We start from the raw sequence: 115343 nt of genomic DNA, 5'->3' as shown, positions 1-115343 counted from the left end.
CACAGGGGATCTCCATGATGTCGATGTTTCATACCGGACAAATAACAAGGGGGCGAATTTTCATCCGCCCCCTCGCTTGTCCGCTTATTCCTGCGGCTCTTCGTCAGCTGCGGCATCGAGTTGCTGGTCCTCGGCAACGTCGTCGATCACGACATCCCCCTCGAACACGGCACCCTCTTCACCTTCCAGCTCTTCGCCTTCGACTTCCGATGGCTCCTGAACCCGCTCCAGACCGACCAGGGTTTCATCCTTGGCCAGTTTGATCAGGGTCACGCCCTGGGTGTTACGACCCAGGCTCGACACTTCGTCGACACGGGTACGCACCAGAGTGCCCTGATCGGAGATCAGCATGATTTCTTCGCCATCGAGCACCTGCACCGCACCGACCAGACGGCCGTTACGCTCGTTGCTGACCATGGCGATCACGCCCTGGCCGCCACGCTTGTACTCAGGGAACTCGGTGATCGCGGTGCGCTTGCCATAACCACGCTCGGAAGCGGTGAGGATCTGGCTGCCTTCTTCCGGGATCAGCATCGAAATCAGCTTCTGCCCTTCCGGCAGACGCATGCCGCGCACACCGCGGGCGGTTCGGCCCATGGCACGTACATCGGACTCTTTGAAGCGCGTCACTTTGCCGCCGTCGGAGAACAGCATCACTTCGCGCTCGCCATCGGTGATGGCCGCGGAGATCAGCACGTCGCCTTCGTCCAGCTCCAGCGCGATCAGACCGACGCTGCGCTGACGGCTGAAGGATTCCAGCGGGGTCTTCTTGACGGTGCCGTTGGCGGTCGCCATGAAGATGAAGTGACCTTCGGTGTATTCCTCGACCGGCAGCATGGTGGTGATGTATTCACCGTCATCCAGCGGCAGCAGGTTGACCAGCGGACGACCACGGGCGGCGCGGGACGCTTCCGGAATTTCGTAAGTCTTCAGCCAGTACACCTTGCCCTTGCTGGAGAACAGCAGCAGCGTGGTGTGGCTGTTGGCGACCAGCAGGTGAGCGATGTAGTCCTCATCCTTGACGCCGGTCGCCGATTTGCCTTTACCGCCACGACGCTGAGCCTGGTACGCAGCCAGCGGCTGGGTCTTGGCGTAGCCACCGTGGGAGATGGTCACGACGCGCTCTTCTTCCGGAATCATGTCACCCAGGGTCAGATCGAGGCGCGCATCGAGAATCTCGGTGCGACGCACGTCGCCGTATTCGGCACGGATCACTTCCAGCTCTTCGCGGATCACTTCCATCAGGCGCACGGCGCTGTTGAGGATGCGGATCAGCTCGCCGATCTGGTTAAGGATCTCTTGATACTCGGCCAGCAGCTTCTCGTGCTCCAGACCGGTCAGGCGGTGCAGACGCAGTTCCAGAATGGCTTGCGCCTGTTCTGGCGACAGGAAGTACTTGCCTTCGCGCAGACCGTATTGCGGGTCGAGGTTTTCCGGACGGCACGAATCGGCACCGGCACGCTCCACCATCGCCACCACCGCCGAGGACTCCCAAGGCGTGCTGACCAGCGCTTCCTTGGCTTCCGACGGGGTCGGCGACGCCTTGATCAGGGCGATCACCGGGTCGATGTTCGACAGGGCAACGGCCTGACCTTCGAGGATGTGACCACGCTCGCGGGCCTTGCGCAGCTCGAACACGGTACGACGGGTGACGACTTCGCGACGGTGACGGACGAAGGCTTCCAGCAGATCCTTGAGGTTCAGGATACGTGGACGACCGTCGATCAGCGCGACGATGTTGATGCCGAATACCGATTGCAGCTGGGTCTGGGCGTAAAGGTTGTTGAGGATCACCTCAGGCACTTCGCCGCGACGCAGTTCGATCACGACGCGCATACCGTCCTTGTCGGACTCGTCGCGCAGCTCGGTGATGCCTTCGAGTTTCTTCTCTTTTACCAGTTCGGCGATCTTCTCGATCAGACGCGCCTTGTTCAGCTGGTAAGGGAGTTCGGTAATGACGATCTGCTGACGGCCACCGACCTTGTCGATGTCTTCGATGATCGAGCGGGCACGCATGTAAATGCGGCCGCGACCGGTGCGATAGGCTTCGATGATGCCGGCGCGACCGTTGATGATCGCGGCAGTCGGGAAGTCCGGACCGGGGATGTACTGCATCAGCTCATCGACGGTCAGCTCAGGGTTGTCGATAAGGGCCAGGCAACCGTCGATGACTTCACCGAGGTTGTGCGGCGGAATGTTGGTCGCCATGCCCACGGCGATACCGCTGGAGCCGTTGACCAGCAAGTTGGGGATGCGCGTCGGCATCACCGCCGGGATCATTTCGGTGCCGTCGTAGTTCGGCACCCAGTCCACGGTTTCCTTGTGCAGGTCGGCCAGCAGCTCGTGCGCCAGCTTGGTCATGCGCACTTCGGTGTATCGCATGGCCGCGGCGTTGTCGCCGTCGACCGAACCGAAGTTGCCCTGACCGTCAACCAGCAGGTAGCGCAGGGAGAAAGGCTGAGCCATGCGGACGATGGTGTCGTACACCGCGGTATCACCGTGCGGGTGATACTTACCGATTACGTCACCGACAACACGGGCAGATTTCTTGTACGGCTTGTTGAAGTCGTTGCCCAGCTCGCTCATCGCGAACAGTACGCGACGGTGCACGGGCTTGAGGCCATCGCGCGCATCCGGCAGTGCACGGCCGACGATTACGCTCATCGCGTAGTCGAGATAGGACTGTTTCAGCTCGTCTTCGATATTGACCGGGAGGATTTCTTTGGCCAGTTCGCCCATGAGAAGCCTGATTCCTTTTTCTGGTGAAACTTCGTCATATCCATATGGGATGTACGAAGCTCGTCGGGGCAGGCTGAGTGCCATGCGCCGACTTACGACAAATCAACAATTCGGACCGTGGATTTGCGCAGTAAAGACAGCTCCGTGAAGCTGCCTCGGAAAACGCCGGATGTTATCACAAGAGCCGCCACGCACCTATCCCCCAGATGCGCATGGATCATAGTTAGTTGACCGATGACAGGCGTAAAGGGGACGAGAGAGGCTCAGAGCTTCTTTGAATGCAGATTTGGGGCTTGATTTGGAGATGTTTATTGACTTTGATGGCCCCATCGCGAGCAGGCTCACTCCTACAGGGTTTGCGTTCGACACCAATCAATGTAGGAGCCAGCCTGCTGGCGATGGCGTCCTTTCAGACGCCACAGGCCATCAATGCAGGCGCTTGCGGCACATCAACTGAGCCATCTTCGCCGTATCCGGTCGCTCGACGATGCCCTTCTCGGTAACGATCGCATCGATCAGATCCGCCGGCGTCACGTCGAACACCGGGTTGAACGCCTCGACGTCCGCTCCCACGCGCTTGCCACCGACTTCCAGCAGCTCGGCGCCGTCACGCTCCTCGATCGGGATGTCGTCGCCACTGGCCAGATGCATGTCGATGGTCGAACTCGGCGCCACCACCATGAAACGCACGCCGTGGTGCATGGCGTTGACCGCCAGTTGATAGGTGCCGATCTTGTTCGCCACGTCGCCATTGGCGGTGATGCGGTCAGCGCCGACGATCACCCAGGTCACGCCCTTGGTTTTCATGATGTGCGCAGCAGCCGAATCGGCATTGAGCGTTACCGGGATGCCTTCGTTCGCCAACTCCCACGCGGTCAGGCGCGAGCCCTGCAGCCATGGCCGGGTTTCATCGGCATAAACCCGCTCGACCATGCCTTCCAGGTACGCCGCACGAATCACTCCCAGCGCGGTACCGAAACCGCCAGTGGCCAGGGCGCCGGTATTGCAGTGGGTGAGAATCGCCTGGGCATTGCCCTGATGTTTGCGGATCAGGTCGACGCCGAGCTGAGCCATGGTCAGGTTGGCTTCGCGATCACTTTCATGAATGGCGATGGCCTCGGCTTCCAGCGCCGCCAGCGGATCGGCATTGTCCTTCAGGCGATCCAGTCGATCGTGCATGCGATTGAGCGCCCAGAACAGATTGACCGCCGTCGGGCGGGAATCGGCCAGCAGCGCGAAATCCTCCTCCAGCGCCGCGTACCAGTCACCGCCCTCGGCCACCCGGGCACGGGCCGCCAGCACAATGCCATAAGCCGCACTGATGCCGATGGCCGGCGCGCCACGCACCACCATCGAGCGAATGGCCTCAGCCACGCCGGCGGCGCTGGTGTAGGCAATCCAGGTTTCCTCGAACGGCAAAATACGCTGATCCAGCAGGTAAAGCGCGCCGTCACGCCAATCGATGGCCTTTACTTTCTCCGCAGCCAACAGTCGATCGCGCATCCCTCACCCCGCACTCATGAACAAAAGCCGCCGATTATAGCGATCCCCCCGCGAAGACGCTCGGGTATACTTCGCCATCCTTTACAAAAGCACTGGAACCGACCCTCGATGCCGAAACCTGCCATTGCGCTCGACTTATTATTGCTGCCGACCTGGCTGGTACCCGTCGAACCCGCAGGCGTTGTGCTCAAGGAGCATGGCCTGGGCATTCGCGACGGTCGCATCGTGTTTATCGGCCCGCGCGCCGAAGCATTGAAGTGTAACGCCACGGAAATCCGCGAGTTGCCGGACGTGCTGCTCAGCCCGGGCCTGATCAACGCTCACGGCCATGCGGCGATGACCCTGTTCCGTGGCCTGGCCGACGATCTGCCGCTGATGACCTGGCTGGAAAATCATATCTGGCCAGCCGAAGCCAAATGGGTCGATGAAGAGTTCGTCCGTGATGGCACCGATCTGGCGATTGCCGAGCAGATCAAGGGTGGCATCACCTGCTTTTCCGACATGTATTTCTTCCCCAAAGTCGCCAGCGAGCGCGTGCACAACAGCGGCATTCGCGCGCAGATCGCGATTCCGATCCTCGATTTCCCGATCCCCGGCGCCGCCAGTGCCGACGAGGCCATTCGTCAGGGCGTCGAGCTGTTCGGCGATCTGAAGCATCACGAACGGATCAAGATCACCTTCGGCCCACATGCACCCTACACCGTGGGCGACGAGAACCTGGAAAAAATCCGTGTGATCGCCGAAGAGCTGGACGCGTCGATCCACATGCACGTCCACGAAACCGCCTTCGAAGTCCAGCAATCGCTGGAACATCGCGGCGAGCGCCCCTTGGCCCGTCTCGGTCGTCTCGGCCTGCTCGGCCCGCGCTTCCAGGCCGTGCACATGACTCAGATCAGCGATGACGATCTGGCATTGCTGGTAGAAAGCAACACCAGCGTGATCCACTGCCCGGAATCGAACCTGAAGCTGGCCAGCGGTTTCTGCCCGGTCGAGCGTCTGTGGCAGGCTGGCGTGAACGTCGCCGTCGGCACCGATGGCGCCGCCAGTAACAACGACCTCGACCTGCTCGGCGAAACCCGCACCGCCGCGCTGCTGGCCAAAGCCGTCGCTGGCTCGGCCACCGCGCTGGACGCCCATCGCGCGCTGCGCATGGCCACGCTCAACGGCGCCCGTGCCTTGGGCATCGAGGCGCAGGTCGGCTCGCTGGAGATCGGCAAGGCTGCGGACATCGTCGCGTTCGACCTGTCCGGCCTGGCCCAGCAACCGGTCTACGACCCGGTGTCGCAGCTTATCTATGCCACCGGCCGCGACTGCGTGAAACACCTGTGGGTCGCCGGCAAACAGTTACTCGACGACCGGCGCCTGACCCGCCTGGACGAACAACAGCTGGGCGTCACTGCCCGGGCCTGGGGCCAGCGCATCAGCGGCCACACCGAATCGTAAACACCGCGGAGCGGACTCTGCGGCTACAGCCCTTTTCAAGTTTTTCGAGGAATAGATCATGAGCAACGTCGACCACGCCGAAATCGCCAAATTCGAAGCCCTGGCCCATCGCTGGTGGGACCGTGAAAGCGAATTCAAACCGCTGCACGACATCAACCCGTTGCGGGTCAACTGGATTGACGAGCGGGTCAACCTGGCCGGCAAGAAAGTCCTCGACGTCGGTTGCGGCGGCGGCATTCTCAGCGAAGCCATGGCCCAACGCGGCGCCACGGTCATGGGCATCGACATGGGCGAAGCGCCACTGGCGGTCGCGCAACTGCATCAGCTGGAATCCGGCGTCAGCGTCGAATACCGGCAGATCACCGCCGAAGCCCTGGCCGAAGAAATGCCTGAGCAGTTCGACGTGGTCACTTGCCTGGAAATGCTCGAGCACGTACCGGATCCGTCGTCGGTGATCCGCGCCTGCTACCGCATGGTCAAGCCGGGCGGCCAGGTGTTCTTCTCGACCATCAACCGCAACCCGAAGGCGTACCTGTTCGCCATCATCGGCGCCGAATACATCATGAAGCTGCTGCCCCGCGGCACCCACGACTTCAAGAAATTCATTCGTCCGTCCGAGCTGGGCGCCTGGAGCCGCGTTGCCGGCCTGACCGTCAAAGACATCATCGGCCTGACCTACAACCCGCTGACCAAACACTACAAGCTGGCCAGCGACGTTGACGTCAACTACATGATCCAGACCCTGCGCGAGGAGTAAGCCGATGGCCATCAGAGCAGTCCTTTTCGACATGGACGGCACCCTGCTCGACACCGCGCCGGACTTCATCGCCATCTGTCAGGCGATGCGCGCGGATCGCGGTTTGCCGCCGATGAACGACAAGCACATCCGCGACGAGATCTCCGGCGGCGCCAAAGCCATGGTCGCGGTGACGTTCTCGATGGACCCGGAATCGCCGGGCTTCGAAGAACTGCGCCAGGAATTCCTCGAACGCTACCTGGCCGGTTGCGCCGTACACAGCAAGCTGTTCGACGGCATGGGCGAACTGCTGGCCGACATTGAGCGGGCCAACCTGATCTGGGGCGTGGTCACCAACAAACCGGTACGGTTTGCCGAGCCGATCATGCAGCAATTGGGGCTGGCCGAGCGCTCGGCGCTGCTGATCTGCCCGGATCACGTGAAGAACAGCAAGCCGGATCCGGAGCCGCTGATCCTCGCGTGCAAGATGCTTGATCTGGATCCGTCGACGGTTTTGTTTGTCGGCGATGATCTGCGCGATATCGAATCGGGCCGCGATGCCGGCACCAAGACCTGCGCCGTGACCTACGGCTATATCCACCCGGACGACAACCCGCGGCACTGGGGCGCGGACGTGGTGGTGGATCACCCGCTGGAATTGCGCAAGGTACTCGACAGCGCGCTGTGCAGCTGCTGAAAACGGCCCCTGTGGCGAGGGAGCTTGCTCCCGCTGGGCCGCGTAGCGGCCCCTTTTCTACCTGAGTCCGCATTTTCTCAGGCACACCGTACTGGCTGGCGCTACGACTGCTTCGCAGCCGAGCGGGAGCAAGCTCCCTCGCCACAGAGTTCAGCATTCGCCTTATGGAGAGGTTTTTATGTTTGATTACACCGCCCGTCCCGAATTGCTCAAGGATCGGGTCATTCTGGTCACCGGTGCCGGTCGTGGCATCGGTGCGGCTGCCGCCAAAACCTACGCCGCCCATGGCGCCACCGTGCTGCTGCTGGGCAAGACCGAGGCCAATCTGACTCAGGTCTACGACGAGATCGAAGCAGCGGGCCATCCGCAGCCAGCAGTGATCCCGTTCAACCTCGAGACCGCCCAGCCCCATCAGTACGATGAACTGGCGGCGATGATCGAAACCGAGTTCGGCCACCTCGACGGCCTGCTGCACAATGCCTCGATCATTGGTCCACGCACGCCGATCGAACAGCTGTCAGGCGAAAACTTCATGCGCGTCATGCAGGTCAACGTCAACGCCATGTTCATGCTGACCAGCACTCTGCTGCCGCTGCTCAAGCTGTCGCAGGATGCCTCGGTGGTGTTCACTTCCAGCAGCGTCGGGCGCAAGGGTCGCGCTTACTGGGGCGCCTACGGGGTGTCGAAGTTCGCCACCGAAGGCCTGATGCAAACCCTGGCCGACGAGGTCGACGGCGTGGCACCGGTACGTTCCAACAGCATCAACCCGGGCGGCACTCGTACGAGCATGCGCGCTCAAGCCTACCCAGGGGAAAATCCGCTGAACAATCCGACTCCGGAAGAGATCATGCCGGTGTATCTGTACCTGATGGGCCCGGACAGCACGGGCATCAACGGCCAGGCGTTCAACGCGCAATAACTGCCATACGTCGCTTTTGTTGCCGTGGCGGATTCCCGTCGCGGCATACATTTGCCGCCTGCCAGCGTCACATCCCAGTCAAATATCCGCCACCCAACCCCAAAGAAAAACGCCATCCTGTTGATTCATAACGGTTTTAATTTAGATGAACCGAATGGCACGACTTTCGCTCTAATTTCCTCAAAGCATGCCGTGTGAAGGCACTGGGGCAAGGCCGATTTCGATAGCTGACTAATCGTCATCAGGCAGACTAAACTTACGCCAAATGTCCTACGGGACTGATGGATCAGTATGACGCGCAGCCCATAGCCGCTCTCACCCAGCCTGTAAGACAGACTTACTGCTTAGGGGCTCACGCCATATGAAATCACCTTCCCAGACCAATGCAATTGACTTTGACAGTGCCAAATTGCAACGCCTGGGCTTTGGTCAGCTGCCTCCGCTTCTGGAACGCCCGGCCAGTCTGGCGCAATTGCGTCAGCAAATGAGCCTGCAACTGCAAACCAGTCTTGAGCCGCAACGAATCCTTGGTCTGTTTTTTCGCGAAGTTCAGCGCCTGGTGCCGCTGGATGCCTTGATGTATGTGCATTCGGCCAGCGATCTGCGCCTGGAATTCGGTGCGCGCGGTCACCATTCGGTCAGCTACAGCCTCAGCCACGAAGGCGAGCACTTGGGCGAACTGGTGTTCCGCCGCAACCAGCGTTTCAGCGAGCAGGACCAGGGCAACCTCGAGTCCCTGCTGTCGTCGCTGTTGTTCCCGATGCGCAACGCCCTGCTCTATCGCGCCGCGACGCAAAGTGCGCTGCGCGACCCGTTGACCGGAACCGGCAACCGCATCGCCATGGAGCAGACCCTGCAACGCGAGATCGACATGTCACGTCGACACCTGCAACCGTTGTCGGTGCTGATGCTCGACATCGATCACTTCAAACGGGTCAACGACAGCCACGGGCACAGCGCCGGGGATGACGTGCTCAAAGCGGTGGCGGCGTCGATCAAGGGTCAGTTGCGTAACGTCGACATGGTGTTTCGCTATGGCGGGGAAGAGTTCGTGATCCTGCTATCCAACACCGGGCGGGACGCGGCGGCCATGGTGGGCGAACGTCTGCGCCATGCCGCACAGACTGCGGAATATTTCGCGGACGGCCAGTTGATCGACCTGACCGTGAGCCTTGGCTGCTCGACGCTGCTGCCCGGGGAATCGGCCGACAGCCTGCTGCGCCGGGCCGACAGTGCGCTGTATGTGGCCAAGCGCGAGGGGCGTAACCGCCTGGCGATGGCTGGCTGAGTTCTTCCAGACACCAAAAACCACTGTGGGAGCGGGCTTGCTCGCGAAAGCGCTGTGTCAGTCAAATAATTGCTGACTGACACAGCGCTTTCGCGAGCAAGCCCGCTCCCACATTTTTGCTTTGGGTAAGACCTTGGATCAGCTCTCTACGAGCGCCCGACGCTCACGTCCATGCAACGCCCGCTCGGCGGTTTCCAGTTGCATGCAGCGCTCCAGGAACAGGTACATGTAGTCGTAGCTCTTGCACACCGCCTGACGCAGTTCGGTCTGCAGCGCCTTGCTCGGGTTCATGCCTGCCAGCGTGCAGATGATTTCCAGCGCTTCCCATGGGTGGGCGTCGTCGTACTGGGCATGCATCTTCAGCCACTTCATCGCACGCTTGCGGTCTTCTTCCGGGAACGCCGCGGCGTACACCCCGGTAGAGCAGACCAGCGCCGACCACTCCCCGGTCGCACCCTCGATGGCGTAGTTGGTGGCGGCGATGGCGACGATCAGCGAATCGGCCGAGCTCGTATGCCAGCACCAGTGACTCAGGGCATGCAGTTCCGGCGGGACTTGCTGGGCCTGCAGATCCTCCAGGCTGACGCCATGCGCGCGACTCCAGTTCAGCCAGTAGTCGGCATGATTGAGTTCGACGCGGATGTTGCGCATCAGCCAGCGGCGCGCCATATCCTCCCCAGGATGACGGGCAAACTTGGTCTTGGTCAGGTTCTGTGCCATATACAACGCAAACTGTTCAACGACTGGCCAGCCCCCGATCAGGTACTGGCGCATGGTTTTCGCGCTGAGCTTGTTATCGCGCATGCGCATGTACAGTTCATGTTCGACAACCCGGCGCTTGCTCTCGCTGCAATCCGTAATGAGCTGTTGTGCCCAGGCAGGATAACTTGCAGCTTCCATGAGTGGTCCGGTTCGGTTGAATGTGTCGATCACTGTTCGGCTCCTTTTGATTTGTGATTGTAAGGATCGGCAAGAGATTTCAACGGAACGTGCCAGGCGCCTTGAACAACAACGGCTGCGGTCTGGCGGGCCGACTTTGCAAACTGTCGCAGGTAAACAACTGCGGGCGTTCGATGACATAACCCTGAGCGTAATCCACCCCGATTTCAAGCAATGCCTGCTCGATCTGGGTTGTCTCGACAAACTCGGCAATTGTCTGCTTACCCATGACATGCCCGATGTGATTGATCACTTCGACCATAGCGCGGTTAATCGGGTCGTCCAGCATATCCTTTACGAAACTCCCGTCGATCTTCAGGAAGTCTACAGGCAAATGTTTCAAATAAGCGAATGAAGACATTCCGGCACAAAAGTCATCAAGGGAGAAGTAACAACCTAAGCCTTTGAGTTCATTAATAAATCGAATTGCACTCCCGAGATTTGCAATTGCACTGGTTTCAGTAATTTCAAAACAAATCATTTCAGGTGGTATGGCGTAAACAACAAACTGTTCACGCAGGAAGTGCAAGAACGCGTCATCTCCGATAGTAATGCCTGAAAGATTAATCGCACACATTGCCAACGGACCTTCATGTTGTTCGGCAATACATTGGGCAATGACTTTAAAAACATTCTCGACGACCCAACGGTCCAGTTGACTCATCAGGCCATATCGTTCGGCCGCCGGGATGAAACTGTCCGGCAGGATCATCCGCCCGGCCTCGTCATGCAGACGCAAGAGGATTTCGATGTGCCCGCCGCCCTCCGCCGTGGAACCCAGCGGAGCGATTTCCTGGGCATAAAGGCAGAAGCGGTTTTCTTCCAGTGCCATGTGCAGGCGCTGCACCCAGGCCATTTCGCCGAAACGCAGGGACAGTTCGGAATCATCGGCGTGATAGACCTGCACCCGGTTGCGGCCCTTTTCCTTGGCCATGTAGCAAGCCATGTCGGCCGCGCGCAATGACGCTTCGAGGGTGGTCGGGGTCTGGGCGATGTGCACCAAGCCGAGACTCACGGTGGTGAGGAACGGCCGCCCCTTCCATACGAAGTGCAGGTTCTGCACGGTCTGGCGCAGGCTCTCGGCAATTTTCTCGGCGGCTTCCGGGGCGCAGTTCTCCAGCAGAATACCGAACTCGTCACCGCCGAGCCGCGCGAGGGTGTCGCTCTCGCGCAAGCCCGATTGCAACAGCGTGCAGATGTGCCGCAGCAACTCATCGCCGGCGGCGTGACCACAGGTGTCGTTGACCAGTTTGAACTGGTCCAGATCAAGGAACATCAGCGCGTGCCGACCGGGCTGGCGCGTCAGGTTGTGCAAAGCCTGCTCCAGGCGATATTCGAATTCGCGGCGGTTGGCCAGACCGGTCAGGGCATCGTGGGTCGCCTGCCATGACAGGTTGGCGATGTACTGCCGTTCCTGAGTCATGTCATGCAGCACCAGCACCGTGCCACTGACTTTCTCGGCATTGCGGATCGGCGCGCCCACCAGTGTCACAGAAACCGTACTGCCGTCCAGGCGCTGGATCAGCTTGGAGTGCTCGCTGCCGCCGACCAGTTGGCCGCTGAGAATATGTTCGATCAGCGTCAGCCCTTCGGCCTGCGCGTTGTCGTCCAGGAGATTGAACAACGCGGCCAGAGGCAGCCCCGCTGCGTGCTCGGACTTCCAGTGCGTCATGGCTTCGGCCGCAGGGTTCATGTAATCGATCGCGCCGTTGACATCGGTGGTGATCACCCCGTCGCCAATCGATTGCAGAGTGATGTGCGCCCGATCCTTCTCCAGCTGCAGCGCCTGGGCAAAGGCATGGCGCTGCTTGAGCAGTTTGTGGGTGCGCAACAATGCCAGCACGATCAACCCCAGCGCTGTGGCCAGGTTGGTGAACAACAGCAGGCGCAGGATCATCCGCGAGCCTTCGCCCAAGGCATCGCTGAACGCTCTGGCCGCCGGTGTCACACCGTCATTGATGGCGAAAATCCGCGCCTTCCAGCGCTGAATGTCAGCCGGCGTCGCAGCGTTGTCACTGATGCGCTGATGCATCTCGCGAGCGACATTGTCCAGCTCGACCAGATAGGCATCGCCAATCGTCCAACGGTCGATCGCGGTTTCCAGATAACTGAAATGGCGGAAATTGAGGTACAGCCAGATCAGGCTCGAGACGTCGTCGGGATGGTTGCCGCCCTTGAGAATCCCCTCCCGTGCCGCCTGCAGATCCGGCGGTTGACGATCGAGCGCCAGGCGCAACTGGTGACCACCCTGCGGCACGGCAATCGCTTCCTTGTACTTGAGGAAGATCGCCTCGTCACGGCTGTCGGCGTAGAGGTTCAGATAATAGATGGCGTCCTTCTGGCCCTTGGACCAAAGACTTTCACCGGCGACATAGCCGCGAACGGCCGACAGGACGTAAAGACTCACGCCCCCCAATAAAGCCTGAAATAACACGACGGCAATAAATGGCCAGACGATGCCCAACAACCGTGGCGTTCCGAGAGTCCTTTTTTGCTTCATGAGGTCCTTTGCACATGCACTGCCATCATCAAGAGGAGACCGCTAGAGCCAGACTAGGGGGCGATCCCCCTTCCGGCAAGCCGGAACACTTTCAAGCGACGATACATATGTACCGCACCCCGGGTCAGCGATACTTCGACACTGACGGCTTTCAATCATTCAAGAGCCGTTTCCCATGCCGTCACCTGCTTCCGCGCTGCAACGCCATACTGCCCAACAGAGCGAATACCGCGCAATGACCAGCGCCCTGCGCGCCGTGCTCAGCGCTTCGAGTTCACTGGAGACCTATTACCTCGCGCCCCAGACCCACTCACGCCTGGGTGCAGCCCATGACCAGGCGCAAAACCTGCTGCAAGCACTGTTCGCAGACAGCGGCGCACCCGCCTTGACCGCGCATCTGCAAGCGTCCAAAGGCTCACTGCTGCAAGTCAGCGCCGTGGCCGATCAATGCAGCTTTACCTTCACCCGTCGCGATCAAAGCATTGCCAGCCACACCCTCAAGGACATGGCCAAGGCATCGGCGGCGATTCGCCGCTTCCACCAAGCGTTGCTGAGTATAGGCGCACACCTGCGTTCCGACAGGCTGCTGCCGCTGTCGCAGCTGTTGCGCGAGTCCGGGTTCACCTTGCCGGGCACCGTGGATGCCCTGGCGCTGACCAGCCTGATCGACGCCGTCGAAGAACAGCGCGCCAGCCACCGCCTGAATCTGCGCCAGGCCCCTGCGCTCGCAATATTGATGAGTGCGGACGATAAAGCGGCGATCCACGATGTAATCGGCGACTGGCTCAGCGGTAAAACCCTGTCGGCCCTCGATTGCCTGGCCGATGCGACAACCCCCTCGCTGACGCGCATGCAGATTGCCAGGCATCCCGCCACTTGCCTGGAACGCCTGCTCGACAGCGCCCAGGCCCGGGATCTGGGCCAGCGCCTGCTGCAAAAACTGCAGTGGTACGGCGCCCGAGCCGATGAACAGACCGTCCCGGACATCGGCGCGCGCCTGCTGCTCGAAGCGCTGTGCCTGTGGTACGAGGTGCCCGAAGAGCGCGGCTCGCCCCAAGTCGCCGGTTTCGCCCCGCAATCTCGCGCGCAATACGGGAAAAGCTACGCAGCCATCCGCCGGGATTTTTTGTTCCATCTCGATACCTCAAAGCGGACTTCGACAGAAACCGAGCAACACCTGTTGGGATGGCTTTGCCTGACGCGGTTTCCGCTGGAGTTTCAGGTGCGCGACATTCCGGACGACTTGCCCTACGCCAGCTCGGCGGTCTGGGTCAATTTCGTGCATGGCGTCCACCTCGCCCATGCCCTTGATCCAGAGCTGCTGCACTTTCTGAACTTTGAACAACTGGTCGGCCTGCCGCTGAAGAAAAGCGAAAACGCCAGCAATGACCTGCAAGCCCTGATCGCCGTTTCACGCGTGGCGGCTGCGCAGACCTGGGCCCTGGCGACCGGCGCACTGGCACCTTCAGAGCAAGCAACCACCGCGACCCTCGCCCTGCAAGCGCTGGAGGATCACCGCAAGCAGATGAACACGGCGATCCTGCAACTGGATGTCGAACCACCGCAACGCCTGCCCCTGGCGAAACAAATGCTGGAACGCGCGCTGGCCAACGACCTGTACGAACACAGCACCATTCAGCTCAAGCGTCACCCTCATCAAGACACCAGGCGCGTGCGCCGCAGCATTATCGACACCCCGGACGTGAAGCAGCCCGCCTGGCCGCTGCTGGAGGTCTATGCCAGCGGCGGGCTCGAACCCGACATGAAGTGGTATGTCAGCGACGACGGCAAGACCGCCCAGGAATGGATCAGCCTGAGCGCCGAACGCACACTCGACAGCGGTTTCGTCGCCAGCAAAGGCCCGGGGCGGCCGCTGTCGCGATTTCCACGCAAGCGCAAATTGCCCGATGTCAAAAAAGCATTCGACGCGCAGTTCGACAAGTACCTGAGCGATACCCGAGCCGCTTATGAATACCTGATCAAAAGCCTGCTGGTCACCCTGCCCTCGGCCGACCGACGCGCCCTGGAGCACGGCGAAGTACGGATTCTCAGCCTCAGGAACGAGACCCGGCACCTGCATGCCGACCTCGAAACCGCCGAGATTCACCTGCCGCTGCGCATGCGCATGGGCTTCGTGCTGCAGGCGACTTATCAGACAGTCTCACATTTCTACGAATGCCTGCCTCGCGCCGGCATCATCCGCAAGCGCGGGGACGTGACGACGTGGCATATCGGTGGTCAACGCATACCGCCCCTGCCGCCAAAACGCGGCAGAACCAAAGGCCAGAGCATCACCCGCATCGTCGCACGCACGCTGCCGTTCGATCGCAATGCGCACAAGGACGGCGCGCCCCCCAAAACCGGCGCCAAATGCACGGCGATTCTTGAGCCGCTGGGCGACGCCCTCAAAGCGTCAGCGCTGCCTCCCGTCCATCACGAAAGCCTGCCGAGTCTGACCTTCACCTCGGCCCGGACCGCACAGATCAGCCGTTTCATCGCCACCCGGTTGCTCTACATCGACGAGCAGGCATTGCGCCGAGAAGCATGGGGAGAAACCCGCTTCGAGCGAGAGGACAAAAAGCAACACTGGATCCACGTACTCAAAGCCTTCATTCCGTTCTGGGGCAGCCTCGACGATCTGCAATCGGACAAGCCCGGCACACGCCTGCTGGGGGCCATCGGCTTGCTGCTCGACATCGTTTCGTTCGCGATTCCCCTGGGCAAATTCGTCGCCGGAAGTATTCGCCTGGCGGTCTCGGCCGGCAAACTGGCGATTCGCGCGGCGCTGCCGAGCATGGCGCAACTGAGCAAAACCCTGCTGGTTTCCAGCCTGCGCAACCTCAATCCACTGGACGCCGCCCCCGCCCTGCTCAAGCTCGCGTTGCGCGGCACCCACGGTGCGGTGCGGGCCGTGGCGCATGCCGAACGCCTCGCCGTGTCGCGCCTGAAAAGACTCGCCGGCAGGAGCGGCAGCTATGATCTTTTGCAGGGGTTGCCGCAGACGCTTGAGGCGGGACACTGGAAACCGCTGAGTCAGGCCGACCAACTCGCGGTGGTCAAGGGCATTGATGACGTACCCGTGCGCAATGTGGCGGTGGACGGCACGCGCCATCACGTACTGGATCCGTTCTCTGGCCAGCCCTACGGCCCCCGGCTGACCGTGCAGGACCACGACCTGTCGCTGGGTCGCTCGCACTACAGTGGCACCCGCAAAGGCGATGAGCAGATCGTCATCGAACTGCCGCAAAACAGCCGAATAGAGCACCTGCCTGAAGTCGACGGGCGTACCACGTTGCTGATCGACGACGTGCCCTACCGACTCGACGGCGATGAACTGCGCCGGGTCGATCTGCTCGACGAAAGTGCGCACTGGACCGCGCTGCCCTGCCGGATCCGCCGTGCGCCGGGTAGCGGGTGGGATTGCCGCGTCAGTTACATCACCGGTGAGCCGGCACCTGTGCCACCGCTTGGTACCCTCGACAAGGAAAAAGGCTACGCACCATGGTTCGGCGAGCGGATCTCGGAGCCTGGCAACTTGCCCGGACAACGAGGCACGTTCCTGGCGGTCGATGCCAAGCTTTACCAGATCATCGACAACAGACCGAAACTGCTCACTGGCGACCTCAAGCACCTTGGGTTCGGTAGTAGCAGTCTGGTACCGAGGCAGCAGATTCAAGCGACGCAGCAGTTTCGCAAAGGGATTTTTGCCCGGATCAAGACCGGCGGCACGTATGAGGGGATCGATGATTCGCATCAGGTCGGCGCAATAGTGGTGCCGGCCATCGACGACTCGGCCGACTACGTATTCTTCCGGGTCAATCGCATGGAGAACTACCAGGCCACCATCGCCAAAGGCGAAGTACCGCCCAATCGATTGACCTTTAATCGTCTCTCTGAGCAAGAGCTGGCCGAGGGCACATGCGGCTCGGAACTGGTGAGGGCCTACTCCGGCTCGCTGCATGCCAACACCATGGTGCGCCTGCACGGTCTGGAAAAAGTGCAGCGTGCGGTGCGCACCATGGAAGAGATCGCGATTCCCATCGGCAGCACCGCCAATCCTCCCGCCAACATGAAATGGATAAAGCTCGACACCAGCCCGGGTGAGGCACTGATGTACGATCATTCAACCCGGATGATCGTCACCCGCCTGCCCGAGGGGGCCGCGACCTGGGCACGCAGCAAAGAGGCGCCGGAAGCCTTTCGGCAGAAGACCGCAGAGATTTTCGACACTCTCTTCCTGTCACCGACGATCAACCCGGCCAGCAACAATGCCGCGCTGCGCATCAACGGCGCCATGCAGAAACTGCAGAACCTGCTGCCGGTGCGCGAACGCCCGTCCAACGCACGCAACATTGCCTATGCCGAAGTCGTCACCACCAGCGGCCAGCGGGAAATCTACATCAGCGTTTCCGGGGCTCAGGGCAGCACCCAGCGCCTGCCATTGTTTCGACACATGGGGGCCGATCACGTGCGTATCGGCCAGACCACCTACATCAACATCGACTACAACCCGGCCTTCCCGCGCACCTCGCTCGAGGTGACTGAACAAGGGCAACTGCTGGCTGTGCCGCTGACCATCAAGGATCTGAAAACTTACCAGCCGACGCAGACCAGCCGCCCGACTTCGCTGGACAGCGAAAGCAAATTGATCAGCGTATTGCGCGATAAGTATCCCGACCGGAAAGAAATCCGCTCGGTGGACATCGCAACGACCATGCCCCCGTGCGAATCCTGTTCGGTCGTTATGAAACAGTTCGCCCATGACGGCGGGGATGCCGCATTGCAAGTGCTCTGGGCCTGATTACAGGCGCTGCAAGTGGCCGTAAAGCTTGGCGTAGAGACCGCCATCGGCGATCAGCTGCTGGTGGTCGCCATCCTCGGCCACCTGGCCGCCGTCGAACACCAGCACGCGGTCTGCCTGCTTCACCGCTGACAGGCGATGGGCAATGATCAGCGTGGTGCGGCCGCTGAGGAAGCGCGCCATGGCCTGATGCAGGTTGTATTCGGTGGCGGCGTCGAGGGCCGAAGTAGCCTCGTCGAGAATCACCACTTTCGGTTCGGCGAGGATCATCCGCGCAATCGCCAGACGCTGGCGCTGACCACCGGAGAGGCGTACGCCGGAACGTCCGACGATGCTGTCCAGACCGTCGGGCAAGGCGCGGATCGTCGCTTCCAGTTGGGCGATTTCCAGCGCCTGCCAGCAGGCTTCGTCGCTGCGATCACGGCCCATGGTCAGGTTGGCGCGCACGCTGTCGTTGAACAGCGCCGGGTGTTGCAGCACCACCGCGACGTTCTCACGAATCAGCTCCAGGCCGATTTCCTGTTGGGTCGAACCGCCGAAACGGATGGTCCCGGACAACGGCGTGTACAACCCGAGCAGCAACTGCACCAAAGTGCTTTTGCCGCCGCCGCTGGCGCCGACAATCGCGACTTTCTCACCGGGGGCGATGGACAGGTTCATCTGATCCACCACCAACTCATCGCCGTAACCGAAGCTCAGCCCCTGCACCTCGATACCCACGGTTTCCCGACCCTTGAACGGATCGACGCCACCGGGGTACTGCGGCTCGTCGGCCCGCGCCAGCAATTCGTTGATCCGCGCCAGCGCACCGCCCGCCGCGTAGTAGGCGTATTGCAGATTTAGCAGTTGTTCGACCGGTCCGATCATGAACCACAGGTAGCTGAACACCGCGAGCATCTGGCCGATCGACAGGTCGGAGAACAGCACGGTGAGCATCGCCGCTGCGCGGAAGATGTCGATACCGAACTGGAACAGCAGACCGCTGGCACGGTTCGAAGCGTCGGTTTTCCACTGCGAGTTGACCGCGTAGTTGCGCACTTCCTGCGCGCGCAATCCGAGCCGCCCGAGGAAGAAACCCTGACGGTTGCCGGCGCGCACTTCCTGGATGGCATCGAGGGTTTCGCTCAGGGCCTGAGTGAAACGCGAGGTGCTGTCGTTCTCGAGTTTCTTCAGGTGCTTGACCCGTTTGCCCAGTTGCACCGTTGCGTAGATCACCAACGGGTTGAACAGCAGGATCAGCAGCGCCAGTTTCCAATGCATCCACATCAGGATGCTCGCGGTGCCGACCAGGGTCAGCATCGCCACCAGAAAACGGCTGAGGGTTTCGCCGACAAATTTGTCGAGGGTGTCGAGGTCAGTGACCAGATGCGTGGTCACGGTGCCGCTGCCGAGGCTTTCGTATTCGCCGAGGGAAATCCTTTTCAGGCGCTCGATCAGCCGCACACGAATGCGGTAGACGATGTCCTTGGCCAGCCGCGCAAACAGCCGCGCCTGCAACACGCCAAAGCACAGGGCACTGCAACGCAGGGTCAGAGTGACCACCAGCATCAGGCCGATGTAGCCCGCCGCCTGTTGCCACATCGACGGCAACACATGGTTCATGACTTTCAACGCAGCGTCGCCATGGCCAAGCAGGACTTCGTCCACCAGCAATGGCAGCAGCAACGGAATCGGCACGCTGCACAGCGTCGCCAGCACGGCCACGCCGTTGGCGATCCACAGGGATTTCTTGTGATGCAGTGCCAGACGCCGGACTTCTGCCCAGCTCAGCCGGTCGACACGCTTTACGGCTGGCGTGTCATCGGCCAGGTCAGGCACAGGCGGCGCGCTCCAGCCAGCGACCAAGCAGCGGCGAGAGTTCGCTGAGCGGTTGATAGCCGTTGGTCAGCAGCGCCAGTTGGCCATTGCGCTCGGCGAGCAGGGTCGGGAACCCGGCGATGCCCAGATCCTGCACCCAGCTGAAATCAGCCTGAGTCGCTTTGTGCTGATCGGCATGATCGAACAGCGCGGCAAACTCGATACGCGGCACGCCGGCCTGCTCCGCCAGCTCGACCAACACGCTGGCCTGGGTGACATCGCGGCCTTCAGCGTAAAACGCCTGCTGGATCAGGCCGACCAGTGTCCACGCACAATCCGGCGCCAGACTGCGCGCGGTGACGATCGCCCGGCAGGCTGGCTCGGTGTCGTAGACGAAACCGTCGGGCAACGCGCCGTCGAATTTGAACGGCTGGCCGGTGGCCTCGGTGACCGCTTGCCAGTGCTCGAGGATGTAGCGCCGCGTGGTCGGTTCCAGCGCCGCACCGCTGCCGGTGCGCAGCCCGCCAACCACCAGATGCAACTCCACCCCGGCTGCCTGCGCCTGCTCGACCAATGCCTTGGCGACCGGGGCGAACCCCCAGCACCAGGAACACATCGGGTCCATCACATAGAGCAGGCGCGCAGACATGATTAAGCCTCGGTGGATGCTTGTTTATAGTTGTAGCCGATCGGGTGCGGCATGTTGCGCGCCTTGGCCAGTTCGATCTGCTTCTGCCGATCGATGGCGCTGCGGCGGGTTTTCTCGCTCAGCTTGTCCCAGCAATGCGGGCAGCTGATGCCGGCCACGTAATGTTCGGAAGCACGATCTTCAACACTGACCGGTGTGCGGCAGGCATGACATTGATCGTAGTCGCCTTCGCTGAGGTCGTGACGCACGGTCACCCGGTTGTCGAACACGAAGCAGTCGCCCTGCCACTTGGTTTCTTCCTGCGGCACTTCTTCGAGGTACTTCAGGATGCCGCCCTTGAGGTGGTAAACCTCTTCGAAACCCTCGCCCAGCATGTAGCTGGAGGCTTTCTCGCAGCGAATGCCGCCGGTGCAGAACATCGCGACCTTCTTGTGCACGGCCGGGTCGAAGTGTTCTTTGATGTAATCAGGGAATTCGCGAAAACTGGTGGTTTTCGGATCGATGGCGCCTTCGAAGGTGCCGATCGACACTTCGTAGTCGTTGCGGGTGTCGATCAGCAGCACTTCCGGGTCGCTGATCAGCGCGTTCCAGTCCCGCGGCTCGACGTAGGTGCCGACCTTTTTGTTCGGGTCCACGCCTTCGACGCCGAGGGTGACGATCTCTTTCTTCAGCTTGACCTTGGTGCGGTAGAACGGCTGCTCGTCGCAATACGACTCTTTGTGATCGATGTCGATCATGCGCGGGTCGTTCTTCAGCCAGGCGAGCAGGCCATCGATGCCTTCGCGGCTGCCGGACACCGTGCCGTTGATGCCTTCTTCGGCGATCAGCAGGGTGCCTTTGATACCGTTGTCGACCATCGCTTGCAGCAGTGGCTCGCGCAGGTTGACGTAATCTTCGAGGGTGACGAACTTATACAGTGCCGCCACGACAATCGGTTGTGTCATGGGTATTTCTCCAGGTGGCTACCCTCGCAAAGGGTGAACCGGATTCAAAAAAAACGCGCCGGCTGAGCGGCGCGTTGCGGATTCTAGCAAAAACACGGTGGATTTTGGATTTACCGAGTTTCTGTGACAACACAAAACCTGTGGTGAGGGGATTTATCCCCGATGGGCTGCGAAGCGGCCCCAAACCCTTAGAATGCGTTTTTCCAGGTATATCGAGTTCTGTGGTTTTAGGGCTGCTTCGCAGCCCATCGGGGATAAATCCCCTCGCCACAAAATCCCGCCTCATCCAGGATCAGTGTTTGCTACCGCCGGCACAGGTCGGCGACGCCGGGGCGGCGCCGACTTCTGCCCATTCCTGCGGGGTGTAGGTGTGCAGCGCCAACGCATGGAACTCGCCCATCAGCTCGCCGAGCGTGCCGTAGACTTTCTGGTGGCGCTTGACCCGGTTCAGGCCCTCGAACTGCGCGCTGACCACCACTGCCTTGAAGTGCGTCTGTAACCCGCGACTGTGCATGTGGCTTTCGTCCAGCACTTGCAGATGCTCAGGCTGCAGCAGGCCCAGCGTCGATTCGATGCGTTGTTGCATGGTCATCACGAACTCCGCTTACTTCTTCTTGGCCGGGGCTGCGCCTTTCGGTGCCAGCTCGTTGGTCATGTCGTCGAGCAGCTTGTTGACCACCGGCACGGCGCTTTCCAGCTTGGCCTGGGTCATCTGGGCCGATTGCTGGGTCAGCTGCGGCATTTTTTCCAGGACTTTCTTGCCCAGTGGCGACTGGTAGAACGCGACCAGATCTTTCAGCTCGGATTCGCTGAAGTTGCTGGTGTAGAGCTTGACCATGTCAGGCTTGAGCTTGTTCCAGCCGATGGCCTGGTCCAGAGCGGCATTGGCCTTGGCCTGGTAGGTTTCCAGTACGGCTTTCTTGGATTCCGGGGCTTTGGTCTGTTCAAAGCGCTGGGCGAACATTTGCTGCACTTGCATGTAAACCGGCGTACCCAGTTTGTCCGCGTGCGCCAGGGTCAGGAAAGCTTCGGCACTGGCGTTGTGGCTGGCGGTATCGGCAAGCACCTGGCCGCTGGCGCAAACCAGTGCAACCGCGGTACAGATGGCACGAAGACGAGTCATCGAGTTTCCTTTTCTAGCAGGCGAGGTAAAACCCCAAGGGCGCCCATTCTGCGCCTGAATAACGCCACGGCTCAACCCCCGAGCCTTGCCGCGCTTGATTGGCCATGCCGCAGCGGTCAACAATCGGCTCGATGGAACCACCTGGCCCCGACCGGGCCTAAACTGCGCAAACAGACCAACAGGAGTGTGCACGATGAGCCGTATCGAAACCGACAGCCTGGGCCAGATCGAAGTCCCGGACGACGCCTACTGGGGTGCTCAGACGCAACGCTCGCTGATCAACTTCGCCATCGGTCAGGAACGCATGCCGCTGCCGGTCCTGCACGCCCTGGCCCTGATCAAGAAAGCCGCCGCCCGGGTCAACGACCGCAACGGCGACCTGCCTGCCGACATTGCCCGCCTGATCGAACAAGCCGCCGACGAAGTGCTCGACGGTCAGCATGACGACCAGTTTCCGCTGGTGGTCTGGCAGACCGGCAGCGGCACCCAGAGCAACATGAACGTCAACGAAGTGATCGCCGGCCGTGCCAACGAGCTGGCCGGCAACCCGCGCGGCGGCAAGTCGCCGGTGCACCCGAACGATCACGTCAACCGCTCGCAAAGCTCCAACGACTGCTTCCCCACCGCCATGAGCATCGCCACCGCCAAAGCCGTGCAGGAGCAATTGCTGCCGGCGATCGCCGAGCTGTCCGGCGGCCTGGCCGAACTGGCCGCACGTCATATGAAACTGGTGAAAACCGGCCGCACGCACATGATGGATGCGACGCCGATCACCTTCGGTCAGGAGCTGTCAGGGTTCATCGCGCAGCTGGATTACGCCGAACGGGCGATTCGCGCCGCACTGCCGGCGGTGTGTGAACTGGCGCAGGGCGGCACTGCCGTCGGCACCGGTCTGAATTCGCCGCACGGCTTTGGCGAAGCGATTGCCGCGGAACTCGCCGCGCTGTCCGGTCTGCCGTTCGTCACCGCGCCGAACAAGTTTGCCGCGCTGGCCGGGCATGAGCCGCTGACCAGCCTGTCCGGCGCCCTGAAGACCCTCGCCGTGGCGCTGATGAAAATCGCCAACGACCTGCGTCTGCTCGGCTCCGGCCCTCGCGCAGGTTTGGCCGAAGTGAGGCTGCCGGCCAACGAGCCGGGCAGTTCGATCATGCCCGGCAAGGTCAACCCGACCCAGTGCGAAGCGCTGTCGATGCTGGCCTGTCAGGTGTTGGGCAACGATGTCACCATCGGCATCGCGGCGAGTCAGGGTCATCTGCAACTGAACGTCTACAAACCGGTGATCATCCACAATGTGCTGCAATCGATCCGCCTGCTCGCCGACGGCTGCAGCAACTTCCAGCAGCACTGCATCGCCGGTCTTGAACCGGATGCGCAGGTCATGGCCCAGCACCTGGAACGCGGTCTGATGCTGGTGACCGCGCTGAATCCGCACATCGGTTACGACAAGTCGGCGGAAATCGCCAAGAAGGCTTACGGTGAAGGCCTGACCTTGCGCGAGGCGGCGCTGCAGCTGGGGTATCTGACCAGTGAAGAGTTCGATGCCTGGGTGCGGCCGGAGAACATGATCGAGGCTGGCGCCAAGGGCTGAGTCCTGTAGCGCCTGACAGGCCGCCTTCGCGAGCAAGCTCGCTCCCACATTTTGATCGGTGTACGCCGTACCAATGTGGGAGCGGGCTTGCTCGCGAAGAACGATAACGCGGTCTAATTGGCTGCAATCCGCATCCGCCGCGCCTTCAACCCGGCAATCAACGACGGCCCCAACGCCACCAGCGCCGACCCCAGCACCACCAGCACCGCCCCGCCATAACCCAGTCCATTGATCTGCTCGGCATGCACATATTCCGGCCACACCCCGGCGGCAATCGCTACCGCGCCAAAGGTCACCAGCGGCGTGATCGCCAGCGTCGCACTGACCCGTGAAGCCTCCCAGTGCGCCAGCGCCTCGGCAAATGCGCCATAGGCAATCAGGGTATTCATGCAGCACGCCAGCAGCAGCCAGCCCTGCACCGGGCTCAGTTCCAGTGCTTCGAGCGGATGCACCCACGGTGTCAGCAACAGCGCGCAGAACAGGTAGATCACCATCATCACCTGCAACGAATTCCACACCGTGAGCAATTGCTTCTGGCCCAGCGCATAGAAGGTCCACACCGTCGAGGCCAACAGCACCAGCAATACGCCGGCGGTATAGTCCGACAACGAGGTGAGCAATTCGGCCAGCCGTTGGTTGAAGAACAGCACGAAGCCGATCAGCAACACCGCCAGCCCGATGCCCTGACCGATGCTGAAGCGCTCCTTGAATACGAACAGACTGGCAATCAGCAACATGATCGGTCCCATCTGCACCACCAGTTGCGCGGTGCCGGGGCTGAGCAGATTGAGGCCCATCAGGTACAGCACGTAGTTGCCTACCAGCCCGAGCACCGCCATCAACACCAGCCAGCCGCCGCGGGGACCGAGCACTTTGCGGCTCGGCAGGCGGCGCGTAGCCGCCAGGTAGATGAACAGGCAGCCGCCCGACACCAACAGGCGAAACCAGGTTACCGTGATCGGGTCCATCACCAGCAGCACCTGCTTGAGCTTGATCGGCAGAATGCCCCACAAAACCGCCGTCAGCAGTGCCAGGAACAGACCGTAGACCCAGCGACCGGATGAAATGTGCATGCGAACCCCAATGCCTGCTGACGAGAGCGATCATTCTAGGCCCGGCGCCAGATGCAACACAGGGACAGTTCGGGCCAGGCCGCTAATGAAACTGTGCAGGTCGCAGCATTAAATTGACGCATTGCCGTTGATCGGCTGGTGAGGCGCGCCAAGTGCTTCAGGCATAAGCTGATTGGATCCCTGCAACGGATCACTCAAGGAGCCGGATCATGTACGGAATGCGCGCCCAGGACAGCGCCCCCGCCACCCACTTTCGCAGCGAGCGGATGTGTCGGGTCAATGGAGAGCTGTTTTTCTGCACGCGGGAGAACACCCTTGAGGGGCCGTTCGACAGCGCCGAGAAGGCTGAGCAGGAAATTCAGGCGTATATCGCGCGGATGCAGGGTGTGGACTCCAACCGATGAACCGAGTTGAAGCCTCCGCGAGCAAGCCCGCTCCCACATTTTGATCGGTGTACACCGTACCAATGTGGGAGCGGGCTTGCTCGCGAAGGCATCCTGACAGGCAATACAAATCTGCAGGGTCAGCGCACCGCCTCAAACAACCCCGTCGCCCCCATCCCGCCCCCCACGCACATGGTCACAATGCCGTAACGCAAATCACGCCGCTGCAACTCGCGCACCAGATGCCCGACCTGCCGCGACCCGGTCATGCCGAACGGGTGGCCGATGGAAATCGAGCCGCCATTGACGTTGTACTTGCCGTTATCGATCTCCAAACGATCGCGGGCATACAGGCATTGCGAAGCAAACGCCTCGTTCAGCTCCCACAGATCAATATCCGCCACTTGCAAGCCCTTGGCCTTGAGCAGTTTCGGCACCGAGAACACCGGGCCGATGCCCATTTCGTCCGGCTCGCAACCGGCCACGGTGAAGCCACGGAAAAACGCCTTCGGTTTGAGTCCCAGTTGCAGGGCTTTTTCCAGGCTCATCACCAGGGTCATCGACGCGCCGTCCGACAGTTGCGACGAGTTGCCGGCCGTCACCGAGCCGTCCTCGGCAAACACCGGTTTCAGCCCGGCGAGGCTTTCATAAGTGGTATCCGGGCGGTTGCAGTCGTCGCGATCGACAATGCCGTCGAGGATCTGTACATCGCCACTGTTCTTGTCCTCGACCCGATACTTGACCGCCATCGGCACGATTTCATCATCGAACAGCCCGGCCGCCTGCGCCTGGGCGGTGCGCAACTGACTTTGCAGTGCGTAGCGATCCTGTGCCTCGCGGCTGACGCCATAACGGCGCGCCACCACTTCGGCGGTCTGGCCCATCGTGTAGTAAATCCCCGGCACCTGCTGCTTGAGCAGCGGGTTGATCAGGTGATCGGTGTTGACGCTCTTGAGAGTCAGGCTGATCGACTCGACGCCACCGGCAACAATGATGTCGCTGCAACCGGAAGCGATCTGGTTGGCGGCAATCGCGATCGCCTGCAACCCCGAGGAGCAAAAGCGATTAAGGGTCATGCCGGCAACACCAGTGCCCAGACGCGACAACACCGCGACGTTGCGCCCGATGTTATAGCCCTGCGCACCCTCGTTGGAGCCGGCACCGACGATGCAATCCTCGACGCTGGCCGGATCGACGTCATTGCGCGACAGCAGCGCGTTGACGCAATGGGCCGCCATGTCGTCGGGACGGGTCTGGTTGAACTTGCCGCGAAAGGACTTGGCCAGGCCGGTCCGCACGCTGTCGACGATCACCACTTCACGCATGGCATACCTCAATTGTTGTTGTCGCAGGAGAGTGAACCGAGCATAAGTCCACCCTGCCGCCGACCGCGACAATCATTCACCCCGCGTATGCGTGTCCATCGCTTCAGTCCTTGTGTTTTTTCGCGTGCTTGTCGGACTTCGCGAACGCCTCTTCGAGCGCCCGGTTGATCGTACGCAGCACCTTTACCCGGGCCCAGCGCTTGTCATTGGCCTCGACCAGCGTCCACGGCGAGATCTCGGTGCTGGTGCGGTCGACCATGTCGCCCACGGCGGCGCGGTAGGCATCCCACTTTTCGCGATTGCGCCAGTCGTCCTCGGTAATCTTGAAGCGCTTGAACGGGATCTCTTCGCGGGCCTGGAAACGCTCCATCTGCGTGTCCTTGTCGATGGCCAGCCAGAACTTGACCACGATCACCCCGGCGTCGGCGATCTGCTCTTCGAAGTCGTTGATCTCGCTGTAGGCCCGCAGCCAGTCGGCCTGACTGCAAAAGCCCTCGATCCGCTCGACCAGCACCCGGCCATACCAGGAACGGTCGAACACGGTGAATTTGCCCCGTGCCGGCAGGTGTCGCCAGAAGCGCCACAGATACGGCTGCGCGCGCTCCTCTTCGGTCGGCGCAGCAATCGGCACGATGTTGTACTGACGCGGATCGAGCGCCGCCGCCACCCGTCGGATCGCCCCGCCCTTGCCTGCCGCGTCGTTACCTTCGAACACCGCCACCAAAGCGTGCCGGCGCATGCGTTTGTCGCGCATCAGCCCCGACAGCCGCGCCTGCTCGGTGATCAATTGTTCTTCATAGTCTTTCTTTTCCAGACGCTGGGTCAGGTCAAGACTGTCGAGCAGGTTCAACTGATCGACAGCCGTGCTCAGCGGCGCGGCATTGACCTCATCGGCCTCTACTTGCGGACGCTTGAGGGCGTTCTGCAGACCTTCGAGCAGAATCTTGCCGACCGCGAGGCTGCGGTAATTGGCGTCCATCCCTTCGATGATGTGCCACGGTGCATAGTCGCGACTGGTACGGCGCAACACGCGCTCGCCGTATTTGACGACCTTGTCGTAAGTCTGCGATTGCTGCCAGTCCAGCGGGCTGATGCGCCAACTGTGCAGTGGATCATCGGCCAGCGCCTTGAGCCGCGCCTTCATCTGTTTCTTCGACAGGTGGAACCAGAACTTGAAGATCAGCGCGCCTTCATCGCAGAGCATTTTTTCCAGACGCTCGGCGGCGTTGATTGCCTGATCCAGACGTGGGTCCTTGAACAACCCATGCACACGGCCCTGGAGCATCTGGCTGTACCAGTTGCCGAAGAAAATCCCCATCCGGCCCTTGGCCGGCAGCATCCGCCAGTAACGCCACGCGGGTGGCCGCGCCAGTTCTTCATCGGTCTGCTGATCGAAGGTGCGCACCTCGATCAGGCGCGGGTCCATCCACTCGTTGAGCAACTTGACGGTCTCGCCCTTGCCGGCGCCCTCGATGCCGTTGATCAACACGATCACCGGAAAACGTTTCTGCTGCTGCAACTCGAACTGCGCTTCCAGCAGTGCTTCACGCAGCGCAGGCACCGCCGCGTCGTAAGTCTCTTTGTCGATGGCATGGCCGATTTCGGCGGATTCAAACATGGGGACGGCTCCTTCCAGGATTCAGCAAGACTAGCGGATTGGGCATGGGCGCGGCAGAGAAATTCCGCTCACCATGGCAAGTGGGATGAATGAACAAACTGTGGCGAGGGAGCTTGCTCCCGCTCGGCTGCGCAGCAGTCGCAAGACCTGCAACCACGGTCCTCCAGACAAATTGCGGTCGCAGGTTTCGGGGCTGCTTCGCAACCCAGCGGGAGCAAGCTCCCTCGCCACAAAGAAACCCGCCTTTCGTCTCAAATCGTCGATTGTCTTCGAGGCTGCACAGCCAGGCATTGCCATGGATCAAGCACCCGCCGCCCGATCAGCTAGAATGGCCGCCTTGTCGTTGCCGAGCCTGCCATGAAACCTGTATTGCCCCACGCCCAACTCGACTGGGATGACCACGGACGTCCGCGCTCGCGGGTGTTCGATGATGTGTATTTTTCCGACCAGTCGGGGCTGGATGAAACCCGTTACGTGTTCCTCGAACAGAACCGTCTGGCCGAGCGTTTTGCCGCGCTGCCGGCCGATGGGCGACTGGTGATCGGCGAAACCGGCTTCGGCACCGGGCTGAATTTTCTCTGCGCCTGGCAGTTGTTCGAGCAGCATGCGGTGGCCGGTGCGCGGCTGCATTTTGTCAGCGTCGAAAAGTACCCGCTGAGTCCGGCCGACCTGCAACGGGCACTGGCCTTGTGGCCGGATCTCAAGCCGCTGGCCAATCAGTTGCTGGCGCATTACGTGGCGATCCATCAGGGCTTTCAGCGGATCATTCTCGGCAATGGCCGGGTGACCCTGACGCTGCTGATCGGCGATGCGCTGGAGCAACTGCCGCAACTCGATGCGCAGATTGACGCGTGGTTTCTCGACGGTTTCGCCCCGGCGAAAAACCCCGACATGTGGACCGCCGAACTGTTCGCCGAACTGGCGCGACTGGCTGCGCCCGGCTCGACCATCAGCACCTTCACCAGCACCGGTTGGGTGCGACGCTTGCTCAACGCCGCCGGGTTCAAGATGAAACGCACCCCGGGCATCGGCCACAAGTGGGAGATCCTGCGCGGCGAGTTTCTTGGCTGGCCACAGGACGTCGCGCCACCGCTGCCGGACAAGCCGTGGTTCGCCCCCCCCGCTCCGTTGAAGGGCGAGCGTCGGGCGCTGGTGATCGGCGCCGGGCTGGCTGGTTGTGCGAGCGCTGCCAGCCTCGCCGCACGCGGCTGGCAAGTCAGTCTGCTGGAGCGTCACGAGGCGGTGGCACAGGAGGCGTCGGGCAATCCGCAGGGCGTGCTCTATCTGAAATTGTCGGCCCACGGCACCGCGTTGTCGCAACTGATCGTCAGCGGCTTCGGCTACACCCGCCGCCTGCTGGAAACCCTGCAACGCGGCACGGACTGGGACGATTGCGGTGTGCTGCAACTGGCCTTCAATGCCAAGGAAGCCGAGCGTCAGGCGCAACTGGCCGCGGCGTTCCCGGAAGATCTGGTGCACTGGCTCGATCAGCCCCAGGCTGAAACTCAGGCTGGTATCGCCGTGGCCCATGGCGGGCTGTTCTACCCCGAAGGCGGCTGGGTGCATCCGCCGGCGCTGTGCCAGGCACAAGCCGCGCTAGCGAACATCGAACTGCTCAAGCATCACGACGTGCTGGAACTGCGCAAGGTCGATGATCAATGGCAAGCCTTCGACGGCGACCGCCTGCTCGCCAGCGCCCCGGTCGTGGTATTGGCCGGTGCTGCGGAAATAAAACGCTTTGCGCAAAGTGCCGAGCTGCCGCTCAAACGCATCCGCGGGCAGATCACGCGCCTGCCGCAAACTGCCGAGAGTCAGGCGCTGCGCACCGTGGTCTGCGCCGAAGGTTATGTCGCGCCGGCTCGCTTGGGCGAACACACACTCGGCGCGAGTTTCGACTTCAACAGTGACGACTTGACCCCGACCACCGCCGAACACCTCGGCAATCTGGCGATGCTCGAAGAGATTTCCAGCGATCTGGTGGCGCGCCTGCACATCGATGAACTGCCCCCGGAAACACTGGAGGGACGCGCCGCGTTCCGCTGCACCAGCCCCGACTACCTGCCGATCGTCGGTCCGTTAGCCGACCGCGCAGCTTTCGCTCAGGCCTATGCCGCGTTGAGCAAGGATGCACGACAAGTGCCGGACATTGCCTGCCCGTGGCTCGATGGCCTGTACGTCAACAGCGGCCACGGTTCACGCGGGCTGATCACCGCGCCGCTGTCTGGCGAACTGCTCGCGGCGTGGCTGGACAACGAGCCGCTGCCACTGCCCAGAAGCGTCGCCGAAGCCTGCCACCCCAACCGTTTCGCCTTGCGCACGTTGATTCGCGGCAAATGAAAAATCGCGACTGGCCGCTGGTCAGTCGCCCCCTCTTATAACTCATCGTTCTAAAACTCCCACATCTGCAGCGGGTCAGTTTCTGAGTAGCGGCCATTTTGGCCAGACTTGAATCACCCCTCCCCAACGGAAAAACCGGTAAGGACTTTATGTGCGGACTAGCTGGCGAGTTACGTTTTGATCATCAACCTGCAGACCTTGCAGCGGTTGAGCGAATCACCCATCACCTGGCCCCTCGCGGCCCCGACGCGTGGGGCTTCCATGCCCAAGGGCCGATTGCCCTGGGCCATCGTCGCCTGAAAATCATGGACCTGTCGGACGGCTCGGCGCAGCCGATGATCGACAGCCAACTGGGCTTGTCCCTGGCCTTCAACGGCGCGATCTACAACTTCCCGGAACTGCGCGCCGAACTCGAAGCGCTCGGCTATGCGTTCTATTCCGGCGGTGACACCGAAGTGCTGCTCAAGGGCTACCACGCCTGGGGCGAAGCGCTGCTGCCGAAACTCAACGGCATGTTCGCGTTCGCCATCTGGGAGCGCGACGCCCAGCGCCTGTTCATCGCCCGTGACCGTCTCGGCGTGAAACCTTTGTACCTGTCGCGCACCGGCCAGCGTTTGCGCTTTGCCTCGGCCCTGCCGGCGCTGCTCAAGGGCGGCGACATCAACCCGATCCTCGATCCGGTGGCGCTCAATCACTACCTGAATTTCCATGCGGTAGTGCCGGCTCCACGCACCTTGCTTGCAGGCATCGAAAAGCTGCCGCCAGCGACCTGGATGCGCGTCGAAGCCGATGGCCGTACCGAGCAGAAAACCTGGTGGACCCTGCCCTACGGCCCACACGACGACGAGAAAAACCTGACGCTCGAAGACTGGCGCGACCGTGTGCTCGACAGCACCCGTGAAGCGGTAGCGATTCGGCAACGGGCGGCGGTGGATGTCGGTGTGCTGCTCTCCGGCGGTGTCGATTCGAGCATGCTCGTTGGCCTGCTGCGCGAAGTCGGCGTGGAGAACCTGTCGACCTTTTCCATCGGTTTCCAGGATGCCGGCGGCGAGCGTGGTGATGAATTCCAGTATTCCGATCTGATCGCCAAACACTACGGCACGCAGCACCATCAATTGCGCATCGACGAAAAAGAGATCATCGAGCAATTGCCCGCCGCGTTCCGCGCGATGAGCGAGCCGATGGTCAGCCACGACTGCATCGCCTTCTACCTGTTGTCCCGCGAAGTGGCCAAGCACTGCAAAGTGGTGCAGAGCGGCCAGGGCGCGGATGAGCTGTTCGCCGGTTATCACTGGTATCCGCAAGTCGACGGCGCAGCGGATCCGTATGCAGCCTATCGCGCGGCGTTTTTCGACCGCAGCTACGACGACTACGCGGCCACCGTACAGCCGAAATGGCTGACAGCGAATGACGCGGCCGGCGACTTCGTGAAGGAGCATTTCGCTCAACCCGGAGCTGATGCGGCAGTGGATAAAGCGCTGCGTCTGGACAGCACGGTGATGCTGGTGGATGACCCGGTCAAACGCGTCGACAACATGACCATGGCCTGGGGCCTGGAAGCGCGCACGCCGTTTCTCGACTATCGACTGGTTGAACTGTCAGCGCGGATTCCCGGCCAGTTCAAGCTGCCCGATGGCGGCAAACAGGTGCTCAAAGAAGCCGCGCGCCTGGTGATCCCGAGTGAAGTGATCGACCGCAAGAAAGGCTACTTCCCGGTGCCGGGCCTCAAGCACTTGCAAGGCGACACGCTGAACTGGGTGCGCGAACTGCTGCTGGATCCGAGCCAGGATCGCGGCCTGTTCAACCCGGCCATGCTCGACAAACTGCTGACTGATCCGCAAGGCCAACTGACGCCGTTGCGCGGCTCGAAACTGTGGCAACTGGCGGCCCTGAACCTGTGGCTCAGTGAACAAGGAATCTGATTGATGAAACCTCACGCCACAGCGATCAATCAGCGCCTGTTACGCGGTCAGACACCGTCGTATGAACGCTTGCAGGCGCGTCTGGCCGAGGACGGCAGCGAACTCGGCGCCGACCCCATTGCAGTGCATTGCGGCTGGGGCCGGCTGCTGATCGGCCACACTTTCCCTGACCCGGCGACGCTGGCGCAGGAACTACTCAACGAGCAGCCCGGCGAACGCGATATCGCCCTTTATGTCGCCGCACCGCAGCAGATTCTCGGTCTGGAACCGACGCAACTGTTTCTCGACCCGTCCGACACTCTGCGCCTGTGGTTCAGCGATTACCGCCAGGCCACCCGCGTGTTTCGCGGCTTCCGCATTCGCCGGGCACAGAGCGAAGCCGACTGGCAGGCGATCAATCTGCTGTATCAGGCACGCGGCATGCTGCCGATCGATGCCACGCGGCTGACTCCGCATCATCAGGGCGGCCCGGTGTACTGGCTCGCCGAAGACGAAGACAGCGGCGCGGTGATCGGCAGCGTCATGGGCCTCAATCACCAGAAAGCCTTCAACGATCCGGAACATGGCAGCAGCCTGTGGTGCCTGGCGGTGGATCCGCAGTGCTCGCGGCCCGGTGTCGGTGAAGTGCTGGTGCGGCATTTGATCGAGCACTTCATGAGTCGCGGCCTGAGTTATCTGGATCTGTCGGTGCTGCATGACAACCGTCAGGCGAAGAACCTCTACGCCAAACTCGGTTTTCGCAACCTCTCGACCTTCGCCATCAAACGCAAGAACGGCATCAACCAGACGCTGTTCCTCGGGCCCGGGCCGGAAGCCAACTTCAACCCTTATGCGCGGATCATCGTCGAAGAAGCGCATCGGCGCGGCATCGACGTGCAGGTGGATGATGCCGAAGCCGGGCTGTTCACCCTCAGCCACGGTGGGCGCCGGGTGCGTTGCCGCGAATCGCTGAGCGACCTGACCAGCGCAATCAGCATGAGCCTGTGCCAGGACAAGAGCCTGACCCACAAGGTGTTGAAGGCCGCCGGGCTGAAGCTGCCTTCTCAGCAACTGGCGGGCAACGCCGACGACAACCTGGCGTTTCTCGATGAACATCAGCGCGTCGTGGTCAAGCCGCTCGACGGCGAACAGGGCCAGGGTGTGGCGGTCGATCTGCAGAGCATCGAAGAGGTGCAGCAGGCCATCGAAGCCGCTAAACATTTTGACAGCCGTGTGCTGCTCGAAAGCTTCCACGAAGGTCTCGACCTGCGGATTCTGGTGATCGGTTTTGAAGTGGTGGCCGCAGCGATTCGCCGTCCCGCGGAAGTGGTCGGTGACGGCCATCATTCGATCGGTGCGTTGATCGAGGCCCAGAGCCGCCGTCGGCAAGCCGCCACCAGTGGCGAGAGCAAGATTCCGCTGGATCATGAAACCCAGCGCACCCTGCACGCGGCCGGTTATGACTACAGCAGCATCCTGCCGGCGGGCGAACATCTGTTCGTGCGCCGCACCGCCAATCTGCACACCGGTGGCACGCTGGAAGACGTTACGGCGATTCTGCATCCGACCCTGGTCGATGCCGCCGTCCGTGCGGCGCGGGCGCTGGACATTCCGATGGTCGGCCTCGACCTGATGGTGCCGGCGGCGGACCAACCGGAGTACGTGTTTATCGAAGCCAACGAACGCGCGGGGCTGGCCAATCATGAGCCGCAGCCGACGGCGGAGCGCTTTGTCGATTTGTTGTTTCCGCACAGTCAGCCGGCTGTTTCTTGATTCCGAGGCGTCTGGACTGACGCCTTCGCGAGCAAGCCCGCTCCCACAGGTTGAACGCATTCCAAATGTGGGAGCGGGCTTGCTCGCGAAGGGGCCGCAACAGACACCCTAAATCACCCCTCATCGAAACCATCGATGCGCCTACTCATCAGGAGTTTCCATGACCACTCAAATCCCTGAACCGGATCTCAACTACCTGCAAAAAGTCCTGCTGGAAATGCTCGCCATTCCCAGCCCCACCGGGTTCACCGACACCATCGTGCGCTACGTCGCCGAGCGTCTGGAAGAACTCGGCATCCCTTTCGAGATGACCCGTCGCGGCACGATCCGCGCCACGCTCAAGGGCAAGAAAAACAGCCCCGACCGCGCTGTCTCCGCGCACCTCGATACCATCGGCGCCGCCGTGCGTGCGGTGAAAGACAACGGGCGGCTGACCCTGGCCCCGGTCGGTTGCTGGTCGAGCCGGTTTGCCGAGGGCAGCCGGGTCAGCCTGTTCACCGACAACGGCGTGATTCGTGGCAGCGTGCTGCCGCTGATGGCGTCCGGGCACGCGTTCAACACCGCGGTGGACGAGATGCCGATCAGTTGGGATCACGTCGAACTGCGTCTGGATGCCTACTGCGCGACCAAGGCCGATTGCGAATCGCTGGGCATCAGCGTCGGCGACGTGGTGGCGTTCGACCCGCTGCCGGAGTTCACCGAGAGCGGCCACATCAGCGCCCGCCACCTCGATGACAAGGCTGGCGTTGCCGCGTTGCTGGCCTCGCTCAAGGCCATCGTCGACAGCGGCCAGGAGTTGATGATCGACTGTCACCCGCTGTTCACCATCACCGAGGAAACCGGAAGCGGCGCGGCGGCGGCCTTGCCGTGGGATGTCAGCGAATTCGTCGGCATCGATATTGCCCCGGTTGCGCCGGGCCAGCATTCCAGCGAACACGCGGTGAGCGTGGCGATGCAGGATTCCGGTGGCCCTTATGACTATCACCTGTCGCGGCATTTGCTGCGTCTGGCCAGCGAAAACGAACTGCCGGTAAGGCGCGACCTGTTCCGCTATTACTTCAGCGATGCGCATTCGGCGGTGACTGCCGGGCACGATATCCGCACCGCCCTGCTCGCCTTTGGCTGCGACGCGACCCATGGTTACGAGCGTACGCACATCGACAGTCTGGCGGCGCTCAGTCGTTTGCTTGGGGCGTACATTCTGAGTCCGCCGGTATTCGCCAGCGATGCGGCGCCGGCCAATGCTTCGCTGGATCGCTTCAGTCATCAGATCGAGCATGAGACGCAGATGGAGAGCGATACGCGGGTGCCGTCGGTGGACAGTCTGGTGGGGCAGCGCTCGGACAGCTGAATCCTTGTTGGCAGACCAAGCACCTTCGCGAGCAGGCTCGCTCCCACAGAGGGCACGCATTCCAAATGTGGGAGCGAGCCTGCTCGCGAATTGGCACGCCACGAAAACTGGCGGGGATAACGTAATCGCCGTAGCATCCCGCCATTGATTTAGCCGAGGTGCCCATGCTGATTCCCTACGACGCTCTTGAAGTCGACACCCTCACCCGCCTGATCGAGGATTTCGTCACTCGCGACGGTACCGACAACGGTGATGACACGCCATTGGAAACCCGTGTACTGCGCGTCCGCCAGGCACTGACCAAAGGCCAGGCGCTGATTGTTTTCGACCCGGAAAGCGAGCAATGCCAGTTGATGCTCAAGCACGATGTGCCCAAGCATCTGTTCGACTGAAAACCTCAGCGAGCCTTTTCGCTGATCTGTTTGCGCTGAATCCGCTCGTAAACTTCAGAGCGGTGCACATTGACCTTCTGCGGCGCCTCGACGCCGAAGCGCACGCTGGAACCGTTGACTGACAATACGCGCACGGAAATGTCGTCACCGATGGAAATCAACTCGCCCACAACACGGCTGAGTACAAGCATGGAGTTCGTCCTTCAGGGTTAGCCAGCCCTGAAGATGCGCGGCGGACGGGCACTCTACAATGGGTCGCGAGCAATTCAGTCTTGCCCTACACCTTGAGTCGCTGCGCCCTTCAGACGTTTCCTGCAAATGGCTAAACAGTCTCGCCTCAAGCGGCGGAAAATCGCGGCCCGAACAGAATCACACTGGCACCGATCACGCATAACGCCACGCCGATCCAGTCCGAACCCAGCGGGCGCACGCGCTCGACCACCGCCAGCCAGCCGATCGACGCGACGATGTAGATTCCGCCATACGCGGCATAGGCGCGCCCGGCGTAAGCCGCTTCGACTCGGGTCAACAACAGCGCGAACAGGGTCAGGCTGAGCAGTGCCGGGATCACCCACAAGGCACTTTTGCCCTGACGCAGCCACATGAAAAAGGCGAAACAACCGGCGATTTCAAACAGCGCCGCGAGGAAGAACCACAGGTAATTGAGCATTGATGCGTCTCGACAGGGTGACCAATGCGGCCACCCTAACGACGCGATACCCGCCGGGCAAGTTCAACCGTTGGTTTGTTTGGCCTTGGCGCGCATTTTATCGGCCATGGTGGTCATTTCGTTGTAGATCAGTTGCGGGTTCTTCTGCTTGATCGCCCAGGCCATGCGCCCTTGCTCGTGCGGCAGAATCATGAACTCGCCCGCGGATACTTGCTGATAGATATAGTCAGCGATGTCAGCAGCAGTGATCGGCGAACTTTCCAGCAACTTGCCGACCTGGGCTTTCATCGCCGGCGTCGGGCCACGGAACGAATCGAGCAAGTTGGTCTGAAAGAACGACGGGCAAACCACATGCACGCTGACTTCCTGCTGCGCCAGTTCGATCAGCAAACTTTCCGACAACGCCACCACACCGGCCTTGGCCACGTTGTAGTTGCTCATCGCCGGGCCTTGCATCAAGGCCGCCATCGAGGCGATGTTGATGATCTTGCCTTTGCTCTGTTCCAGCAGCGGCAGGAACGCCTTGCAGCCCTTGACCACGCCCATCAGGTTGATCGCGATCTGCCAGTCCCAATCCTCCAGCGACAGCTCGCTGAAAAATCCGCCTGACGCCACACCAGCATTGTTGACGATGACATCGATGCCTCCCAGCTTCACTTCACAGGCTTGGGCAAACGCGGTGAGCTGGCTGTAATCACGCACATCGCAACGCTGGGTGAAACCGTCGCCACCAGCTTCACGCACCCGTTTCAGGGTTTCCAGCAGGCCGGGCTCGCTGACATCCGACAAAGCCAACTGCCAGCCTTCACGCGCCCAGCGCAGCGCGATTTCGCGACCCAAACCTGAACCCGCGCCAGTGATCATCATGCGATTTTGCATAGCCGACAGCCTTGTTGTTTCGTAGGAGATACCCGAGTGTAGCGAAGGAACCTGGGTATCCCACGCTCCATCAGAATGCTGAATACAGGATCAAAAGATCTTGCGCTTAAAGGAAATAAGTCTGCGGCCCAAATACATTAAAAAAACATTGAATTTTCTTTCATTCGCACCGGTCGGAATTTGTAAGCCGTCTGGAATTAGTTAGCCTCCAGTCGCCCTTGAACACCCAGTTTTCTCGAACACTTTTAACAAGGAAAATCGACATGGGCACAATTCTTATCATTATCCTGATCCTGTTGCTGATCGGTGGTCTGCCGGTCTTCCCGCACTCCAGAAGTTGGGGTTATGGTCCTTCGGGCATTATCGGCGTGGTGCTGGTGGTGCTGCTGGTCTTGCTGTTACTTGGCAGGATATAAAACCCCAAGACAAAAAAAGAGGCCCTCAGGGGCCTCTTTTTCATGCAGCGGTTTTATCAGTCAGGCTTGCCGTTGACGACACCGGCAGTGTTGTCCATCAGGCTCTTGGTCGCTGTTTGCAGGAACGCTTCAAGCTTGAGCTTCAGTTCGGCGGTACGCGGTGCGTCCGGAATGATCTCGGCAGAAGGGTTCGCGCCCAGTTGGTACTGGTAGATCTTCGGCGCCATTTCCTTCTCTTTCGGCAGCACCAGGATCTGGTCGGCGGTGACGATGGCCGTGGTCTGCTCGCTGCCCGACGGTTTGATCACACCGAAACCGGTGTCGCCGGCCGGCAGGTTCAGCAGGTCACGGCCCCAGCACTGATGACGCACTTCGCCACCCAGACGGCCCATGATGGTCGGCACGATGTCGATCTGGGTGCCCACGGTGTGGTCGCGGGTGCCGAACTTCTCCTGGATGCCCGGTGCAATCATCAGCATCGGCACGTTGAAGCGGCCCAGGTCCATTTCGGTGATCTGGCGCTCGTTGCCGAAACCGTGGTCGCCGACGATCACGAACAGGGTTTCCTTGAAGTACGGCTCTTTACGCGCCTTCTCGAAGAACTGACCCAGTGCCCAGTCGGCGTAACGCATGGCGGTCAGGTGTTCGTTGAGGCTGCCACGATCGGTCACGCGCTCCACCGGCAATGGCGTCGGCAAGGCGTACGGCGTGTGGTTGGACAGGGTTTGCAGCAGCGCATAGAACGGCTTGCCGTTTTCCCGTGCCTTCAGCTCCACCAGACCACGGTCGAACATGTCCTGGTCGGACACGCCCCAGGTCGGATCGGAGAACACCGGATTGACGAAGTCGTTACGGCCAACGAAGTTGGTCATGCCTTGGTTGCTGAAGAAGCCCGACTGGTTGTCCCAGGCGAAGTCGCCGTTATAGACATACACGTCGTCATACTTGCGCGCGCTGAGCAACTGCGGCAGGCCGGACAGCTTGTGGCTGCCTTCCGGGGTCTGCATCAGGTATTCGAAGCCCGGCAGGTTCGGGAAGCACGCCATCGTGGCGAACATGCCCTGGTGGGTGTGGGTGCCGTTGGAGAAGAAACGGTCAAACAGCAGGCCTTCCTTCGACAGTTTGTCGAGGTACGGCGTGATGTTGCCCGGTGCGCCCAGGGCGCCGACCGAGTGACCGGCCATGCTTTCCATCAGGATCACGACCACGTTCTTGATCGGCAGGGTCTTGTCGGCCGGTGGCGTGTAGTCACGACGCACGGCAGCGATGTCGGCATCGACCAGTTTGTCGTCCGGCATCACCAGCATCTCGCGCACCACTTTCTGCGCCTGTTCCTGCGGCAGTGTGGCTTTCCAGATGTTGTCGCGATCCTCGCCCATACGGTCCTTGGCAGCGGCGATCAGCGACAGCGTGCCGTTGAGACCCAACTGGTTGGCGAAGTTCGATTCGGTGGTGTAGACGTCACCCCAGCGCAGCGGCGGGCCCTGACGCAGGGTGCCACGGGCAGCGACGACGCAGATCAGCAGGCAGACCACGAATACCGCGAGACGCGTGTACCACGGCGCCACCTGACGGGTGCCGACGTTGCCGCCGCTGAACGGGCCACGTGGACGGGTCGCACGGTCGGCGCCCTTGAAGGCCAGGGTCAGGATCACGGTGCCGACGACCCACGCCAGCAGGTAGCGCACCACCGGGAAACCGTACCAGAGCATGCTCATCACGGTTTTCGGGTCTTCTTTCACGTACTGGAACACCAGGCCGTTGAGGCGCTGGTGGAACTCCCGGTAGAAGTCCATCTCCATCAGGCCGAGGAACAGCGCGATGCTCGAGGCGACGGTCAGCCACAGACGGAAAAAGCCGCGCGCGGCCATCGCCCGGGCACTGAACAGTGCCAGCACCAGCGGAACGCAGACATAGACCACCAGGCGCAGGTCGAAACGCAGGCCGTTGGCGAAAGCTTCGAGGAAGGTCGAAGCCGGGGTATCGAGGATCATCTCGCGGTTGTAGACCAGCAGCGCGAGGCGCAGCACGGAAAACATCACCATCATGACCAGGGCACACAGCAGTGTGTAGGCCAGATGCGATTTGACGGTCGGTTGCAGCAGGCGAGTGGAAGATCGCTGCTGATTCAGGGCGTCCGGGTTTGCCATGTCGTTTTAGGACCCATTGGAAGTTGAAGTTGCAAAATACGGCGGCGCCATGCCCTCTATTGGCCATTCCAGGCCCCGGGGCGTGCGCGGTGCGCAAATGTTGCACGATCAACGGCAGCATTGCCATTGATTACTGTCCCACCGCCGGACTCTTTCATTCAAGGCGCGGGGATACGGGGACAACTGCAGAGAGCGCGGGCGAATTGTCTGGAACGCTTTGTGAAAATTTCGTGCAGCGCATATCTGGAAACACAATATAACGACAAAACAAAACGCCCCGAATCAGTCGGGGCGTTTTGCTGTCAGCGCGCGAATTACTTCTCGGCGCGTTCTTTCAGGGCTTTCAGGGTGTTGAATGGCGCGTCGACCACAAACTTGTTGGCAATCATGCTCGGCACACTGCCGCCTGGCTCGGTGTGCACTTGATAGGTCACTTCGACCTGATCACCTTTGGGTACGAACTTCCAGAAGCCTTTGACCTGGGCGACGCGGACAAAGCCTTTCTCTTCGGGAATGTACTTCGGCACGCCTTCGAGGTTGCGGGTCAGGCTGCCATCGGCACCTTCAACGGTGGTGATGTGCAGCACGGAATCACGCGGCGTCACTGGCCACGGCGTATTGAACTGGGTGTAGGTCCAGCTCTGATCGCCCTCGTGCTTGAGCAGCTTCTGGGTTTTGCACTCGTGAATCCAGGCGCAGGCTCCGGCCACGTCTTCCTGCAAGGCACGCAGTTTGGCAACGGTGGTCTTCATCAGAGCAACACCCTGATAGGACTTGTAATCCGAACCCGGCACTTCGGCCAGCGAGACCTTGATCCCGTCCTGCTCCTTGGCGACTTTCCAGTCCTCAGCCTGAGCAACCGAAGTGGCCAGCACAGCCGTCAAACCACACAACACAGCGATACGATGCAGCGAACCCATAGTCTTATTCCTTATTGTTGAAGTTCCGTTCGTTTGACACATCACGCCGCCGTCATCTGCTCCCACGAGCCGATCAACTTGATCGCCTCTTCCCGGCTGCTGCCACAGACTTCGACATCGGCGGCAAATCCCGAGCAGACCGCCGGGCGTTCCGGCTGACCGAAAATGTTGCACAGGTTTTCGACCGAGAGTTGCACGCAACGTTCGCCGGCAGGTTTGCCATTGGGCATGCCTGGAATGGCAGAACTGATGGAGGGGGCAATACAGCAAGCGCCACAGCCTTCACGGCATTTCATGACGACGAGTCCTCGCGACGGGCAATGTGTTAAAGGGACGGCCACAGAGTAACCGCTAAAACGGTTGTTTCAAATTCCCTGAACCGGGGTTTTTACGCAGAAACGAAAGTGACTGACCAGTCTCCGACAAAGCGTCTGGTCTGCGGGTCACGGATCGATTTGATTTACTGCTTGAATTCGAAATCCAGCGCCGCGCCTTCGACTTCACGACGCTCTTCGTTGCGCAGTTGCAGCTGCATTTCGTTACTGAGCAGACGGCCGTTGAGCTGGAAACCGCTGTTCTTCTCGCCGAACATCTGCGGCAGGATAGCGTCGTGTTTAGGCAACGTGACGGTACCGGCCGGTTTGAGCTGCTGGACCATGTCCTTGGGCAGGCTCAGATCGAGCTTGGCCGGCGGCAATCGGGTTTTCGCCACCTCACTGGCCGGTTTCGACTTGGAAGCGATCGGAGGCCGCTTCTTCACCGGGGCGGCCTTCTTTTGCGGGGCTTTTTTAACTTGAGCTTTCTTATCCGCAACGGCTTTGTTGCTGGCCGTTTTGCTCGCCGGTGCTGACGCCGCAGGCTTTTCCTGAACGGCGGCTGCCATGACACCGGGCGCATGGCCCATCGTCAACACACCAAACAAAATCCAGGCAGCAGGCAAAATCGCTTTCATGAGCCCTACAACACTAACGGCAGAGGGCCATATGCTCGCCTGTTGAGCGTCACAAGACAAGCATGACGCGCCGCTCGTTCAGAAACCGCCGGCCGTTTCCTGACACAGTTGAGTCGCCAGCAGGCCGAGGGTCATCAGCGCCCTTTCCGCTTCGCGATTCCACGGCGTGCCGCAGTTCAGGCGGATGCAGTGGTTGAACTGCTCGGTATTACTGAAGATCAGCCCCGGTGCAATGCTGATGCCCTGCTGCAATGCACGCACGTGCAATTCCTGGGTATTGACCCTGCCCGGCAGGCTCACCCAGAGGATGAAACCGCCCGTGGGCCGGGTCATTTGCGTGCCTTCGGGGAAGTACTGCTGCACCGCCAGCTGGAACGCGCTGAGGTTTTTCCGGTATTCCTGGCGGATGTACCGTAAATGCCGGTCATAACCGCCATTTTCCAGATAAGCGGCAATCGCCATCTGCGTGACGCTGCACGCCGAATGCGTGGTGAACGTCTGCAGACGCTGGATCTCCTGCTGATACTTGCCGGCGATCATCCAGCCGACCCGCACGCCCGGCGACAAGGTCTTGGAAAAACTCGAGCAGTAGATCACCCGATCCAGTCGATCGTAGGCCTTGAGGGCTTTGGTGCGGCCCTGTTCGAACATCAATTCGCCATAGATGTCGTCTTCGACGATCTGGATATCGAAGTCCGAGGCCAGACGCAGCAGTTGCTTCTGCCGTTCTTCCGGCATGGTGCCGCCCAGTGGATTGCTCAGCCGGGTAGTCAGCACCAGCGCCTTGATCGACCATTGGTTGGCGGCCAGTTGCAAGGCTTCCAGGCTCATGCCGGTGGCCGGGTCGCTGGGAATCTCGATCACTTTCAGGCCCAGCAGGTCGGCCAGTTGCAGCAGGCCGTAATAGGTTGGCGACTCGGCGGCGATCAGATCACCCGGACGAGTCAAAACCCGCAGCGACATCTGCAGCGCATCGACGCAACCGTGGGTGATCACCACTTCCGACGGATCGACCACCACGCCAGCATCGCGCATGCGGATCGCCACTTGACGGCGCAGCGGTTCGAAACCGGGGCTGAACATGTAGCTGAAAGCGCGAGGGCTATGGAATCGGGTGACCTTGGCCAACTGCTGATGCAATGCGCGCACCGGCAGGTAATCGACACTCGGCACCGCCGCGCCCAACGGGAAAACCCCCTCGCGCCGCGATTCGACCAACACTTGCTGAATAATGCTGGCGCGGGTGACCAGGCCTGGGCGTTCGACCCGGGCGATATCCGGTGTCGGCGCCGTCAGGGCCGGGGTCTGGTGCACGTAGTAACCGGACTGCGGCCGTGCGCGGATCAGCCCCTGATCCTCAAGATTGGCGTAAGCCTGCAACACCGTTGCATGGCTGACATTGAGCTGCGAACTCATCTTGCGCACCGACGGCACGCGTTCGCCGGGCTGATAGACGCCGCGCCGGATATCTTCCGCCAGTTGTTGAGCAATACGTTGGTAGAGCAAGAGGTTGGTCATGACGCAGCACTCGATTTCACGGGCATTTTATTCTTGTGTGAAACAATACCGGAACAGTTTAGAAGTGTACTGGGACAGTTGCCACCATAGTCGACCGTACAGTGCAGTGTCAGCTACAACTGTACGGATTTGCGCGCTATTCGACAGACGTAAAAAAGCCCGGCGCTGCATGACAGGCCGGGCTTTCCAGAGACGCAGCCCTCAGCGGGCGGCGCCGAGCTGGCCTTTTTCGTCGGAAAACACAATTTCCACCCGACGGTTCTGTGCCCGCCCGCGCTCGGAAGCGTTGGCGTCCACCGGGTACTCGTCGCCGTAACCTTCGACCTGAATGCGCTTGTCCTCAATTCCGAGGTCCATCAACACATCGGCCACGGCTTGCGCGCGATCACGCGACAGCTTGAGGTTTTCCTGTTTGCCACCGGTGCTGTCGGTGTAGCCCTCGATACGCACCACGCGTTTCGGGTTGAGCTGCAGGAACTGCACGATCTTCAACACCACGCGATTCGCCGAGTTCTTCAGCTCCGCCTCGCCAGTGTCGAACAGCACGTCACCAAGGGTCATCACCAGCCCGCGATCGGTTTGCGTGGTGGCCAGCGCGACGATCTGCTCTTCGAGCCACTTGCCCTGCTGCTGCACGCTCAGCAGTTTGGACTCACGCAGAGCCAGTTGCAGGCGCTGGCGTTCCAGCTCGAGCTTCGCCGCGCGCTCTTCGTTGAGCACCAGATTGGTGTGTTCGCGGGCGATTTCGCTGTAACGCTGACTCAGGTAGGCGTAATGCACAACGTCGGAACCACTGCCCCAATAGGTCGACAGGCGATCGGCACGGGCCAGGGACTCACCGGCACGGATCACGTCCTTGGGAGCGATGCGCAGCACGTTGGAGTCTTCCTTGACCTTCTGGAAGTCGCTGCTGGCTTGTTGCAATGCGCTTTCACTGTGCTGACCGGCACACCCGAAAAGGCTCACGCAGCCAGCCAGAACCAACCCGCCAAGGGCTTTGGACTTGAGGCTCATTGGGCATCTCCCAGTTGCTTGCGCAGGCGGATGATGCGGGTGTTCAGCACATTCAGTTGCTCTTCGCTCTTTTGCGTCAGCACCTTGGCTTCTGCCAGACGTGCGTCCAGCTCGGCCTGTTCGGAACGCATGCGGGCGTTCTTGTAAGACTCGTCGGCCATGTTGCCCTTGGCCCGGTTGAACTTGTCTTCAGCCAGTTTCATTTCCGGCATTTCATCGGCGGTCGCACCGACAGCCTTGGCCTGGGTGATGGCCTGCTCGGTCAGGCGCATTTGCTCATTGGGTGCCGGATCGTTGGCGCAGCCGGCCAGGGCCAGAACGGCCATGGCCGCGAAAAGAGGTCGAATACTCACTAAGAATCCCTACTGTTTTGGGGCACTGACAGATGGCTGCGGCTGTTGCTGCTGAGCCTTCCAGCGCTCGATGTTGCGTTGCAGCGCGGCTTCGGTCAGTCCGGACGCGGGCAATTCTGTCATCTTTTTAGCGAGCTGTCCGCGCAACCACGGATCGTTGCAGGCCGAGTTGTGCGAAACCGCGAGGAACAGCCCCGGTCGGTCGATTGGTTGCTCGAACGCCAGCAGATCATTGGCCATGCCCAATGCCTGCGCGGCAGCCATGCCCGAGTAGCGCCCGGCGAGTACATATTCGACTTCACCCAGCAGAAGTTTCTGAAAGGCCTGGGTGATGTTTGCCGTCCGGGTCAGGGTCAGATTCTGCTCGGCGAAAGTGCCGAATGCCTGGGTCATACGAGACTTTTCCGACAGCCCGCCGGTGTGCCCGTGCAGATCCTTGGCTTCGCTGTAGGCCAGCGTCGAGCCCTTGCGTGTCCACACCAGATAGTCGTTTTCCAGCAACGGCGGATAGATGTAGTCGAGGTTTTCCAGCTCGTTGAACATCAGCGGCGTGTCGGCCAGCATGTCCATGCGCCCGCTGCGCACCTCATCGAGGGCCTGCGAGCGTTTGCCGGCGTAGAGCAGTTCGACCTTGATCCCCAGATCCTTGGCCACTTGCTGCAACAGGTCGGCACTGGCGCCGATCAAGTGCCTGGGATTCTGCGGGTCCTGCCACAGGTACGGCGGCGCATCCGGGCTGCCGGTGACGACGAGGCGTTCACACTTGCCGGCAGCCGCAACCATCCCCGGCAACAGGATCAATCCCAATAACAACCCGCGGCGCAGATCCATGGCAAAACGCTCCCACTCAAATCCCAGACAAAAAAAAGCCCGACCAGAAGGTCGGGCTCTTTATAAGTGAAGCCGCCGGATTAGACCAGCTTCTCCAGCTCAGGTACCGCTTCGAACAGATCCGCCACCAGGCCGTAATCGGCCACTTGGAAGATCGGCGCTTCTTCGTCCTTGTTGATCGCAACGATCACTTTGGAGTCTTTCATACCGGCCAGGTGCTGGATCGCGCCGGAGATACCGACGGCGATGTACAACTGTGGCGCAACGATCTTGCCGGTCTGACCGACCTGCATGTCGTTCGGTACGAAACCTGCGTCGACCGCAGCGCGCGAAGCACCGACGGCAGCGCCCAGCTTGTCGGCCAGGGCGTACAGGTGTTTGAAGTTGTCACCGTTCTGCATGCCGCGGCCGCCAGAAACGACGATCTTGGCAGCGGTCAGCTCAGGACGATCGGACTTGGCCAGTTCTTCGCTGACGAAGCTGGAAGTGCCGGCGTCGTGCGCAGCAGCAACCGCTTCAACAGTCGCCGAACCACCTTCAGCGGCAACCGGGTCGAAACCGGTGGCACGCACGGTGATCACTTTGATCGCTGCGGTCGATTGCACGGTAGCGATGGCGTTACCGGCGTAGATCGGACGCTTGAAGGTGTCGGCGCTTTCTACCGATATGATCTCGGAGATCTGGTCAACGTCCAGTGCAGCGGCAACGCGCGGCAGGATGTTTTTGCCGTTGGACGTGGCGGCAGCCAGGATGTGGCTGTAGCCCTTGCCCAGCTCTGCAACCAGAGGAGCGACGTTTTCCGGCAGCTGATGCGCGTAAGCGGCATTGTCAGCGTTCAGGACTTTGCTCACGCCAGCGATTTTCGCAGCGGCTTCAGCCACGGCGCCAGCGCCCTGACCTGCAACCAGCACATGGATGTCGCCGCCGATTTTGGCAGCAGCAGCCACGGTGTTCAGTGTGGCCGGGGCCAGCACTTTGTTGTCGTGTTCAGCAATAACCAAGATAGTCATTTAGATTACCTTCGCTTCGTTTTTCAGTTTCTCGACCAGTTCAGCCACCGACTTGACCTTGATGCCCGCGCTGCGTGCAGCCGGCGCTTCGACTTTCAGGGTCTTGTTGGTGGAGGCGGTGGAAACGCCCAAAGCGTCCGGAGTCAGCACTTCGAGAGGCTTCTTCTTGGCTTTCATGATGTTTGGCAGGGACGCATAACGCGGCTCGTTCAAACGCAGGTCGGTGGTGACGATCGCTGGCAGTTTCAGGGAAACGGTCTGCGCGCCGCCGTCGATTTCGCGGGTCACGGCAACGCTGTCGCCGGAGACTTCGACTTTCGAGGCGAAAGTGCCCTGACCGTAGCCGCTCAGTGCAGCGAGCATCTGGCCGGTCTGGTTGTTGTCGCTGTCGATCGCCTGTTTGCCCAGGATCACCAGCTGAGGCTGTTCCTTGTCGACCACAGCCTTGAGCAGCTTGGCCACGGCCAGCGAAGTCAGGTCTTCAGCGGATTCGACGAGGATGGCGCGGTCGGCACCCAGAGCCAGTGCGGTACGCAGCTGTTCCTGAGCGGTGGACGGGCCGATGGAGACGACGACGATTTCAGTCGCAACACCTTTCTCTTTCAGGCGTACGGCTTCTTCCACTGCGATTTCGCAGAACGGGTTCATCGACATCTTGACGTTGGCGAGGTCTACGCCGGAATTGTCCGCCTTGACGCGGACCTTGACGTTGTAATCCACAACGCGTTTGACAGCTACAAGAACCTTCATGGATTCCTCGTTACTCTCCGGTGAAAAGAAAGTCGCCTAGGCGAACCTGGCGGTTGATGCTCATCGGGCACAAGGGCACCTCTAAAAACGCCGGCTGGGGGCGATGACCGTTCGTCAGTGGTGACCAACGGGTCATTGATCTGCACGGTGTGTAAACTGCGCGCCGGACTTGCGCTGCGCATCACCTTGTACTGCCTGTGCCCTGTCTTTAGAGGTGCTCTTGAAACCGCCAGTCTGCCTACGGCGAGCGCAAAACCGCCCGTATCTTGACCGGAACGCCTATTCCGGTCAATACGGCAAAATGGTCGTTCATAAGCCGCGCTTCTTTGATTTCTCTGGGCTGGAGCCGATTCAAACAAACGTTTGTATTGGACGCTCAGAGTGGTGTAGATATAATGCGCCGCCTAGAGAGAAAGGTGGTTTCCCATTATTACCCTTGACGTTAACGTAAAGGCAATAACGGATGCGACACCGAACCTCCAAATTAGAAAAAAAACTGTTGAGCCTTGAGTAGGAGATAGCCTGTGGAACGCGAATACATGGAATTCGACGTGGTCATCGTCGGTGCCGGCCCCGCTGGCCTGTCCGCCGCCTGCCGTCTGAAGCAGAAGGCCGCCGAAGCCGGTAAGGAAATCAGCGTCTGCGTGGTCGAAAAAGGCTCCGAAGTCGGCGCACACATCCTTTCCGGTGCCGTGTTCGAACCACGCGCTCTGAACGAACTGTTCCCGGACTGGAAAGAACTCGGCGCCCCGCTGAACACCCCGGTCACCCGCGATGACATTTTCGTGCTGAAAAACGCCGAAAGCGCGCAGAAAATTCCTGACTTCTTTGTGCCCAAGACCATGCACAACGAAGGCAACTACATTATTTCCCTCGGCAACCTGTGCCGCTGGCTGGCCCAGCAGGCCGAGAACCTGGGTGTGGAAATCTACCCTGGCTTCGCTGCTCAGGAAGCGCTGATCGACGAAAGCGGCATCGTGCGCGGGATCATCACCGGTGATCTGGGCGTCGATCGCGAAGGCCATCCGAAAGAAGGCCTGTACACCCCGGGCATGGAACTGCGTGGCAAGTACACGCTGTTCGCCGAAGGCTGCCGTGGTCACATCGGCAAGCAACTGATCAAACGCTACAACCTCGACAGCGATGCCGACGCCCAGCACTACGGCATCGGCCTCAAAGAAATCTGGGAAATCGACCCGGCCAAGCACCAGCCAGGCCTGGTGGTGCACACCGCCGGTTGGCCGCTGGACATCATGGGCACCGAAAACACCGGTGGCTCGTTCCTCTATCACCTGGAAAACAACCAGGTGGTGGTCGGCCTGATCGTTGACCTGTCCTACAGCAACACCTACCTGTCGCCGTTCGACGAGTTCCAGCGCCTCAAGCATCACCCGGTGCTGGCTCAGTACCTGGAAGGCGGCAAGCGCGTCAGCTACGGCGCCCGCGCGATCTGCAAGGGTGGCCTGAACTCGCTGCCGAAAATGGTCTTCAAGGGCGGCGCGCTGATCGGTTGCGACCTCGGCACCCTGAACTTCGCCAAGATCAAGGGCAGCCACACCGCAATGAAGTCCGGCATGCTCGCCGCGGAATCGGTGGCCGACGCACTGTTCGCCGAGAAGGATGGCACTGAAGAGCTGACCTCCTACGTCGACGCGTTCAAGAAGAGCTGGCTCTACGACGAACTGTTCGCCAGCCGCAACTTCGGCCCGGCGATCCACAAGTTCGGCGCGATCGTCGGCGGCGGCTTCAACTGGCTGGACCAGAACATCTTCGGCGGCAAACTGCCGTTCACCCTGCACGACACCAAGCCGGATTACGCCTGCCTGAAGCTCGCAGCCGACTGCAAGAAGATCGACTATCCGAAGCCGGACGGCAAACTCAGCTTCGACAAACTGAGCTCGGTGTTCATCTCCGGTACCAACCACGAAGAAGAACAGCCGTGCCACCTGAAGCTCACCGACCCGAGCATCCCGATCAGCAAGAACCTGCCGCTGTACGACGAACCCGCGCAGCGCTACTGCCCGGCCGGCGTCTACGAAGTGATCACCAAGGAAGACGGCGAAAAACGCTTCCAGATCAACGCCCAGAACTGCGTGCACTGCAAGACCTGTGACATCAAGGACCCTTCGCAGAACATCACCTGGGTCACGCCGGAAGGCGCTGGCGGCCCGACCTACCCGAACATGTAAGCTGAACCGCTGAACATCAAGGCTCCCGAAATGGGGGCCTTTTTGTTGCCCAGGATTTTTTCCACAGCGCATGACTCATGTGGGAGCGGGCTTGCTCGCGAATGCGGTGTGTCAGTTGACGGATAGGTTGCCTGACACGCAGCCTTCGCGAGCAAGCCCGCTCCCACAGGGAATCATCGTCGAATCAGGCTACGCGCTCATCACCAGGGCTGCGCTCAAAGTAGCGCTTGTACTCACGACTGAACTGCGACGTACTCTGATACCCCACCCGATGCGCCACCTGCGCCACGCCCAGCCCCTCGGCGACCAGCAACGTCTGCGCCTTGAGCAACCGCAAGCGCTTCAGATACTGCACTGGCGACAACAGCGTGCTGCGCTTGAAGTGCTCATGGAACGACGAAACACTCATGTTGGCGCAACCGGCCAATGTCTCGACATTCAGCGGCTCGGTGTAATGCGCATGCAGATGACTGATCGACGCCGCCACCCGGGCAAACTGCCCCTGCTGTTCCACCAGCGCGCGCAACACATCGGCCTGCGGCCCGCGCAGCGCGGTGAACAACAATTCACGCACCCGCGCCGGCCCGAGAATCTGCCGCTCCAGCGGATCGTGCAGGCAGCGCAGCAAGCGTTCGACACAGCCGCGCATGTCATCGTCGAGCACCACCGAGGTCATCGACTCCGGAGTCTGTGCCGGAATGTGCCGCCCCGGCGCCAGCCCCATGGCCAGCACCAGCTCGCCAAGCAACACCCGGTCGATGGCCACCGACACTCCGAGCAACGGCGCATCCGGCAAGGCAAAGGTTTCGCACTCGAACGGCACCGGCAGCGCCTGAATCAGGTAATGTCCGGCGCCGTACTCCATGGTGCGCGGGCCGAGGAACGCCAGTTTGCTGCCCTGAGCGATGATCATCAGGCTCGGCTCATAAATGTGCGGGCCACGCGCCACGTCGCAACTGGCACGCAATACCTGCACGCCGGGCAGCCCGGTCTGGCTGTAACCATCGCGAAGCGCCAGCGGCTCGATCAGCGAAACCAGGGTGGCATTGGCATCAAGGTGACGGGTCAACTGCATCGGAGGGGTCTTCAAAAAAGTCACGGAAAAAGGCATGCAAGCATCATCGCAGATCCTTTTGCCAATGCGCTTGCCCAGACCTGCATGCCGGAGGATTAGGCATGAGACCCGGAGGAATCGTCATGGCCGCAGCGGCAGACGGCGCCCAAAATGCGCCACCTCACCTGTCACTGCTTCTGCGAGGTTCCTCATGTACACCGCTATCGGTTATGCCGCCCAATCGGCCACCACTCCCCTCGCCCCGATGAAATTCGAACGCCGCAGCCCTCGCGCTGACGACGTGGCGATCGAGATCCTCTACTGCGGCGTCTGCCACTCCGATATCCACCAGGCCCGCAACGAATGGGGCATCGCCGTTTATCCGTTGATGCCCGGCCATGAGATCGTCGGCAAAGTCACCGCCGTTGGTGCGAACGTCACTCAACATAAAGTCGGCGATCTGGTCGGTGTCGGCTGCATGGTCGACTCCTGCCGCACCTGCGCCGCCTGCCAGCAGAACCTCGAGCAATACTGCCTCGAAGGCCCGACCATGACTTACGCCACCCCGGACCGGGTCGATGGCAGCAACACCATGGGCGGTTATTCGGACAGCATCGTCGTCAGCGAGCACTTCGTCGTGCGCATCCCTGAAAAGCTGGATCTGGCCAGCGCTGCGCCGATTCTCTGTGCCGGCATCACCACCTACTCGCCGCTCAAGCACTACGGGGTCAAGGCCGGCGACAAGGTCGGGATTCTCGGCATGGGCGGCCTCGGCCACATGGGCATCAAGTTCGCCAAGGCGCTGGGCGCGGAAGTGACGCTGTTCACCCGTTCGGCGAGCAAGGCCGAGGAAGGTCGTCGGCAGGGCGCCGATCATGTGATCGTCTCCACCGATGCCGAGCAGATGGCTGCCGCTGCAGGCCGGTTCGACTTCCTGCTGGACACCATTCCGGTGCAGCACGACCTCAACCCGTACCTGCAAACCTTGCGCTTTGATGGCGTGCATATCCTGGTCGGCCTGATCGAACCGATCGACCCGCCGGTGCATGCTGCCAACCTGGTGCTGGGCCGCCGCGTGCTGGCCGGTTCGTTGATCGGCGGCATCGCCGAAACCCAGGAAGTGCTGGATTTCTGCGCCGAACACAACATCACCTGCGACATCGAAATGCTCGACATCCGCCAGATCAACGAGGCTTACGCGCGGATGATCGCCGGTGACGTGAAGTATCGCTTCGTGATCGACATGGCGACGCTGAAGCTTTAAACCTTCAGACCGAGTTCTGCCGAGAGCCGGGCTGTGACCCCTTTGATCAGGGGAATCAGCTCGGCCATTTTTTCCAGCGGCATGTACGGCACGGTGCTGGCGATGCTGATCGCCGCCACAATCCGCTTGCTCGCATCGCGAATCGGCGCCGCCACGCAGCGGATCGACGGTTCGTTGTCTTCCAGATCGAACGCGTAGCCGCCGGCCACGTACTCGGTCATGCGCTGTTCGAGCTGTTCCCACGACTGCTGCGGATGATGCGGCCAGAACTGACTTTTCCCACCCGCCGGCAGGCTGATGTCGTACAGCCGCTGCCAATCCTGCGGCGAATCATCGAGCATCAACGCCTTGCCGATCCCGGTGCGCGCCAGCGGCATCCGGTGGCCGACCCGCGAACGCATTTCCGGGCCGTTACGCCCCGGATTCTTCAGCAGATACAACACCTCATCGCCTTCACGAATCCCCAGGTGCACGGTGTCCCCGGTCAACGCCGACAACTCGTCCAGGTACGGCCCGGCCAGACTCACCAGCGGCAACTCTTCGCGCGCCTGAAACCCCAGCTCGATCAGCTTCGGCCCCAGCAGATAGCCGATTTGCGGCACCACGCGCAGATAGCGCTCGTCGACCAGGCAACTGGCCAGACGATGGGTGGTGCTGCGCGTGGTGCCGATCAGCCGGGCGATCTCTTTCAGATCGCGGGCGCCACTGGCCACCGCCTGCACCACACCCAGTCCGCGAAGCAGGGTCTGGGTGCCGGTGGGCGCGGCGTCCTTGGTTTTTTCCGGGGCGTCTTCCTGCATATCCAGCCTTTACCGTTGAGCGAGGGAACGGGCGGCATTATGGTCGCCCGACGCAGACGACTACAACTCGATACGCTCGACCTTGCCTACCAGCAGCACGTAGGACAATGCACCGATCAGCGCCAGCACCGCGATGTAGGTGATCGCCGGAGCGAACGAATCACCGCTGGCGAGGAAACCGATGACGATCGGCGTGGCAATCGCCGACAGGTTGCCGATGAAGTTGAACACCCCGCCGGTCAAGCCGAGCAAACGCGCCGGAGCCAGGGTCGAGACCAGCGACCAGGTGATCGAGGCCAGGCCGTTGCCGAAAAACGCCAGTGCCAGGAAGGCAATCACCAGCGGTGTCGATTCAACGAAATTGGCGCCGATGATCGAGGTGGAAATCAACAGTCCGCCAATGATCGGCAACTTGCGCGCGAAGCCCACGCTGCAGCCACGGCGGATCAACAGGTCGGAAAAGAACCCCGAGCACAGCACACCCACGAACGCCGCGAGAAACGGCAGCGAGGCCAACAGGCCCGACTTGATGAAGTCCATGCCGCGATATTTCACCAGGTAAGTCGGGAACCACGTCAGGAAGAACCACAGCGTCGAGTTCAGGCAGAACTGGCCAAGGTAGATGCCCCACAACTTGCGCTTGCTCAGGACAATGCCTAGATCGATCCAGCTGAACGAGGCCTTGGCCGTTTGCGCTTGAATATCCACCAGTCCGCCGCCCTCGCGGATCAGATCGATTTCCGCGTCGTTGGCACCTTTGAAATCACGCGGTTCGCGATACACCGCGTACCAGATGGCCGCCCAGATAATGCCCGCCACACCGGTCGCGACAAACACCATGTGCCAGCCGAATTCATGTTGCAGCCAGGCCAGCACCGGGGTCAGAAACGCCAGGCCGACAAACTGCCCGGAGGTGTAGAAACCAATCGCCGTGGCCCGCTCACGCTCGGGAAACCAGGTGGTCACCACGCGGCTGTTGATCGGATAGGCCGGTGCTTCCAGCGCGCCGACCGCCATGCGCAAAACGAACAGGGCAATGAAGCTCGCGGCGAAGCCGAGCAGCACCGTGGCCAGCGACCACAACAGCAGCGCGACGCTATACAAAATGCGCGGCGGCACCCGATCCACCAGCCAGCCACCGGGGATCTGCATCGCGGCGTAGGTCCAGCCAAACGCGGAGAAAATCAGCCCGACGTGAACCGGATCAATGCCCAGCTCGCTGGTCAGCGCGGGCGCGGCAATCGACAGGTTGCTGCGGTCGAGGTAGTTGATGACCACGGTGATGAACAGCAACACCATGATGAAAAACCGCTTGCGGCTGGGCGTGACTAAAGACGCCTGCCCGGTGAGGGTTTGCGTTGGCATGGGGGGTGCCTCTTTTTATGATTATTTGAGGTCATTGACGCAATCTCCCATCCATGGAGATCAAACACTGTGGGAGGGGGCTTGCTCCCGAATGCGGGGTATCAGTCGACATCTCTCCAGCTGACATGCCGCATTCGGGAGCAAGCCCCCTCCCACAAGGATTTGTGGTGGGTCAGAAGGGACTCACCACTCGGCAAAACTGCCATCGGCATGGCGCCAGATCGGGTTGCGCCAGCGGTGCCCGACCGCCGCGCGTTCGATCACGTATTCCTCATTGATCTCGATGCCCAGCCCCGGCCCGTTCGGAATCTTCACGAAGCCCTGGTCGTAGTCGAACACCCGTGGATCCTTCACATAGTCGAGCAAGTCGTTGCTCTCGTTGTAGTGAATGCCCAGGCTCTGCTCCTGAATGAACGCGTTGTAGCAAACCGCATCCAGCTGCAGGCACGCCGCCAGCGCGATTGGCCCCAGCGGGCAATGCAGCGCCAGCGCCACGTCGTAGGCTTCGGCCATGTTGGCGATCTTGCGGGTTTCGGTGATACCACCGGCATGCGAGGCATCCGGCTGGATGATGTCGACGTAGCCTTCGCTCAGCACCCGCTTGAAATCCCAGCGCGAGAACAGCCGCTCACCCAAGGCAATCGGCGTGCTGGTCAACGGTGCCAGCTCTTTCAGCGCTTCGTAGTTTTCGCTGAGCACCGGCTCTTCGATGAACATCAGTTTGTACGGGTCGAGTTCCTTCATCAGCACCTTGGCCATGGGTTTGTGCACCCGGCCATGGAAGTCGACGCCGATACCGACGTTCGGCCCAACCGCATCGCGCACAGCGGCGACGTTGGCCAAGGCCAGATCGACTTTCTCGAAGGAGTCGAGGAACTGCAGTTCTTCGGTGCCGTTCATTTTCACCGCAGTAAAACCCCGGCTCACCGCCTCTTTCGCGGCGCGTGCGGTGTCGGCCGGACGATCGCCACCGATCCACGAATACACACGAATCTTGTCGCGCACCTGACCGCCGAGCAGATCGCTGACCGACACGCCGAGGGCCTTGCCCTTGATGTCCCACAGCGCCTGATCGATACCGGCCAGCGCACTCATGTGGATCGCGCCGCCGCGGTAGAAGCCGCCGCGGTACAGCACGGTCCAGATGTCCTCGATGTTGCGTGGGTCTTTGCCGATCAGGTAGTCGGACAATTCTTCAACGGCAGCGGCGACGGTGTGCGCGCGGCCTTCGACCACAGGCTCGCCCCAACCGGTCACACCCTCATCGGTTTCGACCTTGAGGAAGCACCAGCGCGGCGGGACGATGAAGGTGGTGAGTTTGGTGATTTTCATCTTCTTGTCTCTCTTATAGATGCGCCAGAAAGGTTAGCGAAGGGCTTTCCAGGCGGCGACGTAAGCCTTGGCATTGACGGCAACTTGCTCAACGCTCATGCCCGGTTTGAACAGTCCGGAACCGAGGCCGAAACCTTTCACGCCAGCGTCGATGAACGCTTGCATGTTGTCCGGGGTGATCCCGCCGACCGGCGCCAGCACCGTCCCGGAAGGCAATACCGCGAGCCACGCCTTGACCACCGCCGGGCTCATCTGCTCGGCCGGGAACAGCTTGAGAATGTCCGCGCCCTCCTCCAGCGCCGCGAACGCTTCGGTCGGTGTCGCGACACCCGGCGACAGGTACAGCCCCGCCGCTTTCGCCGCACGCAGCACCTTGGCGTCGCTGTGTGGCATGACGATCACCTGGCCGCCGGCCTCTTTCACCAACTCGACCTGCTCCGGGGTCAGCACCGTGCCGGCACCGATCAGGCAATCGGCGGGCAAGGTCTGACGCAGGATGCGGATACTTTCGTACGGCGACGGGGAATTGAGCGGTACTTCGATGACGCGAAATCCGGCTGCATACAGGACTTCTCCGACAGCGGCGGCTTCCTGCGGATGCAGGCCACGCAGGATCGCGATCAGACCGTTTTGTGCCAGTGCTTGCTTGAGCATGTCAGGCCTCCAGTCAGGGTTAACGGGATGAGGAATCGAGCAGTCCGGCGGCCAGCGCCAGTTGCCACAAACCGCGCTCGGTGGCCTGCTCGGCCAGCGTGATCCGGGCGAAACCGCAGGCATCGAGGGCCCGGCCGTAGCGGGCGCAGAGTTGCGCGTTGCCGATGAGGATGATCGACGGCAGATGCGCACTATTGCGTCGGCGCCGCTGGGCTGCGGCAAGCGCCACCAGTTCATGGCCAATCATCAGGCCAGAGAGGTAATCCGCTTGCGCCGTCGGCGCCAGTTCGCCGGTCAGGCCCAGGGTGCGGGCACTGAATAATGTGGAGAGCACGCCCAGTTCGCCGTCCGCCGACAGCGCCACTTGCACGCCACGGTCGAACGCCAACCCGTCGAACGCCGCACCCTGTTGCTGGGTACGCCCGAGAATGCTGTGCTCACTGAGCACAGCGAACACTTCGCCGGTCATGAAGGTGTCGAAATGAGTGATGCGGCCCTCGACCACCTCCACCCACTTGGAGTGGCTACCCGGCAGACCGATCAACAGATCGCCGCCCGCCTCGGCCGGCAGGTTCTGCAGTACGCCGAGGACCTGAGTTTCTTCGCCGCGCATCACATTGGGCAGACGCGAACGCTGGATCACCCCCGGCACGATATGTACCCGCGTGCCGCGCAGACTGACCAGTGTTTGTAAGGAATTTCCGAGATTGGCGACGTTCGCCGGCGTCTCGCAGTAGGCCGCTTCGCGCCAGCCCTGGGCGCTGCCGACCATCCCGCAGGCGATCACTGGCAGATCCGGCTGCGCATCGAGCCAGTCGCCGCACGCCTCTTCGAAGGCCAGTTCAAAGCCGTCGGCGCATTCACCACCGTGGATGACTCGCGGCGTCTTCGGTAACTGCATGATCCCGGACGACAGCGCACGCTGCTCCAGCACCACCCCGCCCGCCGCGAGTTTATAAGCACGTAATGAGGTCGTCCCCCAGTCGAGCGCGATCAATTGCGCCTGCATCGCTTCACCTGTTTTGTTTTTGGCAGTGAGTGCGACGGACTATAGACCTTTCAAGCGCGAAATCTCAATATGTAATTTTGCATCCCATATTTTGGGACTAAATAAATCCATTTTGTCCAACGCTGAACGACGTCCGTTTAGGTGCAGGCAGGACGACACGTTAAAAAACCAGCAATCAGTAGCAGCCGGAATCCTCTTAGCCCCATCAATCGCGCTTCTCTTGAATCGCACGCACGATGTCAGTTGCTGGGATGAGCATTGACTTCGAATAATATCCACCGAATGAATAAGCAGAAGTGAACACCTTACAAGAGATGACATTACGCTGACCTAATACCTGCAATAATTCACTGGCAGGCATAAAAATATTTGATACGCCCTCATCCTCTTTTTTAAACGAGGACAATTTGGCCATATAAATATGCTCCGCTTTAGATCCAGAACTATCAAGCTCAACAAAATCCCCCACCAAATACTGAGTCAACTTGTCAAAATCCTTAAACTCGACATCCTTATCCAGCGAGCAGAACAAAGACTCGCCCAACTGACTTTCCCCGGTCACATCCTGAAAAAAATTCAACAGATCGGTTTTCGAACCAAACTTAATACCTAAAGATGAGTGATCATCTCCACCACTGACAGAAATCAAGTCAATATCAATGACCGGAAGAACCGGTTGCTTAGTGCAAGAACTGCACAGCAGCAGTGTCAGAAAAACAAACAACGACTTCATTTCGAAGATTCCAAATATTGACTCAAACGTTCATACACAATATCGCAAGCCGATTTACCACCCTGTAGCGTAGCGCCAAACATGACACCTGCCTGACGATGGTTGGCGTCTACCGCTTCGTTGATAGCTGGCCCAGATGTCATAACCCAACGCTCGCCCATGCTTGCAACGTTATCAGATGAATCCGTCACCTTGGGCGAAGCCAATACATTGACCCAATAATCTGCCGAGGGCTTCGGTGTCGTGAAATATATATCAGACACCATCCAGACACCTGTGCCACCGCCAACAGGATCAAGCGTTACCAATACCTTTACGGTGTAACCGCGCTCTTTCAAAATCGAAGTCAGATGTGCACCATTCCAACCACCCAAACTATGACCTACAACGACAATATAGACCGACTTATCACCTTTCAAAGGACGCTCGACGTACTTTTTAATATCTTTTTCACCGCGAACGTCTTTGTAACTTATGTATGGCAGATTCACCTCAACTTTCTGCTCATTAGTAAGACGCTTCTCTAACTGCTTCCATGCATTCATCACATTATGATGCGGCGGCTCATTTTGATAGTACTCTTCCTTATCCCCAGCACCGCCAATAAAAAACACTGCAACCTTTTTTACTTTAACCGCAGCCTGTTTTACGCTCTGATCAGTCTTGCAGGTCAACTCATGACCAGCCACTTCAGTTTTACAATCGTTGAGTGCGGGATTTTCGACTTCCATTTCGATCACTCTACGAACAGTTTAATAGTTTCGGCCAAATGCGAACTGACCATATGGGTAAAGCCCTGTTCATCGGTGATGCCATGCTCAACACGCCCATCGCCTCGCTGAATCGCATAAGGGTGGTCGGGAATAGGTTCGCCCGTGGCTTCATTAACGACCTGCATCCGATCATTGAAATGCACCGGCATCGGCAACAACCCACTAAACGCTGCCCCTCCGCCACTTTGTCCAATAATCACCGTGCCCGAACCACCGACCACGACATTGCCGTGGCCACCGGTGCTGTCGAGGGTTGCGGCGTTCAGGCCGTTGATGAATACGGTGCCGGAAACAGCGCCGGTGATCGGGCTGCCACAGGCTGATTTGTCGGTCATGCGCGCGGCGGCGAGGCCGTCGAAGAAGACGTCGGGCGAGCCGGAAACGATCGGGTTGGTGCCATGGCCTGGCAATGGGCAGGCGGTCGGGTCGGTGACGCGGGCGGCGGGTTTACCACTCAATTCAAAGCTCCTTGCTTCAGAGGTTCCGGGTGCGGCTGATGGATGTCGATGTCGGTCGCGGCGAAGCGCCAGCGGTTGTCGACAGGGTCGAACAGTGCGTGGCAGTGCTCACGGCTGTCGGGGGATGTGGCAGTTTGCAGATGTCGCCAGGCTTGGTCGGTTTGCCAGGCCAGTTCGGCCGGCGCGGCGTCGTCGAGCTCGTTGAGCCAGGCGTTGTAATTGCGCAGTTGATTACGCTCGTAAGCCGTTTGCAGCAGATCGGCCATTTGCACGCCGAGGTCCAGATGATGTTCGGCGGTCCACTGGCCGATCTCGGAATAGACGTACCAGCCCATCGGCATCAACGCGCCGTCCTTGAGCAACGAATGGCTGGCGGGGGCGACGAAACCGCAACAGATGTGCAGCGTCAGCCAGCCCTGATGCGCGTCGATAAACGCATTCGGCTCGAAGTGGCGTAACGCGATCACACGGTAGTCACCCAGGCCGGCGCTGCGTGTCATGAGTTCGGCGTCGAGCCGCGACACAAACGCACGAATGGCTTTGCCGCCCGTGCGATTGACGATGCACAGGATGTCTACCGGTTGACGCTGAGGGTTGTCAGAGCAGCCTGAGTTTTTCACCAGGCCATACAGGCGCATTGACGCCCGCAGTCCGCTCATCGCCGCTCACTCAGAGACGCAGCGAAGGCTCCACGGGCGTGGAGAAGTTTTGCCAGAAGCATTGCAGGTGTCGTCCGTGAGCGCGCAAAAATGGCGCGTAGAATGCCGGACTAGAGCGGTGGCGGCAATCACTTCAGCATCGGATTGCCATCATCTCCTCAGCCTTCGGCAAATTCGCGCAACACCTTGCCATCCATGCGATAGCGCACCCACTCTTCCTGCGGTTGCGCGCCGAGGGATTTGTAGAACTCGATGGCCGGGGTGTTCCAGTCCAGCACGCTCCATTCGAAGCGTCCGCAGTCATTGGCACAGGCGATTTTCGCCAGATGCCGCAGCAGGGTTTTGCCGGCGCCGCCGCCGCGTTGCTCGGGGGTGATGTAGAGGTCTTCGAGGTACAGGCAGTTGCTGCCGAGCCACGTCGAATAGCTGAAGAAGAACACCGCAAAACCGATCGGCACACCGTCACGCAGGCAGATCAGGCCGTGGGCGGTGGCGCCCTCGCTGAACAGGCTGCGCTCGATGTCGGTGACACTCGCAATGACTTCGTGGCGGGCCTTTTCGAAATCTGCCAGTTCGGTGATGAAGGCGAGGATTTGCGGTGCATCGCTGGGGGTCGCCGGGCGGATTTCGATCGTCATGGACGGGCCTTGTCGGAAATGGAAAACGCCATACTAAGGCCGTGGACGGCGCTCGTCACATGGCAACACAGAGAATATCCTGCTCCGCTAATGCAATGTGGAAGCGGGCTTGCTCGCGAAAGCGGTCTGACAGACAACAATGATGGTGACTGATTGATACCTTCGCGAGCAAGCCCGCTCCCACAGGGAACTTCGACAATCTGAAAGGATGCTCATGAACACTGAGATTTTTATGCCCGTGGAGGCGCTCGCAGCAGCACTGCTGCCCCACGCCCTCGAACCCGGCGACGACGGCGCCCACGACCTCGCCCACCTGCAACGGGTCTGGCACACCGCGCGCACCTTGCAGGCTGAGGAAGGTGGCGACCTGGAAGTGTTGCTCGCCGCCGTGCTGCTGCACGACTGCGTGTCCGTGGAAAAAAACTCGCCGCTGCGCTCGCAGGCTTCGCGTCTCGCCGCAGAAAAAGCCGCCAGCGTGCTGGCCGATCTGGATTGGCCCGAAAGCAAAATCAGCGCCGTCACCCACGCCATCGAAGCCCACAGTTTTTCCGCCAACATCACCCCGCTGACCCTCGAAGCGAAACTGGTCCAGGACGCCGACCGTCTCGACTCGCTGGGCATGCTCGGCGTTGCCCGCACCTTCTATGTCGCCGGGCGCATGGGCAGTGCGTTGTATGACCCTGTCGACCCCGAAGCCAAAGCACGCGACTACGACGACACGCGCTTTTGTCTCGACCACTTCCAGACCAAACTGCTGCACTTGGCCGATGGTTTCCAGACCGCTGCCGGTCAGCGTCTGGCACAGGTCCGGCATCAGCGCCTGAAGAGTTTCATGGAGCAGTTCAAGGAAGAAATCGGCCTCGACTGATACCCCTGTGTCTCGACCGTTCGTCGTTCATCAGGCACCAATCCGATTCAAGGGCAGACCAACAACAGGTAAGGATTCCAATCACTGGAGAAGCCCTATGATCTCGTCAAGGTTGACTGCCCTCGTATTCAGCGCCCTGCTCTGCCCAGCGGTGTTCGCCGCGTCCACCACCGCAGCGGGCACAGGCCCCACCGACCCGGTTCCACCACCACGCGCACCTGCCATCAACAGTGCCCCCGGCATGAACACCGATGGCTCCGGCGTGCCATTGATCAACCAGCCACCCGCCACCGGCACCGATCCGCGCACTCAAGGCAGTGATCCCGGTCGCCAGGGCGGCATGAATACGCCAGATTCCCCTGCTACGCCCGACAATTCGGGCGCTGGAATCGGCTCCAAAACCACCACTGGTGGGTCGGGCTCCGAAGGGTCCGGCCAGTAGTTCGCCGACGCGAGCGTCCTATTCACATCCATGAAGAGGTAACCATGAACGTCGATAAAAACCTGGAAAAAGAAGTCCTCACCCGCCTGCTGCATGCCCATCCGAGCGGACTGGGCAAAGAGGTGCTGGACAACTATCGCGGTGAGAAAGTCGTGGCCAGCGCCCTCGCCTCCTTGCAGGATCGCGGACTGATCCACCATGGTCATGTGACCTGCAACGAGGCCGGCGAACACTCGTTGAATCTGCCGATCAAGCTCAGTGCGGCTGGGGTTGAAGCGGCGAGAAAGCTCGAAAGCTGACGGTAGATCCGCAAGCATTTGAGTCCTGTAGGAGCTGCTGCAGGATGTGATCTTTCAAGAGCAAAAGATCGCAGCCGGCGGCAGCTTCTACAGTGGGTTTTGTGATCGACGCGAATCCCATGTGGGAGCGGGCTTGCTCGCGAAGGCGGTCGATCAATCGCCGCAGGACTCACTGATAAACGCGTCCACCTCGGCAGCCCCCGGCGCTGTCGCCGGCCCCCAACGCGTCACCGCCAAAGCCGCCGCCGCATTCGCCCGCCGCGCTGCCTCGTGCGCGTTCAAACCCTGCGCCAATCCGGCGACAAACACCCCGGCATGGGCATCACCCGCCCCGTTGCTGTCCAGCGCTTTCACGGCAAATCCCGGCACATGCCGACGCTCGCCACGCTGCTGAATCCAGCAGCCCTGCGGCCCGTCGCGCACCACCATTAGCACATCCTTCGGCAGATGATCCGCCAACCGGTCCAGCGCTTGAGCAATGTCCGTCGCCTCGGTAAAGCGCAACGCTTCGACGCTGTTGCTGGTCCACACATCAATGCGCGGCAGCAGCGCCTGGATCAACGGCGAGTCCGGCGACTCGACCAACGGCCCTGGATCAAACACCACGTTAATCGCCCGCGGCAGCGCCAGCGTCCAGTCCAGCAGCGATTGCGCCTTGCCTGCATGCAGCAGGCTGTAACCGCTGACGTAGACATAATCGCCCGCCTCGGCGGCCACGCTGTTCAGGTCGTCTTGCGTCACCTCGCCTTCGGCGCCGATGTAGGAAATGAAACTGCGTTCGGCCGATGAGTCGGTCAGCGCCACACACAAACCGGTGTCGCGCTGCGCCGCTTGCTCGATGCCGATGTGGATGCCTTCAGCGGTCATCGCCTGGCGCGCCAGATCACCGAAACGCCCGGTACCGTGCCGACCGAGATAGACCACCGGCAAACCATTACGCACGGCTGCGGCCATCACGTTGAAGCCGCCGCCAGCCTCGAAAGCGGCAGACTGCGCCAGCACATCGCCGCCGACTTGCGGCAGCTGATCCACGGCCATGACCAGGTCGATGATGACCTGGCCAGTGTGCAACATCTTAGGCATGAGCATTCTCGACTTGCGCGGCGCGGCGATCTTTTGCCCCACCGAGGACCAGGTAAATGCCACCGGCCACCACGAAGGTCACGATCCAGCCCAGACCGTTGTGGCCCAGCCACGAGTCAGACAAAAAGCCCTTGAACCAGACGTTCTCGGCCGTGGTGCCGATGGTGGTGAAACTGAAGCCGAGCACGATGGCAATCGCCCACGCGCCGAACGCGCGCCATTCGATGCCGCCGCAATACCAGTAGGCGCTGCTCGGGCTGACGTCGAGCAGGTCTTTGGGGCTGTAGTAGTGACGATGAAGCAGGTCAACCACGAAGATTCCGACCCACGCGGTGATCGGCACCGCCAGCAGCGAAATGAAGGTGATGAACGGGCCGTAGAAGCTGTCGGCAATCAGCATGAAGTAGATCGAACCGGCGAAGATCGCCACGATGTCGACCACTACCGCGTAGACGCGTTTGACCTTCAGGCCGAGGGTCAGCGTGGTCAAACCGGCGGAGTACACCGAGAGGTTGTTCGACAGCAGCAGGCCGCCGAATGCGGTGATCAGGTACGGCACGGCCATCCACGTTGGCAGCATGTCGCGAATGGCCACGATCGGATCAGTCGCCGAGGCGAGATCGTTGTTGCCCACCGACAGCAGGCCGCCGAGGGTGATCAGCAACACCAGCGGAATCCCCGCGCCGAACGCCGCCGAAGCGACCAGTCGCACAGCCTTGACGCTGCGGTGCTGATAGCGCGACATGTCAGCACCGGCGTTGGCCCAGCCGATCCCGGTGCCGGCGGCCATGGTGCCGATGCCGATGATCATCGCGCTCAGCGGCGCAGGGGTGGCGTTGAATACGGCGCTCCAGTCGATGGTGGCGCAGAGGAAGCCGCCGACCAGAATGTTCAACGCACCGAACACGTAGGTCGCCCACTTCTGGATCACCAGCAAGGTGGCGTGGCCGAGGCCGGAAACCGACAGGGTCAGCAGCACGAAAATCGCGATGAAAATCAGCGTGAGCACCGGCGCACTCTTCGCTTCAACCGGCGAGCCGAACAGGATCGAACACAGCGACAGCAACACGAATGCCGCGGTGGTGGTGTTGACGGTTTCCCAACCCAGCCGCGACATCAGCGAGACCAGCGTCGGGCCGATATTGCCACGCACGCCGAAGATCGCCCGCGACAGGGTCAGGCTCGGCGCACGGCCACGGCGGCCGGCAATCGAGATGATCCCGACCACCGCGAATGAACCGGCGGCGCCGACAATCGCGACGATGATCGCCTGCCAGATCGCCAGCCCGCGAAACGCCACCAGCGTGGCACCCAGCGGCAGACCGAGAATGGAAATGTTGGCGGCGAACCAGACCCAGAACAGTTGCAGCGGATGACCGTTGCACTCGGCTTCCGGTACCGGCTCGATACCGCGGGTTTCCAGCTGCCCGGCGCTTGGCCCGGCGTTTGATGAACTCATGAACAGTGCTCCTGTTTGCCTTTATTGTGTTTGTGGCAATGACGCAAAACGACAAGACATCTGTGGCCTTCCCGGGCCTGTCTGTGCGATCCATTGCGGTTGAATACTCAGAATTTGCGGAGCGCCATTCGCGAGCAAGCCCGCTCCCACAGGAGATTTTTGAACGGCTCAAATCCCCTGTGGGAGCGGGCTTGCTCGCGAAGGCGTCCGCCCGATCAACGCAAGGCCAACAGCCCCCGCACCAACGGTTCAAGCTCCAGATGATTGACCGCTTTGACCGTGGCAATCATCGGTGCCGGCCAGCTCTCGAGACCCAGGCAGGCCCCGAGCATGGCGCCAAGAATCGCTGCGATGGTGTCGGTGTCGCCGCCAAGGCTGGCGGCCATGCACAACGCATCGAATGCGCTCATCTCGCCGACCGCCACTTGCTGCGCCAAAGCGAACGACACCACCACCGATTCCTGCGATGCCACCGAAGTGCCGATCACGTCGTACAGCAGATCCGCCAGCAGTGCCTTGTCACTGTCGACGCTGATGGTTCGCGCCCAACTGATGCGCGAAGCAATACGTCCACCGGCGACCCAGTGCCCGTGCGCTTCCGCCTGTTGCGCAATCTGCTGGCCGAGGTTCAGCGCCTCGCCCAGGTCCATGCCGTTGATCCCGGCCGAGACCACTGCCGCCACCGCCGCCGCGCTGGAAATTCCCAGTGTGGTGTTGTGCGTGACCTGACAGGCCTGCACCACGGCCTCGATGAAACGCTCGGGATCGGCGACGTCTGCCGCGATGCCCACCGGAGTAATGCGCATGGCCGCGCCGTTGGTGGTGCCGTAACGCCCGGCCTCCTCCGGCGAGTGACCGGCGAGGATCATTTCAATGGCGCGTTTGGTCGATGGCCCGAGCAGGTCCTGCGAACCCTTGGCTTGCATCTCGGCTTCCCACTCGATCAGCCGTTGAGCGAGGACTGCCGGTTCGATCCGGCCCTTGCCTTCAATCAGCAACTCGCCGACCAGAATCGCCTGTTCGGTGTCATCGGTGATCGAGCCTTTGGGCATGTTGGCGGCGATTGGTTGCAGAGGACCGGCGTCCTGCAGGTCGGTGATCCGGCCGAAGCGGGTCTTGATCGTTTCGCGGTTCAGCGATTGCGTCGGCATGCCCAGCGCATCACCGAGGGCCAGGCCATAAAACGCACCGAGGGCACGGTTGAGCGCGGTCATTTTGATTCTCCAAATTGCAGGTGCAGGCGGAAATGCACCGGGTCGAGCAGGCTTTCGACCTGCTCCATGAAACGGTTCTGCCGATCGTAGGTGGTACGCAGGGCTTTGAGGAAAACGGTACCGACCGGGCGCCCGAGCAGTTCGGCGTCTTCGGCATTCAGCGGTTCGGCGCCGATCCACTGATCACCGCGCTCGCCGATGTAGCCGTAGGCGGCCAGGGTGATGGTCAGGGAGTTGTCGATCAGACCGACGCGCGGCAGGCTTTCCAGGCCTCCGGTCGCCGGCATCAAAGAGCGTTCGAGGGACACCAGCGTGCCATCGTTGGAACGACGGCGGCGGTCGAGGGTGATGAATTGCTCGGTGCCGAAGCGCGAGAGCAGATCGGGCCGGGTCACGGCTTCCAGACGCAGCACTTCGGTGTTGATCAGCGCCCCGCTGTCGGCCAGCGCCTGCGCCCAGCCGCTGCGCTGATCTAGCACCACACCGTCAAACGTGACGATCGAGCCAACCCCGCTTTGCGTGGCGATGTAATTGCGCCGCTTCAGCTCGGCCAGCGCTTCGCGCAACGTGCCACGGCTGACGTTGAATTCCTGAGCCAACTGATGCTCGCCGGGCAACAGAAAGCCGTCCTCCATGAGGCCGCTTTCGATGCGCCGGACGAGTTCGTCGACCACCCGTTGTTTCTTGTCAAATCGTACCTGTCTAATCATGTACAAAGTGATAACCGAAACGGGCGCAGACGGGCAAGGGAAATTTGCGGGGGCAGACAGAAGGCGGGGGATGACGCAGTCCATTGTGGGAGCGGGCTTGCTCGCGAATGCGGAGTGTCAGTCAACATTTTCGGCGACTGATACACCGCATTCGCGAGCAAGCCCGCTCCCACAGGGGAATTGTGATTACCGTTGTTTGAGGCGGTCGATGACCACCGCCAACAGCAGAATCGAACCGCGAATCACATACTGATAAAACGTATCGATGTTCTTCAGGTTCATCGCATTCTCGATGATCGCCAGAATCAGCACCCCGGCAATCACGTGACGGATCATGCCGATACCGCCGCTCAGCGACACGCCGCCGAGCACACAGGCCGAGATCACCGTCAGCTCGAAACCCTGGCCAATCATCGGCTGCCCGGAGGTCATGCGCGACGCCAGAATCACCCCGGCCAGCGCACCGATCACGCCGTGCACGGCGAAGATGATGATCTTGGTCCGGTCGACATTCACCCCGGCGAGCAACGCCGCTTCCTGGTTGCCACCGATGGCCATGGTGTTGCGCCCATAGGTGGTGTAGTTCAGCAGCCAGCCGAAAAACACGAAGCAGACAATGGTGATCAGGATCGGCACCGGCACGCCGAACAACTGGCCGTTGCCGAACACGAAGAATGATTCCTGCGACACACCCACCGCTTTGCCGTTGGCAAAAATGTAGGCCAGGCCACGGACGATCTGCATCGTCGCCAGTGTGGTAATCAGCGCATTGACCCGCAGCTTGGCAATCACGATGCCGTTGATCAGCCCGACAATCAGGCCCATCACCAGCGCCGCACTGACGCCGAGGAACACGCTGTTGGTGTCGCGCATCACCACCGCCGCAACCACCCCGGCGCAGGCGATCACCGAGCCCACCGACAGGTCGAAATGCCCTGACGCCAGGCAATACAGCATGGTGCACGCGGCAATCCCGGTGGTGGAAATCGCCAGGCCCAGCCCGCGCATGTTCAGCGGCGAAAGGAAGTTGTCGATCAGCAAGGTGCAAGCGAGGAAGATGCCGATGGCCGCCAGCAGCATGACCCAGTCATCGAGGAAGCGCCGCAGGTCCAGCGGTTTGCGGGGGGTCGGCAAAGCCTTGTTTTGGATGGTCATCATGTTCACCTCTCAGTTCGCCACGCCGTCAGCGCGATGGCGCGGCAAAGCCAGTTGCAGCAGGTTGGATTCATTGGCCTGGTCGCGGCTGACTTCGCCGCGCAGCGCGCCTTCGCAGAGCACCAGAATGCGGTCGGAAATGCCCATGACTTCCATCAGGTCGCTGGACACCACGATCACCGAGATACCGTCGGCGGCCAGGTTATGGATGATCTGGTAGATCTCGGCCTTGGCGCCGATGTCGATGCCGCGAGTCGGCTCGTCGAGCAGCAGGACCTTCATCGGCATCGACAGCCAGCGACCGAGAATCGCCTTCTGCTGATTGCCGCCGGACAGGAATTTGATCTGCTGCCCGGCGTGCGGGGTTTTGACTTTCAGCGCCTTGATCTGCTTGTCGGCGTTGCCCTTCTCCCACAGTCCGCGCAGCAGGCAGCCGAGGCTGGCATTGGCGCCGCGCGCGCTGATGTTGATGTTCTCGGCGACGCTGGCCAGCGGGATGATCCCCTCCTTTTTGCGGTCCTCGGGGCACAGCAGAATCCCGGCGGCAATCGCGTCGCGCGGTGAGCGCAATTTCAACTCATGACCGCGCAATTCGAGGCGTCCGGCGGTGTTGCGCTCAAGCCCGCTGAGCAAGCGAAACAGCTCGGTGCGCCCGGCCCCGACCAGACCGAACAGGCCGAGAATCTCGCCCTTGTGCGCCTCGAAACTCACCGGCTCGCGCAGGCCCGGGCCGAGCAAACCATCGACCTTCAGCGCCACCGCGCCACGCGGACGGCTGCGGTAATCGTAGATGTCCTGAATGTCGCGCCCGACCATGCAGGTCACCAGTTGATCGTGGGTCAACTGGCTCATGTCATCGAAGGTGCGCACGTAACGGCCGTCCTTGAACACCGTCACCGCGTCGCAAATGCGGAACACTTCTTCCATGCGATGGGAGACGTAGAGCACCACTTTGCCCTCATCGCGCAGGCGACTGATGATCGCCATCAAACGGTCGATCTCGCGCGCCGAGAGGCTGCTGGTCGGCTCATCGAAGGCGATTACATGCGCGCCACGGGACAGCGCCTTGGCAATTTCCACCAATTGCCGCTGACCGAGCGACAGGCGCCCGACCTTGGTTTGCGGATCGATTTCATCGGCCAGGCCCTTGAGACAGGCCAGGGCATTCTGGCGCAGGACGCCACGATTGATCAGGCCGAAACTGGCCGGTAGATGGCCTAGAAACAGGTTCTCGGCCACGGTCATTTCCGGCACCAGGTGCAGCTCCTGGTGGATCACCGCGACGCCGCCGCCAATGCTGTCGGCCGTCGACTTGAACGCCATGGTCTGCTCGCCGATCTGCAACTCGCCGCTGCTGGGGATGTAGGCGCCGCCGAGGATCTTCAGCAGAGTCGATTTACCGGCACCGTTCTCGCCCATCAAGGCGTGCACCTGCCCCGGGTGCGCGACGAAGCTGATGGCGTCCAGCGCCTTGACCCCGGGGAAGGTCTTGCCGATTCCGTTGAAGCGCAGGCTGCCGCCGGCGCTGCTTGCATGTGTCTGTACTTGCGCGTGCATCTGAGTCACCTCTTCACACCGATCGAGCAGCCATCAATTCCACAGGCCGATTTTTTCCAGCTCTTGCTTGAAGTTCTCGCGGGTGATCAGGGTGACGTCGTCCATCGCCGTGTACTTCGGCGGCTCTTTGCCGGTGGTGACCCACTCGTACATCATCTCGGCGGTCTTGTAGCCTTCGATGTGCGGGCTAGGCAGCATCGAACCGAAGAAACCGCTGTTGGGCTTTTTCAGCTCGCCGATGGCGTCGGTGCCATTGATGCCGATGCCAATCACGTTGGCCGCAGCGAACCCGGCGGCTTCGGTAGCGCGTACGCCGCCGAGCACGGTGTTGTCGTTCATGCCGCCGATGATCAGGTTCTTCGCCGCGCTTGGCAGCTTGACCAGCGCCGAGTTGGTAGCGTCCATGCTGCCCGGCACGTCGAGGGTTTTGAGCGCGGCGGTCAGGATGTGCTCTTTCGGCAGGCCGGCGTCTTCGAGCGCCTTCATCGAACCGTCGGTGCGCTTCTTGCCGGTGTCGAGTTCGTTGTAGGTATTGACCACCGCGTAAGTGTCTTTCCAGTCCCAGTTGCGCTTCTTCGCCTCGGCGACCATCGCGTTGCCCTGCTTCTGGCCGACTTCGAACGCCGCCATGCCGAGGTACGGCACGTCTTCCATGAACTTGCCGTTGGCGTCGACGAAGCGGTCGTCCACGGCAATCACTTTGAGGTCATTGAGTTTGGCTTTGGCCATGATCGCCGGGCCGAGCGAGACGTCCGGCGGGCAGATCACGAAGCCTTTCGCGCCGTTGGCCGCAAGGCTGTCGATGGCCGAGAGGGTTTTCTCGCCGTCCGGCACGGCGATCTTGATCAGTTCGAAGCCTTTGTCCTTGGCGGCTTTTTCAGCGAAGGCCCACTCGGTCTGGAACCACGGCTCTTCTGCCTGCTTGACCAGAAAACCGATTTTCACGGTGTCGGCAGCCAGCAGCGAGCTGCTCAGGCTGAACGCGGTGACCGCCAGCGCGGCACTGCACAGGGTACGAATCCCGAAACGACGTTTCATAAGCTGACTCCTTGTTATTTTTTTTGAGCAAATTAAACAGTTTGTGGCGAGGGAGCTTGCTCCCGCTGGGCTGCGAAGCGGCCCTAAAACCGGTTACCTCGGTCAATCAAACACACCGCGCAGCCCGAATTTACGACTGCTGCGCAGCCGAGCGGGAGCGAGCTCCCTCGCCACAGGTGTGGTGGCGTGACACGTACTGCTGCAAAGCCTGTTGAAAATAGTCATATCGTATGATGATTGGATTTCAGACGGAGTTCATCGCCTGAAACCGAATCCATTCAGTCGTGGTACATCACCGAGCGCCCACCATCGATGGTGATGCACGAGGCGTTGATGAACGGCGCTTCATCACTGGCCAGGAACACGGCGGTCATCGCCACTTCCATCGGCTGGCCGATGCGTTTCGGCGGGTGCAGATCAAACGCGCGCTGACGCTCGGCGTGCGGATCGGCAAAGCCGTTCCAGTAATCAACGTTGAGCTGTGTCTCGATGTAGCCCGGGGCAATAGCGTTGACCCGAACCCCCTTCGATGCGTACTCGATGCCCAGCGCCCGGGTCAGTCCGAGCAGGCCGTGCTTGGCCACCGGGTACGGGAAGCAGCCGGGAATGATGTGGCTGGAATGGGTCGAGGCAATATTGATGATGCTGCCGACGCCCTGCTCGATCATCTGCGGCAGCACGGCTTTGCAACCGTACCAGGCGCCGTCCAGGTCGATGGCGAAGCAGCGATGCCAGTCTTCTTCGGTCATTTGCAGCGGATCGCGAAAAACGTTGACCCCGGCGCAGTTGACCAGTACGTCGATGCGCCCGTGCAGCTCAACCGCCAGTTTGGCCATGGCATGCAGGTCTTGCTGACGCGAAACGTCGGCCTTGATCGCCTGCACGTCGTAGCCCTTGTCGCGCCAGTGGGCGGCAACCTTCTCGACCTTCTCTGCCTGAATATCGCTGATCACCAGTCTGGCCTGCTGCGAGGCGAAGGTGGCGACGATGGCTTCGCCGATGCCTTGAGCGGCGCCGGTCAGCAGCACGACTTTGTTTTTCAGGCGCTCACCCTTCGGCGGCGCGGGCACCGGCGGCAAGGAAAGAGGTTCAGCCATGGATCATGACTCCTGTTCGTCAGCACAAAAAAACCGGGCATCTGCCGATGTCCGGTCTGGAAGATTGTGAAAACAAAACAGGCAGGCGCGGCGAACGACGCTGGGCCGTTGCGAGACGCTGACTCCGCTGAGGAGTGCGATAGAGATTCGCTGCATCACTTCACCTGTTTTGTTCTTTTTAAGTGTGAGTGCGTGTTACTGCTGGAACCGACTATAAACCCGACCGCCGAACAATCTCAATATATAATTTTGCATCCCATATTATGGGATTTAACCCGCGAACCGCGTGCAGAGTTTGCCCGGCACGTCGACCCGCATCGACAGCACCGCGCCATCCAGTGGATGGTTGTGCGGACTCTGAGCACTGGTGATGTACAGGGTTTTCAGGTCTTCACCGCCGAATACACAACTGGTCGGCCGGCTGACGGGCAGATCGATTGTGCGCTCGACCTTGCCCTCCGGGCTCAGGCGCAGCAGGCAGCTGCCATCCCAGCGGGCGTTCCACACATAACCTTCGGCGCCCATCGCCGAACCGTCCGGGCCGCCCTGCCCGTCTGCGCCGTACCAGGCCTCGGGGCTGCCGAGATTGCCGTCGGTGTGAATGAAATAGCGATTGAGCGCCCCGTCGAGGCTGTCGCCGAACAGCAGCGTGGTGCCGTCATCGCTCCATAGCAGGGTGTTGGGAATCCCCAGACCGCGCAGCAATGGCGTGACGCGCTGATCGGGATCGATACGAAACAGGCCACCGGAGCGGCGCACGATTGGCAGGTCTTCGCCATTTTCGCCGATGTTGTTCTGCATGGTGCCAAGCCACAGCCGGCCCAGTGCGTCGCAGCGCGCCTCGTTGGCCCGATTGCCCGGTTGCGGGTCGGCGATGCAGAACAGCGTCAGGCGCGGTTCGAGGCCGGGGGAATCGAGATCAAGGCGGTACACGCCGCTGCTCAGGGTCACCAGCGCATCGCCGCTGGCACACGGAATGAACGCCGAAACGTGCTCGGGCATCTGCCAGATCTGCACGTTGTTGCCGATCAGCCGCAGCGCTTGCTGGCCGGCGATATCGACCCAGTACAGCGCTTGGGTGGGAGCGTCCCAGAATGGCCCTTCACCGAGTTTGGCGCGGTGTTGGGTTACGGCGGTCAACGGCATATTGAATCCTTCATGTTGTTGTTTTAACTGTAGGAGTGAGCCTGCTCGCGATGGCGATGGGTCAGTGACGACGATTGTGACTGACCCACCGCTATCGCGAGCAGGCTCACTCCTACAGGGGGATTTGTGTTTTCAGCTGGCTTTTTTGTCGGCCATCACCTGCGGGTAAAAGCGTTTGATCGCCAAGTCGGCGTTGTCGATCAGGGTCATGCAGGCCCACACCCCGCGCGCGGCATCGCGGGTGGCGATGGCGTCGGCCATGTCCTTGTGGATCGGTAATGTGCGGCGCAGTTCATCGGGGTCGGCAGCGGAGACTTCAAACGACACAGCGAGCAAGGCGCCGAGGGCCGGGACCATTTGCTCGATGAACTGGTTGTGGCTGGCCGCCAGAATGCATTCGTGGAAGGACTGGTCGGCGCGGTTGTAATCGATGCCGCTGTCGACAGCCCGCTCCAGCGCGTTGTAGGCCAGTTGCACGGCCTGAATCTGCTCAAGCGTGGCGCGCTCGCAGGCCCAGCGCACGGCCATTGGTTCGATGGTGCGGCGCAGGTCGAGCAGGTCATCGACGAAGTTTTCCGGCAGACCGTTGCGCGACAGCCAGCCGACGACTTGCGGATCGAACAGATTCCAGCGCCGCACCGGCAACACGCGGGTACCGACCTTCGGCCCGACTTCGAGCATGCCTTTGGCGACGAGGGTCTTGATCGCTTCGCGGATCACCGTGCGGCTGACACCGAGCTGCTCGCCCAGATCGGCCTCAACCTTGATCGCCTGCCCCGGCTTGACCTGGCCGGCGGCAATCCAGCTGCCCAGCCAATCGACCGTTGATGCATGAAAGCTGCTGGACATGGAGACCTCAAAGCGGGTGGCGATGGGTGTCCACGCTAATGATCATATGATTGGGAGTCAAATCAGATTTTGCGGATGTACATAGATCAATGTGGGAGGGGGCTTGCTCCCGAAGGCAATGCATCAGTCACTGCATAGGGTGACTGTCACACCGCCTTCGGGAGCAAGCCCCCTCCCACATTCGATTCATTGTCAGGGTTCGAGGCCGATGCGGAAGAACTCGCCGCCGCTCCACACACCCAGCCAGCGTTGCCCGTCGATTTCGCGACTGACCGCCAGCTCCACCAGTTGGTAAAACACATTGCGGTGAATCAGCGCCTCGAGGTTGCTGCGCACATGCACATAAGGCGCGGGCTCTTGAGTCGCCGGATCGATCTCGACACGGATCGGATGTTCCAGCCCGGCCTCGGCGGTCTCCTCGACGTTGGTGGTGAAGCGCAGTACCTGCGCCTCACCCTCGCCTTCGACTTCCACAGCAATCGCCACGAACGGCGCATCGTCGACCTTGATCCCGACCTTTTCGACCGGGGTAATCAGGAAGTAATCATCGCCGTCGCGGCGGATGATGGTGGAGAACAGCTTGACCATCGGCTTGCGCCCGATCGGCGTGCCCAGGTAATACCAGGTGCCGTCGCGGGCGATGCGCATGTCGATGTCGCCGCAGAAGTCCGGGTTCCACAAGTGCACCGGCGGCAAGCCTTTGGTTTTGGGGATCTGTCCCAACAGGTCATTGGCTTTTTGCGGGCCACTCATGGCGTACTCCTTGGGTTTATTGGTCGCTGATCCCCAGCAGGCTGCGCGCGTATTGCGCCAGCGGCGGGCCGATCAGGTCTTCCGGTTTGTTGTCGTGGAACGTCAGTAAACCGCCACGACTCTTGATCCGTGCAGTATCAATCAAATACTGGGTGCTGGTCTCGATCAACATGATCTGAATCACGCCGCTGTCGATGCCGAGGCGATCCACGGCTTCCTGATCGAGCCACTCATCGGAGTTGCCGATGCGGTCGTCAGACCTGGCGAAACGGGTGTACAGCAGGTAGTGGGCGCCAGCATCGCGAGCTTCGCCCAACGCCTGATCGAGGCCTTCCGGTGCACGGGCACGGCGAACCATCGGGAAGTATTCGACAAAACCCTTGAAGGCCTCTTCGGCCACTACGTTCGGCCGCGGGTAGGAACCACCCGGCGGCGCGAATGCACCCTGGGCGATGTAGATGAATGAGTCCGGCTGAATGCGGAAGTTGTTCACCCGCCGGCTGTCGCTGTGATCCAGCAGCCCCGCGTCGCTCATCTGATAGCGAGTGCCTTCGGCCATATCGCTGACAGTCATACAGCCGCCAAGCGCCAAAACGGCCAGCAGCAAAACCAGGCTACGCATCCTCATCCTCCAGAAGCCGGTGACGGAAAACCGGCGAATGGCCGTTGGATGCAGCTTTTGCGCCAGCTCAGGAAATTCGTTGATTGTAAGATCGTATTCGCGAGCAAGCTCGCTCCCACAGGAGAATGCATTCGAAATGTGGGAGCGAGCTTGCTCGCGAAAGCGGTTGTTCAGCCGCCGATGATCTTCATGACGGTCGCGCCACCGGAGAACGCCACTTCCTGCTTGTCGCCCAACGCCTTGACCAGCAGACGCTGCAATGCCGGCAGTGCCTGATGGCGTGGCTTGTCGAGCAGATCGCCGACATAGTGGCGGTTGCTCGATGACAGGCAGCCATGCAGCCAACCGGTCGAGGACAGACGCAGACGCGAACAGGTTCGGCAGAACGGCACGCTTTCGTTGGCAATCACACCGAAATGGCCGAGCCCCGGGATCGCGTAGCGCACAGCCGTGGCATCCACCGGCGCATCGGCCTGGGCGTACTCGTAGCGCTCGCCAATCAGGCTCAGCAGTTGCTGCAGGCTGACGAACTGTTGCAGGAATGCGTTGGAGTCGGTGGCGAGGTGGCCCATGCGCATCAACTCGATGAAGCGCAACTCGTAGCCGCGCTCCAGGCAGTAATCGAGCAGCGGCATCACCTGATCCAGGTTCTGCCCGCGCAACGGCACCATGTTGACCTTGATCTTCAGTCCGGCGGCTTTTGCCTGGTCCATGCCATCGAGCACGGTCGCCAGATCGCCGCCACGGGCGATGCTGCGGAAGGCGCCGGCATCCAGGGTATCGAGGGACACGTTGATCCGGCGCAGACCGGCATCCACCAGCAGCGGCAGCTTTTTCGCGAGGAGTTGACCGTTGGTGGTCAGGCTGATGTCTTCCAGGCCCATCTTGCCGACGGCGCTCATGAAAGATTCGAGTTTGGGGCTGACCAGCGGCTCGCCACCGGTGATGCGCAAGCGTTCGATGCCAGCGGCTTCGATCAGATAAGCCACGCCACGGGCCATGGCCTCGGCCGACAGTTCATCCTGCGCAGCCACCAACCGCTTGCCGTTGGGCACGCAGTAGGTACAGGCGTAATTGCAGGCTGAGGTCAGGCTGATGCGCAAATTGCGAAAACGCCTGCCTTGACGGTCAACGATCATGATCACTCCGGCGATAGAAAATCGAGCGACTAAAACTTGACTCACAAATCAAGTTTTAGCAAGCCCTATGCCTGAGTATATTCCTGCGCTACTGCGCCATGTAGCGAAATCATGGCGCAATAAGGCAGCTGAATGGCTCAGCTGCTTGGGATTTCCGGATCGCGCTTGCGCTTGTTGCCCATGCGCACGCCGATGTCCATCAGGAACTGGAAGAAACCTTCCTGATCTTCCAGCACATTGCTCCAGAACGGCGAGTGATACAGCGCCACCGCGCCGTGCACCAGCGCCCAGGATGCGCAGTAGTGGAAGTACGGCGGCACGTCTTCGAGCTTGCCTTCGCTGATCCGGCCCTTGATCAACAGGGTCAGGCGTTCGAAGTTCGAGGCACGGATCTTGTGCAGCTCCTCGACCATTTCCGGCACCTGATTGCCTTTTACGACCTTCTCTTCGAGGCGGTCGAACAGACGATAGCGCTGCGGGTCACGCATGCGGAATTCGAAGTAGGCACGGGACAGCGCTTCCTTGTCCTTGTCGACATCGGCCGAATGCAGCAGCTCGTTCAAATCGCGCTCGTAATCGAGCATCAGGCGCAGGTAGATCTCGGCCTTGGACTTGAAGTGCTTGTAGATCGTGCCTTTGCCGATACCCACGGCATCAGCAATCATCTCGACGGTGACACTGTCTTCACCTTGATCGAGGAACAGCTTGAGCGCGGTATCGAGAATTTCTTGCTCGCGGCGACGAAACTCACGGACCTTACGAGGTTCTTTGTGCATAAGAAAAGGTCTGTAGGGGTCAAAATTCGAAGCCGCGTATTATGCCTAACTTGCGCAAAAATGCACGGATCATCCGACCATATCTGTGTTTGTTGTTCATTTCGGGAACGTTTGTGGCGCAATGAGAACTCATCTGAAGCGCATGTATTCCAAATTTGTTTAAAAACCCCGACCGGCCAACTGGACTGCACGCCAGACTGATCAATACTTGAACTGTCGGACGGCATCTCCCCCAAGTGCCGTGCCGATAAAGGTACCAAGGGACCGCGTGCCTTTGTTTTACTCCTAATGGTCTTAACCCGGATTCACCCCCCAGAACCCGGGTTTTTTTTGCCTGCGATTCAGGCTTTTACATGGGCCAACGGGAACAGCCGCTTGAAGTTCTCGGTGGTCTGCTCGGCAAACCGCTCATAGCTTTCTCCGCGCAGCATCGCCAGAAACTCTGCCACTTCGCGCACATACTGCGGCAGGTTCGGCTTGCCGCGATAAGGGATCGGCGCCAGATACGGCGAATCGGTCTCCACCAGCAGGCGATCGGCCGGCACCTTGCTGGCCACATCACGCAGGGCGTCGGCATTGCGGAAAGTGACGATGCCCGACAGGGAAATGTAGTAACCCATGTCCAGCGCGGCCTTGGCCATGTCCCAGTCTTCGGTGAAACAATGCAGCACACCGGCCTGGGGCAACGCCGCTTCGCGCAGCAGTTCGAGGGTATCGGCGCGGGCGCCTCGGGTGTGGATGATCACCGGCTTACCGGTCTGCTGCGCGGCTTGCAGGTGCAGGCGGAAGGATTCCTGCTGCAGCTCGGCGGCTTCCGGTTCGTAGTGATAATCCAGACCGGTTTCGCCGATCGCCACCACTTTCGGGTGATTGAGTTCGTGCAACAGCCAGTCGAGCGCCGGCGCGGCGCCCGGCTGCACATCCAATGGATGCACACCGACCGAGCAATCGACGTCGTCATAACGATCGGCGAGGGCTTTGACGTCAGCGGCATTGTCGGCACTCACGCCGATGCACAGAAAGTGCCCTACCCCGCGCTGGCGCGCAGCATCGAGTGCAGCATCCAGCGAACCGTCATGGGCGGCGAGGTCGAGGCGATCAAGGTGACAATGGGAATCTACGAGCATAAAAAAGACGGCTACTTACATCGTATGAGTGGGACGGTCGGACTTCAGTGCTCCGGCCAGATGGGTTTCAATGCGACTGCGGGCGGTGTTGTCGCCCTCGTTGAATTGCACGCCGACGCCGGCGGCGCGGTTGCCCTGGGCGCCTTTGGGGGTGATCCAGGCGACCTTGCCGGCCACCGGAATCTTCTCCGCCTCGTCCATCAGATTCAGCAGCATGAACACCTCGTCGCCCAACTTGTAGCTCTTGTTGGTCGGGATGAACAGACCACCGTTCCTGATGAACGGCATGTAGGCGGCGTAAAGCACCGATTTGTCCTTGATGGTCAGGGACAGGATGCCGTTGCGCGGCCCGGGGCTGATGGCTTCATTCATGTTGACCTCCACTGCTGATGTTCAGAGTCTAGGTACACATTCTTATCTTTGACCAGGCAATCCCGCCCATTGCACCAACAACGCTTCCAGCAGCAGTGCCGGGTTGAGGTTGGCTTTGCTCAGGACTTTCTGCCGTTGGGCGAGAATCCAGTCCTGAATATCGAGGACTTTGCCCTGTGCGCTCTTCTGCGCCAGGTACTGCACGACCTTGCGCATGTCGGTCAGACCGAGGCCGGCTTCATCCTGGGTCAGTTGATAGCGCAGGATCAGGCTCGACCAGTCGCAGAACCAGTCGAACAGGCGCAACATCGGAATGTTTTTCCACTCTTCGGCCAATTGCGTCGGCGACTGCTGTTGCTTGAGCAGCTTCTTCACCCCTTCGACCACCTGCGCCCGCTGTTCGCGCACGCCCTGGGACTGCAGGCTGACCGCCATCAACGGCGAGCCGGCGGCCAGCGTCAGCAATTCGACGCGCTCCTCTTCAGAGCACTCCGGCAACGCCTGCGCCAGCCATTGCAGGCTCATGGCCTCACCGGGCAGCGGACACGCCTGCTGCACACAGCGACTCTTGATCGTCGGCAGCAAACGGCTCGGCTGGTGGCTGACCAGCAACAGCACGGTATCGCCGGAAGGCTCCTCAAGGCTCTTGAGCAGTGCGTTGGCGGCGTTGATGTTCATCGACTCCACCGGTTCGATCAGCACCACTTTGCGCCCGCCCAGTTGCGCAGTCTGCACCACGAAACTGACCAGATCGCGCACCTGATCGACCTTGATCGCCTTGTCGGCCTCCTCTGGCTCGAGGATGTAATTGTCCGGATGGCTGCCAGCCTTGAGCAACAGGCAGGACTTGCACTCGCCGCACGCCTCGGGCGTCGGACGCTGACAGAGCAGGCTGGCCATCAGGCGCTCGGCCAGCGCGCGCTTGCCGATCCCGGCCGGGCCGTGCAGCAGATACGCGTGGGCGTGCTGACTACGTCCGGCCAGTTGCTGCCAGAGGCTGTCCTGCCATGGATAGGCCTCAGCCACGAATCAGCTCCAGCAAGTTCGGAATCAAGGTATCCAGCGATTGCTGAACCTTGACCAATGACTGACCGGCATCGATGCGCACATAGCGCGCCGGGTCGGCTTCGGCGCGTTCGAGAAACGCATTGCGTACCGCTTCGAAAAACGCTCGACCTTCCAGCTCAAAACGATCCAGACGGCCACGGGCACTGGCGCGGGCCAGGCCGATTTCCACCGGCAGATCAAAAATCAGCGTCAGATCCGGACGCAGGTCGCCCTGGACGAAAGTCTCCAGCGCGGCGATGCGTTCCAGCGACAAACCGCGACCGCCACCCTGATAGGCGTATGTCGAATCAGTGAAACGATCGCACAGCACCACCGCGCCGCGAGCCAGCGCCGGGCGGATCACTTCGGCCAGATGCTGGGCGCGCGCGGCGAACACCAGCAACAGCTCGGTGTCGGGGTTCATGACCTCGTCGGCCGGGGCCAGCAGCACATCGCGGATCCGCTCGGCGAGTGGCGTACCGCCGGGTTCGCGGGTCAGCAGCACTTCGATACCTTCGGCGCGCAGGCGCTCGGCGAGGTATTCGCGGTTGGTGCTCTTGCCGGCGCCTTCCGGGCCTTCCAGGGTAATAAACAAGCCAGTCACAGGCAGTCCTTAATCAAAGTCATTGCGCGTTTTGCGGAACGGCGGCATCCGGTGTCGGTGTGGGTTCCTTAGGAGGAACCTCCGGCAGCGCCTGCGGTGCAGTATCGGGCGAAGCAGCAGGAGTCGCTTCGGCGGCTGGCGCGGCAGCCGGTGTCCCCGCCGGTGCCGGGCTGGAGCGGTAATCGGCGCGGCGCTTGAGCTGGAATTCACGCACCGCGCTGTTGTGCGCGTCCAGGTCATCGGAGAACACATGGCTGCCATCGCCACGGGCGACAAAGTACAGGCTGTTGCCTTGCACCGGGTTCAGCGCAGCATGAATCGCTTCGCGTCCGACCATCGCGATCGGCGTCGGCGGCAGCCCCGGAATCACATAGGTGTTGTATGGCGTCGGCTCTTTGAGATGCGCACGCGTCAGCTTGCCGGTGTAGCGGTCGCCCAGACCATAGATCACGGTCGGATCGGTCTGCAACTGCATGCCCAGCGCCATGCGGCGCACGAACACGCCGGCAATCTGCCCACGCTCCTGCGGCACACCGGTCTCCTTCTCGACCAGCGAGGCCATGATCAGCGCCTGGTAAGGCTCGCTGTACGGAGCGTCGGCCGAGCGATTTTCCCACTCTTTGGCCAATACCTCGTCGAGTCGATCAAAGGCCTTCTTCAGCAATTCGACGTCGGAGACCCCGCGCACGAAGCGGTAGGTGTCCGGGAAGAAACGACCTTCGGGGAACAGACCGCGATGGCCGATTTTCTCCATCACTTCGCTGTCGCTCAAGCCCTTGAGGGTCTGCTCGATCTTTTCATCTTTTGCCAGCGCGGCGCGTACCTGATGGAAGTTCCAGCCCTCGACCAGCGTCAGGCTGTACTGCACCACTTCGCCACGTTTCCACAGGTCGATCAGACCGTTGACGGTCATGCCCGGCTGCATACGGTATTCGCCGCTATGGATCGGCGTACCGGTCAGGTTGAAGCGCCAATAGATGCGTAACCAGAAGGCGTCCTTGATGACGCCATCGGTTTCGAGTTCAAGAAAGGTACGGGTCGGCGTCGAGCCTTTTGGCACATCCAGCAGTTCTTCCTGCGTGATGTTCAGCGGCTGTTCCAGCGCGGAATGAATTTTCCAGGCGCTGGCGCCCAGCAAAAGCCCTGCGAGAACCAGTCCGGTTTCCAGCAGCAGCAAGAGTTTACGTCTCACGAATCAGGCATCCAGTAGGGCGCGGGAAATGGTTTGCAGTTTACGGGTGAGTTTGCCAACCGGCCAGCTCAGTGCAGCGTAGGCGCGTACCGGCCAGACGCCATACACACTGTTGCAGACAAAGACTTCATCAGCCCATTGCAGCTGTTCGAGGCTGATGTCGGTGATTTGCGTGTGAATCCCCAGGGACTCGGCCTGAAACAAAATTTCGGCACGCATTACGCCGGCCACGCCACAGCGCTTCAGATCCGGGGTGATCAGTACGCCGTCGCGCACCAGAAACAGGTTGCTGTACACGCCTTCGATGACGCGCCCGGCCTGATCGAGCATCAAGCCTTCAGCGTGTTCGCTGTCGCGCCATTCGGCACGGGCGAGCACTTGCTCCAGACGATTCAGATGTTTGAGACCAGCCAGCAAGGGCTGGTTAGACAACCGCGTGACGCAGGGAAACAGGCGCACGCCTTGCTCGCCATGCACAGCAGGATAAGCAGCGGGCGGGTTGCCTTGCAGAATGCGTCGGCCCGGCGCCGCAGGATCGGGCGCGTAGCCACGCAAGCCATCACCTCGGGTGAGAATCAGCTTGAGAACGCCCTCGCCCATCGCCACGGCATAGGCCAGCAGCTCGGTGCGAACCAGCTCGATATCCGCCGCGATGGCCAGACGCGAGCACCCCTCGGCCAAACGCGTCAGGTGACGATCCAGCAATACCGGCTGGCCGCCGTGCACAGCGATGGTCTCGAACAGACCATCGCCGTAAGCCAGGCCGCGATCTTTCAGCGACAGAGCGTCAGCCGGCTGACCGTCGACCCAGCTGTCCATCAGCCTGCGAACCGGCGGAACGCCAACGTACCGTTGGTGCCGCCAAACCCGAAGGAGTTGGACAGTACGACGTCGATGTCCATGTTGCGCGCAGTGTGCGGCACGAAATCGAGATCGCAGCCTTCATCCGGCTCGTCGAGGTTGATGGTCGGCGGTGCCACCTGGCTGTTGATCGCCAGCACGCTGAAGATCGCCTCGACCGCGCCCGCCGCACCCAACAGGTGACCGGTCATGGACTTGGTGGAGCTGACCGCCAGGTTGTAGGCGTGATCACCGAACACGGTCTTGATCGCGTTGGCTTCGGCAAGGTCGCCGGCCGGGGTCGAGGTACCGTGGGCGTTGATGTACTGCACCTGGTCGATGTTGATCTTCGCATCGCGCAGGGCATTGGTGATGCAGCGAGCCGCACCGGCACCGTCCGCAGGTGGCGAGGTCATGTGGAACGCATCACCGCTGGTACCGAAGCCGATCAGCTCGGCGTAGATCGTGGCGCCACGAGCCTTGGCGTGCTCGAGTTCTTCAAGCACCAGAGCACCGGCACCGTCAGACAGCACGAAGCCATCACGGCCCTTGTCCCAGGGACGACTGGCGCGGGTCGGCTCGTCGTTGCGGGTCGAGAGCGCACGGGACGCGCCGAAGCCGCCCATGCCCAGACCGCACGCGGCCATCTCGGCACCGCCAGCGATCATCACGTCGGCCTCGTCGTACATGATGTTGCGCGCGGCCATGCCAATGCAGTGCGTACCGGTGGTACAGGCAGTGGAAATGGCGTAGTTCGGCCCCTGTGCACCCAGGTGGATGGACAGAAAGCCGGAAATCATATTGATGATCGAGCCTGGCACGAAGAATGGCGAGATTCGACGCGGGCCCGTCTCATGCAGGGTACGGCTGGTTTCTTCGATGTTGGTCAGACCGCCGATGCCCGAACCCATGGCTACGCCAATGCGCTCACGGTTGGCGTCGGTGACTTCCAGACCGGCGTTGCGAACAGCCTGAAAACCCGCGGCCAGACCGTACTGAATGAACAGGTCGAGCTTGCGTGCTTCCTTGACCGACAGGTATTCCTCGACATTGAAGCCCTTTACCGAGCCGCCAAAACGGGTGGAATAGGCAGAAAGGTCGGTGTGTTCGATCAGACCAATGCCACTGCGGCCAGCCAGAATGCCCTGCCAACTGCTCGGCACATCCGTGCCCAGTGGCGACAACATACCCATACCGGTGACTACGACGCGTCTACGCGACACAGCACTCTCCTTTTTCAAATGACGACTTTGCATCAGGCCTAAAGAAAAAACCGCACGCCATGATGGCAGTGCGGTTTTTCCATGACAGCAGACAACGATTACAAACTATTACGCCTGGTGGCTAGTAACGTAGTCGATTGCAGCTTGTACAGTAGTGATCTTTTCAGCTTCTTCATCAGGGATTTCGGTCTCGAATTCCTCTTCCAGAGCCATCACCAGCTCAACGGTGTCAAGGGAGTCGGCACCCAGGTCTTCAACGAAGGAAGCAGTGTTGACCACTTCTTCCTGTTTAACACCCAGTTGCTCGGCAACGATTTTCTTGACGCGCTCTTCGATGGTGCTCATACCTTGTTTTCACTCCTAATGGACAAATTCAGGCAGCTGGCCAGTGGGTAAGTGTATAGAAAGGCTTTTCAGCTTTTCAACTGAAAGCTTCACTCCTCAAACCCTGCGGCCCTCTGCCTATAAATAGATTGCAGCTTTATAACGGATTTTAGACAGCTCGTATGACATTTTTTTGAAGCAATCCGTCACATTTTACTTACATGTACATCCCACCGTTCACCGGGATTGTAGCCCCAGTGACGTATGCCGCACCGTCGGATGCAAGAAAAGCGACCACCGAGGCGATCTCTTGAGCTTGCCCCAGACGACCCAGCGGAATCTGCGTCTGCAAGGCTTCACGCTGTGCTTCCGGCAGTTCGCGAGTCATATCGGTATCGATGAACCCTGGGGTTACCGAGTTGACCGTAATCGAACGCGAACCGACTTCACGCGCCATCGCACGGCTGAAACCTTCCAGACCGGCCTTGGCGGCTGCATAGTTTACTTGGCCTGCGTTGCCCATGGCACCCACCACCGAGCCAATACTGATAATTCGGCCCCAGCGCGCCTTGGTCATACCGCGCAAAACGCCCTTGGACAAGCGATACAGACTGTTCAGGTTGGTATCGATCACGTCGTACCACTCATCGTCTTTCATGCGCATCATCAGGTTATCGCGGGTGATGCCGGCATTATTGACCAGAATCGCCGGCGCACCGAACTGTTCCTGAATGCTCGCCAGGACCTTGCTGACAGATTCATCGCTGGTGACGTTGAGTTCCAGGCCAGTGCCCTGGATGCCGTGTTCTTTCAGGGTGGCAGCAATCGCCTCGGCGCCTTTGGCGGAAGTCGCAGTGCCGATGACGACGGCGCCCTGACGACCCAGTTCCAGTGCGATAGCCTGGCCGATACCGCGGCTTGCACCGGTGACCAGTGCAACTTTACCTTGCAGACTCATGCAAGTTTCTCCTGATTCAGGCCAGCGCTGCACGGGCGGCAGCGAAAGCGTCTGGGGTATTGAGGTTGGAAGTCGAAACGCCTTCGGCGCAACGTTTGTTCAGACCGGCGAGCACCTTGCCCGGGCCGCACTCGACCAGACTGGTGGCGCCTTTGGCAGCCAGGGTCTGGACCGATTCAACCCAGCGTACTGGCTTGTACAGTTGTTCGAGCAGATCACGCTTGAGGGTCTCCAGATCGGCCGGCACTTGCGCACTGACGTTCTGGACCACCGGGATCTGCGGCGCCTGCCAGTCAATGGCGGCAATGGATTCGGCAAAGCGCTCGGCCGCCGGACGCATCAGCTCGCAGTGCGAAGGCACGCTCACCGGCAACGGCATGGCCCGCTTGGCGCCACGGGCCTTGCAGCCCTCGATGGCGCGCTCAACGGCTGCCTTGGCCCCGGCAATCACTACCTGGCCCGGCGAGTTGAAGTTGACCGCGCTGACCACTTCGCCTTGCGCCGCTTCGGCACAGGCTGCCAGCACGTCGGCATCTTCCAGACCGAGGATGGCAGCCATGCCGCCCTGCCCGGCCGGAACGGCTTCCTGCATCAACTGACCGCGACGCTCAACGAGCTTCACCGCGTCAGCCAGGCTCAGGCTGCCGGCGGCAACCAGCGCGCTGTATTCACCCAGGCTGTGACCGGCAACAAATGCCGGACGCGCACCGCCTTGAGCCAGCCACAGGCGCCACAGGGCGATCGAAGCAGTCAGAATGGCCGGTTGGGTTTTGTCGGTTTGATTGAGCAGCTCTTCCGGACCCTGCTGGGTCAGCGCCCACAGGTCATAGCCCAGAGCATCGGATGCTTCTTTGAAGGTTTCGAGGATCAGCGGATGTTCCGCGCCCAGCTCGGCCAGCATGCCGAGGGACTGCGAACCCTGTCCTGGAAAGACGAATGCGAGGGAAGCAGACATGTAACAAGCCCCTAATGATCTTGTCGTCGGAAAATGACGCCCCACCGAGGGACGCAAGAAACTGACAGTTGGATGGCCCTTTGAACCGGGCGGTCACATTTAAGCATTGTCCGACGAAATCGCCTAAGACAACAAATCCTCCAGACGACCATGGAGACGTTCGGGCAGATTCTCCTGAATCTCGATCAGTGCACGCTGAATCGCACTCTGAAACCCCTGAACCCCGGCCGAACCATGACTTTTCACCACAATGCCCTGCAAGCCGAGAAAGCTTGCGCCGTTATGTCGCGCCGGCGCCAGATCCGCCTGCAAGCGCTTCATCAATGGCAGGGCCAAAGCACCTACCACGCGGGAAGCGAAGTTTTTCTTGAACAAGGCCTCGATGCGCGCAGCGATCATCGTCGCCAGGCCCTCGCTGGACTTGAGCAGGATATTGCCGACAAACCCGTCACAGACCACCACATCCGCTTCGCCGCGATAAAGACCATCGCCCTCGACAAAACCGATGTAGTTGATGCCGCGCGCAGCCTGCAGCAAAGTCGCGGCCAGCTTGACCTGCTGATTGCCCTTGATGTCTTCGGTGCCGATATTCAGTAACGCGACACGCGGCCGGGCGATGCCCAGCGTCTGCGCCGCCACCGAGCCCATCACCGCGAACTGCAACAGATGCTCGGCGCTGCAATCGACGTTGGCCCCCAGATCGAGCAACTGACAATAGCCCTTCTGCGTCGGTATCGCCGCCACCATCGCCGGCCGATCAATCCCCGGCAAGGTCTTGAGCACGAAACGCGACAGCGCCATCAACGCACCGGTATTACCGGCGCTGACACAGGCCTGAGCCTTGCCGTCACGCACCAGCTCCAGGGCGACACGCATCGACGAATCCGGCTTGCCACGCAAGGCCTGAGTCGGCTTTTCGTCCATGGTGATGACTTCAGACGCCGGAACAATCGTCAGGCGCGCGCGATCGGCAGCCGATTGGCCGTGGATCAGTTCTTCAAGAAGGGAGGATTGACCGACGAGGGTCAGGTGCAGCGAGGGCGTAGCAGAAAGGCAAGCAAGGCTGGCCTGAACAATGCTGCGGGGACCGAAGTCCCCGCCCATTGCGTCAATCGCGATGACTTGAGCGGACAAGTGATTACTCGTCAGCGCCCTTGTCGATCACTTTACGGCCACGGTATACGCCTTCTGGCGATACGTGGTGACGCAGGTGAACTTCACCAGTGGTTTTTTCTACAGACAGGGTGCTAGCCTCGAGAGCGTCGTGCGAACGGCGCATGTCACGGGCGGAGCGGGATTTTTTGTTCTGCTGAACAGCCATAATTGATTAACTCCTAAACGTTTGGGTCACGCTTTAACTGCGCCAATACACTGAACGGGTTGGACCGCGTTACCTCGTCCTCGCTCGGTTCGGGTTCATCTGCTCCCGCCGGCTGCTGGCATTCTTCCGGATGATGAGCAGGCACAATGGGCAAGGCGAGCAGAAGCTCCTCCTCGATCAGTGACTGCAGATCCAATGGATCTTCGCCCAGTTCCAGCACGTCATAACCTTTCGGTAACGACTGGGTATTCGCACCCTCCTTCACTACAGCGTAACTGCATTCGCTGTGGATCGGCAGGGTGACCAGCTCAAGACAACGCTGGCAGACCATTTTGACTTCGGTGTCGATAAAGCTGTGGATCACCACAGATTTACGTTCATCTCGTTCAAAAACGAATTTGGCCTGCACCTTACCGACATTGTCGGAAAGCGGGTCGCAGAGTCTCTTCAAATCGGCCAGCAGCAGTTCACCTTGAAGGGTGGTGCCACGGTCAGCCAATTTGCGCGGGTCAACGTGAGGTGGAATCGGGTCATTCAACATAGGCGCAGCATTATAGGGATGCACCCACCCATGTCAAAGGAAATTGTGCCCTGTCCGTCACTTGCGTGCCTCCGCTAGAATTCGCACCTGCCTCAGGAGACGCCAATGCTGCCTTTATTACTCGCCTCAAGCTCGACTTATCGCCGGGAATTGCTCGCCCGCCTACACCTGCCGTTCGTCTGCAGCTCGCCAGATATCGACGAAAGCCACCAGAACGGCGAATCCGCCATCGAACTGGTCAAGCGCCTCGCCGAACAGAAAGCCCGGGCACTGGCTGCCAGCCACCCTGCCCACCTGATTATCGGCTCGGACCAGGTTGCCGTGCTCGGCGAGCGGATCATCGGCAAGCCACACACCTTCGACAAGGCTCGCGAGCAACTGCTGGCGGCCAGCGGCGCCAGCGTGACCTTCCTCACCGGCCTGGCCCTGCTCAACAGCCAGACCGGCCTCTGCCAGGTCGACTGTGTGCCATTTACCGTACACATGCGCCAACTCGACGAAGCGCGCATCGAACGCTACCTGCGCCTCGAGCAGCCCTACGACTGCGCCGGCAGCTTCAAGGCCGAAGGCCTGGGTGTGAGCCTGTTTCAATCCACCGAAGGGCCTGACGCCACCAGCCTGATCGGCCTGCCACTCATCCGCCTGATTGACATGCTACTGGCCGAGGGCGTGCAAATTCCGTGACGCACAAAAAACCGGCCATCAAGGCCGGTTTGTTTATCAGACGAACTGTCAGCGCAACGAAGGCCCGTGGAAACCCATCCACATCGCCAACTGCTCAGCCACGCTGGCACCGAGCTTCTTCGAGAAGCGATCGAACGGCGATTCCTGCACGGTGAAATCCACCAACTCCTTCTCGCCAATCACATCCCGCGCCACCGAACTGGTATTGCCCAGACCATCGATCAAACCCAGCGGCAGAGCCTGCTCACCTGACCAGACAAGACCGGAAAACAATTCCGGATGCTCCTTGTCCTTCAGACGCTCGCCACGCCCCTGCTTGACGCTATTGATGAACTGGTTGTGCGTGGTATCCAGCACCGTCTGCCAGAACGCCGTTTCATCCGGCTTCTGCGGCTGGAACGGGTCGAGGAACGACTTGTGCTCGCCAGACGTGTAAGTGCGACGTTCAACGCCGAGCTTGTCCATGGTACCGACGAAACCGTAACCGGCCGCCGTCACACCAATCGAACCGACCAGACTCGCCTTGTCGGCATAGATCTGATCTGCCGCACTGGCGATGTAATAGGCACCGGACGCCCCGAGATCGGAAATCACCGCATAAACCTTGATGTCCGGATGCAGACCGCGCAGACGCTTGATTTCGTCGTACACATAACCCGACTGCACCGGGCTGCCGCCAGGACTGTTGATCCGCAGGATTACACCCTTGACCTTCTTGTCCTCAAAGGCTGCACGCAGACTGCCGACAATGTTGTCGGCGCTGGCCGGCTCTTTGTCAGCGATCACACCAGTAACGTCGATCAGTGCGGTGTAGTTCGGGCCGCGAGTGGCGCTCTTTTCCATGTCCATCAGCGGCGTGAACGCAATCAGGGCGATAAACAGATAAACAAAAGTCAGCAGTTTGAAGAAAATCCCCCAGCGCCGCGAGCGACGCTGCTCCTGCACACCGGCGAGCAAGGTCTTTTCCAACAGCTTCCAGCTTTTCGCGTCACCGTCGTCGGCACTTGCCTTGGCCGGTGCTTTCCATTCGTCGGTCATCCAGTCCACCCCAGAAAAAACTTATTTGGCCTGCTGCCCCAGCCAGGCATGCAACTCACTAAAATGGTCGATCGACAGGCGCGGCTCGAACTGCTGCAGCGAGTCAATTGACTGCGCGCCGTAGCTGACCGCCACAGAGGCCATGCCTGCATTGCGCGCCATCAGCAGATCGAAGGACGAGTCCCCGACCATCAGCGCCTGCTCGGGATGCACGCCGCAGTGGTCGAGAATCTGTTCCAGCATCAACGGATGCGGCTTGCTCGCGGTCTCGTCAGCGGCGCGGGTGATATCGAAAAAATCTTCCCAGCCATTGGCCTTCAGCACCCGATCCAGTCCGCGACGATTCTTGCCGGTCGCGACCGCCAGATGAAACCCCTGCTCACGAAAGGACGCCATCGACTCGACTACACCCTCGAACAGCGGCGAAGGCACGGCTTCTGCCGCGATGTAGTGATCGGCGTAGTACTCGCGAAACAAGGTCATCTCGGCATCGCTGATGCCCGGGTACAAGGTGCGGATCGCCTCGGGCAAGCCCAGACCGATGATGCCCTTGACAGCAAAATCATCGCGCAACTCGAAACCGGAACGCCCGGACGCAGAATGCATCGCCTCGACAATCCGACCAATGGAATCGGCGAGGGTGCCGTCCCAATCGAAAATCAGCAGCTTGTAATCAGATGGGCGCACTCAATCGCTCCACGGTCTTGGCCCACATTTCATCGACCGGTGCCTGCAACTTGAGCTCACCGCCATCAGGCAGCGGCACGGTCAGCATGTAGGCGTGCAGGAACAGGCGCTTGCCGCCCAGATCACGGATTTCCTTGCTGAAACCGTCATCGCCGTACTTGGTGTCACCGGCAATGCAGTGCCCGGCGTGCAACGTGTGGACGCGGATCTGGTGCGTACGGCCGGTGATCGGCTTGGCTTCGATCAGGGTGGCAAAGTCGCCGAAGCGGCGCAGGACCTTGAACACGGTCACCGACTCCTTGCCCTCCTCCTCGTCGACCTCGACCATGCGCTCGCCGGAGCGCAGATTGCTCTTGCCGAGCGCCGCACGGACTTGCTTGATCGAAGTCGCCCAGTTGCCGCGAACCAGTGCCATGTAGCGCTTGTCGACGCCGTCACCGCGCAATGCGGCGTGCAAGTGGCGCAACATGCTGCGCTTCTTGGCGATCATCAACAGACCGGAGGTATCACGGTCGAGACGGTGAACCAGTTCCAGTTCCTTGGCATCGGGGCGCAACTGACGAAAGGCTTCGATGACACCGTAATTCAAGCCGCTGCCGCCGTGAACCGCAATGCCGGCGGGCTTGTTGATCACGATCAGGGCTTTGTCTTCGTAGACAATCGAGGCTTCCAGGCGCTGCAACAGACCCTGGGCCAAAGGCACCGGCTCGTCGCGCTCAGGCACGCGAACCGGCGGCACGCGCACGATATCGCCGGCCTGCAGCTTGTATTCGGGCTTGATACGACCCTTGTTCACACGCACTTCGCCTTTACGCAAAATGCGGTAAATCAAGGTCTTGGGCACGCCTTTGAGCCGGGCAAGGAGGAAATTGTCGATTCGTTGGCCGGCATACTCCGGCGAGACTTCAAGCAGTTGAACGCCTGGAGTCGAAGGGGCAGTAGTTGTCATGCCGCGGATGATAACAATTTTTATGGAATTGAAGCACTTAATCATTGCTGCTATAGTCGCGAACGCCGCCAAAAGCGGCCTGGACAGCGGAACCACGGTCAAAAACCGGCCCTGACCAACGCAATTCACCAGGACGCGAGGCCGTCCTACGGGGCTTTCGCTACGTAACGGTGGAGTTTGCAGTTGTAACAAGCGCAGGTGACATGAGGCCTGAATTACACCGTCGAGCAGAGTTTTCACTCGCCTGACAGGCAAATATTCGAGGCCAGTTCACAAAGTGCAGTCAGCTGCAGATGACCCCGAGCGAAGGCTTCGGAAACATCGCCTGAATTAGCCATGATGCGTGACCTCCCCTTTCGGAGCTCACGGTAAATGCCAACCCGCTGCGGATTCTGCGCGCGGCAGCACCCGAATTATCAGGGATACGTGTAGGGTGGAGATGCACAACCGCCGGACTGTGTAGCAATAGGCTTTATCAAGACGCTTCATCTCGTCCACAGCCGCTGGTTGATTCCTCCTCCTGACTGAGTGCTTAAGTAGCCACAGCAAGCAGGACGCGTACGTCGCGATATCGGCCCAATTGGCCTGACATCGCTGGACACGGGAATGGCCAACCACTCCCGACGCACCTGACACCGACCGTGAGAAGTCGTGTGTGCCGAACGCCGTTTCCGGCAGCCCGGAAACCGACGGTACTACATGAAAAGAATGCTGATTAACGCAACTCAACCCGAAGAGTTGCGTGTTGCACTGGTAGATGGCCAACGCCTCTACGACCTGGACATCGAATCCGGTGCACGCGAGCAGAAAAAGGCCAACATCTACAAAGGCCGTATCACTCGCATCGAACCAAGCCTTGAGGCTGCCTTTGTCGATTTCGGCTCCGAGCGCCACGGCTTCCTGCCCCTCAAAGAAATTTCCCGCGAATACTTCAAGAAAGCCCCTGAAGGCCGCGTCAACATCAAGGACGTCCTGAGCGAAGGCCAGGAAGTCATCGTTCAGGTCGAAAAAGAAGAACGTGGCAACAAGGGCGCCGCCCTGACCACTTTCATCAGCCTGGCCGGTCGTTACCTCGTGCTGATGCCGAACAACCCGCGTGCCGGCGGTATCTCCCGTCGCATCGAAGGCGAAGAGCGCAACGAACTGCGTGAAGCGCTGAACGGTCTGGTTGCTCCAGCCGACATGGGTCTGATCGTGCGCACTGCCGGCCTGGGCCGCAGCAGCGAAGAAATGCAGTGGGACCTCGACTACCTGCTGCAACTGTGGACCGCCATCAAAGAAGCCTCGCTGGATCGCTCCGCGCCGTTCCTGATCTACCAGGAAAGCAACGTGATCATCCGCGCCATCCGCGATTACCTGCGCCAGGACATCGGCGAAGTGCTGATCGACAGCGTTGAAGCCCAGGACGAAGCCCTGACCTTCATCCGCCAGGTGATGCCGCAGTACGCCAGCAAGATCAAGCTGTACGAAGACAGCGTGCCGCTGTTCAACCGTTTCCAGATCGAAAGCCAGATCGAGACCGCTTTCCAGCGCGTCGTCGAACTGCCTTCCGGCGGCTCCATCGTCATCGATCCGACCGAAGCCCTGGTGTCCATCGACATCAACTCGGCGCGCGCCACCAAAGGCAGCGACATCGAAGAAACCGCGCTGCAGACCAACCTTGAAGCCGCCGAAGAAATCGCCCGTCAGTTGCGCCTGCGCGACATCGGCGGCCTGATCGTCATCGACTTCATCGACATGACCCCTGCCAAGAACCAGCGCGCCGTGGAAGAGAAAGTCCGCGAATGCCTGGAAGCCGACCGCGCTCGCGTGCAGATCGGCCGCATCTCGCGCTTCGGCCTGCTGGAAATGTCCCGTCAGCGCCTGCGTCCATCGCTGGGCGAAAGCAGCGGCATCGTCTGCCCGCGTTGCAACGGCACCGGCATCATCCGTGACGTCGAATCGCTGTCGCTGGCAATCCTGCGCCTGATCGAAGAAGAAGCCCTGAAAGACCGCACTGCCGAAGTGCGCGCTCAGGTGCCGATCCCGGTCGCCGCGTTCCTGCTCAACGAAAAACGCAACTCGATCACCAAGATCGAACTGCGCACCCGTGCCCGTATCGTCATTCTGCCGAACGATCACCTCGAAACCCCGCACTTCGAAGTTCAGCGTCTGCGTGACGACAGCCCGGAAGCTGCGACCAACCAGTCCAGCTACGAAATCGCTGCTGCCGCTGCCGAAGTCGAAGAAGTCCAGCCAGCTGCTGCGACCCGCACCCTGGTTCGCCAGGAAGCCGCGGTCAAGACTGCTCCGGCCCGCGCCAACGCTCCGGTGCCGACCGAAGTCGCCGCGCCTGCCGCCGCTGCACCCGCTCCGGTTGCCGCGCCAGAGCCAAGCCTGTTCAAAGGCCTGGTGAAATCGCTGGTCAGCCTGTTCGCGACCAAAGAAGAGCCAGCCGCTCCGGTCGTCGTTGAAAAACCGGCCACCGAGCGTCCAGCCCGCAACGAAGAGCGTCGCAACGGTCGTCAGCAGAGCCGCAACCGTAACGGTCGCCGCGATGAAGAGCGCAAGCCGCGCGAAGAACGTGCACCGCGTGAAGAGCGCGCACCACGTGAGCCGCGTGAAGAGCGTCAGCCTCGTGAAGCCCGTGAGCCGCGTGAAACCCGCACCGAAGCGCCAGCCGCTCGCGAAGAACGCGCACCCCGCGCTCCGCGTGAAGAACGTGCACCACGTGCGCCACGTGAAGACCGCAAGCCACGTGGCGAGCGTGAAGAGCGTGTCCGTGAACTGCGCGAGCCACTGGACGCCGCTCCGGTCGCACCCGTAGCTGCTGCCGCTGCCGCTGTTGTCGCAGAAGAGCGTCCGGCCCGTCAGCCACGCGAAGAACGCGCCCCACGCCCACCGCGTGAAGAGCGTCAACCGCGTGCCGAACAGGCTGCTGCGGTAGCCGAAGAAGAAGTCATCACCGGCGAAGAGCAACTGTCGGAAGACGGTCAGGACAACGCCGAAGGCGATCGTCCACGTCGTCGCTCCCGTGGTCAGCGTCGTCGCAGCAACCGTCGCGAGCGTCAGCGTGATGCCAACGGCAACGTGATCGAAGGTTCGGAAGAGTCCGAGTCCGGCGAAAACGCTGAAACAGCACCAAGCGCTGCCGATCTGGCTGCCGGCCTGGCCGTGACCGCCGCTGTTGCCAGCAGCGTGATCAGCGCTCCAGCCGAAGCACAGGCACACGAGCAAGCTGAACGCGCCACCGCCGCCACCCTGGAAACTGCTCCAGTGGAAGCGCCGGTCGTTGAAGCCACCACCCCAGTGGAAGTGGTTGCTGCTCCGGAAGTCGAAGTGGCCCCGGTTCGCGAAGCTCAGCCTCAGGCTGAAGTCGCTGCCGAGCCTGCTCCGGTTGTCGAAGCACCAGTTGTGGCCGCAGAGCCGGTTGCTGAAGCCGTCGCTGAAACCGTGACCGAAACCGTGCGCGAAGTTCGTGAAGAACAGACCGCCTTCAACTGGGTTGCCGAGCCTGCCGTCGCTGAAACGCCAGCGCCAGTAGCAGAAGCCCCGGTGGTTGAAGAAGCCAAGGCCGCCGCGCCAGCGGTTGAAGTCGCCGAACCTGCTCCAGCGCCAGTGGTTGAAGTACCGGTCGTCGAAGCGCCTGTGGTTGCTGAAGCCCCTGCTCCAGTGGTTGAAGCCGCTCCGGTCAGCGCCCTGACGCCAAACGGCCGTGCGCCAAACGACCCACGTGAAGTGCGTCGCCGCAAGCGTGAAGCCGAGCGTCTGCAGAAGGAAGCCGAACTGGCTGCCGCTGCAGCTCCAGCTGCTGACGTCGTAGAGGTTGCTGCTTCCGTGACTGAAGAAGCAGTGGTTGAGTCGGTGATCGCCGAAGCACCACGCTCCGTTCAGGACGCGGTCGAGCATCACCAAGAGGCCCAGGAAAAAGAACACGAGCCTAAACCGCTCGTCTGATTCCGAAAGCCAATAAAAAGCCCCGCCCGAGCAATCAGGCGGGGCTTTTTTATCTCAAATTTAAGCATCACCCCGATCCCTTGTAGGAGTGAGCCTGCTCGCGATAGCGGTGTATCAGCCTCCACAAATGACACTGACCCACCGCTATCGCGAGCAGGCTCACTCCTACAGAGGATTTATGCAGGGCTCAGGATTGAGTGAACACCAACGCCTCAGGCACATCGATATCCCACAACACCCCGGGATCATCCACCACCACTTCAACCACCCGCCCCTGCTTGAACAACGGTCTGGCCCCGCGATCGCCACTCAACGCCTGCAACGCCGGCCCAAAAGAACGCCCAAACCCCACCGGATGCCCAAACTCGCCCTCCTGCACCGGCACACTCACCGCATCCTCGGCAATCGCCGCCACCACCCGCTCAATACTCGACGGCAAAATAAACGGCATATCCCCCAGCACAATCAACCAGCCATCCGCCTCCGGACAAGCCGCAACGCCCGCCGCAATGCTGTCACCCATCCCGCTCGAATCAATCGAGACCACCTCACAGCCATAGGCCTGCGCCATGCGCATCGCCTGCGGCCGCGCTTCGGTGGTGACCAGCACCCGCTTGTCGAGACCGGCCGGCAGATTCAGCAATACCTGCTCGATCACCGAACGCACCGCACCATCACGCCCGGTGCAATCGGCCAGCAGCTTGTCCTTGTCGTCACCCGCAACCTGACGAAAGCGACTGCCCTCGCCCGCCGCCAGCACAATCACTGCAATGGATCGACTCATGACGCCTCCACAACTTTCTTCTGTTTCAACTCGACGCCGTTCTTGATCGCGACGATCTCCGCCAACAACGACAGGGCAATCTCCGCCGGTGAATGGCTGCCGATGTGCAAACCGATCGGCCCGTGCAAACGGTTGATCGCCTCGGGTGACAAGCCCAACTGAGCCAGATTGTCCCGGCGCTTCTGACTGTTGACCCGCGATCCGAGTGCACCGACATAAAAGGCCGGCGAATCGAGTGCGGTGAGCAGCGCCATATCGTCCAGGCGTGGATCATGGGTCAGCGCCACAATCGCCGTGCGCTCGTCTGTCTGAATGCTCAACACCGCGTCATCCGGCATGCCCGGGACAAAGCGACCGTGGTGCTCTTCCCAGCCGTAGACGAACTCGGTACGCGGATCGCAGATCAGCACCTCGAAATCCAGCAGCCGCGCCATGTCCGCCACGTAACGCGACAGCTGTCCCGCGCCGATCAACAACAGACGCCAGCGCGGACCATAAATGGCGCGCAGGGTCTTGCCGTCGAATTCGAGCACATCGGATTTGCTCGCCGCCGACAGCACAACCTCACCGGTTTCGATGTTCAGCTGACGGGCGACAATCTCATGGTTTTCACAACGCGCCAGCAACTCCGCGACCCACGCCGGATCACCGACCCGCTCCTCGGTCAGACGCAGCGTGCCGCCACAGGGCAAGCCGAAACGCGCCGCCTCCTCGCGAGTGACGCCATAGGTAATCAGTTGTACCGGCGGGCCGTCGCTGGCGATGCGCCCGTCGTGCAGGCGGGCGATCAAGTCATCCTCGACACAACCACCCGACACCGAGCCGATCACCACGCCGTCCTCGCGCAACGCGAGCATCGCGCCGGGTGCCCGGGGCGCGGTGCCCCAGGTCTGCACCACGCTGAACAGCACCACTCGCTGCCCGGCGCGGCGCCACTCGAGCACGCTGCGCAGGACGTTGAGGTCGACGCTGTCCATTACGCCTGCGCCTTCTGCCAGCCCTGCAACTGATAACGCACCGGCAAGTTGCGGATACGCTGACCAGTGGCGGCGAAGATCGCATTGCACAGCGCCGGCGCAATTGGCGGCACGCCCGGCTCACCGACACCGCCCAACGGCACGTCGCCCGGCGGCGTCACCAGATGCACCGCGATTTCCTTCGGCGCCAGCGACATGCGCGCCACTTCGTACATATGGAAGTTGTCCTGTTGGACCTTGCCGTCCTTGAAGCTGATTTCACCCAGCACCGCGTTACCCAGGCCCATCACACAGGCGCCTTCGAACTGCGAGCGAATGCGTTCAGGATTGATCTGCGGCCCGCAATCGACGGCGATGTCAGCCTTGTGCACGATCAGCGTGCCGTCGTCCTTGACCTCGACTTCGATCACCGCCGCCACATAGGTGACGAAGCTGTAATGCACCGCCAGGCCGAGGCCGCGCCCTTTCGGCAATTGACGCCCCCAGCCGGCAGCCTTGGCGGCGGTCTCCAGTACCGTGCGCATGCGTCCGGTGTCGATCGGATAGCGCTCGGGGGATTCGCCGTAATTCCACTCCTCGCTCAGGGTACGCGGGTCGATCTGTCGATCCGGGCCGAGCAATTTGATCTGGTATTTCAGCGGATCAACCCCGGCCTTGTGCGCCAGTTCATCGACAAAACTCTGGATCGCAAAACCGTGGGGAATGTTCGACACCGAGCGATACCAGCCGACCCGGGTGTGCACCGTGGCTTCGGGGTTTTCCAGACGCACGTTGGGAATCGCGTAGGCCATGTTGGTAAAGCCCATGCCCAGTTCGAACGCCGCCTCATGGTTCATGCCCGGAGCGAACAGCGCCGTAATACTCGGCGCCACCGTGCGATGCAGCCAGCCGGAGGGCATGCCGTCCTTGCCAACGGCGGCCTTCAAATACTCGGCGGACACCGTGTGGAAATACGAGTTGTGGATGTCATCCTCGCGCGTCCATTGCACCCGCACCGCTTTGCCGGGGAACTCTTTGGCGAGGATCGCCGCTTCGACGACGAAATCCGGCTTGGATTTACGGCCGAAACCGCCACCGAGCAGCGTGACATTAAAGGTGACATTGTCGAACGGCAGCCCGAGGCGCTCGGCGATGCGCTCGCGAGTCACCTGCGGCGCCTGACTCGGCGCCCACGCTTCACACACGCCTTTGTCGTAGCGGGCGATGGCGACCATCGGCTCCATCGGTGCCTGCGCCAGATGCGGCAGATAGTAGGACGCTTCGAGACTGCTGGCGGCGCCGCTCAGGGCTTTGTCGATATCACCGGTGTTGCGCACCACTTTGCCGGGTTTGCGCGACGCCGCTTCCAGTTCCTTGCGATAAGCGATCGAGTCATAACTGGCATTAGGGCCGTCGTCCCACTCGATTTTCAGCGCCTCACGACCCTTGATCGCTGCCCAGGTATTGCTGGCAATCACCGCTACACCGCCCAGTGGCTGGAATTCCGAAGGCAGTGGGCGGCTTTCGATCTGCATGACCTTCAGCACGCCAGGGACTTTCAGCGCTGCGCTGTCATCCAGCGACTTGACCTTGCCGCCATACACCGCCGGACGCGCGATGGTCGCGTAGAGCATGCCGTCGAAATGCACGTCGGCGCCGTACACCGCGCGCCCGTTGACGATGTCGGCACCGTCGATGGCTTTGGTGCCTTCCTTGCCGATGTAGCGAAACTCTGACGGCTGCTTGAGGCGCAGGCTGTCACGGGCCGGCACCGCCAGCGCACTGGCTGCAGCGGCAAGTTCGCCGTAACCCAGCTCGCGACCGGACGGTTTATGCAAGACTTTGTGCAACTGCGCCTGGCACTCGCCCACCGGCACCTGCCACTGCGCGGCGGCGGCTTGTTCGAGCATGGTCCGGGCCGCCGCGCCGCAACGACGCATCGGCTCATACCAGTGACGCATGCTGCGTGAACCGTCAGTGTCCTGGTTGCCGAAACGTACTTCGTCACCCGGCGCCTGTTGCACTTTGACTTTGGCCCAATCGGCGTCCAGTTCATCAGCGACCACCATGCTCAAACTGGTGCGCACGCCCTGGCCCATTTCCGAGCGGTTGCAGACCACGGTGACCGTGCCATCCGCGGCAATGCTGACGTAGACCTTGGGATCGTCGATCCAGCCATTGGGCATGCCGTCGGCACCGAACTTCTTCGGCGCGTCTTCAGCCAGTGCATCCTGCCAGCCCCAGCTCGCGGCCAGCACCAATGCGCCCGTGGCGCCGACGCCTTTGAGAAAACCGCGACGGCTGAGATTGCTCAGGGCGAAATCATTCGGCAAGCGGCTCATGCCTTGGCCTCCTTCAAGTGAGTGGAGGCCTGGCGGATCGCGGTCTTGATCCGGTTGTAAGTGCCGCACCGGCAAATGTTGCCGACCATTGCCTCTTCGATCTGCTCGTCGCTCGGATTGGGGTTGGTCTTGAGCAACGCGGTGGCGGACATGATCTGCCCACCCTGACAAAAACCACATTGCGCCACGGCGCTATCGAGCCAGGCTTGCTGGACCACCTGGCCGACCGGATCGGCGTGCAGGTGGTCGATGGTGCTGACGTTCTGCCCGACCACCGAGCCGATCGGGGTGATGCAACTGCGCGCTGGCAAGCCGTCGATATGAATGGTGCACGCGCCACACAGGCCCATGCCGCAGCCGAATTTGGTGCCGTTGTAACCGGCGACATCACGGATAGCCCACAGCAGTGGCATGTCTTCGGTGACATCCAGTTGATGGTCCTGGCCATTGAGTTTCAGGGTAATCATGGGCACGCCCGCATATTTCTAGTGGTTATGGGGTCGAGCAATCTGCCGCTGGAAATCAGCGGTGTGGTTCGCGCAGATCGACTCAGGCTAATCGGCCGATACACATCAGTGAAGCTGAATACTGATCCTGTGGCGAGGGAGCTTGCTCCCTCGCCACAGGGTCATCGCTGACTGATATGTGGTTGGCACAGGCTCTCTTGTGCCGACGCGAACGTCTGCACCGGGCCTTTGGTGGAGCAAATGGCGGTTATCGTTAGCTGGCTAAGTTAACCCACCGTTAACAAAAAAGCCCTGCACTTTTTGCTCAGTGCAGGGCTTTGGATGGCGCCTGGAAAGCGTAGCCTCAATAACGGTTCGGCTCCATTTCCAGCTCGACATTGAAACGTTCGGCAATATCTTTCTGAATGCGTTGCGCCAGATCGAGCAATTGCAGACCGGTCGCGGAGCCGTAGTTGACCAGCACCAGCGCCTGCAATTTATGCACGCCGGCATCGGCCTCACGGAAACCTTTCCAGCCAGCGCGCTCGATCAACCAGCCGGCGGCCAGTTTCATCTGCCCGTCCGCTTGCGCATAGGCCACCAGATCCGGGTGCTGCGCCTTGATCTGCTCGACCAGCGCCGCCGACACCAGCGGATTCTTGAAGAAACTGCCGGCATTGCCGAGCACCGCCGGATCCGGCAGTTTTTCGCTGCGGATACTGCAGATCGCGCGGCTGACATCGGTGGGTGTCGGTTGCTCGATGCCTTGCTCGGTCAGGCGCTGACGCACCGGGCCGTATTCCAGATGCAGATGCGCAACACGATCAAGCTTGAAGCGCACCCGCAGGATCAGCCAACGCCCCGGCTGCTGCTTGAACAGGCTGTCGCGGTAGGCGAAGTTGCATTCTTCCAGGCTGAAGTCGCGCAGCTCGCCGGTCTGGCGATCCAGCGCGGTCAGCCCGGCGAACACATCCTTGATCTCGACGCCGTAGGCACCGATGTTCTGCATCGGCGCCGCGCCAACGGTGCCGGGAATCAGACTGAGGTTTTCCAGACCGGAAAATCCCAGCGCCAAGGTGTGTTGCACGAACGGATGCCACGGTTCGCCGGCTTCAGCCTCGATCACCACGTGGCTGCCGTCATCGCTGATCAGCCGAATGCCACGGCTGGCCATGCGCAGCACCAGCGCCGGGATATCAGCCGTCAGCAGCAGGTTGCTGCCGCCGCCGATCACCAGCAATGGCACGTCATGGGCAGTCGCATAGGCCAAGGCTTCGCGCACGTCGGCATCGCAGTGGGCCTCGGCGAACAACTGCGCGCGCACGTCCACGCCAAAACTGTTGAACGGTTTCAGCGAAATCTGGGGCTGCACCTGCAAACTCATAACCGGCCCTTCACTTCGATCAACAGTTGGTCACAGGCTGCTTCGATCAGATCCAGCACCTGCTCGAAACCCTGATCGCCGTCGTAGTACGGATCCGGCACTTCATCGACCACACCGGCATAACGGCGCAGGAACAGGTCAAGCTCGGCCTTGCCGGTGGACGGTTGCAGCGCCTTGAGGTTGCGCAGGTTGCTGTTGTCCATGGCCAGAATCAGGTCATAACTGGCGAAATCGGCACGGCTGACCTGCTGCGCACGTTGCGCCGAAAGGTCGTAACCACGCAGCTTGGCCGCAGCCTGGCTGCGCTTGTCCGGCGGATTGCCGACGTGCCAGTCACCGGTGCCGGCGGAGGCCACTTCGACCTGATCCGCCAGCCCCGCTTCGCGCAGTTTGCGGCGCAACACGCCTTCAGCGGTGGGCGAGCGGCAAATGTTTCCCAGGCACACGAACAGAACGCGCATCAGGCCTCCAGCAGGCGACGAACGCGCTCAAGATCTTCAGCGGTGTCGACACCGGTCGGCGGCGCGATCAATGCATCGGCCACATGAATCCGCACGCCGTGCCACAGAGCACGCAGTTGTTCGAGGGATTCAGTGTTTTCCAGCCAGCACGGGCCCCAGCTCACGAAGTCCTGAAGGAACCCGGCGCGGTAGGCATAAATACCGATGTGACGACGGTACGGCACACCTTCCGGCAACTGCTCGCGATTTTTGGCGAACGCATCGCGGGCCCACGGCAAAGTCGCGCGACTGAAGGTCAGCGCCAGACCATTGAGGTCGCTGACGACCTTGACCACGTTCGGGTTGAACAGGGTTTCGACGTCTTCTATCGGCTCGGCCAGGGTGGCCATGCGCGCTTCGGTGTGGGCGGCGAGGTTGGCGGCAACCTGATCGATCACGCTTGGCGGGATCAGCGGCTCGTCACCCTGCACGTTGACCACGATCGCGTCAGGCTCGAGGCCCAGTTTGGCGGCGACTTCAGCCAGACGATCGGTGCCGGAATTGTGATCTTCACGGGTCAGCACCACTTCAGCGCCGAACGCCTTGCAGGCTTCGACGATGCGCGCATCGTCAGTCGCGACCACCACACGGCTGGCGCTGCTTTTGCTCGCCTGTTCCCAGACATGCTGGATCATCGGCTTGCCGGCGATATTCAGCAGCGGTTTGCCCGGCAGGCGGGTCGAGGCGTAACGCGACGGGATGACAACGGTGAAAGCAGTGGTCATTTATCCAGACGCTCGTCAGTGGTCAGGGTACGCGCTTCGCTTTCGAGCATCACCGGGATGCCGTCGCGGATCGGATAGGCCAGGCCGGCGCCCTTGCTGATCAATTCGGTCTTGTCGGCGCTGAGCTTGAGCGGGCCTTTGCAGACCGGGCACGCGAGGATGTCGAGCAATTTGGTGTCCATGAACATTCCCTGGATAAAGAGTTAAGGCAAAAGACGATCGGGCAACAGGCGCATCAACTGGGTGTCGAACCAGGCCACGAAGGCCGGTGACGGCACGGCATCGACGGCCAGATACCACCAGTCGTCTGCTGCGAAGGCACGGCACTTCACCGCGTCCTTTTCGGTCATCACCAACGGCAATGACGGTGTGAAATTCAAGGCCTGCACGCTGTATTCGGCGTGGTCGGCAAACGCATGGGGGACTGCTCGCCAGTCTAGCGCTTCGAGGGTATTGAAGAAACGTTGCGGATTGCCGATCCCGGCCACTGCGTGCACCGCTTGACCTGGCGAAAAATGATCGAGCGGCTTGCGCTCGCCACTGCGCAGATTGACCAGCGCCGTCGGTTGCAGGCGAAACGCGAAGCCATCTTCGCGGTCCGCAGTGGCACCGTTGAACAGCACGCCATCGACGCTTTGCAGGCGTTCGATCGGCTCGCGCAACGGACCGGCCGGCAGGCAGCGCTGGTTGCCCAAACCACGGGCGGCGTCGATCAGCACCAGCTCCAGATCCCGCGCCATGCGGTAATGCTGCATGCCGTCGTCAGACAGGATCAGGTCCAGCGGTTCACTGGCGAGCAAGGCTTTGACCGCCGCGCTGCGATCAGGGTCGATCATCAGCGGTACGCCGGTGCGCTGTACGATCAACAGCGGCTCGTCGCCCGCGATCTCGGCGCTCTGCTCAGCGGTGACCCGCCACGGCAGTTGCGGCGGTTTGGCGCCATAACCTCGGCTGACCACACCAACCCGCAGACCGGCGCGTCGGCAATGCTCGATCAGCCACAGGATCATCGGTGTCTTGCCGGTGCCACCGACGGTGATGTTGCCGACCACGATCAACGGTACCGGTGGCTGATAGATCTGGCCTTCACCGTCGAGAAAGCGCTGACGCTTGTTGACCACTACGCGGCGGTAGAGCATTTCCAGCGGCCGCAGCAGTGTCAGGGCCGGATGCCCCTGATACCACGCGGCGAGCAAACGATCGGACAGGCTCATCAGGATTTGGGCGCCGCCTCGACCGTGGTCATGCGCAAATGGCTGAAACCGAGCTTGCCGGCCGCGTCCATGGCGGTGATCACCGATTGGTGTTGGGTCTTGCCGTCGGCACTGATCGACAACGGCATGTTGGTGTCACCGTTGGCTTCTTTCTGCATGGCTTCCATCAGCGTCGCCAGGTCGTTTTTCGGCAGAATCTTGTTGTTCACCGAGAACACGCCTTCGGCGCTGATCGCGACATCCAGTTGCTTGAGCTGCTGGTCTTCGGCGGGTGAACCGCTGACCGATTCCGGCAGATCGACGCGCAACTGTGTCTCGCGGGTGAAGGTGGTGGTCACGACGAAAAACAGCAACAGGATGAACACCACGTCGATCAGCGACGCGAGGTTGATGTCGATCGTTTCCCGGGGTTTGCGACGGAATTTCACGCTTTGTCCCCGGCCAGATCGACGTCACGGTCGCCCTGCACCACTTCGACCAGTTTGATCGCTTCCTGCTCCATGCCCACCACCAGCTCATCGATGCGGCGCTGCAGGAAACGGTGGAAGAACACCGACGGAATACCGACCATCAGGCCCGCCGCCGTGGTGATCAGTGCCTTGGAGATACCACCGGCCAATACCGAGGCGTTGGTCGTCATGCCGGAACCGGTGAAGGCGCTGAAAATGTCGATCATGCCCAGTACCGTGCCCAACAGGCCCAGCAACGGCGACATGGCGGCAATCGTGCCCAGCGCGTTGACGTAGCGTTCGAGCTCATGAATCACCCGCGCGGCGGCTTCTTCGATGCATTCCTTCATGATCTCGCGACCATGCTTGGAGTTGGCCAGGCCCGCGGCGAGGATTTCACCCAGCGGCGAATTGGCGCGCAGTTCCTTGAGTTTTTCTTTATTGAGCTGCTTGTCCTTGATCCAGACCCAGACCTGACCCAGCAGATGCTCGGGGGTGACGCGGCTGGCGCGCAGGGTCCACAGACGCTCGGCGACAATCGCCATGGCCGCGATGGAACTCAGAATGATCGGCAACATCATCCAGCCGCCGGATTTGACCAATTCCCACACAGTGACAGTCCCCTCGAAAAAGTGCGCCACTTTACCATACCGGTTCGCGATTAAGACCCGCTGCCCCGACGACCTGATGCCACATTCGGCGATCCCGCGATCAATGGTGTTTCAACGCCAGAAACGCCGTTGTTGACGCATCAGCCACGGCGCCTGAAAGCTGCCCAGGCGCAGCTGAATGGCGCCGTGCTGCGCGCTGTCGTAGATGCGCAGCCCTTGCTGGCGATAACGCGCGAGCACCAGCGGGTGCGGATGACCGAACGAATTGCCCTGCCCCCGGGAGATCAGCACCGAATGCGGCTTCAATGCCCGAAGCAGCGCCATCGAGGAGGAACTGCGACTGCCATGATGCGGCGCTTGCAGCCAGTGCGTCGGCACGGCCAGCGGACTGTCGAGCAGAACCCGTTCGGCGGCGATGTCGATATCGCCGGTCAGCAGCAGACGCTCGCCATTGGCCTCGATCTGCAACACACAGGAGCGCTGATTGCTGTCATTGGCGGCTGACCATTGCCACAGCTGAAAACGGACCCCGTCCCACTGCCACTGCCGCCCGGTGTCACAGGCCTCGGCCCGCAGTATGGCGGGCAGGCCCGGCGGATCGCCGCTGATCACCCGCGTCACTTTCAAGCCCCGCGATACCGCCAGCGCACCACCGGCATGGTCGGCGTCGGCATGACTGAGCAGCATCAGATCGATGCGCTCGACCCCCAGTTTGTGCAGCGCCGGCAGCACCACTCGCTCGCCCAGATCGAAATCGCCGAAGCGTGGACCTGCGTCGTAGAGCAACGTGTGATGACGCGTGCGAATCAGGATCGCGAGGCCCTGACCGACATCGAGCTGCCAGACATCGGCCAGCCCCTCGGCCACCCGCTCGCGAGGCGGCGCCACCAGAATCAGCAGCAACGGCCAGCCCAGCGGTCGCAATGGCACTCCGCGCGGCAACAGCAGCAAAAAGGCGCCGAGACTGCCGAGCAACAACGCCCACCACGGCAGCGACGGCGAGATCCACGCCGGCCAGGCCCCGGCAATCATCGACAAGCCGCGAAACAGCCAGTCGATCAAGCCACCCGCCAGCCACAACAACCCTGCACCGACATAAGGCACCGCCAACAACAGCGTGCCGAGCAGCGCCGGTGGCAGCACCAACAGGCTGACCCACGGCACCGCCAGCAGATTCGCCAGTGGTCCGCTGAGGCTGATCGGCAGATTCAGCGCCAGCAGCACCGGGCACAGACCCAGCGCGATCAGCCATTGCGCCCGCGTCCAGGTCTGCCACCATTTCCACGCACCGAGTCGACCACCGAAGGTGAAAATCAAAATCCCCACAGCGGCGAACGACAACCATAAGCCGGGACGCAAACTGGCCAACGGGTCGAGCAACAGCACCGCATTCAACGCCAGTAAAAGCGGCCACCACGCGCCGAGATGGCGAAATCGCAGACGCCACAGCAGTACCAGCCCGACCATCACACAGGCCCGTTGCACCGGCACATCAAACCCGGCAAGCAAGCCGTAACCGAGCGCCGCGGCAAACGCCAGCCCACAGGCCCATGGCAGCCAGGGCCAACGCAGCGGCCACCAGCCGTAGCGCGCCAGCCCGGCGACCAGCAGATACATCACCGCCGCCAACATCCCGATGTGTTGGCCGGAAATCACCAGCAGATGCACGGTGCCAGTGTCCTGCAGGATCTGCCAGTCCTCGCGACTGAGCCCGGAGCCATCACCCAGCACCAGCGCCGCCAATGCACCAGCCCGCCCTTGTGCATCGACTGCCAGCAAGCGCTGACGAATGCTGTCGCGCCATGCCCAGTTTGCCTCGGCCAGGCGCTGACCATCCTTGATCGTGCCGGTCGCGCCGATGCGTTGCGCCAGCAGCCAGGCTTCGTAATCGAAGGCATCGGGATTGAGCAAACCGCCGGGGCGCTTGAGTTTCACTGCCAGACGCCAGCGCTCGCCACTTTTGACCGCTGGCCCGGCGTACCACGCCAGACGCATCAACGACGGCAGCCTGTCGTGGCGCGAGCGGGCATCGGCCAACTCGAAACGCACCACGCCCTCGCTGGTTTGCGGCAAGCCGACCACCCGCCCCTCGACCCAGCGGGTTTCACCGTCAAGTTGCGCCGGTAATCGCTCATCCAGCGCCCACTGCGCACTGACACAAGCCCAAGTGAAACCGAACAGCAGAAACGCCAAGGGATAGCTGCGAAACGGCAGCAACATCAGCCCCACCATGGGCAACAACATCATCAACCCGACCGGCGGTAAAACCGGCAAAAAACCTGCAACCAGCAAACCGGCTGCCAGCGCCATCATCCCTGTGCGCATAAGCCTGTCCTTGAGAGTCACCTCACTATGCTTAGCTGGCGTGGAGCACAAGCGTCGTCAACAATTGTCACAAAGTCTGAATGGGCGCTTCGTAGAATCCAGACATACTTGCCGCCTTAACCGACCGAGAAGCCTTATGCCCCGGCGCTTATTCAAACGTTACATGCCCGACCCGACGAGCATCAGGGAACACAAATCCTTACGCTTTCTCGGCAAGTTGCTGCATGACCCGAACCTCTGGCACCTCAATCGTCACTCGGTGGCCCGGGCGATGGCCGTCGGCCTGTTCGCCGCGTTCCTGCCGATTCCGGCGCAGATGCTGGTAGCCGCCGCACTGGCAATCACCGTGCGCGGCAATATGCCGATTGCCGTCAGCCTCGTGTGGCTGACCAACCCGATCACCATGCCGGCGGTATTTTTCTGCACTTATCAGGCCGGGGCCTGGTTGATGAATGTGCCTGCCCGTACCCTGCCCGATTCGTTGACCTGGGAATGGGTCAGCGGAGAGCTCTCGACCATGTGGCAGCCGTTTTTGCTGGGGTCGGTGGTATGCGGACTGCTACTCGGCATCCTCGCCTACTTCACGGTGATGCTCTATTGGCGCTGGTGGGTGGCGCGGCAATGGGCGCGGCGCAAGAAAAACCGCATGCGCTGAATGCAAAACGGCCTCCGCAGTGGAGGCCGTTTTTTTGTAGCGTCTGAATTGGCCCCATCGCGAGCTGGCTCACTCCTACATTGGAACGCGCCCTTCTGTAGGAGTGAGCCTGCTCGCGATGGCAGCGACGCGGTTTCGGATCAGGTCCGCATCCCGCGCCCACTCACCAGCAACCGCGCACAACCGAGATACAACACCACCGTCGCCACCAGCATGAAGGTGATCGCGATGCCGATCCGGATATCCGACACGCCAAGAATGCCGTAACGGAACGCGTTGACCATGTGCAGCACCGGGTTGGCCAGCGACACGGTCTGCCAGAACGGCGGCAGCAAGGTGATCGAGTAGAACACGCCACCGAGGTAGGTCAGCGGGGTCAGCACAAACGTCGGGATGATCGAAATGTCATCGAAGTTGCGCGCAAACACCGCGTTGATGAAGCCCAGCAGCGAGAAGATCGTCGCGGTCAGGATCACCACCAGCAAGGTCACGCCGAGGTGATGCACCTGCAGATGGGTGAAGAACAGCGACAGGATCGTCACGATGACCCCGACCATCAAGCCACGCAGCACGCCGCCAACGGTGTAGCCGATCAGGATGGTGTGCGGCGACACCGGCGAGACCATCAGTTCCTCGATGGATCGCTGGAACTTGCTGCCGAAGAAGCTCGACACCACGTTGCCGTAGGAGTTGGTGATCACCGACATCATGATCAGCCCCGGCACGATGTACTCCATGTAGGTGAAGCCACCCATGTCGCCGATCTGCCGACCAATCAGGTTACCGAAGATCACGAAATACAAAACCATGGTAATCGCCGGCGGCAGCAGCGTCTGCGGCCAGATCCGGGTAAAGCGGCGGACTTCCCGATACACGATGGTATTGAGGGCGACGAGGTTGGGACGGAACTCGGAACTCATACCGCCACCTTCGACAGATTCTTCTCTACCAGAGACACGAACAGCTCCTCGAGGCGATTGGTTTTGTTACGCAGGCTCAGCACTTCGATGTTCTGCTGTGCCAACTGGGTGAACAGCGCGGTGATACCCATGGATTTGTCGACCTGGACTTCCAGGGTATGGCCGTCGAGCAACCGGGCGGGATAGCCGAGCAATTGCGGCGCGGCGTTCAAGTCGTTTTTCAGATCCAGCAGGAAGGTTTCGACGTGCAACTGGCCCAGCAGCTGTTTCATGCTGGTGTTCTCGACAATGGTGCCGTGGTCGATGATGCCGATGTTGCGGCACAGCTGCTCAGCCTCTTCCAGATAATGTGTGGTGAGGATGATGGTGATGCCTTTCTGGTTCAGCTCGGTGAGGAACGTCCACATCGAGCGACGCAGTTCGATGTCGACGCCAGCGGTCGGCTCATCGAGGATCAGCAGGCGCGGCTCATGCACCAGGGCGCGGGCGATCATCAGTCGGCGCTTCATGCCACCGGACAGCGAGCGCGAGGGCACATCGCGCTTGTCCCACAGGCCGAGCTGGGTCAGGTACTGTTCGGCGCGTTCCTTGGCGATTTTCGCCGGAATGCCGTAGTAACCAGCCTGGGTCACGACGATGTCGAAAGTCTTTTCGAACTGGTTGAAGTTGAATTCCTGGGGCACCACGCCGATCGAGCGCTTGAGCGCGGCGGGGTTCTTGTCCAGGTCGTGACCGAAGATATTCACCGTGCCGCTGGTCTTGTTGACCAGGGTCGAGAGAATGCCGATGGTCGTGGATTTGCCAGCGCCGTTAGGGCCGAGCAAGGCGAAAAAGTCACCTTCGGCGACGTCCAGATCGATACCACTCAAGGCCTGGAACCCGTTGCCGTAGGTTTTGGTTAGCTGCCGGATGGACAGAGCGGAACTCATATCGGATTTACGCACCAAGAAGGGAAGAAGAGGAAAGATTGGGCCGGGCGGCGGACAAAACAACCACGGCGCGTGAACGCAATGGTGCTTGCCGCCGCCACACAAGTACAGTCAAGTGTGTCGATAGTTATTATCAAGTCAACGCGGTCATGACCGCTTTCTGATACGCCGGACGCTGCTTCAACCGTGCATACCAGGCTTCCAGATGCGGCTGCGAGGCACGCTCGATGGGCATCTCGAACCAGGCATAAATGAAACTGCCCAGCGGAATATCGCCCATGCCGATGTCGCTGCCGGACAGATACGGCTGGCGGGCGAGGGCCTGATCGGCCATGGACAGCAGCGCTGTGCACTCCTTGATTGCTGCGTTGATCGCCGGCCAGTCCTGCTTGTCTGCCGGTGTGCGCAATACGCCCCAGAACACCGTGCGAAACGGTCCGGCAAAACTGGAGGTGGTCCAGTCCATCCACTTGTCCGCGATGGCCCGGGCCTGCGGGTCTGCCGAGTACCACGCAGTGTCTGGCGCATGTTTGGCCAGCAGATAACGCACGATGGCGTTGGATTCCCACAGCACGAAGCCGTCGTCCTCGATCACTGGTACCCGACCGTTCGGGTTCATCGCCCGATATTCGGGCGTGTCTACCACACCGAAGGCACCACCGGCGTCAATCGCCTCGTAGGCCAGGCCAAGCTCTTCGGCGGCCCACAGTGGTTTCCTGACATTCGATGAGTTTTTCCGTCCCCAGATCTTCAGCATGACCGCCTCTTTTCCAATGCGTGGGCAAGCAGCATACGCCGGATCAGGCACGGCTCAAATCACTCTGCAGATCGCCCAGCACCGTCGCCCCGTGTTCGCCGAACAGATGCGGGTAGCACTTTTCCAGGTGTTCGAAAAAGAATCGCTCCGGCACATCGGCGAACTGGCCGTGATCGACCAGATATTCCATCAGCAGCGCGCCATCACGGTTATACGGGTGAAAAACGCTGTCGTTGATCCCGTCGAATTCCAGCGGCGCAACGTTGAACAATTCGCAGAGCTTCTGGTTGAAGGCCGGTGTGGCCTTGACCCAGCGCTCGTTGAGAAACAGTTCGGTGTAGCCGTGCATGGCGAACACATCACTGCGCAACAGCTCCAGCAAACGCGGGGTCGACAGGTGATTCCTGACGTCGGCCAGACCAATGCGCGCGGGAATGCCGCAATGCCGCGTACACCCGGCGAGCAACGTGGCCTTGGGCACGCAATAACTTTCCCCGGCCCCCAGCGCGTAACTGCCACACAAGGTCTGCGGGTCGAGGCTGAAGGTATACGGGTTGTAGCGCACCGCTTCACGCACGGCGTAATAGAGACTGATCGCCTGCGCGAGCGGGTCGCGGCTGGCACCCCGGTGCTGTTCGGCGAACTCCACCACCGCCGGGTGGTCACTATCGATGAAGCGGCCGGGACTCAGATACTCGCGCATGACGATGTTCTCCTGGGTGAGTCCCGAGTCTAGCGACAGCTCAAGCACAGAGATAACGACGTTTCGGCCAAACATGGACGCAAAGACGCGGGAACGGCGAACGATTTCCCACGGATGTTGCCCACCGAACCTACGAAAACCATCCGGGGTTTCCCACAAGTTCAATCACCATGTTCTGACCAACCCGTTTTACAGATGCCGTCTAAGCTCTGGAGGGTCGGTTTGCCCTGGTTCACGGAGGATTACATATGCTGTTGTTGTGGATACTGGTTCTGATCGTCGGTGTGGCGTACCTCGCCCACCGTCGCATCGCCCCCCTGCCCGCGTTGGGTATCGTCGCCATTTACCTGCTGGCGATGGGCATTTTCAGCCATGCTCCGGGCTGGTTGCTGTTGGTGTTCTGGGTCGTGCTCGCAGCGGTTGCCGCGCCTTTGCTGCTGCCCGACCTGCGCCGCAAACACTTCACCGCGCCGCTGTTCAACTGGTTCCAGAAAACCCTGCCGCCGATGTCGCAGACCGAGCGCGACGCGATCGATGCCGGTACCGTCTGGTGGGACGGTGAACTGTTCAGCGGACGTCCGGACTGGGACAAACTGCTGTCCTATCCGAAAGCGCAACTGAGCGAAGAGGAACAAGCCTTCATCGACGGTCCGACCGAAGAACTCTGCGCAATGGTCACTGACTGGCAGATCGGCCAGTCGATGGATCTGCCACCCGAAGCCTGGAGCCACATCAAGGAGCACGGCTTCTTCGCCCTGATCATTCCCAAGGAGTTCGGCGGCAAGGGCTTTTCCGCCTACGCTCACTCGCAAGTGGCGATGAAACTCGCGACCCGCAGCGGCGACCTCGCCTCCACGGTGATGGTGCCCAACTCCCTCGGCCCGGCCGAACTGCTGCTGCATTACGGCACCGACGAGCAACGCAATCACTACCTGCCGCGGCTGGCCCGCGGCGACGACATTCCGTGCTTCGCCCTCACCGGCCCGCTGGCCGGCTCCGATGCCGGCGCCATGCCGGACACCGGGATCATCTGCAAAGGTGAATGGGAAGGCCAGGAAGTCATCGGCCTGCGCCTGAACTGGGAAAAACGCTACATCACCCTCGGCCCGGTCGCGACCCTGCTGGGCCTGGCCTTCAAGGCCTACGACCCGGAGCATCTGCTGGGCGACAAGGAAGACCTCGGTATCAGCCTGGCGCTGATTCCTACCGATACCGCCGGCGTGCAAATCGGTCGTCGTCACCTGCCACTGGGTGCCGCGTTCATGAACGGCCCGAACTCGGGCAAAGACGTGTTCATCCCGCTGGACTTCCTCATCGGCGGCCAGGAAATGCTCGGCAAGGGCTGGATGATGCTGATGAACTGCCTGTCCGTCGGGCGTTCGATTTCGCTGCCTGCAGTCGGCACTGGCGCGGCCAAGTTCACCAGCCTGGTGACCGGTCAGTACGCGCAGATTCGTGAACAGTTCAACGTCCCGCTGTCGGCTTTCGAAGGCATTCAGGAAGCCATGGCGCGCATCGGCGGCAACGCCTGGATGATGGACGCGGCGCGCATGCTGACTGCCAACGCGGTGGATCTGGGGGAGAAACCGTCGGTGCTGTCGGCGATCCTCAAGTACCACCTGACCGAACGCGGCCGCGAGTGCATCAGCCACGCCATGGATGTGCACGGCGGCAAGGCGATCATCATGGGGCCGAAAAATTACCTCGGTCGTAGCTGGAACGGCGCGCCGATCTTCATCACCGTGGAAGGCGCGAACATCCTCTCGCGCAACTTGATGATCTTCGGTCAGGGCGCGATCCGCTGCCATCCGTTCGTCCTCAAGGAAATGGCCCTCGCCGGCCGTGAAGACAAGGACCAGGCACTGAAAGAGTTCGATGGCCTGCTGCTCAAGCACATCGGTTTTGCGGTGGGTAACGCGGCCAGCACCCTGGTGCTGAACCTGGGCTTCGGCCACTTCGAACATGCGCCTGGGGACAGGATCAGCCAAGGTTATTTCCGCGCACTCAACCGTCAGGCCGCAGCATTTGCCATGCTCGCCGACTTCAGCATGATGTTGCTGGGCGGCGAACTGAAACGTCGCGAACGCCTGTCCGCGCGTCTGGGCGATGTATTGAGCAACCTGTATCTGGCCTCGGCCGCGCTCAAGCGTTATCACGACCTGGATTCGCCGGCGCATATGGAGCCGTTGTTCCGTTGGGCCATGGAAGAAAGCCTCGGTCAGTCGGAACGAGCGCTGGATGAACTGCTGAGCAACTTCCCGAACAAAGTGTTCGGCTATCTGTTGCGAGTAATCGTGTTCCCGTTCGGTCGTCGCCACAAAGGCCCTTCGGACAAACTGGGTGCCGAAGTGGCAGCTGTGATCGGTCGCGCCAAAGGCGATCCGACCCTCGAAGAATTGCTCGCCGGCTGCTATCGCCCGCAGTCTGCCGACGATGCCGTCGGTGCCCTGCAACACGCCAGCGATCTGCTGACTGCCGCGCAACCGCTGCACAAGAAACTGCACACGGCACTGAAAAGCGGTCAGGTCAAACCGGTGGCTGGCGAACACGCCATCGACGCTGCGCTGGAGGCCGGGGTGTTGCAAGCGGCGGAAGCGCAGACCCTGCGCGATGCCGAAGCGGCAAGGCGCAAGGTGATCGACGTCGATGATTTCGACAAGGAAGAGCTGAAGCTGGCTGAGGGTAAAGTCCGCTGATGCTGACGACCGTGTAGCTGTTTATTTATGAAAAACGGGCGCGAGAGCTTTATACTCCCGCGCCCGTTTTGCTCTTGAGGACTTATCTCGTGTCCAACGTCGTTGCCGATCATCTTGTTTTGCTCGACCATCTGCGCAGTATCCTGGTCGCCGTAGGTGAGGCCGAACAGGTTCCCGAAGAAAGCCATGCCTTGTTCCTGGAGCGCTTCGACGAACTGCTGGCGTCCCTGCCGATCGACCCGATCGAAAGCCAGTACCTGGGCCAGGACATCCTGACCCAAGTGATTACCCGTTATCCGCAAATTGCCCACCTGATTCCACGGGATCTGCTGTGGTTCTTCGCCGGCGACTGCCTGCACTATCTGTCTGATGAAGAAATCGATCTGTATCAGGCACTGGAAGAACGTCGCTACGAAGCCGAACAGAACGACGAACCGTTCGACTGGAATCAGGAAAAGCAGCTGCTGGCGATGTCTGCTCAGGACAGCAAGCACTGATTTAATGGTTTGAAGAGCAAAAGATCGCAGCCTGCGGCAGCTCCTACAGGGATTGTGTAGGAGCTGCCGCAGGCTGCGATCTTTTGCTTTTAAAGCAGCCCCTCGCTCTCCGGTAATTCATACGCCATCGCCAGATTATTCGGCGCCCCCGCCTTCCCCGGCTTGCTCAACGTCGGCTCCTTCTCCAGGCACTCCACCAGATAATCGATGAATACCCGCAGCTTCGGCGGCAGGTAACGCGTCGGCGAATGCAGCAACCACAGCCCACCGTGATACGAAGCCAGGAACGTCCATTCCGGCAGCACCTGCACAATCAACTTCTGCTCCAAGGCATAGCGCGCGGTGAAGTACGGCAGGCTGCCGATACCGATGTGCTGCAACACTGCTCCCAGCCGCACGCCGGTATGGTTGGCGGCATAGCGGCCACGCACGCCGACGGTCACCGCTTTACTGCCCTTCTTGAATTTCCAGCGTGCATCGCTCGGGGTTTCCCCCAGATAGATGCAACTGTGATCAAGCAGGTCATGCGGGTGGGTCGGGGTGCCGTGTTCGGCCAGGTATTGCGGGGTGGCGCAGAGCAAATGGTCGATGGTCAGCAACTGCCGCCCGACCAGCCCCGCCGGTGGTCGATCAGTGATGCGAATCGCCAGATCGACATGATCGTCAATCAAATCAACCTGTCGGTCTTCCAACAGCAACTCGACATCGACCTTGGGATAACGCCGGAGAAACTCGGGCATGTGCGGATGAATCACGAAACGCCCGACCGCTTTCGGCACACTGACCCGCACCAGCCCTTCCGCCTCGTGGGTGAACTGCCCGCTGATCTCCATCACCGATTTGGCGGCGCTGACCATTTCCTGACAGCGCTTGAACACTTCCTCGCCACCGTCACTCAAGCGCAATTTGCGGGTGGTGCGCTGCAACAAACGCGTGGCCAAGGCCTTCTCCAGCCGAGAAATGCTGCGACTGATCGCCGACGGCGACGAACCGAGTTGGCGGGCAGCCTCGGAGAAACTGCCGGTCTCTACGACCTTGACGAAAATCGCCATTTCACCGAGCAGTGGCAGCGGTAGATTGATGCTCACAGCGCACAAGTCCTTTGATGTTTGAACGGATTATCACGTTATTGCACGATTCATATAATAAAAATAGAAACTTTAATAAGGGCATGGAATATGACGCTTCGCCTCTTTTTCCATAGTGATGACCTCAAGGCTAATGTGGAAGTCCTCGACTGCACGCCCCACGAGAACGAATTTGCCGTGGTGCTGCGCGCCACCCTGTTTCACCCGCAAGGCGGTGGTCAGCCTTGTGATACCGGCATGATCGGCGAAAGCCAGGTGCTGCGCGTGGTGCAGGAACCCGACCGGATCGTGCATTACGTCGATCGTCCGGTGAAACGGGGCATGACCTGTATCCACGTCGATGAACAACGTCGCCGCTACAACACTCGCATGCATTCTGCCGGGCATCTGATCGGGCATTTCGTCCAGGCCATGGGCTGGACACCGATCAAGGCGCACCACTGGCCAGACGAAGGCCGGGTGCAGTTCAAGCCGGGCGATGCCGCTCAGGAAGTCGACGCGTCAACCGTTCAACACGGAATAAGTCAGTGGATCGAACACGATCTGCCACGCCTGACCTCGCTGCGCGAGGGCGCGCGGGAAATCGGTTTTGGCGAACTGCCGGCCTACGGTTGCGGTGGCACCCATGTACGCAGCCTGAAGGATTTGGGCACAGTCACGATCGCCTCCCTTTCGCAGAAGAAAGGCACGTTATCCGTCCACTACAGCGTGGATTAAGCATCTCGGGCGTTGCTCCACGCAGCGTCCGACGCCGGGGGAACCGCATTCGCTGGTTCCGTTGACTATCGATAGATGGACCTAAAAACAATGATGCTAGACGTCGAGCGTCTCGATGAGACGTGCATAAAAAAACTGGCCAACGAAGAAGTCCTCGCCATCCGCGTCAAAGGCTTTTTGCCCGAGACGCTGGCGATCCAGATTGGCGACAAGATTCTGGCTCCGGGCTTCGAAGGCTACATCAACGCGCCGAGCATCGGCCGGATCGGCATGGCGTTTTACGAGGCGGAAAACCAGCCGTTGCTGATCGAGGACTACTTCGAACGCGCCGCCAGTAACATCGCCGAACTGCGCGAGCGTTGTGCGCCCTACTCCTCGCCGGTCGACACCCTGCGCTGCATGCTCGATGAGTCATGGCCGGCCGGTGCCC

Annotated in this window: 109 protein-coding genes (1 of these 109 running past the window's edge); 26 read left to right on the top strand and 83 right to left on the bottom strand. The window is 60.8% G+C overall.

Going from position 1 to position 115343, the window contains the following annotated elements; translation table 11 throughout:
- Positions 1–84 precede the first annotated feature (84 nt).
- Both gyrA and mtnA read right to left on the bottom strand, forming a co-directional pair.
- Positions 85–2739, bottom strand: a complete 2655-nt coding sequence (gene gyrA, locus M0814_RS09505) for a DNA gyrase subunit A (RefSeq protein WP_103484385.1) — start codon at positions 2737–2739, stop codon at positions 85–87.
- A 426-nt stretch (positions 2740–3165) separates the two neighbouring features.
- Complete coding sequence (gene mtnA, locus M0814_RS09500; protein WP_003226912.1) at positions 3166–4242, bottom strand: S-methyl-5-thioribose-1-phosphate isomerase; 1077 nt, start codon at positions 4240–4242, stop codon at positions 3166–3168.
- A 108-nt stretch (positions 4243–4350) separates the two neighbouring features.
- Here mtnA and M0814_RS09495 point away from each other — a divergent pair, with 108 nt between their 5' ends.
- From M0814_RS09495 to M0814_RS09475, 5 genes are all read left to right on the top strand, one after another.
- A complete protein-coding gene (locus M0814_RS09495) occupies positions 4351–5685 on the top strand; it encodes a TRZ/ATZ family hydrolase (RefSeq protein ID WP_103484387.1) in 1335 nt (444 codons plus the stop codon).
- Positions 5686–5743: 58 nt separating this feature from the next.
- Positions 5744–6442, top strand: a complete 699-nt coding sequence (gene ubiG, locus M0814_RS09490; protein ID WP_003226919.1) for a bifunctional 2-polyprenyl-6-hydroxyphenol methylase/3-demethylubiquinol 3-O-methyltransferase UbiG — start codon at positions 5744–5746, stop codon at positions 6440–6442.
- 4 nt (positions 6443–6446) lie between these two features.
- Complete coding sequence (gene mupP / locus M0814_RS09485; RefSeq protein ID WP_003226921.1) at positions 6447–7118, top strand: N-acetylmuramic acid 6-phosphate phosphatase MupP; 672 nt, start codon at positions 6447–6449, stop codon at positions 7116–7118.
- 178 nt (positions 7119–7296) lie between these two features.
- Positions 7297–8037, top strand: a complete 741-nt coding sequence (locus tag M0814_RS09480; RefSeq protein WP_103484388.1) for a YciK family oxidoreductase — start codon at positions 7297–7299, stop codon at positions 8035–8037.
- A 361-nt stretch (positions 8038–8398) separates the two neighbouring features.
- Positions 8399–9325 (top strand): GGDEF domain-containing protein, encoded by a 927-nt coding sequence (locus M0814_RS09475; protein WP_103484389.1) that lies wholly within the window; start codon positions 8399–8401, stop codon positions 9323–9325.
- A 138-nt stretch (positions 9326–9463) separates the two neighbouring features.
- On the opposite strand, the gene M0814_RS09470 is transcribed toward M0814_RS09475, so the two are convergent.
- Both M0814_RS09470 and M0814_RS09465 read right to left on the bottom strand, forming a co-directional pair.
- On the bottom strand, positions 9464–10258 hold the full coding sequence (locus tag M0814_RS09470) for an iron-containing redox enzyme family protein (protein ID WP_045122577.1): 795 nt from the start codon (positions 10256–10258) through the stop codon (positions 9464–9466).
- A 46-nt stretch (positions 10259–10304) separates the two neighbouring features.
- Entirely contained in the window at positions 10305–12764 is a 2460-nt protein-coding gene (locus M0814_RS09465) for an EAL domain-containing protein (RefSeq protein WP_003226926.1), read from the bottom strand.
- 175 nt (positions 12765–12939) lie between these two features.
- Between M0814_RS09465 and M0814_RS09460 the strand changes: the two genes are divergently transcribed.
- Positions 12940–17565 carry a deaminase domain-containing protein gene (locus M0814_RS09460; RefSeq protein ID WP_103484701.1) on the top strand — a complete coding sequence of 1542 codons (4626 nt, stop codon included), beginning with the start codon at positions 12940–12942 and terminating at the stop codon, positions 17563–17565.
- Here the strand turns inward: M0814_RS09460 and M0814_RS09455 are convergent, their stop codons facing one another.
- The 5 genes from M0814_RS09455 to M0814_RS09435 all read right to left on the bottom strand — a co-directional run bounded on the left by M0814_RS09455 (position 17566) and on the right by M0814_RS09435 (position 22078).
- On the bottom strand, positions 17566–19383 hold the full coding sequence (locus tag M0814_RS09455; RefSeq protein ID WP_003226931.1) for an ABC transporter ATP-binding protein: 1818 nt from the start codon (positions 19381–19383) through the stop codon (positions 17566–17568).
- Positions 19376–19978: a DsbA family protein gene (locus M0814_RS09450; RefSeq protein ID WP_171061881.1), complete on the bottom strand. Its 603-nt coding sequence runs from the start codon at positions 19976–19978 to the stop codon at positions 19376–19378. The genes M0814_RS09455 and M0814_RS09450 overlap by 8 nt, the downstream gene beginning before the upstream one ends.
- A 35-nt stretch (positions 19979–20013) precedes the next feature.
- On the bottom strand, positions 20014–20955 hold the full coding sequence (locus M0814_RS09445) for a rhodanese-related sulfurtransferase (RefSeq protein WP_103484702.1): 942 nt from the start codon (positions 20953–20955) through the stop codon (positions 20014–20016).
- 292 nt (positions 20956–21247) lie between these two features.
- Positions 21248–21547: a BolA family protein gene (locus M0814_RS09440; protein WP_003226935.1), complete on the bottom strand. Its 300-nt coding sequence runs from the start codon at positions 21545–21547 to the stop codon at positions 21248–21250.
- Between the two features lie 12 nt (positions 21548–21559).
- Positions 21560–22078 carry a DUF2059 domain-containing protein gene (locus M0814_RS09435; protein ID WP_003226938.1) on the bottom strand — a complete coding sequence of 173 codons (519 nt, stop codon included), beginning with the start codon at positions 22076–22078 and terminating at the stop codon, positions 21560–21562.
- Between the two features lie 193 nt (positions 22079–22271).
- On the opposite strand from M0814_RS09435, the gene M0814_RS09430 reads away from it, so the two are divergent.
- Positions 22272–23666, top strand: coding sequence for a class II fumarate hydratase (locus M0814_RS09430; protein ID WP_003226940.1), 1395 nt, complete (start codon positions 22272–22274; stop codon positions 23664–23666).
- 113 nt (positions 23667–23779) lie between these two features.
- Here the strand turns inward: M0814_RS09430 and M0814_RS09425 are convergent, their stop codons facing one another.
- Complete coding sequence (locus tag M0814_RS09425) at positions 23780–24739, bottom strand: DMT family transporter (RefSeq protein ID WP_103484703.1); 960 nt, start codon at positions 24737–24739, stop codon at positions 23780–23782.
- Positions 24740–24948: 209 nt separating this feature from the next.
- Here M0814_RS09425 and M0814_RS09420 point away from each other — a divergent pair, with 209 nt between their 5' ends.
- Positions 24949–25143 carry a DUF6316 family protein gene (locus M0814_RS09420; RefSeq protein ID WP_003226944.1) on the top strand — a complete coding sequence of 65 codons (195 nt, stop codon included), beginning with the start codon at positions 24949–24951 and terminating at the stop codon, positions 25141–25143.
- Positions 25144–25262: 119 nt separating this feature from the next.
- Here M0814_RS09420 and M0814_RS09415 read toward each other — a convergent pair whose 3' ends face one another.
- Both M0814_RS09415 and pap read right to left on the bottom strand, forming a co-directional pair.
- Positions 25263–26447, bottom strand: coding sequence for a thiolase family protein (locus M0814_RS09415; protein WP_045122578.1), 1185 nt, complete (start codon positions 26445–26447; stop codon positions 25263–25265).
- 103 nt (positions 26448–26550) lie between these two features.
- Positions 26551–28065: a polyphosphate:AMP phosphotransferase gene (pap, locus tag M0814_RS09410; RefSeq protein WP_103484704.1), complete on the bottom strand. Its 1515-nt coding sequence runs from the start codon at positions 28063–28065 to the stop codon at positions 26551–26553.
- Between the two features lie 357 nt (positions 28066–28422).
- On the opposite strand from pap, the gene mnmC reads away from it, so the two are divergent.
- From mnmC to M0814_RS09385, 5 genes are all read left to right on the top strand, one after another.
- A complete protein-coding gene (mnmC, locus tag M0814_RS09405) occupies positions 28423–30402 on the top strand; it encodes a bifunctional tRNA (5-methylaminomethyl-2-thiouridine)(34)-methyltransferase MnmD/FAD-dependent 5-carboxymethylaminomethyl-2-thiouridine(34) oxidoreductase MnmC (protein ID WP_103484705.1) in 1980 nt (659 codons plus the stop codon).
- Positions 30403–30551: 149 nt separating this feature from the next.
- Complete coding sequence (locus M0814_RS09400; RefSeq protein ID WP_047598738.1) at positions 30552–32324, top strand: N-acetylglutaminylglutamine amidotransferase; 1773 nt, start codon at positions 30552–30554, stop codon at positions 32322–32324.
- Positions 32325–32327: 3 nt separating this feature from the next.
- Positions 32328–34076, top strand: coding sequence for an N-acetylglutaminylglutamine synthetase (ngg, locus tag M0814_RS09395; protein ID WP_103484706.1), 1749 nt, complete (start codon positions 32328–32330; stop codon positions 34074–34076).
- Between the two features lie 160 nt (positions 34077–34236).
- Positions 34237–35427: an osmoprotectant NAGGN system M42 family peptidase gene (locus M0814_RS09390; RefSeq protein WP_003226953.1), complete on the top strand. Its 1191-nt coding sequence runs from the start codon at positions 34237–34239 to the stop codon at positions 35425–35427.
- Positions 35428–35591: 164 nt separating this feature from the next.
- Complete coding sequence (locus M0814_RS09385) at positions 35592–35819, top strand: YheU family protein (RefSeq protein WP_003192759.1); 228 nt, start codon at positions 35592–35594, stop codon at positions 35817–35819.
- 5 nt (positions 35820–35824) lie between these two features.
- Here M0814_RS09385 and csrA read toward each other — a convergent pair whose 3' ends face one another.
- The 3 genes from csrA to M0814_RS09370 all read right to left on the bottom strand — a co-directional run bounded on the left by csrA (position 35825) and on the right by M0814_RS09370 (position 37368).
- A complete protein-coding gene (gene csrA / locus M0814_RS09380; protein ID WP_003226955.1) occupies positions 35825–36010 on the bottom strand; it encodes a carbon storage regulator CsrA in 186 nt (61 codons plus the stop codon).
- A 146-nt stretch (positions 36011–36156) separates the two neighbouring features.
- Positions 36157–36489 carry a YnfA family protein gene (locus tag M0814_RS09375; protein ID WP_003226957.1) on the bottom strand — a complete coding sequence of 111 codons (333 nt, stop codon included), beginning with the start codon at positions 36487–36489 and terminating at the stop codon, positions 36157–36159.
- A gap of 63 nt (positions 36490–36552) precedes the next feature.
- A complete protein-coding gene (locus tag M0814_RS09370) occupies positions 36553–37368 on the bottom strand; it encodes an SDR family oxidoreductase (RefSeq protein ID WP_003226958.1) in 816 nt (271 codons plus the stop codon).
- A gap of 257 nt (positions 37369–37625) precedes the next feature.
- On the opposite strand from M0814_RS09370, the gene M0814_RS09365 reads away from it, so the two are divergent.
- Positions 37626–37784, top strand: coding sequence for a DUF3309 family protein (locus M0814_RS09365; protein ID WP_169432680.1), 159 nt, complete (start codon positions 37626–37628; stop codon positions 37782–37784).
- A gap of 56 nt (positions 37785–37840) precedes the next feature.
- Here the strand turns inward: M0814_RS09365 and M0814_RS09360 are convergent, their stop codons facing one another.
- The 10 genes from M0814_RS09360 to M0814_RS09315 form a co-directional block, all read right to left on the bottom strand.
- Positions 37841–39934 carry an LTA synthase family protein gene (locus tag M0814_RS09360; protein WP_003226962.1) on the bottom strand — a complete coding sequence of 698 codons (2094 nt, stop codon included), beginning with the start codon at positions 39932–39934 and terminating at the stop codon, positions 37841–37843.
- Positions 39935–40248: 314 nt separating this feature from the next.
- Entirely contained in the window at positions 40249–40854 is a 606-nt protein-coding gene (locus M0814_RS09355) for an START domain-containing protein (RefSeq protein WP_103484707.1), read from the bottom strand.
- 41 nt (positions 40855–40895) lie between these two features.
- Complete coding sequence (locus M0814_RS09350) at positions 40896–41150, bottom strand: YkgJ family cysteine cluster protein (protein WP_103484708.1); 255 nt, start codon at positions 41148–41150, stop codon at positions 40896–40898.
- A gap of 164 nt (positions 41151–41314) precedes the next feature.
- Positions 41315–41806 (bottom strand): translation initiation factor 2, encoded by a 492-nt coding sequence (locus tag M0814_RS09345; protein WP_103484709.1) that lies wholly within the window; start codon positions 41804–41806, stop codon positions 41315–41317.
- Between the two features lie 78 nt (positions 41807–41884).
- Positions 41885–43324, bottom strand: coding sequence for a PLP-dependent aminotransferase family protein (locus M0814_RS09340; RefSeq protein WP_003226969.1), 1440 nt, complete (start codon positions 43322–43324; stop codon positions 41885–41887).
- Positions 43325–43525: 201 nt separating this feature from the next.
- On the bottom strand, positions 43526–44338 hold the full coding sequence (locus tag M0814_RS09335; RefSeq protein ID WP_103484710.1) for an OmpA family protein: 813 nt from the start codon (positions 44336–44338) through the stop codon (positions 43526–43528).
- The gene (locus tag M0814_RS09330) at positions 44335–44691 is read right to left on the bottom strand and encodes a DUF4398 domain-containing protein (RefSeq protein ID WP_177434686.1); all 357 of its coding nucleotides are present in this window, start codon (positions 44689–44691) and stop codon (positions 44335–44337) included. Before M0814_RS09330 ends, M0814_RS09335 begins: the two co-directional genes overlap by 4 nt.
- 9 nt (positions 44692–44700) lie before the next feature.
- Positions 44701–45522, bottom strand: coding sequence for a transporter substrate-binding domain-containing protein (locus M0814_RS09325; protein ID WP_103484711.1), 822 nt, complete (start codon positions 45520–45522; stop codon positions 44701–44703).
- Positions 45523–45602: 80 nt separating this feature from the next.
- The gene (locus M0814_RS09320) at positions 45603–46532 is read right to left on the bottom strand and encodes an FAD-binding protein (protein WP_103484712.1); all 930 of its coding nucleotides are present in this window, start codon (positions 46530–46532) and stop codon (positions 45603–45605) included.
- Positions 46533–47282 carry an electron transfer flavoprotein subunit beta/FixA family protein gene (locus M0814_RS09315; protein ID WP_003226982.1) on the bottom strand — a complete coding sequence of 250 codons (750 nt, stop codon included), beginning with the start codon at positions 47280–47282 and terminating at the stop codon, positions 46533–46535.
- Between the two features lie 524 nt (positions 47283–47806).
- On the opposite strand from M0814_RS09315, the gene M0814_RS09310 reads away from it, so the two are divergent.
- Positions 47807–49471 (top strand): electron transfer flavoprotein-ubiquinone oxidoreductase, encoded by a 1665-nt coding sequence (locus M0814_RS09310; protein WP_103484713.1) that lies wholly within the window; start codon positions 47807–47809, stop codon positions 49469–49471.
- A 184-nt stretch (positions 49472–49655) separates the two neighbouring features.
- Here the strand turns inward: M0814_RS09310 and M0814_RS09305 are convergent, their stop codons facing one another.
- A complete protein-coding gene (locus M0814_RS09305) occupies positions 49656–50546 on the bottom strand; it encodes an AraC family transcriptional regulator (protein ID WP_003226986.1) in 891 nt (296 codons plus the stop codon).
- Between the two features lie 190 nt (positions 50547–50736).
- On the opposite strand from M0814_RS09305, the gene M0814_RS09300 reads away from it, so the two are divergent.
- On the top strand, positions 50737–51789 hold the full coding sequence (locus M0814_RS09300; RefSeq protein ID WP_103484714.1) for an NAD(P)-dependent alcohol dehydrogenase: 1053 nt from the start codon (positions 50737–50739) through the stop codon (positions 51787–51789).
- Here M0814_RS09300 and M0814_RS09295 read toward each other — a convergent pair.
- The 10 genes from M0814_RS09295 to M0814_RS09250 all read right to left on the bottom strand — a co-directional run bounded on the left by M0814_RS09295 (position 51786) and on the right by M0814_RS09250 (position 60210).
- On the bottom strand, positions 51786–52589 hold the full coding sequence (locus M0814_RS09295; RefSeq protein ID WP_103484715.1) for an IclR family transcriptional regulator: 804 nt from the start codon (positions 52587–52589) through the stop codon (positions 51786–51788). The genes M0814_RS09300 and M0814_RS09295 overlap by 4 nt on opposite strands.
- Before the next feature lie 60 nt (positions 52590–52649).
- Positions 52650–53954: an MFS transporter gene (locus M0814_RS09290; RefSeq protein ID WP_103484716.1), complete on the bottom strand. Its 1305-nt coding sequence runs from the start codon at positions 53952–53954 to the stop codon at positions 52650–52652.
- 183 nt (positions 53955–54137) lie between these two features.
- Positions 54138–55286: a galactonate dehydratase gene (dgoD, locus tag M0814_RS09285; protein ID WP_003226991.1), complete on the bottom strand. Its 1149-nt coding sequence runs from the start codon at positions 55284–55286 to the stop codon at positions 54138–54140.
- A gap of 33 nt (positions 55287–55319) precedes the next feature.
- Positions 55320–55940: a 2-dehydro-3-deoxy-6-phosphogalactonate aldolase gene (locus M0814_RS09280; RefSeq protein ID WP_003226992.1), complete on the bottom strand. Its 621-nt coding sequence runs from the start codon at positions 55938–55940 to the stop codon at positions 55320–55322.
- 19 nt (positions 55941–55959) lie between these two features.
- Complete coding sequence (locus M0814_RS09275; protein ID WP_103484717.1) at positions 55960–56949, bottom strand: 2-dehydro-3-deoxygalactonokinase; 990 nt, start codon at positions 56947–56949, stop codon at positions 55960–55962.
- Between the two features lie 205 nt (positions 56950–57154).
- Positions 57155–57682, bottom strand: a complete 528-nt coding sequence (locus tag M0814_RS09270) for a hypothetical protein (RefSeq protein WP_098965000.1) — start codon at positions 57680–57682, stop codon at positions 57155–57157.
- On the bottom strand, positions 57679–58413 hold the full coding sequence (locus M0814_RS09265; protein ID WP_098965002.1) for a hypothetical protein: 735 nt from the start codon (positions 58411–58413) through the stop codon (positions 57679–57681). Before M0814_RS09265 ends, M0814_RS09270 begins: the two co-directional genes overlap by 4 nt.
- Positions 58414–58418: 5 nt before the next feature.
- On the bottom strand, positions 58419–58913 hold the full coding sequence (locus M0814_RS09260; protein ID WP_103484718.1) for a PAAR domain-containing protein: 495 nt from the start codon (positions 58911–58913) through the stop codon (positions 58419–58421).
- Complete coding sequence (locus tag M0814_RS09255; protein ID WP_098965004.1) at positions 58910–59572, bottom strand: hypothetical protein; 663 nt, start codon at positions 59570–59572, stop codon at positions 58910–58912. Before M0814_RS09255 ends, M0814_RS09260 begins: the two co-directional genes overlap by 4 nt.
- A gap of 158 nt (positions 59573–59730) precedes the next feature.
- Positions 59731–60210, bottom strand: a complete 480-nt coding sequence (locus tag M0814_RS09250) for a GNAT family N-acetyltransferase (protein ID WP_003226995.1) — start codon at positions 60208–60210, stop codon at positions 59731–59733.
- A 214-nt stretch (positions 60211–60424) separates the two neighbouring features.
- Here M0814_RS09250 and M0814_RS09245 point away from each other — a divergent pair, with 214 nt between their 5' ends.
- The 3 genes from M0814_RS09245 (at position 60425) to M0814_RS09235 (ending at position 61819) form a co-directional block, all read left to right on the top strand.
- Complete coding sequence (locus M0814_RS09245) at positions 60425–61078, top strand: HD domain-containing protein (protein ID WP_103484719.1); 654 nt, start codon at positions 60425–60427, stop codon at positions 61076–61078.
- Between the two features lie 97 nt (positions 61079–61175).
- The gene (locus M0814_RS09240) at positions 61176–61520 is read left to right on the top strand and encodes a hypothetical protein (RefSeq protein ID WP_003227000.1); all 345 of its coding nucleotides are present in this window, start codon (positions 61176–61178) and stop codon (positions 61518–61520) included.
- Positions 61521–61564: 44 nt separating this feature from the next.
- A complete protein-coding gene (locus M0814_RS09235; protein ID WP_103484720.1) occupies positions 61565–61819 on the top strand; it encodes a hypothetical protein in 255 nt (84 codons plus the stop codon).
- 153 nt (positions 61820–61972) lie between these two features.
- On the opposite strand, the gene M0814_RS09230 is transcribed toward M0814_RS09235, so the two are convergent.
- The 27 genes from M0814_RS09230 to M0814_RS09095 all read right to left on the bottom strand — a co-directional run bounded on the left by M0814_RS09230 (position 61973) and on the right by M0814_RS09095 (position 86921).
- The gene (locus tag M0814_RS09230; protein WP_103484754.1) at positions 61973–62902 is read right to left on the bottom strand and encodes a PfkB family carbohydrate kinase; all 930 of its coding nucleotides are present in this window, start codon (positions 62900–62902) and stop codon (positions 61973–61975) included.
- Complete coding sequence (locus M0814_RS09225) at positions 62895–64361, bottom strand: cytosine permease (RefSeq protein ID WP_103484721.1); 1467 nt, start codon at positions 64359–64361, stop codon at positions 62895–62897. Before M0814_RS09225 ends, M0814_RS09230 begins: the two co-directional genes overlap by 8 nt.
- A gap of 215 nt (positions 64362–64576) precedes the next feature.
- On the bottom strand, positions 64577–65575 hold the full coding sequence (locus M0814_RS09220; protein ID WP_003227009.1) for an ADP-ribosylglycohydrolase family protein: 999 nt from the start codon (positions 65573–65575) through the stop codon (positions 64577–64579).
- A complete protein-coding gene (locus tag M0814_RS09215) occupies positions 65572–66285 on the bottom strand; it encodes a GntR family transcriptional regulator (RefSeq protein WP_045122582.1) in 714 nt (237 codons plus the stop codon). Before M0814_RS09215 ends, M0814_RS09220 begins: the two co-directional genes overlap by 4 nt.
- Positions 66286–66471: 186 nt before the next feature.
- Positions 66472–67440 (bottom strand): L-arabinose ABC transporter permease AraH, encoded by a 969-nt coding sequence (araH, locus tag M0814_RS09205; RefSeq protein WP_103484755.1) that lies wholly within the window; start codon positions 67438–67440, stop codon positions 66472–66474.
- Between the two features lie 12 nt (positions 67441–67452).
- Positions 67453–68997: an L-arabinose ABC transporter ATP-binding protein AraG gene (gene araG / locus M0814_RS09200; RefSeq protein WP_103484722.1), complete on the bottom strand. Its 1545-nt coding sequence runs from the start codon at positions 68995–68997 to the stop codon at positions 67453–67455.
- A gap of 33 nt (positions 68998–69030) precedes the next feature.
- On the bottom strand, positions 69031–70035 hold the full coding sequence (locus M0814_RS09195) for a substrate-binding domain-containing protein (protein WP_103484723.1): 1005 nt from the start codon (positions 70033–70035) through the stop codon (positions 69031–69033).
- A 278-nt stretch (positions 70036–70313) separates the two neighbouring features.
- Positions 70314–71132, bottom strand: coding sequence for an SDR family oxidoreductase (locus M0814_RS09190; protein WP_103484724.1), 819 nt, complete (start codon positions 71130–71132; stop codon positions 70314–70316).
- 270 nt (positions 71133–71402) lie between these two features.
- Positions 71403–72278 carry an SMP-30/gluconolactonase/LRE family protein gene (locus M0814_RS09185; protein WP_103484725.1) on the bottom strand — a complete coding sequence of 292 codons (876 nt, stop codon included), beginning with the start codon at positions 72276–72278 and terminating at the stop codon, positions 71403–71405.
- A 132-nt stretch (positions 72279–72410) separates the two neighbouring features.
- Positions 72411–73127: a FadR/GntR family transcriptional regulator gene (locus M0814_RS09180; RefSeq protein WP_103484726.1), complete on the bottom strand. Its 717-nt coding sequence runs from the start codon at positions 73125–73127 to the stop codon at positions 72411–72413.
- Positions 73128–73319: 192 nt separating this feature from the next.
- A complete protein-coding gene (locus M0814_RS09175; protein WP_103484727.1) occupies positions 73320–73880 on the bottom strand; it encodes a DUF1285 domain-containing protein in 561 nt (186 codons plus the stop codon).
- A gap of 16 nt (positions 73881–73896) precedes the next feature.
- On the bottom strand, positions 73897–74502 hold the full coding sequence (locus M0814_RS09170) for a DUF4823 domain-containing protein (RefSeq protein WP_003227024.1): 606 nt from the start codon (positions 74500–74502) through the stop codon (positions 73897–73899).
- Between the two features lie 170 nt (positions 74503–74672).
- Positions 74673–75641 carry a radical SAM protein gene (locus M0814_RS09165; protein ID WP_103484729.1) on the bottom strand — a complete coding sequence of 323 codons (969 nt, stop codon included), beginning with the start codon at positions 75639–75641 and terminating at the stop codon, positions 74673–74675.
- A 137-nt stretch (positions 75642–75778) separates the two neighbouring features.
- Positions 75779–76417: a TetR/AcrR family transcriptional regulator gene (locus M0814_RS09160; protein WP_045122584.1), complete on the bottom strand. Its 639-nt coding sequence runs from the start codon at positions 76415–76417 to the stop codon at positions 75779–75781.
- A gap of 341 nt (positions 76418–76758) precedes the next feature.
- On the bottom strand, positions 76759–77544 hold the full coding sequence (locus M0814_RS09155; protein WP_103484730.1) for a TatD family hydrolase: 786 nt from the start codon (positions 77542–77544) through the stop codon (positions 76759–76761).
- 15 nt (positions 77545–77559) lie between these two features.
- Positions 77560–77916 carry a PilZ domain-containing protein gene (locus M0814_RS09150; protein ID WP_003227030.1) on the bottom strand — a complete coding sequence of 119 codons (357 nt, stop codon included), beginning with the start codon at positions 77914–77916 and terminating at the stop codon, positions 77560–77562.
- Between the two features lie 42 nt (positions 77917–77958).
- On the bottom strand, positions 77959–78942 hold the full coding sequence (locus M0814_RS09145) for a DNA polymerase III subunit delta' (RefSeq protein ID WP_003227032.1): 984 nt from the start codon (positions 78940–78942) through the stop codon (positions 77959–77961).
- Positions 78935–79567, bottom strand: coding sequence for a dTMP kinase (gene tmk, locus M0814_RS09140; protein WP_103484731.1), 633 nt, complete (start codon positions 79565–79567; stop codon positions 78935–78937). The genes M0814_RS09145 and tmk overlap by 8 nt, the downstream gene beginning before the upstream one ends.
- 19 nt (positions 79568–79586) lie before the next feature.
- Complete coding sequence (gene mltG, locus M0814_RS09135) at positions 79587–80759, bottom strand: endolytic transglycosylase MltG (protein WP_103484732.1); 1173 nt, start codon at positions 80757–80759, stop codon at positions 79587–79589.
- A gap of 3 nt (positions 80760–80762) precedes the next feature.
- A complete protein-coding gene (pabC, locus tag M0814_RS09130) occupies positions 80763–81578 on the bottom strand; it encodes an aminodeoxychorismate lyase (protein WP_103484733.1) in 816 nt (271 codons plus the stop codon).
- Positions 81578–82822: a beta-ketoacyl-ACP synthase II gene (fabF, locus tag M0814_RS09125; RefSeq protein WP_003227039.1), complete on the bottom strand. Its 1245-nt coding sequence runs from the start codon at positions 82820–82822 to the stop codon at positions 81578–81580. Before fabF ends, pabC begins: the two co-directional genes overlap by 1 nt.
- A gap of 108 nt (positions 82823–82930) precedes the next feature.
- Complete coding sequence (acpP, locus tag M0814_RS09120) at positions 82931–83167, bottom strand: acyl carrier protein (protein WP_003227051.1); 237 nt, start codon at positions 83165–83167, stop codon at positions 82931–82933.
- Positions 83168–83363: 196 nt separating this feature from the next.
- Complete coding sequence (fabG, locus tag M0814_RS09115; protein WP_003227053.1) at positions 83364–84104, bottom strand: 3-oxoacyl-ACP reductase FabG; 741 nt, start codon at positions 84102–84104, stop codon at positions 83364–83366.
- 16 nt (positions 84105–84120) lie between these two features.
- A complete protein-coding gene (gene fabD / locus M0814_RS09110) occupies positions 84121–85059 on the bottom strand; it encodes an ACP S-malonyltransferase (RefSeq protein ID WP_003227054.1) in 939 nt (312 codons plus the stop codon).
- Between the two features lie 123 nt (positions 85060–85182).
- Positions 85183–86193 carry a phosphate acyltransferase PlsX gene (gene plsX, locus M0814_RS09105; RefSeq protein ID WP_080593259.1) on the bottom strand — a complete coding sequence of 337 codons (1011 nt, stop codon included), beginning with the start codon at positions 86191–86193 and terminating at the stop codon, positions 85183–85185.
- A gap of 4 nt (positions 86194–86197) precedes the next feature.
- Positions 86198–86380 (bottom strand): 50S ribosomal protein L32, encoded by a 183-nt coding sequence (rpmF, locus tag M0814_RS09100; protein WP_003179396.1) that lies wholly within the window; start codon positions 86378–86380, stop codon positions 86198–86200.
- A 13-nt stretch (positions 86381–86393) separates the two neighbouring features.
- Positions 86394–86921 (bottom strand): YceD family protein, encoded by a 528-nt coding sequence (locus tag M0814_RS09095; protein WP_103484734.1) that lies wholly within the window; start codon positions 86919–86921, stop codon positions 86394–86396.
- A gap of 105 nt (positions 86922–87026) precedes the next feature.
- On the opposite strand from M0814_RS09095, the gene M0814_RS09090 reads away from it, so the two are divergent.
- Positions 87027–87605 carry a nucleoside triphosphate pyrophosphatase gene (locus tag M0814_RS09090; RefSeq protein WP_103484735.1) on the top strand — a complete coding sequence of 193 codons (579 nt, stop codon included), beginning with the start codon at positions 87027–87029 and terminating at the stop codon, positions 87603–87605.
- A gap of 48 nt (positions 87606–87653) precedes the next feature.
- Here M0814_RS09090 and sppA read toward each other — a convergent pair whose 3' ends face one another.
- From sppA to rluC, 3 genes are read right to left on the bottom strand one after another with little or no spacing between them, the layout of a single operon-like run.
- Complete coding sequence (sppA, locus tag M0814_RS09085) at positions 87654–88643, bottom strand: signal peptide peptidase SppA (RefSeq protein ID WP_103484736.1); 990 nt, start codon at positions 88641–88643, stop codon at positions 87654–87656.
- A 21-nt stretch (positions 88644–88664) separates the two neighbouring features.
- Positions 88665–89330 carry an HAD-IA family hydrolase gene (locus tag M0814_RS09080; RefSeq protein ID WP_103484737.1) on the bottom strand — a complete coding sequence of 222 codons (666 nt, stop codon included), beginning with the start codon at positions 89328–89330 and terminating at the stop codon, positions 88665–88667.
- The gene (gene rluC / locus M0814_RS09075) at positions 89317–90279 is read right to left on the bottom strand and encodes a 23S rRNA pseudouridine(955/2504/2580) synthase RluC (protein WP_007950779.1); all 963 of its coding nucleotides are present in this window, start codon (positions 90277–90279) and stop codon (positions 89317–89319) included. The genes M0814_RS09080 and rluC overlap by 14 nt, the downstream gene beginning before the upstream one ends.
- Before the next feature lie 699 nt (positions 90280–90978).
- Between rluC and rne the strand changes: the two genes are divergently transcribed.
- A complete protein-coding gene (gene rne / locus M0814_RS09070) occupies positions 90979–94215 on the top strand; it encodes a ribonuclease E (protein WP_103484738.1) in 3237 nt (1078 codons plus the stop codon).
- Positions 94216–94402: 187 nt separating this feature from the next.
- Here rne and M0814_RS09065 read toward each other — a convergent pair whose 3' ends face one another.
- The 12 genes from M0814_RS09065 to M0814_RS09010 all read right to left on the bottom strand — a co-directional run bounded on the left by M0814_RS09065 (position 94403) and on the right by M0814_RS09010 (position 105951).
- Positions 94403–94999, bottom strand: coding sequence for a nucleotidyltransferase family protein (locus M0814_RS09065; RefSeq protein WP_103484739.1), 597 nt, complete (start codon positions 94997–94999; stop codon positions 94403–94405).
- The gene (locus M0814_RS09060) at positions 94996–95976 is read right to left on the bottom strand and encodes an XdhC family protein (RefSeq protein ID WP_103484740.1); all 981 of its coding nucleotides are present in this window, start codon (positions 95974–95976) and stop codon (positions 94996–94998) included. The genes M0814_RS09065 and M0814_RS09060 overlap by 4 nt, the downstream gene beginning before the upstream one ends.
- Positions 95976–98297 (bottom strand): xanthine dehydrogenase family protein molybdopterin-binding subunit, encoded by a 2322-nt coding sequence (locus M0814_RS09055; protein WP_103484741.1) that lies wholly within the window; start codon positions 98295–98297, stop codon positions 95976–95978. Before M0814_RS09055 ends, M0814_RS09060 begins: the two co-directional genes overlap by 1 nt.
- Positions 98294–98764 (bottom strand): (2Fe-2S)-binding protein, encoded by a 471-nt coding sequence (locus M0814_RS09050; protein ID WP_103484742.1) that lies wholly within the window; start codon positions 98762–98764, stop codon positions 98294–98296. The genes M0814_RS09055 and M0814_RS09050 overlap by 4 nt, the downstream gene beginning before the upstream one ends.
- A 343-nt stretch (positions 98765–99107) precedes the next feature.
- Positions 99108–100127, bottom strand: coding sequence for a UDP-N-acetylmuramate dehydrogenase (gene murB, locus M0814_RS09045; protein WP_103484743.1), 1020 nt, complete (start codon positions 100125–100127; stop codon positions 99108–99110).
- The gene (locus M0814_RS09040; protein WP_103484744.1) at positions 100124–100588 is read right to left on the bottom strand and encodes a low molecular weight protein-tyrosine-phosphatase; all 465 of its coding nucleotides are present in this window, start codon (positions 100586–100588) and stop codon (positions 100124–100126) included. Before M0814_RS09040 ends, murB begins: the two co-directional genes overlap by 4 nt.
- The gene (gene kdsB, locus M0814_RS09035) at positions 100588–101352 is read right to left on the bottom strand and encodes a 3-deoxy-manno-octulosonate cytidylyltransferase (protein ID WP_103484745.1); all 765 of its coding nucleotides are present in this window, start codon (positions 101350–101352) and stop codon (positions 100588–100590) included. Before kdsB ends, M0814_RS09040 begins: the two co-directional genes overlap by 1 nt.
- On the bottom strand, positions 101349–101534 hold the full coding sequence (locus M0814_RS09030; protein ID WP_003179363.1) for a Trm112 family protein: 186 nt from the start codon (positions 101532–101534) through the stop codon (positions 101349–101351). Before M0814_RS09030 ends, kdsB begins: the two co-directional genes overlap by 4 nt.
- 21 nt (positions 101535–101555) lie before the next feature.
- Positions 101556–102566, bottom strand: a complete 1011-nt coding sequence (gene lpxK / locus M0814_RS09025) for a tetraacyldisaccharide 4'-kinase (protein WP_103484746.1) — start codon at positions 102564–102566, stop codon at positions 101556–101558.
- On the bottom strand, positions 102566–102994 hold the full coding sequence (locus M0814_RS09020) for a biopolymer transporter ExbD (RefSeq protein WP_027612340.1): 429 nt from the start codon (positions 102992–102994) through the stop codon (positions 102566–102568). The genes lpxK and M0814_RS09020 overlap by 1 nt, the downstream gene beginning before the upstream one ends.
- Positions 102991–103626, bottom strand: a complete 636-nt coding sequence (locus M0814_RS09015; protein ID WP_003227083.1) for a MotA/TolQ/ExbB proton channel family protein — start codon at positions 103624–103626, stop codon at positions 102991–102993. Before M0814_RS09015 ends, M0814_RS09020 begins: the two co-directional genes overlap by 4 nt.
- Before the next feature lie 111 nt (positions 103627–103737).
- Positions 103738–105951: a DNA internalization-related competence protein ComEC/Rec2 gene (locus tag M0814_RS09010; protein ID WP_103484747.1), complete on the bottom strand. Its 2214-nt coding sequence runs from the start codon at positions 105949–105951 to the stop codon at positions 103738–103740.
- 136 nt (positions 105952–106087) lie between these two features.
- On the opposite strand from M0814_RS09010, the gene M0814_RS09005 reads away from it, so the two are divergent.
- Positions 106088–106606 (top strand): DUF2062 domain-containing protein, encoded by a 519-nt coding sequence (locus M0814_RS09005; protein ID WP_003227088.1) that lies wholly within the window; start codon positions 106088–106090, stop codon positions 106604–106606.
- Positions 106607–106746: 140 nt separating this feature from the next.
- On the opposite strand, the gene M0814_RS09000 is transcribed toward M0814_RS09005, so the two are convergent.
- The 4 genes from M0814_RS09000 to M0814_RS08985 form a co-directional block, all read right to left on the bottom strand.
- Entirely contained in the window at positions 106747–107526 is a 780-nt protein-coding gene (locus M0814_RS09000; RefSeq protein WP_003227090.1) for an ABC transporter permease, read from the bottom strand.
- A complete protein-coding gene (locus tag M0814_RS08995; RefSeq protein WP_003227092.1) occupies positions 107523–108455 on the bottom strand; it encodes an ABC transporter ATP-binding protein in 933 nt (310 codons plus the stop codon). The genes M0814_RS09000 and M0814_RS08995 overlap by 4 nt, the downstream gene beginning before the upstream one ends.
- A gap of 133 nt (positions 108456–108588) precedes the next feature.
- On the bottom strand, positions 108589–109212 hold the full coding sequence (locus M0814_RS08990; protein ID WP_103484748.1) for a glutathione S-transferase: 624 nt from the start codon (positions 109210–109212) through the stop codon (positions 108589–108591).
- Positions 109213–109255: 43 nt separating this feature from the next.
- Positions 109256–109915, bottom strand: coding sequence for a transglutaminase family protein (locus M0814_RS08985; RefSeq protein WP_103484749.1), 660 nt, complete (start codon positions 109913–109915; stop codon positions 109256–109258).
- A 248-nt stretch (positions 109916–110163) separates the two neighbouring features.
- Between M0814_RS08985 and M0814_RS08980 the strand changes: the two genes are divergently transcribed.
- Both M0814_RS08980 and M0814_RS08975 read left to right on the top strand, forming a co-directional pair.
- Positions 110164–112611 (top strand): acyl-CoA dehydrogenase, encoded by a 2448-nt coding sequence (locus tag M0814_RS08980; RefSeq protein WP_003227096.1) that lies wholly within the window; start codon positions 110164–110166, stop codon positions 112609–112611.
- 89 nt (positions 112612–112700) lie between these two features.
- On the top strand, positions 112701–113108 hold the full coding sequence (locus M0814_RS08975; RefSeq protein WP_007967565.1) for a PA2817 family protein: 408 nt from the start codon (positions 112701–112703) through the stop codon (positions 113106–113108).
- A gap of 89 nt (positions 113109–113197) precedes the next feature.
- Here M0814_RS08975 and M0814_RS08970 read toward each other — a convergent pair whose 3' ends face one another.
- Complete coding sequence (locus tag M0814_RS08970) at positions 113198–114196, bottom strand: LysR family transcriptional regulator (RefSeq protein ID WP_045122588.1); 999 nt, start codon at positions 114194–114196, stop codon at positions 113198–113200.
- Positions 114197–114286: 90 nt separating this feature from the next.
- On the opposite strand from M0814_RS08970, the gene M0814_RS08965 reads away from it, so the two are divergent.
- Positions 114287–114913 (top strand): hypothetical protein, encoded by a 627-nt coding sequence (locus tag M0814_RS08965; RefSeq protein ID WP_103484750.1) that lies wholly within the window; start codon positions 114287–114289, stop codon positions 114911–114913.
- A gap of 90 nt (positions 114914–115003) precedes the next feature.
- On the top strand, positions 115004–115343 hold the beginning of the coding sequence (locus tag M0814_RS08960; protein WP_103484751.1) for a 2OG-Fe(II) oxygenase. It continues 431 nt past the right edge of the window; only the first 340 of its 771 coding nucleotides appear in the window; the start codon lies at positions 115004–115006; its stop codon lies off the right edge, out of view.

The sequence above is a fragment of the Pseudomonas sp. MWU12-2020 genome (genome assembly GCF_023100605.1).
In the GTDB taxonomy this organism is placed as follows: Bacteria; Pseudomonadota; Gammaproteobacteria; order Pseudomonadales; family Pseudomonadaceae; genus Aquipseudomonas; species Aquipseudomonas fluorescens_H.
Note: the sequence above shows the minus strand (reverse complement) of the source record. Positions and strands in the feature narration are given on the sequence as shown.

Coding starts and splice junctions, on each gene's coding strand:
- M0814_RS09095 (WP_103484734.1), bottom strand. CDS start 86,921: ATGTTGAATGACCCGATTCCACCTCACGTTGACCCGCGCAAATTGGCT.
- M0814_RS09195 (WP_103484723.1), bottom strand. CDS start 70,035: ATGAAACGTCGTTTCGGGATTCGTACCCTGTGCAGTGCCGCGCTGGCG.
- M0814_RS09050 (WP_103484742.1), bottom strand. CDS start 98,764: ATGATTACCCTGAAACTCAATGGCCAGGACCATCAACTGGATGTCACC.
- M0814_RS09290 (WP_103484716.1), bottom strand. CDS start 53,954: ATGCCAACGCAAACCCTCACCGGGCAGGCGTCTTTAGTCACGCCCAGC.
- M0814_RS09150 (WP_003227030.1), bottom strand. CDS start 77,916: ATGAATGAAGCCATCAGCCCCGGGCCGCGCAACGGCATCCTGTCCCTG.
- M0814_RS09345 (WP_103484709.1), bottom strand. CDS start 41,806: ATGAAAGCGATTTTGCCTGCTGCCTGGATTTTGTTTGGTGTGTTGACG.
- ngg (WP_103484706.1), top strand. CDS start 32,328: ATGAAACCTCACGCCACAGCGATCAATCAGCGCCTGTTACGCGGTCAG.
- M0814_RS09275 (WP_103484717.1), bottom strand. CDS start 56,949: ATGCAGGCGCAATTGATCGCGCTCGACTGGGGGACGACCTCATTACGT.
- M0814_RS09265 (WP_098965002.1), bottom strand. CDS start 58,413: ATGGAAGTCGAAAATCCCGCACTCAACGATTGTAAAACTGAAGTGGCT.
- M0814_RS09245 (WP_103484719.1), top strand. CDS start 60,425: ATGAACACTGAGATTTTTATGCCCGTGGAGGCGCTCGCAGCAGCACTG.
- M0814_RS09360 (WP_003226962.1), bottom strand. CDS start 39,934: ATGGCAAACCCGGACGCCCTGAATCAGCAGCGATCTTCCACTCGCCTG.
- M0814_RS09190 (WP_103484724.1), bottom strand. CDS start 71,132: ATGGCTGAACCTCTTTCCTTGCCGCCGGTGCCCGCGCCGCCGAAGGGT.
- M0814_RS09430 (WP_003226940.1), top strand. CDS start 22,272: ATGAGCCGTATCGAAACCGACAGCCTGGGCCAGATCGAAGTCCCGGAC.
- M0814_RS09055 (WP_103484741.1), bottom strand. CDS start 98,297: ATGAGCCGCTTGCCGAATGATTTCGCCCTGAGCAATCTCAGCCGTCGC.
- M0814_RS09325 (WP_103484711.1), bottom strand. CDS start 45,522: ATGGATCTGCGCCGCGGGTTGTTATTGGGATTGATCCTGTTGCCGGGG.
- M0814_RS09315 (WP_003226982.1), bottom strand. CDS start 47,282: ATGAAGGTTCTTGTAGCTGTCAAACGCGTTGTGGATTACAACGTCAAG.
- M0814_RS09270 (WP_098965000.1), bottom strand. CDS start 57,682: ATGAAGTCGTTGTTTGTTTTTCTGACACTGCTGCTGTGCAGTTCTTGC.
- M0814_RS09465 (WP_003226926.1), bottom strand. CDS start 12,764: ATGAAGCAAAAAAGGACTCTCGGAACGCCACGGTTGTTGGGCATCGTC.
- M0814_RS08965 (WP_103484750.1), top strand. CDS start 114,287: ATGACGCTTCGCCTCTTTTTCCATAGTGATGACCTCAAGGCTAATGTG.
- acpP (WP_003227051.1), bottom strand. CDS start 83,167: ATGAGCACCATCGAAGAGCGCGTCAAGAAAATCGTTGCCGAGCAACTG.
- araH (WP_103484755.1), bottom strand. CDS start 67,440: ATGACCATCCAAAACAAGGCTTTGCCGACCCCCCGCAAACCGCTGGAC.
- M0814_RS09425 (WP_103484703.1), bottom strand. CDS start 24,739: ATGCACATTTCATCCGGTCGCTGGGTCTACGGTCTGTTCCTGGCACTG.
- M0814_RS09155 (WP_103484730.1), bottom strand. CDS start 77,544: ATGCTCGTAGATTCCCATTGTCACCTTGATCGCCTCGACCTCGCCGCC.
- M0814_RS09305 (WP_003226986.1), bottom strand. CDS start 50,546: ATGCAGTTGACCCGTCACCTTGATGCCAATGCCACCCTGGTTTCGCTG.
- M0814_RS09445 (WP_103484702.1), bottom strand. CDS start 20,955: ATGACACAACCGATTGTCGTGGCGGCACTGTATAAGTTCGTCACCCTC.
- M0814_RS09355 (WP_103484707.1), bottom strand. CDS start 40,854: ATGGGTTCGCTGCATCGTATCGCTGTGTTGTGTGGTTTGACGGCTGTG.
- mnmC (WP_103484705.1), top strand. CDS start 28,423: ATGAAACCTGTATTGCCCCACGCCCAACTCGACTGGGATGACCACGGA.
- M0814_RS09300 (WP_103484714.1), top strand. CDS start 50,737: ATGTACACCGCTATCGGTTATGCCGCCCAATCGGCCACCACTCCCCTC.
- lpxK (WP_103484746.1), bottom strand. CDS start 102,566: ATGAGCCTGTCCGATCGTTTGCTCGCCGCGTGGTATCAGGGGCATCCG.
- mtnA (WP_003226912.1), bottom strand. CDS start 4,242: ATGCGCGATCGACTGTTGGCTGCGGAGAAAGTAAAGGCCATCGATTGG.
- araG (WP_103484722.1), bottom strand. CDS start 68,997: ATGCACGCGCAAGTACAGACACATGCAAGCAGCGCCGGCGGCAGCCTG.
- M0814_RS09370 (WP_003226958.1), bottom strand. CDS start 37,368: ATGCAAAATCGCATGATGATCACTGGCGCGGGTTCAGGTTTGGGTCGC.
- M0814_RS09335 (WP_103484710.1), bottom strand. CDS start 44,338: ATGAGCCTCAAGTCCAAAGCCCTTGGCGGGTTGGTTCTGGCTGGCTGC.
- M0814_RS09450 (WP_171061881.1), bottom strand. CDS start 19,978: ATGTGTTCCTGGTGCTGGGGGTTCGCCCCGGTCGCCAAGGCATTGGTC.
- M0814_RS09030 (WP_003179363.1), bottom strand. CDS start 101,534: ATGGACACCAAATTGCTCGACATCCTCGCGTGCCCGGTCTGCAAAGGC.
- M0814_RS09495 (WP_103484387.1), top strand. CDS start 4,351: ATGCCGAAACCTGCCATTGCGCTCGACTTATTATTGCTGCCGACCTGG.
- M0814_RS09400 (WP_047598738.1), top strand. CDS start 30,552: ATGTGCGGACTAGCTGGCGAGTTACGTTTTGATCATCAACCTGCAGAC.
- M0814_RS09090 (WP_103484735.1), top strand. CDS start 87,027: ATGCTGCCTTTATTACTCGCCTCAAGCTCGACTTATCGCCGGGAATTG.
- M0814_RS09475 (WP_103484389.1), top strand. CDS start 8,399: ATGAAATCACCTTCCCAGACCAATGCAATTGACTTTGACAGTGCCAAA.
- M0814_RS09005 (WP_003227088.1), top strand. CDS start 106,088: ATGCCCCGGCGCTTATTCAAACGTTACATGCCCGACCCGACGAGCATC.
- M0814_RS09460 (WP_103484701.1), top strand. CDS start 12,940: ATGCCGTCACCTGCTTCCGCGCTGCAACGCCATACTGCCCAACAGAGC.
- M0814_RS09220 (WP_003227009.1), bottom strand. CDS start 65,575: ATGACCGCGCTCAACCGTGCCCTCGGTGCGTTTTATGGCCTGGCCCTC.
- M0814_RS09250 (WP_003226995.1), bottom strand. CDS start 60,210: ATGACGATCGAAATCCGCCCGGCGACCCCCAGCGATGCACCGCAAATC.
- M0814_RS09375 (WP_003226957.1), bottom strand. CDS start 36,489: ATGCTCAATTACCTGTGGTTCTTCCTCGCGGCGCTGTTTGAAATCGCC.
- rluC (WP_007950779.1), bottom strand. CDS start 90,279: ATGACAACTACTGCCCCTTCGACTCCAGGCGTTCAACTGCTTGAAGTC.
- fabD (WP_003227054.1), bottom strand. CDS start 85,059: ATGTCTGCTTCCCTCGCATTCGTCTTTCCAGGACAGGGTTCGCAGTCC.
- rne (WP_103484738.1), top strand. CDS start 90,979: ATGAAAAGAATGCTGATTAACGCAACTCAACCCGAAGAGTTGCGTGTT.
- M0814_RS09340 (WP_003226969.1), bottom strand. CDS start 43,324: ATGACCAACCTCTTGCTCTACCAACGTATTGCTCAACAACTGGCGGAA.
- M0814_RS09350 (WP_103484708.1), bottom strand. CDS start 41,150: ATGAAATGCCGTGAAGGCTGTGGCGCTTGCTGTATTGCCCCCTCCATC.
- pabC (WP_103484733.1), bottom strand. CDS start 81,578: ATGGACAGCTGGGTCGACGGTCAGCCGGCTGACGCTCTGTCGCTGAAA.
- kdsB (WP_103484745.1), bottom strand. CDS start 101,352: ATGACCACTGCTTTCACCGTTGTCATCCCGTCGCGTTACGCCTCGACC.
- M0814_RS09180 (WP_103484726.1), bottom strand. CDS start 73,127: ATGTCCAGCAGCTTTCATGCATCAACGGTCGATTGGCTGGGCAGCTGG.
- M0814_RS08990 (WP_103484748.1), bottom strand. CDS start 109,212: ATGCTGAAGATCTGGGGACGGAAAAACTCATCGAATGTCAGGAAACCA.
- M0814_RS09295 (WP_103484715.1), bottom strand. CDS start 52,589: ATGCAGGAAGACGCCCCGGAAAAAACCAAGGACGCCGCGCCCACCGGC.
- M0814_RS09215 (WP_045122582.1), bottom strand. CDS start 66,285: ATGATTAGACAGGTACGATTTGACAAGAAACAACGGGTGGTCGACGAA.
- csrA (WP_003226955.1), bottom strand. CDS start 36,010: ATGCTTGTACTCAGCCGTGTTGTGGGCGAGTTGATTTCCATCGGTGAC.
- rpmF (WP_003179396.1), bottom strand. CDS start 86,380: ATGGCTGTTCAGCAGAACAAAAAATCCCGCTCCGCCCGTGACATGCGC.
- mupP (WP_003226921.1), top strand. CDS start 6,447: ATGGCCATCAGAGCAGTCCTTTTCGACATGGACGGCACCCTGCTCGAC.
- M0814_RS09165 (WP_103484729.1), bottom strand. CDS start 75,641: ATGATCGTTGACCGTCAAGGCAGGCGTTTTCGCAATTTGCGCATCAGC.
- M0814_RS09225 (WP_103484721.1), bottom strand. CDS start 64,361: ATGAGTTCATCAAACGCCGGGCCAAGCGCCGGGCAGCTGGAAACCCGC.
- M0814_RS08985 (WP_103484749.1), bottom strand. CDS start 109,915: ATGCGCGAGTATCTGAGTCCCGGCCGCTTCATCGATAGTGACCACCCG.
- M0814_RS09435 (WP_003226938.1), bottom strand. CDS start 22,078: ATGACTCGTCTTCGTGCCATCTGTACCGCGGTTGCACTGGTTTGCGCC.
- M0814_RS09390 (WP_003226953.1), top strand. CDS start 34,237: ATGACCACTCAAATCCCTGAACCGGATCTCAACTACCTGCAAAAAGTC.
- M0814_RS09175 (WP_103484727.1), bottom strand. CDS start 73,880: ATGAGTGGCCCGCAAAAAGCCAATGACCTGTTGGGACAGATCCCCAAA.
- pap (WP_103484704.1), bottom strand. CDS start 28,065: ATGTTTGAATCCGCCGAAATCGGCCATGCCATCGACAAAGAGACTTAC.
- dgoD (WP_003226991.1), bottom strand. CDS start 55,286: ATGAAAATCACCAAACTCACCACCTTCATCGTCCCGCCGCGCTGGTGC.
- M0814_RS09230 (WP_103484754.1), bottom strand. CDS start 62,902: ATGCCTAAGATGTTGCACACTGGCCAGGTCATCATCGACCTGGTCATG.
- M0814_RS08980 (WP_003227096.1), top strand. CDS start 110,164: ATGCTGTTGTTGTGGATACTGGTTCTGATCGTCGGTGTGGCGTACCTC.
- M0814_RS08995 (WP_003227092.1), bottom strand. CDS start 108,455: ATGAGTTCCGCTCTGTCCATCCGGCAGCTAACCAAAACCTACGGCAAC.
- gyrA (WP_103484385.1), bottom strand. CDS start 2,739: ATGGGCGAACTGGCCAAAGAAATCCTCCCGGTCAATATCGAAGACGAG.
- M0814_RS09060 (WP_103484740.1), bottom strand. CDS start 95,976: ATGGACAGCGTCGACCTCAACGTCCTGCGCAGCGTGCTCGAGTGGCGC.
- M0814_RS09000 (WP_003227090.1), bottom strand. CDS start 107,526: ATGAGTTCCGAGTTCCGTCCCAACCTCGTCGCCCTCAATACCATCGTG.
- M0814_RS09240 (WP_003227000.1), top strand. CDS start 61,176: ATGATCTCGTCAAGGTTGACTGCCCTCGTATTCAGCGCCCTGCTCTGC.
- M0814_RS09040 (WP_103484744.1), bottom strand. CDS start 100,588: ATGCGCGTTCTGTTCGTGTGCCTGGGAAACATTTGCCGCTCGCCCACC.
- M0814_RS09065 (WP_103484739.1), bottom strand. CDS start 94,999: ATGAGTCGATCCATTGCAGTGATTGTGCTGGCGGCGGGCGAGGGCAGT.
- M0814_RS09280 (WP_003226992.1), bottom strand. CDS start 55,940: ATGCTCAAGCAAGCACTGGCACAAAACGGTCTGATCGCGATCCTGCGT.
- M0814_RS09235 (WP_103484720.1), top strand. CDS start 61,565: ATGAACGTCGATAAAAACCTGGAAAAAGAAGTCCTCACCCGCCTGCTG.
- M0814_RS09480 (WP_103484388.1), top strand. CDS start 7,297: ATGTTTGATTACACCGCCCGTCCCGAATTGCTCAAGGATCGGGTCATT.
- sppA (WP_103484736.1), bottom strand. CDS start 88,643: ATGACCGACGAATGGAAAGCACCGGCCAAGGCAAGTGCCGACGACGGT.
- M0814_RS09440 (WP_003226935.1), bottom strand. CDS start 21,547: ATGACCATGCAACAACGCATCGAATCGACGCTGGGCCTGCTGCAGCCT.
- M0814_RS09185 (WP_103484725.1), bottom strand. CDS start 72,278: ATGCCGTTGACCGCCGTAACCCAACACCGCGCCAAACTCGGTGAAGGG.
- M0814_RS09255 (WP_098965004.1), bottom strand. CDS start 59,572: ATGAGCGGACTGCGGGCGTCAATGCGCCTGTATGGCCTGGTGAAAAAC.
- M0814_RS09320 (WP_103484712.1), bottom strand. CDS start 46,532: ATGACTATCTTGGTTATTGCTGAACACGACAACAAAGTGCTGGCCCCG.
- fabG (WP_003227053.1), bottom strand. CDS start 84,104: ATGAGTCTGCAAGGTAAAGTTGCACTGGTCACCGGTGCAAGCCGCGGT.
- M0814_RS09170 (WP_003227024.1), bottom strand. CDS start 74,502: ATGCGTAGCCTGGTTTTGCTGCTGGCCGTTTTGGCGCTTGGCGGCTGT.
- M0814_RS09415 (WP_045122578.1), bottom strand. CDS start 26,447: ATGCGTGAAGTGGTGATCGTCGACAGCGTGCGGACCGGCCTGGCCAAG.
- M0814_RS09385 (WP_003192759.1), top strand. CDS start 35,592: ATGCTGATTCCCTACGACGCTCTTGAAGTCGACACCCTCACCCGCCTG.
- M0814_RS09420 (WP_003226944.1), top strand. CDS start 24,949: ATGTACGGAATGCGCGCCCAGGACAGCGCCCCCGCCACCCACTTTCGC.
- M0814_RS09160 (WP_045122584.1), bottom strand. CDS start 76,417: ATGCACAAAGAACCTCGTAAGGTCCGTGAGTTTCGTCGCCGCGAGCAA.
- M0814_RS09010 (WP_103484747.1), bottom strand. CDS start 105,951: ATGCGCACAGGGATGATGGCGCTGGCAGCCGGTTTGCTGGTTGCAGGT.
- murB (WP_103484743.1), bottom strand. CDS start 100,127: ATGAGTTTGCAGGTGCAGCCCCAGATTTCGCTGAAACCGTTCAACAGT.
- ubiG (WP_003226919.1), top strand. CDS start 5,744: ATGAGCAACGTCGACCACGCCGAAATCGCCAAATTCGAAGCCCTGGCC.